99 protein-coding genes, 1 tRNA gene and 1 pseudogene (2 of these 101 only partly in view) are annotated in these 115,343 nt (G+C 44.2%); 62 read left to right on the top strand and 39 right to left on the bottom strand.

Annotated features, from left to right (window positions below; translation table 11 throughout):
• A protein-coding gene (locus M5J74_RS10000) for a hypothetical protein (RefSeq protein WP_181824301.1) crosses the window boundary here: on the top strand, positions 1–268 show its 3' portion. Its footprint begins 110 nt before the window's first position; 268 of the gene's 378 nt are visible here — the last part of the coding sequence; the start codon falls outside the window, past its left edge; its stop codon occupies positions 266–268.
• A 104-nt stretch (positions 269–372) separates the two neighbouring features.
• Here M5J74_RS10000 and M5J74_RS09995 read toward each other — a convergent pair whose 3' ends face one another.
• Positions 373–804, bottom strand: a complete 432-nt coding sequence (locus M5J74_RS09995; RefSeq protein WP_015153967.1) for a VOC family protein — start codon at positions 802–804, stop codon at positions 373–375.
• 60 nt (positions 805–864) lie between these two features.
• Here M5J74_RS09995 and M5J74_RS09990 point away from each other — a divergent pair, with 60 nt between their 5' ends.
• A complete protein-coding gene (locus M5J74_RS09990; protein ID WP_371934027.1) occupies positions 865–1,671 on the top strand; it encodes a TIGR00297 family protein in 807 nt (268 codons plus the stop codon).
• Here the strand turns inward: M5J74_RS09990 and M5J74_RS09985 are convergent.
• Together M5J74_RS09985 and M5J74_RS09980 are read right to left on the bottom strand one after the other, a co-directional pair.
• The gene (locus M5J74_RS09985) at positions 1,668–3,530 is read right to left on the bottom strand and encodes an FAD-dependent oxidoreductase (protein WP_250016494.1); all 1,863 of its coding nucleotides are present in this window, start codon (positions 3,528–3,530) and stop codon (positions 1,668–1,670) included. The two genes, M5J74_RS09990 and M5J74_RS09985, sit on opposite strands and share 4 nt — an antisense overlap.
• Positions 3,531–3,601: 71 nt before the next feature.
• Positions 3,602–5,635, bottom strand: a complete 2,034-nt coding sequence (locus tag M5J74_RS09980) for a serine/threonine-protein kinase (protein ID WP_106217783.1) — start codon at positions 5,633–5,635, stop codon at positions 3,602–3,604.
• 80 nt (positions 5,636–5,715) lie between these two features.
• Here M5J74_RS09980 and M5J74_RS09975 point away from each other — a divergent pair, with 80 nt between their 5' ends.
• The 4 genes from M5J74_RS09975 (at position 5,716) to M5J74_RS09965 (ending at position 7,597) form a co-directional block, all read left to right on the top strand.
• Positions 5,716–5,868: a hypothetical protein gene (locus M5J74_RS09975; RefSeq protein WP_250016492.1), complete on the top strand. Its 153-nt coding sequence runs from the start codon at positions 5,716–5,718 to the stop codon at positions 5,866–5,868.
• Positions 5,811–5,945 carry a hypothetical protein gene (locus M5J74_RS32625; RefSeq protein WP_256498751.1) on the top strand — a complete coding sequence of 45 codons (135 nt, stop codon included), beginning with the start codon at positions 5,811–5,813 and terminating at the stop codon, positions 5,943–5,945. The genes M5J74_RS09975 and M5J74_RS32625 overlap by 58 nt, the downstream gene beginning before the upstream one ends.
• Positions 5,946–5,987: 42 nt before the next feature.
• On the top strand, positions 5,988–7,037 hold the full coding sequence (locus tag M5J74_RS09970) for a zinc-dependent dehydrogenase (RefSeq protein ID WP_106218894.1): 1,050 nt from the start codon (positions 5,988–5,990) through the stop codon (positions 7,035–7,037).
• A 188-nt stretch (positions 7,038–7,225) separates the two neighbouring features.
• Entirely contained in the window at positions 7,226–7,597 is a 372-nt protein-coding gene (locus M5J74_RS09965; protein ID WP_250016490.1) for a DUF2294 domain-containing protein, read from the top strand.
• 77 nt (positions 7,598–7,674) lie between these two features.
• Here M5J74_RS09965 and M5J74_RS09960 read toward each other — a convergent pair whose 3' ends face one another.
• Together M5J74_RS09960 and M5J74_RS09955 are read right to left on the bottom strand one after the other, a co-directional pair.
• Positions 7,675–8,109 (bottom strand): response regulator, encoded by a 435-nt coding sequence (locus M5J74_RS09960; RefSeq protein ID WP_015153961.1) that lies wholly within the window; start codon positions 8,107–8,109, stop codon positions 7,675–7,677.
• A 71-nt stretch (positions 8,110–8,180) separates the two neighbouring features.
• Complete coding sequence (locus M5J74_RS09955; RefSeq protein WP_250016488.1) at positions 8,181–8,318, bottom strand: hypothetical protein; 138 nt, start codon at positions 8,316–8,318, stop codon at positions 8,181–8,183.
• Between the two features lie 440 nt (positions 8,319–8,758).
• Here M5J74_RS09955 and M5J74_RS09950 point away from each other — a divergent pair, with 440 nt between their 5' ends.
• On the top strand, positions 8,759–9,193 hold the full coding sequence (locus tag M5J74_RS09950) for a DUF2294 domain-containing protein (RefSeq protein ID WP_015153960.1): 435 nt from the start codon (positions 8,759–8,761) through the stop codon (positions 9,191–9,193).
• On the opposite strand, the gene M5J74_RS09945 is transcribed toward M5J74_RS09950, so the two are convergent.
• Entirely contained in the window at positions 9,147–9,539 is a 393-nt protein-coding gene (locus M5J74_RS09945) for a response regulator (RefSeq protein ID WP_233222841.1), read from the bottom strand. The genes M5J74_RS09950 and M5J74_RS09945 overlap by 47 nt on opposite strands.
• 775 nt (positions 9,540–10,314) lie before the next feature.
• Here M5J74_RS09945 and M5J74_RS09940 point away from each other — a divergent pair.
• From M5J74_RS09940 to M5J74_RS09925, 4 genes are all read left to right on the top strand, one after another.
• The gene (locus M5J74_RS09940; RefSeq protein WP_250016486.1) at positions 10,315–11,682 is read left to right on the top strand and encodes an NAD-dependent succinate-semialdehyde dehydrogenase; all 1,368 of its coding nucleotides are present in this window, start codon (positions 10,315–10,317) and stop codon (positions 11,680–11,682) included.
• 142 nt (positions 11,683–11,824) lie between these two features.
• Positions 11,825–13,468, top strand: a complete 1,644-nt coding sequence (locus M5J74_RS09935; protein WP_015153957.1) for an acetolactate synthase large subunit — start codon at positions 11,825–11,827, stop codon at positions 13,466–13,468.
• Positions 13,469–13,919: 451 nt separating this feature from the next.
• A complete protein-coding gene (locus M5J74_RS09930; RefSeq protein ID WP_106168747.1) occupies positions 13,920–15,107 on the top strand; it encodes an acetamidase/formamidase family protein in 1,188 nt (395 codons plus the stop codon).
• Positions 15,108–15,254: 147 nt separating this feature from the next.
• Positions 15,255–15,953, top strand: coding sequence for a cation diffusion facilitator family transporter (locus tag M5J74_RS09925; RefSeq protein WP_106168746.1), 699 nt, complete (start codon positions 15,255–15,257; stop codon positions 15,951–15,953).
• Positions 15,954–15,974: 21 nt separating this feature from the next.
• Here M5J74_RS09925 and M5J74_RS09920 read toward each other — a convergent pair whose 3' ends face one another.
• Complete coding sequence (locus M5J74_RS09920; RefSeq protein WP_015153954.1) at positions 15,975–16,241, bottom strand: DUF1816 domain-containing protein; 267 nt, start codon at positions 16,239–16,241, stop codon at positions 15,975–15,977.
• A 382-nt stretch (positions 16,242–16,623) separates the two neighbouring features.
• Between M5J74_RS09920 and xth the strand changes: the two genes are divergently transcribed.
• From xth to M5J74_RS09880, 8 genes are all read left to right on the top strand, one after another.
• Positions 16,624–17,427 (top strand): exodeoxyribonuclease III, encoded by an 804-nt coding sequence (gene xth / locus M5J74_RS09915; RefSeq protein ID WP_015153953.1) that lies wholly within the window; start codon positions 16,624–16,626, stop codon positions 17,425–17,427.
• A gap of 4 nt (positions 17,428–17,431) precedes the next feature.
• Positions 17,432–18,034, top strand: a complete 603-nt coding sequence (locus M5J74_RS09910; protein WP_250016484.1) for a hypothetical protein — start codon at positions 17,432–17,434, stop codon at positions 18,032–18,034.
• 141 nt (positions 18,035–18,175) lie between these two features.
• On the top strand, positions 18,176–19,006 hold the full coding sequence (locus M5J74_RS09905) for an energy transducer TonB (RefSeq protein WP_250016482.1): 831 nt from the start codon (positions 18,176–18,178) through the stop codon (positions 19,004–19,006).
• Positions 19,007–19,273: 267 nt separating this feature from the next.
• On the top strand, positions 19,274–21,820 hold the full coding sequence (locus M5J74_RS09900; RefSeq protein WP_250017122.1) for a TonB-dependent siderophore receptor: 2,547 nt from the start codon (positions 19,274–19,276) through the stop codon (positions 21,818–21,820).
• Positions 21,821–21,885: 65 nt separating this feature from the next.
• Positions 21,886–22,179 carry a hypothetical protein gene (locus M5J74_RS09895; RefSeq protein WP_250016480.1) on the top strand — a complete coding sequence of 98 codons (294 nt, stop codon included), beginning with the start codon at positions 21,886–21,888 and terminating at the stop codon, positions 22,177–22,179.
• Positions 22,104–24,572 (top strand): TonB-dependent receptor, encoded by a 2,469-nt coding sequence (locus tag M5J74_RS09890; RefSeq protein WP_250016478.1) that lies wholly within the window; start codon positions 22,104–22,106, stop codon positions 24,570–24,572. Before M5J74_RS09895 ends, M5J74_RS09890 begins: the two co-directional genes overlap by 76 nt.
• A 112-nt stretch (positions 24,573–24,684) precedes the next feature.
• A complete protein-coding gene (locus M5J74_RS09885; protein WP_250016476.1) occupies positions 24,685–25,938 on the top strand; it encodes a TonB-dependent siderophore receptor in 1,254 nt (417 codons plus the stop codon).
• 175 nt (positions 25,939–26,113) lie between these two features.
• On the top strand, positions 26,114–27,256 hold the full coding sequence (locus tag M5J74_RS09880) for a PepSY domain-containing protein (protein WP_015153947.1): 1,143 nt from the start codon (positions 26,114–26,116) through the stop codon (positions 27,254–27,256).
• Between the two features lie 60 nt (positions 27,257–27,316).
• On the opposite strand, the gene M5J74_RS09875 is transcribed toward M5J74_RS09880, so the two are convergent.
• Both M5J74_RS09875 and M5J74_RS09870 read right to left on the bottom strand, forming a co-directional pair.
• The gene (locus M5J74_RS09875; RefSeq protein WP_250016474.1) at positions 27,317–28,126 is read right to left on the bottom strand and encodes a 4'-phosphopantetheinyl transferase superfamily protein; all 810 of its coding nucleotides are present in this window, start codon (positions 28,124–28,126) and stop codon (positions 27,317–27,319) included.
• On the bottom strand, positions 28,123–30,537 hold the full coding sequence (locus M5J74_RS09870) for a GGDEF and EAL domain-containing protein (RefSeq protein ID WP_250016471.1): 2,415 nt from the start codon (positions 30,535–30,537) through the stop codon (positions 28,123–28,125). The genes M5J74_RS09875 and M5J74_RS09870 overlap by 4 nt, the downstream gene beginning before the upstream one ends.
• A gap of 805 nt (positions 30,538–31,342) precedes the next feature.
• On the opposite strand from M5J74_RS09870, the gene M5J74_RS09865 reads away from it, so the two are divergent.
• The 6 genes from M5J74_RS09865 to M5J74_RS09840 all read left to right on the top strand — a co-directional run bounded on the left by M5J74_RS09865 (position 31,343) and on the right by M5J74_RS09840 (position 42,664).
• The gene (locus M5J74_RS09865) at positions 31,343–33,169 is read left to right on the top strand and encodes an ATP-binding protein (protein ID WP_106169124.1); all 1,827 of its coding nucleotides are present in this window, start codon (positions 31,343–31,345) and stop codon (positions 33,167–33,169) included.
• An 83-nt stretch (positions 33,170–33,252) separates the two neighbouring features.
• A complete protein-coding gene (locus tag M5J74_RS09860) occupies positions 33,253–36,348 on the top strand; it encodes an amino acid adenylation domain-containing protein (RefSeq protein ID WP_250016469.1) in 3,096 nt (1,031 codons plus the stop codon).
• A gap of 274 nt (positions 36,349–36,622) precedes the next feature.
• Positions 36,623–39,742 (top strand): ATP-binding protein, encoded by a 3,120-nt coding sequence (locus tag M5J74_RS09855; RefSeq protein WP_250016467.1) that lies wholly within the window; start codon positions 36,623–36,625, stop codon positions 39,740–39,742.
• Between the two features lie 120 nt (positions 39,743–39,862).
• Positions 39,863–40,240: a response regulator transcription factor gene (locus M5J74_RS09850; protein WP_041462960.1), complete on the top strand. Its 378-nt coding sequence runs from the start codon at positions 39,863–39,865 to the stop codon at positions 40,238–40,240.
• Positions 40,241–40,417: 177 nt separating this feature from the next.
• Positions 40,418–41,503: an anthranilate phosphoribosyltransferase gene (trpD, locus tag M5J74_RS09845; RefSeq protein WP_106166570.1), complete on the top strand. Its 1,086-nt coding sequence runs from the start codon at positions 40,418–40,420 to the stop codon at positions 41,501–41,503.
• Positions 41,504–41,632: 129 nt separating this feature from the next.
• Entirely contained in the window at positions 41,633–42,664 is a 1,032-nt protein-coding gene (locus M5J74_RS09840) for a glycosyltransferase family 2 protein (RefSeq protein WP_106216831.1), read from the top strand.
• Positions 42,665–42,710: 46 nt separating this feature from the next.
• On the opposite strand, the gene larB is transcribed toward M5J74_RS09840, so the two are convergent.
• From larB to M5J74_RS09800, 8 genes are all read right to left on the bottom strand, one after another.
• Positions 42,711–43,481 (bottom strand): nickel pincer cofactor biosynthesis protein LarB, encoded by a 771-nt coding sequence (gene larB, locus M5J74_RS09835; RefSeq protein ID WP_015153938.1) that lies wholly within the window; start codon positions 43,479–43,481, stop codon positions 42,711–42,713.
• Between the two features lie 92 nt (positions 43,482–43,573).
• A complete protein-coding gene (locus M5J74_RS09830; protein WP_250016465.1) occupies positions 43,574–45,364 on the bottom strand; it encodes an ABC transporter substrate-binding protein in 1,791 nt (596 codons plus the stop codon).
• Between the two features lie 21 nt (positions 45,365–45,385).
• Entirely contained in the window at positions 45,386–47,146 is a 1,761-nt protein-coding gene (locus M5J74_RS09825; RefSeq protein ID WP_371933994.1) for an ABC transporter substrate-binding protein, read from the bottom strand.
• Between the two features lie 62 nt (positions 47,147–47,208).
• Positions 47,209–49,017, bottom strand: a complete 1,809-nt coding sequence (locus tag M5J74_RS09820) for an ABC transporter substrate-binding protein (RefSeq protein ID WP_250016463.1) — start codon at positions 49,015–49,017, stop codon at positions 47,209–47,211.
• 242 nt (positions 49,018–49,259) lie between these two features.
• Positions 49,260–49,610, bottom strand: a complete 351-nt coding sequence (locus tag M5J74_RS09815) for a hypothetical protein (protein WP_106166565.1) — start codon at positions 49,608–49,610, stop codon at positions 49,260–49,262.
• Between the two features lie 239 nt (positions 49,611–49,849).
• Positions 49,850–50,623 carry a 1-(5-phosphoribosyl)-5-[(5-phosphoribosylamino)methylideneamino]imidazole-4-carboxamide isomerase gene (gene hisA, locus M5J74_RS09810; protein ID WP_250016461.1) on the bottom strand — a complete coding sequence of 258 codons (774 nt, stop codon included), beginning with the start codon at positions 50,621–50,623 and terminating at the stop codon, positions 49,850–49,852.
• A gap of 61 nt (positions 50,624–50,684) precedes the next feature.
• The gene (locus M5J74_RS09805) at positions 50,685–50,963 is read right to left on the bottom strand and encodes a DUF3593 domain-containing protein (RefSeq protein WP_015153932.1); all 279 of its coding nucleotides are present in this window, start codon (positions 50,961–50,963) and stop codon (positions 50,685–50,687) included.
• Positions 50,964–51,025: 62 nt separating this feature from the next.
• Positions 51,026–51,358 carry a DUF2499 domain-containing protein gene (locus M5J74_RS09800; RefSeq protein WP_106166563.1) on the bottom strand — a complete coding sequence of 111 codons (333 nt, stop codon included), beginning with the start codon at positions 51,356–51,358 and terminating at the stop codon, positions 51,026–51,028.
• A 191-nt stretch (positions 51,359–51,549) separates the two neighbouring features.
• On the opposite strand from M5J74_RS09800, the gene csaB reads away from it, so the two are divergent.
• A complete protein-coding gene (gene csaB, locus M5J74_RS09795) occupies positions 51,550–52,587 on the top strand; it encodes a polysaccharide pyruvyl transferase CsaB (RefSeq protein ID WP_371934026.1) in 1,038 nt (345 codons plus the stop codon).
• Between the two features lie 226 nt (positions 52,588–52,813).
• On the opposite strand, the gene sbcD is transcribed toward csaB, so the two are convergent.
• From sbcD to cysH, 3 genes and pseudogenes are all read right to left on the bottom strand, one after another.
• Positions 52,814–54,109: an exonuclease subunit SbcD gene (gene sbcD, locus M5J74_RS09790; RefSeq protein WP_250016458.1), complete on the bottom strand. Its 1,296-nt coding sequence runs from the start codon at positions 54,107–54,109 to the stop codon at positions 52,814–52,816.
• A gap of 33 nt (positions 54,110–54,142) precedes the next feature.
• A pseudogene (locus tag M5J74_RS09785) lies at positions 54,143–54,511 on the bottom strand (four helix bundle protein).
• A 31-nt stretch (positions 54,512–54,542) separates the two neighbouring features.
• A complete protein-coding gene (cysH, locus tag M5J74_RS09780; RefSeq protein ID WP_015153927.1) occupies positions 54,543–55,265 on the bottom strand; it encodes a phosphoadenosine phosphosulfate reductase in 723 nt (240 codons plus the stop codon).
• 169 nt (positions 55,266–55,434) lie between these two features.
• Here cysH and M5J74_RS09775 point away from each other — a divergent pair, with 169 nt between their 5' ends.
• The 8 genes from M5J74_RS09775 to M5J74_RS09740 all read left to right on the top strand — a co-directional run bounded on the left by M5J74_RS09775 (position 55,435) and on the right by M5J74_RS09740 (position 64,885).
• Positions 55,435–55,716, top strand: a complete 282-nt coding sequence (locus tag M5J74_RS09775; RefSeq protein ID WP_106166561.1) for a glutaredoxin family protein — start codon at positions 55,435–55,437, stop codon at positions 55,714–55,716.
• Positions 55,717–55,817: 101 nt separating this feature from the next.
• Complete coding sequence (locus M5J74_RS09770) at positions 55,818–57,350, top strand: UDP-N-acetylmuramoyl-L-alanyl-D-glutamate--2,6-diaminopimelate ligase (RefSeq protein WP_371934025.1); 1,533 nt, start codon at positions 55,818–55,820, stop codon at positions 57,348–57,350.
• A 115-nt stretch (positions 57,351–57,465) separates the two neighbouring features.
• Positions 57,466–58,881 carry a DICT sensory domain-containing protein gene (locus M5J74_RS09765; protein WP_106166559.1) on the top strand — a complete coding sequence of 472 codons (1,416 nt, stop codon included), beginning with the start codon at positions 57,466–57,468 and terminating at the stop codon, positions 58,879–58,881.
• Positions 58,882–58,900: 19 nt separating this feature from the next.
• On the top strand, positions 58,901–59,761 hold the full coding sequence (locus M5J74_RS09760) for a hypothetical protein (RefSeq protein WP_250016455.1): 861 nt from the start codon (positions 58,901–58,903) through the stop codon (positions 59,759–59,761).
• A 34-nt stretch (positions 59,762–59,795) separates the two neighbouring features.
• On the top strand, positions 59,796–60,158 hold the full coding sequence (locus M5J74_RS09755) for a hypothetical protein (RefSeq protein WP_250016454.1): 363 nt from the start codon (positions 59,796–59,798) through the stop codon (positions 60,156–60,158).
• 154 nt (positions 60,159–60,312) lie between these two features.
• Positions 60,313–60,822 (top strand): helix-turn-helix transcriptional regulator, encoded by a 510-nt coding sequence (locus M5J74_RS09750; RefSeq protein ID WP_219888768.1) that lies wholly within the window; start codon positions 60,313–60,315, stop codon positions 60,820–60,822.
• A gap of 137 nt (positions 60,823–60,959) precedes the next feature.
• On the top strand, positions 60,960–63,629 hold the full coding sequence (locus M5J74_RS09745; RefSeq protein WP_250016451.1) for a TonB-dependent siderophore receptor: 2,670 nt from the start codon (positions 60,960–60,962) through the stop codon (positions 63,627–63,629).
• Complete coding sequence (locus M5J74_RS09740; RefSeq protein ID WP_250016449.1) at positions 63,626–64,885, top strand: PepSY domain-containing protein; 1,260 nt, start codon at positions 63,626–63,628, stop codon at positions 64,883–64,885. Before M5J74_RS09745 ends, M5J74_RS09740 begins: the two co-directional genes overlap by 4 nt.
• Positions 64,886–65,019: 134 nt before the next feature.
• Here M5J74_RS09740 and M5J74_RS09735 read toward each other — a convergent pair whose 3' ends face one another.
• The 3 genes from M5J74_RS09735 to M5J74_RS09725 all read right to left on the bottom strand — a co-directional run bounded on the left by M5J74_RS09735 (position 65,020) and on the right by M5J74_RS09725 (position 69,544).
• Positions 65,020–66,600 (bottom strand): sensor histidine kinase KdpD, encoded by a 1,581-nt coding sequence (locus tag M5J74_RS09735; RefSeq protein ID WP_250017120.1) that lies wholly within the window; start codon positions 66,598–66,600, stop codon positions 65,020–65,022.
• A gap of 305 nt (positions 66,601–66,905) precedes the next feature.
• On the bottom strand, positions 66,906–68,834 hold the full coding sequence (locus M5J74_RS09730) for an alpha-amylase family glycosyl hydrolase (RefSeq protein ID WP_015153919.1): 1,929 nt from the start codon (positions 68,832–68,834) through the stop codon (positions 66,906–66,908).
• Positions 68,835–69,346: 512 nt separating this feature from the next.
• Positions 69,347–69,544: a hypothetical protein gene (locus M5J74_RS09725; RefSeq protein ID WP_015153918.1), complete on the bottom strand. Its 198-nt coding sequence runs from the start codon at positions 69,542–69,544 to the stop codon at positions 69,347–69,349.
• A gap of 341 nt (positions 69,545–69,885) precedes the next feature.
• Between M5J74_RS09725 and ffh the strand changes: the two genes are divergently transcribed.
• The 7 genes from ffh to M5J74_RS09690 all read left to right on the top strand — a co-directional run bounded on the left by ffh (position 69,886) and on the right by M5J74_RS09690 (position 77,390).
• Positions 69,886–71,349, top strand: a complete 1,464-nt coding sequence (gene ffh / locus M5J74_RS09720) for a signal recognition particle protein (RefSeq protein ID WP_015153917.1) — start codon at positions 69,886–69,888, stop codon at positions 71,347–71,349.
• 130 nt (positions 71,350–71,479) lie between these two features.
• Entirely contained in the window at positions 71,480–71,752 is a 273-nt protein-coding gene (gene rpsP / locus M5J74_RS09715) for a 30S ribosomal protein S16 (protein WP_015153916.1), read from the top strand.
• Complete coding sequence (locus tag M5J74_RS09710) at positions 71,703–72,152, top strand: KH domain-containing protein (RefSeq protein WP_015153915.1); 450 nt, start codon at positions 71,703–71,705, stop codon at positions 72,150–72,152. The genes rpsP and M5J74_RS09710 overlap by 50 nt, the downstream gene beginning before the upstream one ends.
• Before the next feature lie 117 nt (positions 72,153–72,269).
• Complete coding sequence (locus M5J74_RS09705; protein ID WP_015153914.1) at positions 72,270–73,223, top strand: PhoH family protein; 954 nt, start codon at positions 72,270–72,272, stop codon at positions 73,221–73,223.
• Positions 73,224–73,732: 509 nt separating this feature from the next.
• Positions 73,733–74,713 (top strand): ABC transporter substrate-binding protein, encoded by a 981-nt coding sequence (locus M5J74_RS09700; protein ID WP_106168664.1) that lies wholly within the window; start codon positions 73,733–73,735, stop codon positions 74,711–74,713.
• Between the two features lie 146 nt (positions 74,714–74,859).
• Positions 74,860–76,392, top strand: a complete 1,533-nt coding sequence (locus tag M5J74_RS09695; protein WP_250016447.1) for a sugar ABC transporter ATP-binding protein — start codon at positions 74,860–74,862, stop codon at positions 76,390–76,392.
• The gene (locus M5J74_RS09690; RefSeq protein ID WP_039715694.1) at positions 76,389–77,390 is read left to right on the top strand and encodes a ribose ABC transporter permease; all 1,002 of its coding nucleotides are present in this window, start codon (positions 76,389–76,391) and stop codon (positions 77,388–77,390) included. Before M5J74_RS09695 ends, M5J74_RS09690 begins: the two co-directional genes overlap by 4 nt.
• A gap of 138 nt (positions 77,391–77,528) precedes the next feature.
• Here the strand turns inward: M5J74_RS09690 and M5J74_RS09685 are convergent, their stop codons facing one another.
• The gene (locus tag M5J74_RS09685; protein WP_106169550.1) at positions 77,529–78,608 is read right to left on the bottom strand and encodes a choice-of-anchor Q domain-containing protein; all 1,080 of its coding nucleotides are present in this window, start codon (positions 78,606–78,608) and stop codon (positions 77,529–77,531) included.
• 97 nt (positions 78,609–78,705) lie between these two features.
• The gene (locus M5J74_RS09680; protein WP_158631903.1) at positions 78,706–78,858 is read right to left on the bottom strand and encodes a hypothetical protein; all 153 of its coding nucleotides are present in this window, start codon (positions 78,856–78,858) and stop codon (positions 78,706–78,708) included.
• Positions 78,859–79,032: 174 nt separating this feature from the next.
• On the opposite strand from M5J74_RS09680, the gene gshA reads away from it, so the two are divergent.
• From gshA to M5J74_RS09660, 4 genes are all read left to right on the top strand, one after another.
• Entirely contained in the window at positions 79,033–80,187 is a 1,155-nt protein-coding gene (gene gshA / locus M5J74_RS09675; RefSeq protein ID WP_015153909.1) for a glutamate--cysteine ligase, read from the top strand.
• Between the two features lie 373 nt (positions 80,188–80,560).
• Positions 80,561–81,025 (top strand): tRNA (cytidine(34)-2'-O)-methyltransferase, encoded by a 465-nt coding sequence (locus M5J74_RS09670; RefSeq protein ID WP_106216844.1) that lies wholly within the window; start codon positions 80,561–80,563, stop codon positions 81,023–81,025.
• Between the two features lie 41 nt (positions 81,026–81,066).
• Positions 81,067–81,213 carry a hypothetical protein gene (locus M5J74_RS09665; RefSeq protein ID WP_250016445.1) on the top strand — a complete coding sequence of 49 codons (147 nt, stop codon included), beginning with the start codon at positions 81,067–81,069 and terminating at the stop codon, positions 81,211–81,213.
• Between the two features lie 714 nt (positions 81,214–81,927).
• The gene (locus M5J74_RS09660; protein ID WP_250016442.1) at positions 81,928–83,823 is read left to right on the top strand and encodes a peptidoglycan DD-metalloendopeptidase family protein; all 1,896 of its coding nucleotides are present in this window, start codon (positions 81,928–81,930) and stop codon (positions 83,821–83,823) included.
• Between the two features lie 112 nt (positions 83,824–83,935).
• Here the strand turns inward: M5J74_RS09660 and M5J74_RS09655 are convergent, their stop codons facing one another.
• Positions 83,936–85,015 carry an MraY family glycosyltransferase gene (locus tag M5J74_RS09655; protein ID WP_015153906.1) on the bottom strand — a complete coding sequence of 360 codons (1,080 nt, stop codon included), beginning with the start codon at positions 85,013–85,015 and terminating at the stop codon, positions 83,936–83,938.
• 234 nt (positions 85,016–85,249) lie between these two features.
• Between M5J74_RS09655 and M5J74_RS09650 the strand changes: the two genes are divergently transcribed.
• The 3 genes from M5J74_RS09650 (at position 85,250) to M5J74_RS09640 (ending at position 86,938) form a co-directional block, all read left to right on the top strand.
• Positions 85,250–85,323 (top strand) — tRNA-Met (locus M5J74_RS09650).
• Between the two features lie 156 nt (positions 85,324–85,479).
• Positions 85,480–86,658, top strand: a complete 1,179-nt coding sequence (locus M5J74_RS09645) for an Arm DNA-binding domain-containing protein (protein ID WP_250016440.1) — start codon at positions 85,480–85,482, stop codon at positions 86,656–86,658.
• 169 nt (positions 86,659–86,827) lie between these two features.
• Entirely contained in the window at positions 86,828–86,938 is a 111-nt protein-coding gene (locus M5J74_RS09640) for a hypothetical protein (protein ID WP_250016437.1), read from the top strand.
• 293 nt (positions 86,939–87,231) lie between these two features.
• Here M5J74_RS09640 and M5J74_RS09635 read toward each other — a convergent pair whose 3' ends face one another.
• Entirely contained in the window at positions 87,232–89,097 is a 1,866-nt protein-coding gene (locus M5J74_RS09635; protein WP_250016435.1) for an RNA-binding domain-containing protein, read from the bottom strand.
• 470 nt (positions 89,098–89,567) lie between these two features.
• Entirely contained in the window at positions 89,568–91,175 is a 1,608-nt protein-coding gene (locus M5J74_RS09630; RefSeq protein ID WP_250016433.1) for a Zn-binding domain-containing protein, read from the bottom strand.
• A gap of 105 nt (positions 91,176–91,280) precedes the next feature.
• Between M5J74_RS09630 and M5J74_RS09625 the strand changes: the two genes are divergently transcribed.
• From M5J74_RS09625 to M5J74_RS09600, 6 genes are all read left to right on the top strand, one after another.
• Positions 91,281–91,535, top strand: coding sequence for a hypothetical protein (locus tag M5J74_RS09625; RefSeq protein WP_041462413.1), 255 nt, complete (start codon positions 91,281–91,283; stop codon positions 91,533–91,535).
• Between the two features lie 272 nt (positions 91,536–91,807).
• Complete coding sequence (locus tag M5J74_RS09620; protein WP_015153904.1) at positions 91,808–92,524, top strand: hypothetical protein; 717 nt, start codon at positions 91,808–91,810, stop codon at positions 92,522–92,524.
• Complete coding sequence (locus M5J74_RS09615) at positions 92,460–93,452, top strand: DUF1822 family protein (protein ID WP_041462412.1); 993 nt, start codon at positions 92,460–92,462, stop codon at positions 93,450–93,452. Before M5J74_RS09620 ends, M5J74_RS09615 begins: the two co-directional genes overlap by 65 nt.
• Before the next feature lie 45 nt (positions 93,453–93,497).
• Positions 93,498–95,876, top strand: a complete 2,379-nt coding sequence (locus M5J74_RS09610; protein ID WP_015153902.1) for a CHASE2 domain-containing protein — start codon at positions 93,498–93,500, stop codon at positions 95,874–95,876.
• Positions 95,877–95,885: 9 nt separating this feature from the next.
• A complete protein-coding gene (locus tag M5J74_RS09605) occupies positions 95,886–96,674 on the top strand; it encodes a DUF928 domain-containing protein (protein WP_250016431.1) in 789 nt (262 codons plus the stop codon).
• A gap of 8 nt (positions 96,675–96,682) precedes the next feature.
• A complete protein-coding gene (locus tag M5J74_RS09600) occupies positions 96,683–97,480 on the top strand; it encodes a PhzF family phenazine biosynthesis protein (protein ID WP_371934024.1) in 798 nt (265 codons plus the stop codon).
• 30 nt (positions 97,481–97,510) lie between these two features.
• Here the strand turns inward: M5J74_RS09600 and hypA are convergent, their stop codons facing one another.
• From hypA to rpmB, 5 genes are all read right to left on the bottom strand, one after another.
• Positions 97,511–97,852: a hydrogenase maturation nickel metallochaperone HypA gene (gene hypA / locus M5J74_RS09595; protein WP_250016427.1), complete on the bottom strand. Its 342-nt coding sequence runs from the start codon at positions 97,850–97,852 to the stop codon at positions 97,511–97,513.
• Positions 97,834–98,313, bottom strand: coding sequence for a hydrogenase maturation protease (locus M5J74_RS09590; protein ID WP_250016426.1), 480 nt, complete (start codon positions 98,311–98,313; stop codon positions 97,834–97,836). Before M5J74_RS09590 ends, hypA begins: the two co-directional genes overlap by 19 nt.
• Before the next feature lie 69 nt (positions 98,314–98,382).
• The gene (locus tag M5J74_RS09585) at positions 98,383–99,834 is read right to left on the bottom strand and encodes a Ni/Fe hydrogenase subunit alpha (RefSeq protein ID WP_250016425.1); all 1,452 of its coding nucleotides are present in this window, start codon (positions 99,832–99,834) and stop codon (positions 98,383–98,385) included.
• 163 nt (positions 99,835–99,997) lie between these two features.
• Entirely contained in the window at positions 99,998–100,543 is a 546-nt protein-coding gene (locus M5J74_RS09580; RefSeq protein WP_015153896.1) for an NAD(P)-dependent nickel-iron dehydrogenase subunit HoxY, read from the bottom strand.
• A 307-nt stretch (positions 100,544–100,850) separates the two neighbouring features.
• Complete coding sequence (rpmB, locus tag M5J74_RS09575; protein ID WP_015153895.1) at positions 100,851–101,087, bottom strand: 50S ribosomal protein L28; 237 nt, start codon at positions 101,085–101,087, stop codon at positions 100,851–100,853.
• A 101-nt stretch (positions 101,088–101,188) separates the two neighbouring features.
• On the opposite strand from rpmB, the gene M5J74_RS09570 reads away from it, so the two are divergent.
• The gene (locus tag M5J74_RS09570; RefSeq protein ID WP_250016423.1) at positions 101,189–102,484 is read left to right on the top strand and encodes an inorganic phosphate transporter; all 1,296 of its coding nucleotides are present in this window, start codon (positions 101,189–101,191) and stop codon (positions 102,482–102,484) included.
• On the opposite strand, the gene M5J74_RS09565 is transcribed toward M5J74_RS09570, so the two are convergent.
• Together M5J74_RS09565 and tsaD are read right to left on the bottom strand one after the other, a co-directional pair.
• On the bottom strand, positions 102,447–103,463 hold the full coding sequence (locus M5J74_RS09565) for a hypothetical protein (protein ID WP_015153893.1): 1,017 nt from the start codon (positions 103,461–103,463) through the stop codon (positions 102,447–102,449). The genes M5J74_RS09570 and M5J74_RS09565 overlap by 38 nt on opposite strands.
• A 314-nt stretch (positions 103,464–103,777) precedes the next feature.
• Positions 103,778–104,824, bottom strand: coding sequence for a tRNA (adenosine(37)-N6)-threonylcarbamoyltransferase complex transferase subunit TsaD (tsaD, locus tag M5J74_RS09560; RefSeq protein ID WP_371934023.1), 1,047 nt, complete (start codon positions 104,822–104,824; stop codon positions 103,778–103,780).
• Positions 104,825–105,301: 477 nt separating this feature from the next.
• Here tsaD and M5J74_RS09555 point away from each other — a divergent pair, with 477 nt between their 5' ends.
• The 4 genes from M5J74_RS09555 (at position 105,302) to M5J74_RS09540 (ending at position 107,277) form a co-directional block, all read left to right on the top strand.
• A complete protein-coding gene (locus M5J74_RS09555; RefSeq protein ID WP_015153891.1) occupies positions 105,302–105,805 on the top strand; it encodes a photosystem I reaction center protein PsaF subunit III in 504 nt (167 codons plus the stop codon).
• A 40-nt stretch (positions 105,806–105,845) separates the two neighbouring features.
• Positions 105,846–105,980, top strand: coding sequence for a photosystem I reaction centre subunit IX / PsaJ (locus M5J74_RS09550; RefSeq protein ID WP_015153890.1), 135 nt, complete (start codon positions 105,846–105,848; stop codon positions 105,978–105,980).
• A gap of 221 nt (positions 105,981–106,201) precedes the next feature.
• Positions 106,202–106,357 (top strand): photosystem I reaction centre subunit IX / PsaJ, encoded by a 156-nt coding sequence (locus M5J74_RS09545; protein WP_015153889.1) that lies wholly within the window; start codon positions 106,202–106,204, stop codon positions 106,355–106,357.
• 386 nt (positions 106,358–106,743) lie between these two features.
• A complete protein-coding gene (locus M5J74_RS09540; RefSeq protein ID WP_015153888.1) occupies positions 106,744–107,277 on the top strand; it encodes a photosystem I reaction center subunit XI in 534 nt (177 codons plus the stop codon).
• Positions 107,278–107,348: 71 nt separating this feature from the next.
• Here M5J74_RS09540 and gmk read toward each other — a convergent pair whose 3' ends face one another.
• Positions 107,349–107,963, bottom strand: a complete 615-nt coding sequence (gene gmk / locus M5J74_RS09535) for a guanylate kinase (RefSeq protein ID WP_015153887.1) — start codon at positions 107,961–107,963, stop codon at positions 107,349–107,351.
• Positions 107,964–108,029: 66 nt separating this feature from the next.
• A complete protein-coding gene (gene remA / locus M5J74_RS09530; RefSeq protein WP_015153886.1) occupies positions 108,030–108,293 on the bottom strand; it encodes an extracellular matrix/biofilm regulator RemA in 264 nt (87 codons plus the stop codon).
• A gap of 362 nt (positions 108,294–108,655) precedes the next feature.
• Between remA and M5J74_RS09525 the strand changes: the two genes are divergently transcribed.
• From M5J74_RS09525 to M5J74_RS09515, 3 genes are all read left to right on the top strand, one after another.
• On the top strand, positions 108,656–110,398 hold the full coding sequence (locus M5J74_RS09525; protein ID WP_250016421.1) for an NFACT family protein: 1,743 nt from the start codon (positions 108,656–108,658) through the stop codon (positions 110,396–110,398).
• Positions 110,399–110,410: 12 nt separating this feature from the next.
• Entirely contained in the window at positions 110,411–110,680 is a 270-nt protein-coding gene (locus M5J74_RS09520) for a hypothetical protein (protein WP_250016420.1), read from the top strand.
• A gap of 298 nt (positions 110,681–110,978) precedes the next feature.
• Positions 110,979–111,512, top strand: coding sequence for a DUF5331 domain-containing protein (locus M5J74_RS09515; RefSeq protein ID WP_015153884.1), 534 nt, complete (start codon positions 110,979–110,981; stop codon positions 111,510–111,512).
• Between the two features lie 2 nt (positions 111,513–111,514).
• On the opposite strand, the gene M5J74_RS09510 is transcribed toward M5J74_RS09515, so the two are convergent.
• Entirely contained in the window at positions 111,515–113,170 is a 1,656-nt protein-coding gene (locus M5J74_RS09510) for an iron uptake porin (protein ID WP_250016418.1), read from the bottom strand.
• A 679-nt stretch (positions 113,171–113,849) separates the two neighbouring features.
• Positions 113,850–115,343: the 3' portion of a PAS domain S-box protein gene (locus M5J74_RS09505; protein WP_250016415.1), read on the bottom strand. Its footprint extends 2,022 nt past the window's final position; 1,494 of the gene's 3,516 nt are visible here — the last part of the coding sequence; its start codon lies off the right edge, out of view; its stop codon occupies positions 113,850–113,852.

The raw sequence follows: 115,343 nt of genomic DNA, 5'->3' as shown, positions 1-115,343 counted from the left end.
GCCTCCTAAAGTTGTTAAAGCTGTCATTGCCGATCTGACTAAGCTGCAAAATCTTCCTCCAGAGAAACTAAAAGTGACTAAATACAGTCGCGAAAGTTGGTCTGATGGTTGTTTGGGACTAGCTCAACCGGAAGAAATTTGCTCGCAGGCGATCGTTGAAGGTTGGCGGGTTGTGGTGTCGGACGGTAGCCAAAAATGGATTTATCGTACTGATAATAGCGGGAGAAATGTGCGATTAGAAGCACCGCAGTCAAAAGTCAAAAGTTAAAAGTTAAAAGTCAAAATTTTAAAATTGTTGTCAGGGAGCAGTTCATAGTGCAAAATTTAGTTAGCTTTCAGTTGAAAGAACTTGTTTGTGAATGAGTATAAGTTTTAAACTAAATCTCCGATGGGAGCGCTGTGGTAACTACCAAAAATAGCTTCCAAGTTACGATAATATTTAACTTCTATTAGATTATAAAATGGATCTTCTAGGAAAAACGTGTAGTGTTCTAGGGGAGAGTCAACAAAGCGCTGTTTGGGTGTTTCTCTAAATTTAAGTTGCTGTTGTTGCGATCGCTCTAATAAATTTTCCCATTCCAATTTAGAGGAAAAAATTAAACCAAAGTGTCTGGGATAGACACCACGCTGTGGAGCCAGAGGTTCTTTAGTCATATGAGCTACTAGCTGATGCCCGTAAAGATTTAAAATCAAAGCATGGGGAGTTTCACGACCGGGAATGCAACCCAAACCATCGATATAGAAGGCTTTTGTCGGGGCAATGTCGGTGATGGGAAAGGCAAGATGAAAAATGGTTTGATTCATATACAACCCGCAATTTTTTAAGATTCTGGCAAAATTCAGATGACTAATAACTTATCCTTGATGCTTTCAAGCTCATCGTTCCTCAATTCCGTACTAGTTGCTGTCGGGGTGCATACAGTTTTATTAGGTATAGCCTGGATTGCTCCCAAAAAATTGCTAACTCCGGCTGGGCTATTGCACGCTTTGTTCTTGGGTGTTCTCTTGTACTTGAGTGTAGGTTGGCAGGGTGAATTAGTTGTCGTGTTCTATTTTCTCGTTGGTTCTGCTGTGACATACATCGGTATGGCACAAAAGGAAGCAGAAGGAATTGCAGAAAAACGTTCTGGTGCGAGGGGACCAGAAAATGTCTGGAGTTCAGCTCTGACGGGGGCGCTGTGTGCAGTAGGAATCGCGATAAATTCGTTAAGCTTCGCTAACGCGACTACCTTTGTGGCTCATTCGAGTCCGATTGTGTCTCTACTGTTATTAGGTTTTGTCGCAAGTTTCAGCACCAAACTTTCCGATACCTGTGCCACTGAAGTTGGAAAAGCTTACGGTCAGAGGACATTTTTAATTACGACTCTACAACCCGTGGCAAGAGGAACGGAAGGGGCTGTCAGCTTAGAGGGGACGTTGGCTGGTGTAGCGGGTTCGGTAGCGATCGCCACGCTAGCTTGGGGACTCGGTTTAATCGATTTACGAGGCATACTCTGGTGTGTCATCGCTGCCTTTATTGCCACTAATATTGAAAGCTTAATTGGCGCAACGGTAGAAGGTAAAGTTAGTTGGCTGACTCATGATGTGGTCAATTTTTTGAATACGTTAATTGGGGCGATCGCAGCGATATTGCTCGCTTTAATTTGGCAATTGTTAATAGTTAATGGTTAATGGTTGACTATCGGCTCAATTTCTTCTACCAACAACCATCTACCTGCATGGTTTAACCGCCCGTAAACCGAGATCGGTTGGTTATCTGGATAGATTTGTAGTTTTTCGTCAATGGGCGATCGCAAAGTTACCAGCGTCCAATCGTGTCCCTGTAATTCTTCAGGTGTGGATATAGTCAATGTATAGTCTTGCACGTCCCGACGATGAAAAGTGCCAGAGTAATGGGTAATGGGTAATAGGTCATTGGTAGTTGCTCCCTTGTCCCCCTTGTCTCCCTTGTCTCCCTTGTCTTTCTGTCTCCTTTCCCTCTCCAAGGGATAATCTCCACTAGCAGGATACTCCTCTGGGCGATCGAGGTAGTAGCGTTGCCATTCTAACCAGTCAGGAGATGCGGGTGATGAGTTGAATAAAGGCACGATCGCCGCTGGACAGTGCGGCTCTTGTAATAGAGCTTCTTGTACGTCTCTTACGGGTAATTCTCGCGGCTGACAACCCCTAGAAATACACATGGCTGCTGCCATTCCAGCAGCCTGTCCGAGATTCATCACCACTGGCTGCAAGCGCGTCGCACCATTGGCAATGTGAGAGACAGAAATATTCTGTTCACACGCTAAGAAGCCGTCGATCGCTGCCGGAATTAGACAATGATAGGGTATGGTAAAAGGCGTTCCCGTCCAGCGCCCTCCCCAGCGAATGGATTTCGATCGTAGGGGAAAATCGAAACCCGGGTAGTGGTGGTCGTTGGCATAGTTACCAATTGCGATCGCGTTGACTTTATCTGTACTAGCGACTGGTAAAGCAGCGACTCGACCTTCAGCTAAGGGTAAAATATCCTGTTCTCGCACCGTAGCCATGCCAACAACGCGCCGACTCTCACGGTAGTAAGGGTGAAGAGCGTATGCACCACTGTGGTGTAGGGGCGCACGGCTGTACGCCCCTACACGATTGGCATAGGAAGGAAATACACCTTCAGCCAAACCATATCGCCTTCCAAGTTGGGTTTGAATATAGTGTAAGAAGCCCTGCGTATGCCACAAACTTTCTTGCAGAAACTCAGATCTAGCCGTGGTGGAGGTAACTAGCCGGTCTAAACCTTCGCCGTAGTCGTTGCCGCAGATGGGCCAATTGAGCATGAATAAATTGCCTGGTAAACGCCCGTAGTCAAGAAATTGTTCGGCTCCGTAACTTTCCCAGGCTCCAGCAAATATTTCTGGATTGTATGACGGTGGTGGGAGAATAACGGGAGCGATCGCGTCCCCAAAATCTTGCATGAGTCCTATCCAAGTGGGCGCTTGAACTGGGTATTTTGTCGTTAGCTCGTTTGGAGCAATTGGGGCGCTGGGTTCTCCCCATTGCGATCGCCATTCCCAACCCCAACGGTACGGAATCTCGGCTAAAGCCAATAAATCCCCTAACTCCGTAGCATCAATGGTAATTTCGGCAGTAACTGTAAACTCTGCAAATTCTACCCCAAAAATGCGATCGCCTTGGCGTAAAACGGCTTGCGGTACTTGTCCCACCAGCCAATTCAAGTTAGGCAATTCTTGTACCCATCGAGCAAAAATCTGCGCTCCTATACGCGGGTCGAAGCTAAAAAAGCTCACCCAGCTATGGTCTAATCCTTCCGGCTGGCATTGCTGCAATTCCCGCAAAAATGCTCCCCACAAGCCTGTTTGCCATGCTTCTAATTCGTTACCATCAGGAACCGATACCCCAGCTGATGTCAGCATACCTCCTAACCAAGGAAATTCACTGACCAGCATTGTTTTTGCACCAGATCGCGCTGCTTGGATTGCCGCAGCCGTACCGCCAGTACCACCGCCAACGACTAGGACATCGGTATGAAATTGAGAATTCATTCAGTCATTAGGGAGTAGAGAGCAGGGAGTAGGGAAGAACTTATAATTTGCCAATGACCAATGACAACTTGCTATTCCCAAATTTTGATTGTCCGATCTTTGCTGCTGCTAACTAAGGTTTGACCTCTGGGGCTAGGCACGATCGCTAATACCCAGTCGGTGTGAGCTAGTAGATCGTGTAGGAGTTGTCCCGATTGCGGCTGCCAAATTTTGATCGTGCGATCGAGGCTTGCACTCATTAGGGTATTACCATCATGACCGTAAGCAATCGCAACAGTTCTATGCTCGTGTTCTGCCAGCGTTTGTAGTTGCTCTCCAGTTTGCCAGTTCCAAATCTTCACGGTTTTATCCCAACTCGTGCTAGCCAGATGTTGTCCGTCGGGGCTAAAGGTAATTGCCCTGACTGCATCAGTATGCCCGGTCAGCGTGCGTAGTAGTCTTCCTGTAGCTAAATCCCATAACTTAATCGTGCGATCGATGCTGCCAGTAGCAAAAGTTTGCCCATTAGGACTTACAGCCAAGGAAAACACCCGGCGATCGTGTGCTGGAAGCGTGCGATGCAGTTGTCCGTTCTGGGCGTTCCACAGCTTGACGGTTCCATCTTCTCCCGCACTAAAAAGCGTTTGTCCGTCTTGACTGATGGCAACAGTCCATACAGGTCCCCCATGTCCGAGCAGCCTTCCCAAGGGTCTGCCTGTTGTGATATTCCACAGCCGTACCGTTTTTTCGCCGCCACCGCTCACCAAAATTTGTCCATCTTGACTCAGAGCGATCGCCCGTACTGTATCTGTATGTCCGGTAAGCGTGCGCTGTAATTCTCTAGTTTGTAGATCCCATACCTTAATCGTTTTATCTGCACTACCACTGACCAACGTACGTCCATCTTGGCTGACAGCGATCGCCCATACTGAATCTGTGTGTCCGGTTAAAGTTTGAGTCAACGTATAGCGATCGGAAAGCCGATTCGAGGCGATCGCGGCAAATTGTGCTTTAGGTGGCGCGATCGGTGGCACAGCCTTCGATCCTGGTCGAAGAGCGTAATACAAGCCTAGAATTAATCCCAGCGCCGAAGTAATGCCAATTGCCATCCCCAACCATAGCGCTATCTGTTGCTGCCCTCCAGTTGATGTTCTTCTCGACTTCGTTCCCGATCCATTCACCGCCGATGCATGGTGACTACTAGAATTTGGAGCAGTTGAGGCAGAATTTGGGGCAGAACTTCTTGAGATAGGTGTTGGTTGTGACAGTGCTGCTGTTGGTAGGAGTGGTTGGAGATCCGCTAGGACTTCAGTTGCTGATTGGTAGCGCTCGGTGAAATGGTAGCGTACCATTTGATTCAAAATCGATCCCAAAGCTAGAGTGACATTTGTGAGATGTTGCCAAATGACTTCCCCACTGTCGGCATCTTCTAGGAGCATTGTTGGTTGCATTCCAGTCAACGCTTGGATCGCAATCATCCCCAAGGCATAAATGTCACTATTCGGGCGAGGACGACCTCGGCTTTGTTCGCTGGGCATATAGCCCGGTGTGCCGATCGCCATTGTCGCTGGAATTCCCATAGCAAAGTTGGCATTGGTTTGTCCTGCGGCAGTGACAACTTGCGTCCATGCCTGCTTGACCGACCCAAAATCGATCAGTACCAACTTGCCGTCGCTGTCACGCTGAATTAAGTTACTGGGTTTAATATCGCGGTGAATTAGCCCGTGGGCGTGAATCACTTCTAGAATAGTAAGGACTTCCTGTAAAAAATCGATGACTTGGGTTTCACTCCAGCGTACTCCTGGAGCCAAAACTCGATTCAGTGGCTGTCCGTGAATGTATTCTAATACCAGATAAAATTGTTGATCTAGCTCGAAATAGTTTAACAATTGCGGTACTTGGGAATAAGTACTCAATTTTTCTAGCGCTGCGACTTCCCGAGTAAATACACGCCGTAGAGAAGACAGGGAGCTAGTGCGACCGGATGGTCCAGGCAAGAGATGTTTGACAATACATGCTTGCGGTGAGGGGGTAACGAGATCTTGTGCCAGATAGGTCTGACAGTAATCGCTACTACTAAGGATTTGGACGATCTGGTATTGCCCTTTGATAATTTCACCTAGCATTGTGGCAGTTGCAAAAGCAGTGGCAATGATTGGGCGTTTTTAGTGTTAGTTAATCATAGCGATAGCTGGCGGTTCTGGCGATGAATCTCTCTGTCGATCGCCGTAACATAACCAAATCTCATCACGGTTCCAAAATGATTCTAGCTTGTGATAAGAAGTCGGGAGTCGGGAGTTGTTGGGGGACAAGGGAGACAAGGGAGACAAGGGGGACAAGGGAGACAAGGAAGCAGTGACCAGTGACCTGTTACCAGTTAACAATCCACTACACCCCACACCCCACACCCTACACCCCTTCTTCACTGATAACTGATAACTGCTACATTCTAAAGTACTGGATTAATGACTACAAGCTATGAAAGCCCAGGTATTTCGCGGTGTGGATCGATTGAGTTATGAGGAATTACCCGTACCAGCTATTGAAGCGGATGAAGTCTTGGTGCAAGTGCGGGTTGTTGGCTTATGTCAGTCAGATATCAAAAAAATTCGCTATCCTCTCTACGAACCACCGCGCATTTTTGGGCATGAAACGGCTGGAGTTGTCGCCGCAATCGGAAACCAAGTTAGCGATTGGCAAGTAGGACAGCGAGTCGTGGTGATGCACCACATTCCCTGTATGCGTTGTCGCTATTGCCTGAATGACAATTTTTCCATGTGTGAGGTTTATAAAAATATCTCTACAACGGCTGGTTTTGTGCCTAGTGGGGGTGGATTTGCTGAATATGTGAAAGTACCCGGTCACATTGTCCGCAATGGTGGCTTGATTCCGATTCCCGATCGCGTTAGCTTTGAGCAAGCGAGTTTTGTCGAGCCAACGAATTGCTGTCTCAAAGCAGTCAAAAAGGCACAAATTGCCCCAGGACAAACGGTATTAGTGACTGGTGCGGGTCCCATCGGACTGATGTTCGTGATGTTAGTTAAATACTTCGGTGCAAGGGCGATCGCTACCGATTTATTACCATCGCGGCTCGAAAAAGCTTTACAATTAGGAGCCGATGCTGCTTTTGATGCGCGCGATCGCGACTTAAGCACTAAAATTCAAGCTTTAACAGACGGTTTGGGAGTCGATACGACTCTACTTGCCGTCCCTAGTGAAAAGGCGTTTGCTCAAGCTCTCGATGGCACGCGCAAGGGTGGTAAGATTCTGTTTTTTGCCGAATTTCCCGACGAGGTTGAAATTTCCCTCAATCCTAATCTTATCTATCGCCGCGAAATCGATTTAATTGGCAGTTATAGTTCTTCTTATCGCCTGCAAAGTCTTGCTGTCGATCTTGTTTTCAATCGCTGCATTGACGTTGATGCCTTAATCAGCGATCGCTATCCCCTACAACAACTCTCAGCAGCCGTAGAGCAAGCTGTCAACCCTACGCCCGATACCTATAAGATTCTCATCTATCCCCAGTAGTATAGAGCTGAGGGTGCTTATGATGCTGAGGGAGCTGAGGGGGAGAATACCAACCAACTACCAACTACAAACTACCAATTACCCACACTCTACTTACGACTTACGACTTCTATTTTGCGCCTTTTATCTTTATCATCTATCTATTAGCAGATGTTTGGCGCTAAGTTTGATTCAGCTAAATTTTTAACATGGACTCATCTTTTCCGACCCGGGGACAATTAGAACGTACTCTATCGCAACGCATTCAAGCGCTGTATCGCGCTCAGTTAGAGCATCGACCAAGCCAAGTTTTTTGTCAAATGTTTGATGAAAAAATTGCGATTATTCTGGAAGATGTAGTAACTCAGCCGGAACAACTGCTAGTAGACAGCGGGAAAGAGGAATTAGGCGAAAAAGTTAGAGAAGAATTAGATCAAGCACTTCAACCCCAACTAAAAGACCTAATTGAGGAAATTGTGGGTGTAGAAGTATTGGATATTCTGAGTAATACCAAAATAGAGACGGGTCGGACTGCAACAGTTGCTATCTTAGCTAGCCCGCCGTCTGTACGCAATTCTTAGTTTAGTTGTAGATCGATGGTAGAGCGTTCTTGGCTGCGATTGTCAACCATTAACTATCAACTATCAACTATCAACCATTAGCTATCAAGTTTTCCAATTCCACCAAAGGCATACTTCCGAATTACCGTTTCTAATTGGACAATATCATAAGGTTTGATCGCGCATTCTACGCAGCCTGCGGTAATGAAACTTTCTTTATCTTCAGTTCTTGCCATTGCCGTCACCGCAATAATTGGAATTGCCTGAGTTTGCGGGTCTTGTTTGAGAGTTCGCGTCACATCTATACCGCTAATATCTGGCAGCATCATGTCTAACAAAATTAAGCTGGGACGATAGCTTTTTGCCTTGAGAATGGCACTCTTTCCATCAACCGCAGTGATATAGTCGCAATCGGCGATCGCTAAAATTTGGGCGAGTAACTGCAAGTTATCATCGTTATCATCTACAGCTAAAACAAGCGGCTGAAAAGAATCTGCCTCTAGAGAGAAACTAAAACGAGTTTGCATGTCCATAATACGTTTGGAGCTAGTCGTAGAAGTAAGAAAATTTTTGTTGCACGACATGACAACAAAGATGGTTGCTTCTACGACGAGGCATTCCCCCTAGCGGCGATCGCAATCGGCGCTGGTGATGAATTGGCTCGTACTAGCCGCTGTAGGTTGCTCGTCTTCGTACTCAGTACGAATGTAAGTAGCAAGCTAGCAACAGCAAGCAACAACATTGAATTTTACTGCAATTTGTAATTTTTGCTACGCATACCAAAAATTACGCCAATAGACAATCTCATGCTGGTTGAGAGCTACAAATTGTCATAAATGAAAATATATCATTAAATTTCTCAATTTTGGCAAGAAATAGCAAGATTTGGACGGCGATCGCGTATCATAGCTAACTAAGGTTAAAGTGTAGCCATATACAGCCTTAAATTTCGCGTCCTGGCAATCTTTTAACAGTTATCAGTTGACAGTTTATCAGTGAAGAAAGAGTATAGGGTGTAATGAGCAGCAAGTAATTTAATTGTGATTTGTGACTGGTAACTTACCTTGCGCCCTGCTCCCTGCTCCCTTATAAAAGATCTACATCTCAAGGCTGATTAATGCGATCGCTTATACTGATAAATTTTAGGAAAATTTACTTATTCGTTTTTGCTGCTGGCACGATATGGAAGAATCTTTATCTCCCACGTTAGAGCAGCTACAACAAGAGTTAGTACAGCAAGTTATAGAACTTTACCGTACTCACCTCGGATACAAGCTGCCCCAAGTTTCTTGTCATATTGTCGATCGAACAGTCACAATATTGGCAGATGATTCTATTACCCGATTAGAACAGTTTTTAGGAGAAAATCAACAGATAGATCTTGCTTCACAAGTTAGAACTAACTTGCTCAAATTCTTAGAACCGCACCTGCAATCTTTAATTGAACAGACGATTGGCGTACCTGTAGTGGACGTAATTTGCAACAGTACATTTGAAACTGGTCGTACTAGCATTGTTGCTCTTTTGGATAGCGCTCCCAACATCTCAGGTTTAGACACTACAAGGCGAGTCAAACAAAGGCTAAAGTCGGATTCAAACCCAGATAGCGACAAATAACAGCTTCTAAATCGTCTAGCATATAAGGCTTACTAATATAAGCACTACAGCCTGCTGCGAGTAAACTTTCTCGATCTTCGGCTCGTGCTAATGCTGTTACTGCAATGACGGTGATGTTTTGCGTCTGCGGGTTTTGCTTGAGCATCCGGGTAATTTCCGTACCGCAGATGTCCGGTAATAATATGTCCAGCAAGATGAGGTCGGGGCGCTGCTGTTGGGCAATGCTAATCGTGGAGCGCCCATCTTTTGCGGTGATGATATGACAATTTAGAGGGTAAAGAACTTCAGTCAGCAGCTCTAAATTATCTTCATCATCATCTACAGCCAAAATCAGGGGTTGATGCATTTTTGACAGGTAATTATTCTGAGCTAGGAGTTCCAAAACCATCCTCCGGTGTGGAAAGTTGCCAAGTTACAAACAAAATTTATCTCTAGAGGATAAAAGGCACTCCCCAAGCGGCGATCCGGCGCTTGCAATGGACTGGCTCTCAACTACATTTTTGCTAGATGTTATTTTGAATTTAAGGCTTAACTCTTTTAAGCAAAAAGGTTTTAAGCAAAAAGGACAGAATTAAATCAACAGAAGTTATGATGACTGATGCAATTCTAGCTCAATTCAACCTGAAAGATAAATTTCTCATGAACTTAGTTGAATAATTTTGTAGCAATAGTTACATCTGTGAACATTAGCGAACATTTGTAGAGTCCAGTAGCTAAGCTAAATTAGTACGAGCCTCCACGAAAAAACGCTCAAATTTAAGCTTTTTTTTAGAATAGACAATTATTCAAGATCTGGCAAGGTTTGCAGCTACCAATAACCTAGCCATATTATTTCACTATCAAAAAGTTGTAGTTATTTATACATTTATTTGAACGCTTGCGGCGGTAAAGAGGTAATTTTCTAGCAAAAATAGGAATGTGGAGGGGACAAGGGGGATAAGAGAGCTGAGGGAGCTGAGGGAGACAAGGAGGACAAGGGAGACAAGGGAGAAATTTAATCCAAAATCTAAAATCCAAAATTAAATTCACACCCCACACCCTACACCCCATTCTTCACTGGTCACTGGTCACTGATAACTGATAACTATTTACCCTTACCCCTCATTTTGGAGGTTTGAGTTATGGCGATCGCAACGATTAATCCGGCAACTGGGGAAACAATTGAAACTTTTACAGCGCTAAGCGAGGCAGAAATAGCCACGAAATTAGAGTTGGCACAACAGGCTTTTGAGCAATATCGACGAGTGCCGATGCAGCAAAAATCTCAGTGGATGAATGCCGCAGCCAAGATTTTGGAACGCGACAAAGAAAAATTTGGCAAATTGATGACCCTGGAAATGGGTAAGACTGTAAAAAGCGCGATCGCCGAAGTCGAAAAGTGCGCTTTGGTCTGTCGTTACTATGCCGAACGCGCAGCTGAATTTTTAGCAGACGTATCGGTAGGAACAGATGCCAGCCACAGTTTCGTCCGCTATCAACCACTAGGAATTATCCTCGCGGTGATGCCGTGGAATTTTCCCTTTTGGCAAGTCTTTCGCTTCGCCGCACCAGCTTTGATGGCAGGTAATGTCGGTCTGCTCAAACACGCTTCTAACGTACCGCAATGCGCTTTAGCAATTGAAGAGATCTTTGAAGAGGCAGGATTTCCTACAGGAGTCTTCCAAACTTTACTAGTAGGGTCGCAACAGGTAGCGGCAATTATCGCCGACCCACGAGTCAAAGCTGCCACTTTAACAGGTAGCGAACCAGCGGGAGCGAGTTTAGCAGCAGCGGCGGGCAAACAAATTAAGAAAACAGTGTTGGAATTGGGGGGAAGCGATCCATTTATTGTCATGCCGAGTGCCGACATCGAAGCAGCTGCTAGCACGGCTGTCACTGCCAGAATGTTGTGTAACGGTCAATCGTGTATTGCCGCAAAAAGATTTATCATTACCGAGGCGATCGCCGAGCAATTTGAAAAACTTTTGGTAGCAAAATTTGCGGCGCTCAAAGTTGGCGATCCAATGTTACCTGATACAGATGTCGGTCCCCTAGCTACGCCAAGTATGCTAGAAGATATAGACCACCAAGTACAGGAGTGCGTCAAGGTGGGGGCAAAAGTTTTAATTGGAGGTCAACCGCCAGCCGAACGAGCGGGAAACTTCTACCTGCCGACGATTGTGAGTCAAATTCCAGTGGATGCAGCGATCGCCCAAGAAGAATTTTTTGGTCCGGTAGCTCTCCTATTTCGAGTTGCCGATCTAGACGCAGCGATTCAACTTGCCAATGCTACCCCGTTCGGCTTGGGAGCGAGTATTTGGACGCAAGACGCAACAGAAAGAGACAGAGCGATCGCGGAAATTGAAGCAGGATCGGTGTTTGTTAACGGTATGGTCAAATCAGACCCCAGGCTACCTTTTGGTGGCATTAAGCACTCTGGATACGGCAGGGAACTGAGCATTCAGGGTATACATGAGTTCGTGAATGTTAAAACTGTGTGGATAAAGTAAGAGGGGTTAGGAGCGAGGAGTGAGGGGTTAGGGATAAGAGGCAAGAGGTAAGAAGCATTAGTTAGTTTTGACTTTTAACTTTTAACTTTTGACTTTTCCCGACTCCCGACTCCCGACTCCCCACAAACAAGGAGAAAGGTAGATGAATACGGCAGAACTGTTAGTGCAATGTTTGGAAAATGAAGGCGTGGAATACGTGTTTGGTTTACCAGGGGAAGAGAACCTGCACGTTTTGGAGGCGTTGAAGAAATCTTCCATTCAATTCATTACCACCCGTCACGAACAGGGTGCAGCGTTCATGGCGGATGTTTACGGACGCTTGACAGGGAAAGCTGGAGTATGCCTCTCTACCTTGGGTCCAGGGGCAACTAATTTGATGACAGGGGTAGCGGATGCAAATTTAGATGGTGCGCCACTGGTGGCGATTACCGGACAGGTGGGGACGGATCGGATGCATATCGAATCTCACCAATACTTAGATTTGGTGGCTATGTTTGCCCCCGTAACGAAGTGGAGCGCCCAGATCGTTCGCCCCAGCATTACACCAGAGCTGGTTCGCAGGGCATTCAAGCGATCGCAAAGTGAAAAACCTGGTGCAGTGCATATTGACGTACCAGAGAACATCGCGGCGATGCCAGCGGCAGGTACACCTCTGAGTATAACTGGCTTAGAAAAAACTTATGCTTCATTTCACAGTATTAACGAGGCAGCTGAGGCAATTTCTAAAGCTCACAATCCCTTAATTTTAGTCGGCAATGGCGCAATTCGGGCAAATGCTAGCGAAGCGGTTACGGAATTTGCTACGCGCTTGAATATCCCTGTTATCAACACTTTTATGGGTAAAGGCGTAATTCCTTACACCCATCCTTTAGCTTTGTGGGCAGTAGGATTGCAACTGCGAGATTTTATTAATTGCGCTTTTGACAATACAGATTTAGTTATTTCTATTGGTTATGACTTGATCGAATATTCGCCCAAACGCTGGAACCCAGCAGGTGAGATCCCCATCGTCCATGTCGGAGCAAATCCAGCCGAAATTGATAGTAGCTACATTCCATTGGCGGAAGTCGTAGGGGATATTTCTGATTCCTTGAATGAAATTTTGCAACGTGCCGATCGCAGTGGCAAGCCGAATCCTTACGCTTTGGAACTGCAAGCAGATATTCGAGCTGATTACGAACACTATGCTAACGATCCTGGCTATCCGATCAAGCCGCAAAAATTAATTTACGACCTGCGGCAGGTGTTAGGACCAGAAGATATTTTAATTTCTGATGTTGGGGCGCATAAGATGTGGATTGCCCGCAATTATCATTGCGATCGCCCCAATACTTGTTTAATCTCTAATGGTTTTGCGGCGATGGGAATTGCAATTCCAGGGGCGATCGCGGCTAAGCTAGTTTATCCCGATCGCAAAGTGATTGCCGCTACTGGTGACGGTGGTTTCATGATGAATTGTCAGGAGTTGGAAACAGCCTTGCGTGTCGGACACCCATTTGTCACCTTAATTTTTAATGATGGCGGCTACGGCTTAATTGAATGGAAGCAGCACAATCAATTCGGTGAATCAACCTACGTCCACTTTGGCAATCCAGATTTTGTCAAATTAGCTGAAAGTATGGGACTAAAAGGCTACCGTGTAGAATCGGCAACTGATTTGATCCCCATGCTCAAGGCTGCTTTAGCTGATGATGTCCCAGCCGTAATCGATTGTCCTGTAGACTACCGTGAAAACCTACGCTTGACACAAAAATCTGGGGATCTTAGCTGCAAGCTGTGGGAGTAGTCAGAAGTCAGAGGTCAAGATGGTAGTTGGTAATGGGTAATTGGTAGTGGTGAGTGATGAATGGGGTGTGGGGTGTGGGGTGTAGGGTGTGGGGTGTAGGGTGTGGGGTGTAGGGTGTGGGGAATTAATTGTGAATTGCTCCCTTGTCCCCCTTGTCTCCCTTATCCCCCTCAGCTCTCTTCCCCCAGCTCCCAGCTCGTCCCTGCTCCCTGCTCCCTCAATTAGATTTTTTGTGGGATGGACATCTTGTCCATCCCTTTTATTTTGAAATGTCGAACTTGGCTATATGTATCTTTTATCACAAATAATTGAACGTACTTTCAATCAAAATATGAACCGAGCTAAAAGTTACAGGCTTAGCGTCAGCTAGTCGATGAATCGATCTGCCTAATTTGATTGAATCAGTTTGCCTAAATCAGCGTGAATTTATAAGTGTGATTGTGAGGAGCAAGTGAACAAGCAAAAAATATTTGCGATCGCCAATTCCCAGCTAGCGATCGGTATTTGGAGATGGAATAAATCTGGGCGGCTGGCGATCGCAATAGGTTTAGGGTTAATACTATTGGTTGGTACGATTTCAATCTCAGTTCCCGTCATCGCCGCCGGACGGACGCAAAAAATTCTTTCAACTCCCGCAAACGTGATTTGGGGAGAATTATTTAAACCAGATAGCAAGCCCATCGCCCGCGTCAAATCGGGCGATCGCGTGGTTATGGAGACAATATCTCACGAAGGTATCCTCCCAGATCAAGGAGACACCGTTCGGTTTTTCGCCCAGGGTGGCATTCCCAAAAATCCTAAAAGTACGATTTCTCGACAGCAGATCCTCTCAGACCAGCTACAAACTAAAGCCAAAGTGAAAAAGACTGGTCCCGGTCCTCACGTTATTACTGGACCAGTTTACATAGAGGGCGCAGTACCAGGCGATGTTTTGGAGATTAAGACCCTAGACATCAATTACAGATCGCCTTATGGTGCAATTTCCAATCGTCACGGCAAAGGAGCATTACCTGGCGAGTATCCTGAAAATAACGCTCCCATCTACTCCAAAGTTATCGCCATAGATGCCAGGCGGGAAGTGGGCATTTTTCAACCTGCCAACAACCTACCACCAATTGAGATCCCGTTGAAACCTTTTATCGGATTGATGGGAGTCGTGCCTGCTAACCCAGCCGATGCAGCGAATTCCGTACCACCTGGGAACTATGGTGGTAATTTGGACATCAAACTTCTAGGACGTGGTTCGAGCTTGTATTTACCCGTACAAGTTCCTGGCGCACTATTTTATGCTGGCGATCCCCATTGCGCTCAAGCAAATGGCGAAGTTGCTTTGACGGCGATCGAGTGTTCCTTAACTCCCACGTTTGAATTTGTCTTGCACAAAGATATGAAGTTAGCAACTCCAATGGGGGAAACAAAGGATGCTTGGATTGCTGTTGGATTGGACAAAGATCTGGATGAAGCCATGAAAAAATCTGTCAGAGAATACTTGCAAATTGCCAATGAGAAGTATGGCATGACAAAACAAGATGCCTTGATGCTAGGTAGTGCGGCAATTGATTTTGATGTTTCTCAGGTAGTAGATATTGTGAAAGGAATTCACGGAACGATCCCCAAGCAGTTGTTTCCTACTAAGTAATTCAGCCAGAAATCCAGCCAAAGTCAATTCGTAGGGACTTACATCTGTCTGTCCCTACAGCTCATCTACATAGAATTACTAATTACAAAATACGAATTACAAATTACAATTCACAAGTTATACGCAACTTATATTTGCCAAGACTCTATGCTGAATTCTCATTCTCATCACGGTCATTCTCATCATGGTATCCACGGCTGCACTTGTCATACACTAAGCAACTACGATCGCAAAATTAAATTATTATGGACGGCACTGATCGCGATCGCCAGTTTTGCCGCACTTGAGTTTGGGGTGGGCTATTGGAGTCATAGTTTAGCTTTACAAGCTGAATCCGGTCATTTGCTCTCAGATAGCTTTGCTTTGGCTTTGTCTCTGCTAGCAGCTTGGTTCGTACAGCGACAAGCAGCTAGAGGAGAAAATTTTGCCCGTATGCGGATCGAAGCTATCGCCGCTGTACTCAATGGTTTGGGACTGGTAGCGATCGCAGTTTGGATTGCAATTGAATCTGTCTCTCGCCTCCAGTCTCCACCGACAGAGATCCTCAGTTTACCCATGTTGGTGACTGCTGGGGTAGGTTTGGGAGTCAATGGGTTTAATGTCTTTTTACTGCACGACAGCAGCCATCACGATCTCAACGTCCGAGGTGCTTTTCTACATATTTTGGCAGATTTAATTAGTTCGATCGGCGTAATTGTAGCAGCGATCGCAATCTGGCTCATGCATTGGTTATGGGTAGATGGCGCAGTTGGCTTATTTGTATCTAGTTTGATATTTGTTAGTGCCATTCCTTTGATTATTCAAAGTCTCAATTCAATTCGTAACAAAGTGAGTCTTGAGCAGTGATAGCGATTGACTCCCAACTATCTAATCAGCCTGCATTTCCTCTTCGGCGCAAATGGTTAACTCCGTGGGTTGGCAGCGCTTGATAACAATTGTAATTCCTTGCGCTCCCTCACTATCAAGGTCTTCAACGTAACCAGGATAAGCTGCTTTTGCTTCATCGTGCGTTGAAAAAGGTCCAAAATAGTAAGTGCAGCGTGGCTTTGTCGTGATAATTTCTACCCACCAATCAGTTTCCTGCACCACCCTAAATCCAGCGAATGCTTGTTTGATTCGATCTAGTAATCTCATATTAAATATACTGTAGCTACTTCAATTATGTATGGTTTCTATCGGAAGAAGGAAAAAATTCTCAAAATTTTTTAATTACTAAATCAACTGCGATCGACAATACCAAAAAATATGGTTGCTCTACTAGATAACAACAGATTGTTTTCATCTTATCAATGCAAAACAGAATTTTCGATCGTTCTAAATTGTAGCGTTAAAACTTAAATAAACAACGATTAATATAATCCATAATTTGCAACTTGTTAATGTACGATCTGCAATGGAGCGATCGTGGGTAATTAAGTAGTGAGTGGCTAGTGGCTGGTGGCTAGACTATTTGCTAGTCATCAGCCACTCGTGACTAGTCACTCTCTTGTGATAACTGATAACTGATAACTGATAAATGAAGATTGCCACTTGGAATGTGAACTCGGTTCGTACCCGCCTAGAGCAGGTGATTGATTGGTTAAGACAAACTCCAGTAGATGTACTGTGTTTACAAGAAACCAAAGTCGTAGATGCAGATTTTCCGCGATCGCCCTTCGAGCATCTAGGTTATTATGTATACGCTTCTGGGCAAAAGTCCTATAACGGCGTTGCTATCCTCAGTCAACAGCCGTTACAAGACGTAAGTACTGGGTTTGCACCACTGTTAGTAGAGAGCGGTATTGTAGAAGCTGAGTTACTCGCAGCTTTAGACGAACAGAAGCGAGTAATTGCAGGTACGCTCGATCGCGTCCGCATCGTCAATCTTTACGTCCCTAATGGTGCGGCAGTGGGCAGTGAAAAATATGAATATAAGTTAGGGTGGTTAAAAGTCCTGCGGGAATATTTGCGATCGCAGTTGCTCGTTTCTCCGGTGATGTGTGTTTGCGGTGATTTTAATATTGCTCCCGACGAGCGAGATCTGCACGATCCAGACAAGCTGACAGGTCAAATTATGGCATCAGAACTAGAACGTCAAGCCTTGCAGGAGATTTTAGCACTAGGGTTTGCCGATGCCTTTCGCAAATTTATCACAGAAGGCGGACACTATAGCTGGTGGGACTATCGCACCGCAGCATTCCGCCGCAATTTAGGTTGGCGGATCGATCATCTATACTTATCGCCACAATTGTACCAGCAGGCGATCGCTTGTTGGATCGATCCCGCACCGCGTAAGCTACCCAAGCCTAGCGACCATACACCAGTTGTTGTGGAATTTTAGCAATATGAGATTTTTGTTATTTTTTAGATTTCTCCTAACCAAAAGTGTACCGAAACCCTCCTTAAAAAGGGGAGTTGGGGGGATCTTAATCGCGATCGCTCTGAGTTTACCAGCAATTGCCCAACAACCACCCGCAGCCGACATCCGCGACGCATGGAAGCCAGTTTACAAACAACTACCTAATCTTCCACTAGAAAATAAGTACGTTAGTAGAGAGTCAGGAAAAGTCAATCCAGATAGCACTCTTGTCAACCGCTTAATTGAGTATCACGTTTATGTCAAAGGTCGAGCGCCCAACTACCGTCTAGATTGGAAATTAACCCTAGCAGATTATTTAGGGGCAAACGAACTCATTCAAGACACTACGTATCCAGGGGCAAAAACCTTACATCAAAATCCCCTAGAAGGCGATCGCGCTGCGATTAACCGCCTCAACCGCCAACAGCGAGATGCTTTAGTACAAACTCTAGTGAATGTCTTTACTCCCGAAACCTCCACATCTCCCACCACCGAACCTCCTACCAACAACCAACAACCAGCAACCAACAACCAACAACCACCAACCTTTTCTCAGCCAAAACCAGGAGACGCAGACTTATTGAAATGAATTGGTAATGGGTAATTGGTAATGGGTAATCGGTAGTTGGTGGTTAGTCACTAATAACTGATAACTGATTCCCTCTTGACATGGGGAACGTAACATCATAGTCTAGCAAGAGTTAATGAAAATTGTTGGCAACTATTTTCTATGGGTTCTGATAATGTTGCTATCCAGCAGCGAGAGAAAGAAGCGCGATCGCTGAAGACTCTTTTAGCTTGTAGCTTAGTTGGTTCTGTAGCTTTGCACGTTGGTCTGCTATACGCAGGTATTGATAAATTATGGCAAAGGAATTTCACCCAGCCGCCGAAACCCATTGAAGTTGTTATCGTCAATCCTCCTAAAAAACCGGAGGTCAAGAAGCCAGAACCCAAACCAGAACCACCAAAACCAAAACCGCAGCCACGGCGGGTACAACAGCCCAGAGTCAGACAGCCTCAACGAGTCGTACGTCAGACACCTCCTCCAAAAGTTGTTAGGGCTACACCCAAGCCCGTACCGCGTGCTGTTGCACCGAAGCCTGCGCCTCCTCCACCTCCGGTAGCCACACCTAATCCTCAGTTAAGAAGCCAGCTATCGAATCTCAGGAACGAGAGGGCAACGCAGGAAAAAGTATTAACTGGTAGAGGTAATCCTCAAGCACCCACTGTAGCTCCTAGAACTCCTGTAGCAGCAGGACCCCGAACTGTCAGACAACCGCGCAGCGAAACGGGTGATTCCGAAGGTTCCAACACTCTAACTTGTCGCCGTTGTCCTGAACCCAGGTATCCAGCCAGTGCTAGAAGGCGGGGAGTAGAGGGGGTTCCCAAAGTTGCTTTCTATGTAGATTCGGATGGGAATGTGAGCAACGCGCAGTTAGTGCAGTCTAGCGGTGATGCAGACCTAGATGCAGCGGCACTTAGGCAGGTAACTCGTTGGAAATATAACGATCTCAAAAGGGGAAGACGTGTCGTGCTAAGAGTGCGTTTCGTCCTCAACTAAGATTGGAGCCGCTCTTGTATTTAAACTCGATCGCATATGCGATCGAGTTTAAACTTTCAAATTTCCCAATTTTGAAATTTTGTATAAAAAAAGACTTGTTTTCATAGCAGTTGTGAAATACTTAAAATTTAATGCTATTAGTTTGCATTAATAATGATAAAATTTCCTAGTTGAAGGTAGATTTATAACTCAGTAATTCAGCATATAGCTTGCGCTTGAGCTGTATTAAATCGCTGTGGCTTTGTGTGAGGAAACACTGTGAATAAAATGCATTTGGTCAGTTGTGTGGGACTGGCTGGAATTGCTGTGGCTATTGTGGCACAGCCAGTAAGAGCCGATGTAGTCAAGGTAACATCTGTAGAAATTCAACCGACAGCATCAGGAACAGAAATTGTCTTAAAAACAACGAGTAACGAATCGCTGCAAGTTTTTACATCTAGTTTTGGTAAAACTTTTGTTGCTAATGTTGTCAATACTCAATTACAAATTTCAGATAGAAATAATCTGCGACAAATAAACCCTGTAAAGGGCATTGCAGCGGTGACAGTTAGCGAAACTGGAGCCAATAGTCTCCGTGTTGTGGTGACGGGTGAGACAGAGTTACCGAAGGTACGGGTACGACAAAGCGAAAATGGTTTGGTTCTGAGTGCAACTACATCTACAACAGCTGCAACTCAACCCCCAGCAGCACCAGCAGCACCACCTGCAAGCGAGACACAGCCACAAGTCACTACACCGCAGTCAGAAGTTCCCCCTACAGAAGGTGAAGTCCAACAGCTAACAACACAGAGAGATGAGGAATCAGAAATCGTAGTCACGGGAGAGCGAGAAACTGGCTATCGCGTTCCTAACTCCACAACAGCAACTAAGACCGATACACCCATCCGCGATGTCCCAGGAAACATTCAAGTCATTCCGCGACAGGTGATAGAAGACCAGGGAGCAGTTCGCATCAACGACGCACTGCGTAACGTTAGCGGTGTCAATTTCTCCACAGACGCTGGCGGTCGCAGCCCCACGTATAATGTGCGGGGATTTGAGGCTATCCAATTCAAAAACGGGTTAAGAGAGGACAGACAATTTAACACTCGTACTTACCCAGAAACAGCAAATATCGAGCAAATTGAAGTGCTAAAAGGACCAGCTTCCGTCCTGTTTGGACAAGCACAACCTGGAGGAATCATTAACTTTACGACTAAAAGACCGCTACCCGAACCCTTTTACCAAATTGATTTCACGGCAGGAAGTTACGATTTCTATCGTCCGACGCTGGATTTTTCGGGTCCGCTCAACTCTGATGGTACGCTTGCTTATCGGTTGAACGCTGCTTACGAACACGCCGAAAGTTTCCGAGATTTTGTTTCAACGGAGCGGTATTTCATCGCTCCCGTAGTTTCGTGGAGAATTAGCCCCAATACCAGCTTAACTTTTGAAGGAGAGTATCTGCGCGATCGCCGACCGATTGACCGAGGTTTAGTAGCCGTTGGTGACGAAGTAGCTGACATTCCCTTGAGTCGCTTTTTGGGCGATCCCTCTTACGAGCAAGAAATGGACGAATTTCGTACTTATCTTTATCTAGACCATCGCTTCAGCGAAAATTTATCACTCAGAACTGCCTTGCGGTACACCAGTAGTAAGGAAATCTATAACTCTGTAGAAGCAAACGAACTGGAAGCAGATGACCGGACTTTACTTTTAGCTCGTTATTTTGGCGGTCAGTATTACGAGACTTATACGCTACAAAATGACTTGACTTGGAAGTTTAACACGGGAGCGATCGCGCATACGTTGTTGTTCGGTGTCGAACTCGCTAGACAGACGGGACGATACTTCGAGGATGCAACAGCGGCAGAATCCCCATCAATAGATATTTTCGATCCCGACTACGAATCTGTCTTTGATTTTCCTTTCTCACTCGAACCCGATCCTGCCTATAACGGTGGTAAGCTTTCATCAGATACGATTGCCTTTTATTTGCAAGATCAAATTGCTTTTACTGACAATCTGAAACTGGTTCTAGGCGGCAGATTTGATAGTTTTGACTCAGAAGAAAGATATCCTGGTGACCCAACATTAAACGTTGATACAGAAGCCAGCGAATTTTCACCGCGAGTTGGAATTGTTTATCAACCAATTCAACCAATTTCTCTCTATGCCAACTACAGCCGCGCTTTCATACCGCAGACTGGTAGGCTTACTGGTGGCGGTGCTGTTGAACCAGAGATTGGGGAACAATACGAAGTCGGTGTTAAAGGTGAGTTTTTGGACGGTCGGCTTGCCTCAACTTTAGCTTTTTACGATATTACCAAGAGTAACGTTCTGACTGACGATGCCAATAATCCCGATCCTGACTTTTCGATTCAGGTAGGCGAACAACAAAGTAAAGGGTTTGAATTCGATGTATCGGGAGAAATTCTACCAGGGTGGAACGTTATTGCCTCCTATGCCTACACCGACGCGGAAATTAGTGCTGATAATACTTATGCCGTTGGCAATCGCCTCAACAACGTCCCTTTTAATACTGCTAGTTTATGGACGAAATATACGATTCAAAGCGGTTCGCTAGCAGGTTTAGGATTTGGCGCTGGCATCTTTTATGTCGATAGTCGAGCAGGGGATTTGGATAACTCTTTTACAGTCCCAGATTTTACACGGGTAGATGCTGCTATTTATTACGAAAGAGACAACTTTAAAGCAGCATTAAATTTCAAGAACTTATTTGATGTCGAATATTTTGAAGGAGTACAGAGTAGAACGCAAGCAATTCCTGGTGCGCCGTTTACAGTTCAGGGAACAGTTTCGTGGCAGTTTTAAGCTGAGTGATTTTTTGTCGCGATCGCTTTTCTTAATTGTTTCAAATTTGGTGTGAGGAAATTTCAATGAAGTCGCAGATCTATTCTTTATTGCTTGTTGTTAGTGCCGCAGTCGCGATCGCGCCATCAGTGTGCGCGACTGAAGCAGAGATCTCGATCCCCCAACCCCCCTTAAAAAAGGGGGCAATTTACTCTCCCCAACCCCCAAAACACAGCAAAGAGCAATTTACTCTCCCTAACCCCCCTTTTGAAGGGGGAGCCGCAGGCGGGGGATCTGGGGATCTTTGGCACAAAGCCGCATTATCCAAGTTACCAATGTACAACTGCAACAAACAGATAAAGGACTGGCAGTTATTTTAGAAACAGCCGAAGGCGAATCATTACGAGCTATCCCTGTTAGCTTTGGTAAAACCTTTGTCGCCAACATTCCCAACGCTCAACTAGCACAAGACAAAGCTTTTCGTCAAGAAAACCCCACATCAGGAATTGCATCAATTGCGGTGACGCAACAGGGAACGAATAATATTCGAGTTACGGTAACGGGAACGAGAGATTTACCCAAGGTAGAAGTAGCAAGGAGCGATCGCGCTATCACCTTAACTCTACCAGAGGCGTTAGCCCAACAACCCGCACCCCCAGCATCAACTGCACCACCTCAAACCCAAGCGACACCAGAAGCAACACCACCACAAGAAGCAGTTCCCCCAAAAGAAGGGGAAACTCAACAGCCAACAACCACACAAGGGGAAGAACAAGAAATTGTCGTCACCGACGAACGAGAAACTGGATATAGCGTTCCCGACGCATCGACTGCTACTAGAACGGACACACCCATTCGAGATATACCACAATCAATTCAAGTTATTCCTCAACAAGTTCTAGAAGATCAGCAAGCCATCCGACTCAAGGAGGCTTTGCGTAATGTCAGTGGTGTTTCGGAAGATAGTAACTTTGGCGGCGCACTGGATCGGTTTAACATTCGGGGTTTTTCGCAGAATACAGTTTTGCGAGATGGCTTCAGGATCGGTGAAGGGGGTTTGCGAGAGACTGCTAATTTAGAAAGAATAGAAATTCTTAAGGGTCCAGCTTCAGTTTTATATGGTAGCCTCGAACCAGGGGGAATTGTTAACCTCGTAACAAAACAGCCCCTGAGCGAGCCTTTCTACTCTTTCGACTTCCAAGCAGGAAGCTACGATCTCTATCGCCCCAGCATCGATCTATCTGGTCCGCTCAACGCCGATAAAACATTACTTTATCGATTAAATGCCGTTTACGAAAGCTCAGATAGCTTCCGCGATTACGACCAGAATACCGAACGCTTTTTCATTGCACCCGTATTGACTTGGAAAATTGGTGACAATACTAGCCTAAATTTTGAATTTGACTACTTAAATCTTGAGCAACCATTCGATCGCGGTGTTGTAGCCTTTGGTAATGGAGTGGCAGATATTCCAATTACACGAGTTCTAGGCGACCCAAATGATGTTTACAAACTAGAAGAAATTGGGGCTGGCTATCGGCTAGAGCATCGATTTAACGAAAACTTGTTATTACGCAATGCTTTTCGATTTCAACAGTCTAATACCTTTGACCAGAAAACTCAACCAGGTGAACTTGATGAAGCAACGGGTGACTTTATCGAACGGAGATTTGACTCTAATGATGATACTGAGAAAAGATACGCCTTACAAACCGATCTGACGGGAAAATTTTCTACGGGTTCAATTCAACACACTTTGTTATTTGGGTTCGATCTAGCTAGAGAAGAAGGAGGAGGAACAAACAATGGATTGCCGTTTACTCCTGACATCAATATTTTTAATCCAGTATATGGCTTCCGAAGACCACTTTCTGAATATACCGTGCCAAGACGAGATGACTTTTCCAAAACAGATAGGCTCGGTATTTTTCTGCAAGATCAGATTGCTTTGTTAGATAATTTAAAATTGCTAATTGGTGGACGTTTCGATGTTGTAGACCAAGAGAGTGAAGATAGACTAGAAGACACTTCTTCCAGTCAATCTGAAGATGCTTTCTCGCCTCGAATTGGCATAGTTTATCAACCGATTGAGCCGATTTCACTTTACGCCAGCTATAGTCAATCGTTTGTGCCTAATTCTGCGACTAGAGTTGATGGTTCGTTTCTAGAACCTGAAAGAGGAACGCAATACGAAGTTGGTATTAAAGGCGAGTTATTTGACGGCAGACTCGCTGCAACGCTTGCAGGATACGAAATTACCAAAAAAAATGTTGGCACGACCGATCCCGATAATCCTGACTTTTCGCTACCACTAGGTGAAGTCAGAAGTCGAGGAATTGAATTCGATGTGAATGGGGAAATTCTTCCTGGCTGGAATATCATTGCTTCCTACGGTCATATTGATAGCGAAGTAACGGCAAGCAGCGATCCTGAATCTTTTCCAGTTGGTTTACGAACAGCTAACGTTCCCCGAAATACTGCTAGTCTTTGGACGACTTATAGAATTCAAAGCGGTGATTTGCAAGGTTTAGGGTTTGGAATTGGATTATTTCATGCTGATGAAAAACCAGGTGACACTGAGAATACCTATGAGTTACCAAGTTATGTCCGCACTGACGCTGCGATATTTTATCGACGCAACAATTGGCAAGCTGCAATCAATTTTAGAAATCTATTTGACGTGAAGTACTACGAAAGTGTCAATTTTGGTAGAGGAGCAATTCAACCTGGTACACCGTTTACAGTTATCGGCTCATTCTCAGTAGAATTCTGATTGGAGTATTTACCGTGCCATCGTGCCATCTCGCTCATTCCTACAACAAATCTTCTTTTGCCACCTTTTCCAAGGGGGGTTAGGGAGATCTTTCTTATACGTACCTGTAATAATGATGGTACTATTTACTCAACCAGTATGGGCTGATAGTGAAAAAGATCTGCGCGATACCGAAGGCGGTTCGCTTCGCGACCATCGCAATCCCAATCTTGACAACTGCGCGATCGCTAACTCTTTCCAAGCTGCACACGTGAATTGGGATAGGGTTAAAAATTGTCATGGTAAGAAGCGATCGCATCAAACAAGCAGAGAATTTGATTTTGACGATTATTCTCTAAATGGGTTTTATGTACTTGAATTTACGTGGAGTGACGAGTTTAAAACTGGAATTCTTCAGCATGAAATGGGTTTTGGGATAGAATTGAATAAATCTCCGTTTGTACTATCTGCTAAAACTACCGATACTCAAGCAGACAAGCAATTTAATTTCATAAACTCAACAACAATTCCATTGCCGTTTTCTCTAGCTGATTTTACTAGTAGACAAAACTCATTGTCCTTATATCTTGAGAATGAAATTGCTATAGGAAAGCGACTTAGTATATTTTTTGAGGGTAATCTAGACTTAGTAATTAACGATATTACAGACCTACCCGATGAAATCCCTAATATTAGTCAACAAGACTACGTAGCATTTAATCCAGAACTAGAAATCTCATATCAAATTAGTGACTCGCTTTCTATCTATACTAATTTAAGTTACTCCTCTCTCCCAGTTCCAAAAATTTCTAGTATTTTGTTAAAACCAGAAATAGAAAATGGTTTAGAAGTAGGCATTGAGACAGAATTTTTTAACGATCGCTTTTCTGCTACTCTTTATTTATACGACGGCATTCAGCGAAACGTAACTTTAACAAATGCAAACGATCCTGAATTGGAAGTTTTGGCAGAAAAACAAAAAAGTCAAGATATCGGTTTTGAAATAGTCGGTGAGATTACCCCTGGATGGGATGCGATCGTCTATTATGCTTACACAAAGGCACGCATTGCCAAATCGTCACAATTGCCTGTAGATTCTCAAGTTCCCAACATTGCCAGTCATAGTGGTGGTTTTTGGACGACATATGAGATTCAGGCAGGTACATTACAAGGTTTGGGTTTTGGGGGTGGTGTGCGGTACGTTGGCGATCGCCCAGGTAATATTGAGAATAGTTTTAAACTACCGAGTTACTGGCAGACAGATTTAGCAGTCTTCTACCAGCGCGAAAACTGGAAAGCCGCACTCAGCATTGAAAACCTGTTCGATGTACATTATTTCGACGGCACGCCTCTGACTGTTTTAGGAACGATCTTTGTAGAATTTTAAGCTAAATTACTTGAGATTGCTTTTAAATAAGAGTAAACTTTATAGCTAGTAAGTGATAACTATACTCACTTATGAGATACTTTGACTAGGTTTAGTTTTAATCTCTAATTCATAGCTAGGCGATCGCCACCGCCAACCAAGGTGGCAACAGACATTTTTCCATGCAAAATCTACTATGAAAACTAAAACACTGCGCAGTATTGCATTTAGCTTGCATAGATACATTGGGCTAGCTGTAGGGCTGATTTTAATTATTGTTGGCGTAACAGGTAGCTTTTTAGTGTTTCAGAAAGAATTTGACCAATATTTATTACAGCGCCAATTTGCGCAAATAACCCCACAACCGCAGCGCGTCGCAATAGAATCCGTTGTTAATACTGTAAAAGCAACTTACCGCGATCGCCCCGAACTTAAACTAGCTTCTATTGATACTCTGCCCCACAACCCGACTTACAGAGTGCGGCTGAGAACGGAGGATGACAAAACCACTGATGTTTATGTTAATCCTTATACAGGGAAAATTTTAGGCGATCGCGTTTGGGAAGATAGTATCATCGGCATTGTATTTAGACTCCATTACGCGCTTCTAGCAGGTGACATTGGGATCAAAATTGTTGGAATCGTTGCCTTGCTACTTCTGGTTCTCAGTCTTACAGGTATCTTTTTATGGTCTGGTTGGCGTAAGCTAATCAGTGGCTTCAAGATTAAATGGCAAGCGCACCCCAAACGAGTTAATTATGACATTCATAAAGTTGCGGGTATCGTTACTGCTATATTTTTGGGTTTGACTGCTTTTACAGGTTTCTGCTGGAATTTTTACGATTACGCCGAACCTGCAATCTACGCCCTGACTTTCACGCCAAAATCACCTGAACCAGTTTCTCAAATTGTTACAGGTAAGTCACCTTTGGGAATAACAGAGATTTTGAAAACAGCGGATGCGGCTTTACCTAATACAGAGACTACTTTTATCAACCTACCCAGGAAACCAGAAGACGCATTCACTATCTATAAAAAACATCCTCAAGAGTCGAACGAATATGGCGACAGTAGCGTTTATCTCGACCAATATAGCGGCAAAATATTAAAACTCATAGATGGACAAAACTTACCTTTAGCAAAAAAAGTACTCGGATCTTTTACACCTCTGCACTACGGCACATTTTGGGGATTACCCAGCCGTGTTCTCTACGTATTAGTTGGACTTGCACCTCTAATTTTATTCGTTACTGGCTTTGTTATGTGGCGCTACCGTTATCGAGGCAAAAAAATTGCAGATCGAATAGATGTCGCGAGAGAACCAGTACAACGACATTAATGCATATTTAGGGCGATCGCCTCAATCTATTTGAGAATTAACAGCAAGAATCTGAGAATTCTACGACTGGCTGTCTCCATAAACTGGACGATGCCAGTCAAAGCTTACATCCTCACAAACAGACAGCACGACATCACTGTCTCTAACCTGCAATCCTTGCCACTGGCAGCATTTCACCTTCCAGTCATGTCCCTCGATTGCCATAGCTGCAACATAGTTGACAGCTGGGATAAACGACCGAAGCAACCATCGCTCTGCCGCAGCGCGATCGCCATTTATACTGAGTAGTTGGGCAGGTCGATCTGGTAGCAGTGAAACATCAAATTGGTTTAAAGGAAGTGCTAATCCATCTCCAAGTGCTTTGAGGATAGCTTCTTTGCAAGTCCAACCGTGGAAAAAGGCTGCTGGCTGCTGGCTGGAAGGAAGCGCGAGAAAAGTCGTGCGTTCTCTGGTTGAAAAGAATTGAGCAACGATTTGCTCTAATTCAGGTATGTGACGAACGTATTCTATGTCAATTCCAATTTGGCGATCGCAAGTAAAAGCATACAAAGCTAAGTCTTGGGAATGAGATAAATTAAAATGCAGCAAGTCGCACGTCTTCAGTGCTGGTTTACCATGACTGCCGTAACAAAACTGTAATTGGTGAGGTTCGATATCTAAATAGTAACTGAGAATGCTTCTGAGGATACCGCGACCGATAATAAAACGGTTTCTATCTGCTTCAAAATGAAAGCGATTTGCTCGATCTAATTCATCAACAGATAAGGTTTTAACTAATTGTGGCAAATATGCTGAATTTTGGCTGAGGCTAGCACGCCAAATGTGAATCTCGTGTTGTGGCAGTACTAAGCTTTCAGAATTCGCAATCATATTGGTAGGGTATCTACAACTATATTCTGCTCTTGTAACAATTTTGCTGCCATTTGGCTATCAACTGGTTTTGAGAAGAGATATCCTTGTCCGCTACCGCAATTAAGTGCTTTGAGTTGAGCTAAATGTTTTAATGTTTCTACTCCCTCAGCTACCACATCCATACCCAAATTAGCTGCAAGAGTGACAATAGTACGGACAATCTCAAATTGTTCGCTGTCGATATCAATCTTATTAATAAAAGAGCGATCGATTTTCAAAGTATGTGTCGGAAAGCGATATAAATATGCTAACGACGAATAACCCGTACCAAAGTCATCAATTGAGAGCTGAATTCCTAGAGATTGTAACTGAAACAGCATTGTGGTTGCTATTTCAGCATTATCCATAATTACGCTTTCTGTAATTTCCAGCTTTAAACTTTGGGCAGGTACGTTTGTTTCCCGCAGAATTTCAGTAATTTCTTCTACTAAATTAGTTTGAGTAAACTGCTTAGCAGAAAGATTGATGCTCATGACTAACGATTGATATTCAGGAAATTGTATTTTCCAAGCACTCAACTGACGGCACGCTTCTCGTAATACCCACCAGCCAATCGGAACGATCAAACCTGTTTCCTCTGCTACTGGAATAAATTCGGCTGGTGAAACTAAACCTCTCTGTGGGTGTTGCCAGCGAATAAGTGCTTCAAAACCTGTAATCGCACTTGTTTTAAGCGAAACAATTGGCTGATAATATAATTGAAATTCTCGTCGTTCTAGTCCACGTCGCAAGTCAGTTTCTAATTGTAAAAGTGCAGCGGCTCGCGTGTGCATAGTGGTATTAAATACTTCGTAGCGAGCTTTACCTGTAGCTTTAGCGCGATACATGGCTATATCTGCGTCGCGAAGTAAATCTTCTGGGCGTTCGTAATTAAAACTACTGAGAGTAATCCCGATACTAGCACTCGTAAAAACCTCGTTACCACTGAGATTGAAAGAGCGCGTTAATTCTTCTTGTAGCCGATTGGCAATATTAGTAGCCACATTTTCATCTTTAATATCTTCTAATAAAATCGTAAACTCATCGCCACCTAAACGAGCAACAGTATCGCCAACTCGCAAATATTTTTCTAGACGACGGGCGATCGCAATGAGTAGTTGATCGCCTACTGAATGACCTAAACTATCGTTAATTAACTTAAAGCGATCCAAGTCAAAGAAAAGCACGGCAAATAAATAATTTCTTCGCCTTTTTGCCAGAGAAATTGCATGACTTAACCGATCCATAAATAAAACTCGGTTAGGCAATCCAGTTAGTGCATCATGTAGAGCATCATGGAGTAACTGTTCTTCGGTAACTTTGCGGTTAGTAATATCAGATTGCGTTCCTACTATGCGATACGCTTCTCCTGATGTATCCCGGATAATAATTCCTCGGCTAAGCATCCAACGATAAGTTTTCCCCTTGCATAAAATCCGGTATTCGCTCTCAAACTTAGAATTTAGCTCAGAGAGATGATTGAGCATTTCCATTTTGATGCGTTCCACATCTCCAGGATGAATGCGATAAAACCATTCATCTAAAGAGTTCATCTCATTGTCTGAATAGTCCAGCATTGATTTCCATTGAGAAGAAAAGTAAATCGCATTAGTTTTTAAATTCCAATCCCAAATACCATCGTTAGTAGCTTGCAAAGCCAGAACGTAGCGTTCTTCGCTCTCTCGCAATAACATTTCTCTTTGCTGACGAGTAGTCAAATCGATTTCAATCAAAATTGCAGTATTTTCTAGCGCAGTTTTTTGCGCCACTATTAGCAAGTTACGAGTACTGCTATCAGTTTGAATCTCTAGTTCCTTATAAATGGTTTGCTCTGGTTGAGAAAAAAAAGCTTGAATAAACTCAAGAAAATGACAATTTGAATTATAAAAACTAATAGGCTGCCCAATTAATTCTTCTGTATGCAAGTTTTGAGCTTGAACCAGATGTTGATTGACCGCAAGAATCTTTAATTTCGAATTAATCCAGTAAGCTGGTAGAGGTATAAGATCGAAAACGCTTCGCTCCTGTAATTTTTTTTGTTGCTCGTCCTGTTGAATTGCTGGTAACCCAGTATGTTGAGATTGGAAAGCCCAATAAGCAAGTAAAACTGCAATACTAGCTAAAATAGATAACAAGCTGACTGCGATCGCTTGACTGGTAGCACCATAGCGGCTATTTGGCAGTAGGTAAAATATGCAGCTAAAAGTTACAAAATTGCACGTCAGGAATAGTGCGATTGTAACTTGCAAGGCTGTGAATTTCCGCGATATATTCGCAGTACTAGTTGGATGAGACGGCAGTTTCAGTTGAGTGTCAAAGTTAGTGTGAGAGCAATGACAGCTAGGATCTATATTTTCAGGTAAAGACTGATTTAACTCTAACTTCTCCATAATCTTCTATAAAATGTAGCTATTCGATCTCAACTCGATAAATCGTACTAAGCTATTCTGTTAGACGGGTAAAGTGGCTCTAGAATATCCATAGTCAATATAATTTGACATAAACTAGATTCAGAGTGTAATAGTAAACATCCTGAAAATTTAATTCAAAGTTAGAGAGACACTCTACCTCAATGGAGTTTTTCTTTTGATGTTTTCAGCTAAGCTAAGTAGAAATTCGGTATTTAATCGCAGTTTATTATACTAATTGCAGAGTTGGTAAGATTTTTTATTATAGGATCGGTGTTTTCTCTAGGTTTTTTTCTCAACCTGCTACACAAACTAATATGGCGATCGCTATTTAGAGCAAATATGCGCCCAATCTTACTCCCATACTAGGCAATTTCGGATACTAGAGCGATCGAACTAGTTATCTATTCAATAATTTCTGTATAGATTTACACTTAAAAGCTGTGGTACTCCTCAAGCGTGACCGCCGAGCTTCAGTAAATTTAAGGAATCTACAGATGTTATCTACCTTTTGATTAATAACAACTGTAAAATTGCTTAATTCAATAGCTTAAAAGCCAATCTTCAAGCAAATAGTTCTGTTTAATAAAATTTTAATAAAGTAGTTGGCATTCAGCGATCGCTAGTGAAATAGTGAAAATAACCAACAGAATTATTCGCATCTACACCGAGTGATTTAATTCTGGTAATCTACTAACTCCGATAGCGAATAGTTGCTAAACCATCAGTGGTTTGAGCTTAAAAACATAAGATAAATAAATAAACAAACCGCTAGAGACAAAAGCCAATGGTTCCAGTTAACTTTAAAAAAATAGCAACAAAAAAAGAAGTAGTTGCTCTGCTTGAGTATTTAAAACAGGAAACAGGTACAGCCATTCAAATTCATGATGCTGATGGCAAAAGAATAGTAGGAGTAGGTAGTGAAAACTCAACACATAGGTATCCAATTGAATTTGCCGACCGTGTTATTGGCTGGATTGCTGGTAGTGAAAAAGCTATTGCTATTGTTAACCTGATTTCTTACTTACTAAAACAGGAATTTGAGAAAAAGGCGCTGGCAAACGAATTATTAGAGAAATATCGAGAGCTGACTTTGCTCCACGATATTACGACTCAGATTACTGCTAGCTTAGAATTAAAAGAAGTTGCCCAACTGGTTATTGAGGGTGTTGGGAAACTAATTGAAGCTACAGGCGGATCGATTTTACTCCTGAATCAAAAAACAGGAGAGTTAGAATCTCTATCATCTGTTGGTCAAGCTTTTCCATCTCAAGAATCTTTGAAGTTATGTGGAGGACTTATTGGTCGGATTGCTGACACAGGTAAAGGCGAGATTGTCAATGATATTACTGCCGATCCTAGATTTGGTGAGTATCAAGGACCGATCAAATCTTTAATTTGCGTCCCACTGAAGACGAAAGAACAAATGAATGGGGTGATATTTTTTTGGAGCCAAGAAGTAGATGAGCTGAGCGAGAGAACCGCGCTCTCATACAATTCTGAAGACTTAAAAATTCTGACGATGTTTGCTTTCCACGCAGCAGTAGCAATTGAGAAGGCTCTCCTTTACGAACAAAGTTGCATTTCTGCGACTGTTGCTCAAGCACAAGCTCAACAGTTACAGCAAGCTTTATATGAATTGCAACATACCCAAGCTCATCTAATTCAGAGTGAGAAAATGTCTAGTTTGGGACAGCTAGTAGCAGGAATTGCTCATGAGATCGACAGTCCCGTGAACTTCATTCATGGTAATCTCGCTTACATAAGTAATTATGCTCAAAATTTATTAAATTTGATCGAACTTTATCAAAAATATCATCCTAGCGATCGCGTTCAAATTCAAGAATTGATGGCGAACATTGACTTAGAATTTCTCTTAGAGGATTTACCAAAAACACTAAATTCAATGAAAGTAGATGTAGGACGCATTCGTAAAATTGCGCTGTCACTGCGTAACTTCTCTCGCTCTGATGAGTTAGAAATGAAGCCGATAGATATTAATGAAGGGATTGATAGTACTCTGCTGATTTTAGATAGTCGCCTGAAAGCAATCAGCAAGCATTCTGGAATTCGGATTGTTAGAGAATATGGCAAATTGCCTTTGATTGACTGTTATTCTAGTCAAATTAATCAAGTATTTATGAGTATTCTTGCTAACGCAATCGATGCTGTGGAAAATCAGAGCGAAGCTGGAACCATTACCATTCGTACAGAAGTCATGGAAGTCGAAAATGAAAGTTCCTTAGCTTTAGGAATGTGGCAGCTTGAAGACAAATTTACCGCTCATTCTAGTTTCTCCTTCTCTAGTCCCCACGTCGTTATTCGTATTCAAGATAATGGCGCTGGAATTAGCGAGGAAGTTCGCGATCGCATATTCGAGCCTTTCTTTACAACGAAAACTGCTGGTAATGGCGCTGGTTTAGGTCTTTCTATCAGTCACCAAATTGTTGAGAAGCACGGAGGAGTTTTAAAGTGTTTTTCCGAACCAGGACACGGAGCCACATTCTGTATTCAAATTCCGATTAAGCAAACAATGATGTTGCAACCTATATTCAGCTCGGCAAATGGAAATAAAGTATTTAATTCAGAATTATCGCTAGCTGGCATCATTTAAAGGTAGTTATCCTAGAATTTTCAATATTCTCAAATTTATTGTTATCTATCTTCAGCCTTCCATCTAAAGTAGTAGGTAAATCAATGCAGAATCAGACTCAAATCAATTCCATTCATCAGTTAGTTGAACTTCAAGTCTTAAAAACTCCTGATGCCGTAGCAGTTGTTTTTGAAAACCAACAACTGACTTATCGAGAATTGAATGAAAGAGCAAATCAACTAGCACATTACCTACAGGCATTGGGAGTTAAGCCAGAAGTTTTAGTAGGAATTTGTGTCGATCGCTCTTTAGAGATGATTGTGGGGCTTTTAGGCATTCTCAAAGCTGGTGGAGCGTATCTACCCCTTGACATGTCATATCCTATCGATAGACTGCGATACATGTTAGAAGATGCTCAGGCTCCTATTTTACTAACTCAAAGCCATCTCAGCGATCGTCTTCCCAAGTGTAACAGTCATGTTGTTTATCTAGATAGCGATTGGCAGGCGATCGCTCAATATACAAGAGCAAATCCTCAAAGCAAACTTACTTTAGACAATTTGGCATATGTGCTATATACCTCTGGCTCAACTGGAAGACCAAAGGGAGTGGCTATGCCACAGCATCCTCTAGTGAACTTATTAACCTGGCAAATACAAAATTTCAGATATCCAGTAGCTAGAACTTTACAGTTCACACCTGTTAGCTTTGATGTCTCCTTCCAAGAAATTTTTTCAACTTTATCTTCTGGTGGCACTTTAGTTTTGGTGTCAGAGTCAATCCGACGAAATGCTGAAGCACTGCTGCATTACCTGAGCGCACAGGCTATTGAGCGTTTATTTCTTCCATATATTGCACTTCAGCATTTAGCTGAAGTCGCTAAAACTAAACTCAATTTACCGATTTATTTACGAGAAATCATTACAGCTGGAGAACAGCTAAAAATTACTAACTCAATTGCACATTGGTTTAGTCATCTTAAAGAGTGTACATTGGAAAACCAGTATGGACCTTCTGAAAGCCACGTAGTAACTGCATATAGACTCTCAGGCTCATCTAAAAACTGGCTTCATTTACCACCAATTGGACAGCCTATTGCGAATACCCATATCTATTTGCTAGATCCAAACTTACGCCGCAAAGAAGATCCGTGCCAACTAGTTGCTACCGGAGAAATAGGAGAACTGGCAATTGGTGGGGTAGCTTTAGCGCGAGGCTATCTTAACCAACCGGAATTGACAGATAATAAGTTCATTCCTAACCCCTTTAGCAACGAAACAGAAGCGCGACTCTATAGAACTGGGGATTTAGCACGTTACCGACCAGATGGCACTCTTGAGTATATAGAACGGATTGACGCTCAAGTTAAAATTCGCGGTATTCGCATTGAGTTAGGTGAGATCGAAGTTATTCTCAGTCAACATCCTTTAGTAAAAGATGTTGTAGTCGTTGCTCGTGAGGATTCATCAGATAACAAGCGCTTAGTGGCTTACATTGTTATTGAAGACGCTCGGCTTACTAGAGACAAAGATGAGATAGCTGTACATCTTCGCACTTTTGTTCAGGAGCAGCTGCCTAATTGCATGGTTCCATCTGCTTTTATGTTTCTTGATACACTACCACTGACTCCCTCCGGTAAAGTCGATCGCAGAGCGCTTCCTACGCCCAGTCAAAGTAGACCTGCTTTAAAAGAGGATTTGGTGCTACCTCGAACTCAGATAGAGAAGAGTTTATCAGAAATCTGGTCACAGGTTCTTAGTATTCAGCCAGTAGGAGTTTATGACAATTTCTTTGACTTAGGTGGAAATTCTCTACTAGCCATTCAAGTAATATTTAAAGCGAGAGAAGTTTTTCAAATAGAGATCCCCATAGTTGCTTTATTTGATACCCAGGCAATAGCCACTCTTGCTGAGTTTATCAATGCCGCTATTAGCTCAAAGACGGCAGCAACCAGCGATGATAGCACTATTGCTGATTTGGAAGCGGATGCTGCCTTGGTTCCTACTATCAACCTCGACCATCTCTCAACAGCAATTAAGACTGAACCAGATAATATCTTCATTACTGGAGTTACGGGCTTTTTAGGAGCCTTTTTACTCTATGAACTTCTAGAGCAGACTCAAGCTAACATTTATTGTCTCGTTCAAGCCACCGATCCCGAAATAGGTAAACAAAAGATCCAAAGTAATCTTGAGAAATATCTACTATGGGACAAAAAAAATAATTCTAGAATCATTCCAATTACTGGAGATTTATCAGAGCCGTTATTGGGAGTTTCTGAAGAACAGTTTCTGGCTTTAGCTCGCAAAATCGATGTGATTTACCACAATGCTGCATACATTAATCTGATCTATCCTTATACCGCTCTTCGCGCAACTAACGTTTTCGGTACTCAAGAGCTTTTAAAACTAGCAACCCAGATCAAAGTTAAACCTTTCCACTTTATCTCTACTCTTGACGTATTCCAAACTTCACGAGCATTTGGAACTAACTTGATTACAGAACAGGACGAACTGAATCCAAGCGAAGCAATTCGTTTTGATGGTTATACCAAGAGTAAGTGGGTATCTGAGAAAATGGTCACAACTGCTCAATTGCGAGGACTGCCCGTTTCTATATACAGACCAGCAATGATTACAGGGCATAGCAAAACAGGCGTGGCGAATGTAAACGATCTGATGAACCGATTAATCAAAGGATTTGTTCAACTTGGATATGCTCCTAGTTTCGATATGATGTTTAATATAGCTCCAGTAGATTATTTCAGCAAAGGGGCAATATACATATCTAGACAAGAAGAATCTCTGGGAAAAACATTTAACTTTATTAATCCTCAGCCAGTATCAATGACTCAATTTGTTGAAACTATCAATACCTGCGGTTATTCAGTACAACAAGTTTGTCATAAACAATGGGAAGATTTACTGAGGAACAATATAGAGTCATTAGACAGCATAGTATCTGTGCTAACTTCAAAAACCTCAGAGAAAGGCTTGAGCTATTTAGAAAAATGTTCAGTAGGAGCGAACTTGACTAGCTATAAAAATGTTATAAACGGACTTAAAGGAACTACAATTGTTTGTTCCCCAATCAATGCTCAGTTGCTGAGTACATACTTGTTTTACTATATCCGAAGTGGTTTTCTTAAAATGCCAGAAATCTGCAATGGCAAACAACCTGTCATGTCTCTATCTATGTAAGCTTTGACTCTTCTCAAAAGCTATCTTGAACAGTCCTCATTCGTTTGCTACTTCTTATACCAGATAGAAAGCGCTCCAAGGCAATGTCTTTCTGGCTGAAGTCAGAATGAGGACATTTACTTTGTATGCTGTGCTAAGTGTGATGTGAGCTTACAATCCAAATCTATGCTTGAGATGCTAAGCTGTTAATTTTGAAATTAATCTGGGAACTATAGGTTTGGTTGAGTAAGTTAAATCATATTTTGTATCTCTGTAAAGAGATTGATGTAGGGATATGCTGCTGAATACTGCAAAAAACCCCATTAAGAAATCAATTGCTTCCAGACTATTTACTCATGTACTAGCAAGTGCTTTAGTAGGGTTAGCTGGAATGTCCTGTTTTTTCTATCAAGCATTAGAAAATCGAGCTAAAGAAGAAATTCAAAGTAATCTCAGCACGCAAGTCAAGTCAATTGAAGGAGAGTTTGCTAAAGCTGAGCAACTGAATTTGAGTTTAGTTGCTACAGTCAAGACCATGCATCGTCTGAGTATCAAAGACGCAAATGCATATAAACAGATAGTTTTCGAGCTGTTTCAGCAACGTTCATCTCTAATGTTGGCTCTTGGTTTTGGTCAGGAGCCTTTCCAACTTCTGCTAGATCGTCAATCGTTTTGGCCATACTTTTTCCTAGATCAGGATACTCCCGATCAAGTGGGACAACCTCTAGCACCACCACATAATCATATTCGGTTTGCAGATGTATGTGAGGTTGATAGTAAATGCCGCGAACAAGAATTTTACAAATTACCTGTGGTAATAAAAAAAGCTATTTGGTTAGAGCCGTACCAATGGTCTGGAATTACCATGACTACTACTGGAGCGCCAATATATGATGATAACAACAAGCTAATTGGAGTTACTGGATTAGATATAAATGTGACAGCTCTTAGCGCTCAAATACAAACTCCCAAAAGCTGGAAATCGGGTTATCTAGCAATTATAAGTGAAAAAGGAAACCTGCTTACTTATCCTCCAGATCCCCAAAAGGCTAAGGCACTGTCAACATACAAGGATATACCCGAATTAAAGGCTGTATGGCAAAAGATATCGAATGGTAAAGCTGGATTAATTCAAGCTGAGGGACACTACTGGGCATACGAGCGAGTTAAAGGTACAAACTGGTTGACGATCGCATCAGTGCCTCAATGGGTTGTGCTGGGTCCCGCGTTAACTATTACTGTGGGAGGAGCGCTGGGAGCGGCTATCATCCTGGCTTTAGTTGTTGCCTTCTTTATCCGCAGACTGAATCAGCGCTTACAACACATTATGGCTGAGTGCGATCGCCTAGCAGAGATAGATTTGCAAAGGACGCGCCGACTTAACCAAGCATCTGAAGTAATTGCTAGCAATACGTTTCAGCAGTCTGAAGCGAGGAATACAGATGAACTGGAAGTTTTAGAGCAAGCTTTTAATAAGATGGCAGCCCAGCTAGAAGCATCATTTGAAGAGCTAGAACTGCGAGTTCAAGAGCGCACGGCTTATTTAACTGCCGTGATTGATAACTTAGCAGATGGGTTGTTGGTCGTCGATTTAAATGGTAAAATCGCTCGGGTCAATCCAGCCTTATTTGCTCTATTTGGAATTGAAGAGACAGATTTAACTGGTCGTGATTGTCAAGTTGTATTTAATCGTAAGATTGTCGAGTTAGTAGAAGAAACTCGTAGAAATCTAAAAAAAGTTTTTGTTGCAGAAATAGAGTTGTCGAGCGGTTGTACTGGAAAAGCAGTCGCAACTGCCATTGTGAAAGATGCCGATTCTACAAATAAGCAAAATGGAAAAGAACGGTGCATTGGTTCAGTTCTATTGATTCGAGATATCACGTCAGAAAAAGAGGTGGATCAGATGAAAACTGATTTCATTTCTACAGTATCTCACGAGCTTAGAACACCTCTAACATCAGTTCTTGGTTTTGCCAAAATCATTAAGAAGAAACTCGAAGAAGTTGTCTTTCCCGTCATTCCAACAGATGATAAAAAAGTTCAACGTAATGTGAGACAAATAGCAGACAATCTGGATATTATCGTATCAGAAGGTGGCAGACTGACAGATTTAATTAATGATGTCTTGGATATTGCCAAAATGGAGGCGGGTAAGATTGAGTGGAAGATGGCTCCCCTACAAATTAATGAAGTCATAGATAGAGCGATCGCAGCTACTTCTGCGCTCTTTCACCAAAAAAATCTGGAATTAATTCGAGATATTGAATCCGAGGTGCCAGAGATTATAGGCGATCGCGATCGCTTAATTCAAGTAGTCATTAACCTAATTTCTAACTCTGTCAAATTTACTGATACTGGCTCAATTACTTGCAAAGTCAAAACCAATGAAACTCAAATTCATATTAGTATTATCGATACAGGCATAGGGATTGCTGAAGCCGATTTAGATAAAGTATTTGAGAAATTCAAGCAAGTGGGTGATACCCTCACTGACAAACCAAAAGGTACGGGCTTAGGATTACCAATTTGCAAACAAATTGTCGAACATCACGGAGGTAAAATATGGGTTGAAAGTACTTTAGGTACAGGTAGTAAATTTTCCTTTACCTTACCCATCATGATTGCTTGTGACTTGAAACCAAAAACTTTCGATGTCGATACTCTCGTCAAGCAGTTGCGAGAACATGTAGTCATGAAGTCTGCTAATTCTAAAACGACTAAAAAAACAATTTTAGTCGTCGATGACGATGCTAATATTCGTCAATTGCTCCGGCAGCAGCTAGAGTCTGAAGGATACAATATTCTTGAAGCTAAAGATGGCATAGAAGCGATCGCCTTTGTGAAAAAATCTGCTCCCGACCTTATTATTCTAGATGTTATGATGCCAGAAATGAGCGGTTTTGATGTAGCAGCCGTTCTCAAAAACGATCCCAAAACTATGAATATTCCCATTATTATTCTATCAATTGTAGAAGATAGAGAGCGGGGCTACCGCTTGGGAATTGAACGCTACTTAATGAAGCCAATTGAGACAGATACTTTATTGCATGAAATTGGTACACTGACGACTCAAGCTAATTCTAGTAAAAAAGTTTTAGTGGTTGATGAAGATGTATCTACTGTAAAAACTTTAGCTGAAGTTTTACAAGCTAAAGGTTACAGTGTAGTTGAAGCTATTGATGCTCAAGAATTGCGAGAAAAAGCAATGTCGGTTCAACCATACATGATTATTGCTAACGCTAACTTTTGGGAGCGCTCCGAAGTTATTAAAACTTTACGTTTTGAAAAAGGTTTAGAAAATGTTTTCTTTATCTTACTGGCAGACCGTAAGGATGACGATCGTTCTGAAGCATTAACTACACAGAATGAAATTTTACTTCCAGGAGCTTTTATCAAAAATGAAAAACTCGTATAAAGCTTTATCCAACGATATAGATTGTAGGTTAGTATAACTATGCCTTAGAGTAGTACGCGATCGCACCAAAAGTTTCAGTTTGAATTTTGCTAACCGAGATTTAGGTATATGGGTGAAGAGATGAATTTAAAAATTTTAATTGTTGATGACGAACCTCACGTCAGACTTTTAATGGAGCAAACATTAGAAGAATTGGAGGATGAAGGAGTAGAACTACTATTTGCAGAAAACGGTGAGATAGCACTGAATACGATCGAGAACGAGCGACCTCAGCTCGTATTTTTAGACGTGATGATGCCAAAAATGAATGGTTTTGATGTATGCGATACAGTTAAGAATAAGTTAGGCATTTCCGATGTCTATATTATTATGTTGACAGCTAAAGGTCAGGAATTCGATCGACAAAAAAGTATAGAGGTTGGAGCAGACATGTATACTACCAAACCGTTCGATCCTGATGAGATTACGGAGAAAGCCAGAGAAGTTTTGGCTTTGTAAAAACCTGAGTATTGCATTCTGTTACCAAAAATCAGGCTGGTGAATAATTAAGCGCGATCGCTGCCATACACCGCAACTCATTGTAAATGACAGTCTAGTACGATTTTTGAAAGACAAGTCCGATCGAGTAGAGCCTTTTGCGGTAGTATGCTTCTAACTGCAACAATTGTCCTGACAATGACCTCTACATCAGCCATCGATCTCAGCAATAGTTCTCTCCCAGAAGCTTCAAATACCTGGGCAACGCAATTACTTCAGCAATTACTGGATCGTCAATCTTTGTCTGGCGCGCAAGCAGCGCAACTCATGCAGGAATGGCTCAACGAAAGCATTCCACCTGTCTTATCTGGAGCAATATTAGCAGCAATTCAGGCTAAAGGTGTATCAGCCGAAGAACTGGCTGGGATGGCTCAAGTTTTACAATCTGTGCGGGCGCACGGCACGGGCGCACAGCTATGCGCCCCTACACCTTTAATCGATACCTGTGGTACCGGTGGAGATGGAGCTGCAACCTTTAATATATCTACTGCGGTTGCCTTTGTCGCAGCAGCGGCGGGAGTACCAGTAGCTAAACACGGCAATCGCTCTGCTTCTAGTCGAGTCGGTTCTGCGGATGTGTTGGAAGCACTAGGAGTTAATCTCAATGCTGCCGCAGAAAGAATACAAGTAGCTGTTGCAGAAGTAGGTATTACATTTTTATTTGCTCCTGGGTGGCATCCTGCGATGAAGGCGGTTGCGCCGTTACGCAAAACGTTGAAAGTACGGACGGTGTTTAATCTATTAGGACCGTTAGTCAACCCTTTGCGCCCAACAGGACAAGTCATTGGAGTTTGTGAATCAAACTTACCACTGACTATCGCTCATGCCTTGCAGCAGTTAGGGACAAAACAGGCAATTGTGCTGCACGGACGGGAAAGGTTGGATGAAGCAGGTTTAGGTGACGCTACAGATTTAGCAGTGTTATCTAACGGACAGGTAGAGTTAACAACTATACATCCGCAGGAACTAGGCTTAGCACCCGCACCAACAGCAGCATTAAGGGGTGGAGACGTACATGAAAATGCAGCAATTCTCACTGCTGTATTGCAAGGTAAGGGAACTCAAGCACAGCAAGATGTTGTTGCATTAAATGCAGCGCTAGCACTGCAAGTAGGAGAAAAGATTCCTTTAGGTGAATATGCTGCTGGCATTAGCCTAGCTAGGGAAATTTTGTATAGTGGTGCTGCTTGGGCAAAGCTACAGCAACTCGTACAATTCCTCTAAATCAGTTATCAGTAGTAGTTGGTAGTTGGTAGTTGATGGGTAAGAGTTAACTGGTCACTGGTCACTGGTCACTGTTATTAGCGATCGCGCTACAGTAGTGAGTCAAAGATATCGTGTTGGTAGGCAGCGATGGTATCGCCTAAGTATTCTTTAGTTGTTCCAGTCTATAACGAAGAAAAAAATATCCTAGAACTCTATCGCCGCGTCAGTGCGGTTGGCGAACAATTGGATGGAGCCATAGAACTCATATTTGTTAATGATGGCAGCCGCGATCGCACTTTGCAAATCGTGCGCGACTTACATCAAAATGACCCTCGCGTATCCTACCTCAGTCTTGCCCGCAATTTCGGACATCAAATTGCGGTGACGGCTGGACTTAATTTTGCCAGGGGTGAAGTGGCAATTGTCATGGATGCAGACTTACAAGACCCGCCAGAATTGATTTTAGAGATGGTAGCCAAATGGCAAAATGGCTTTCAAGTTGTTTATGCCCAACGCACGCAGCGCCAAAAAGAAAGTTGGTTCAAACGCGGTACGGCATACATATTTTATCGCCTGCTCCAACACCTTGCTGATGTCGATATTCCCACCGACACTGGAGATTTCTGTTTGATCGATCGGCAAGTCTTAGATATCCTTAACGCCATGCCAGAACGCAATCGCTACATGCGCGGCTTACGGGCTTGGATTGGTTTTCGTCAAACATCCGTACAATTCGATCGCCCGCCTCGTTTTGCTGGTAAGGTTAATTACACTTTTGGTAAGTCTTTGGCTCTGGCTTTAAATGGGTTGGTGTCGTTCTCCAAAGTCCCCTTGCGCCTCTCTACTTATGTCGGTCTATTTGCTGCGGCGATCGCTGTTCTCATGGCTCTACTCGTATTGTACTGGCGATTGTTTGTCCCTCAGTCCCCTTTGACTGGGTTTACGATGATTTTGGTAGCTATTTTCTTCCTTGGTGCGGTTCAACTTGTTAGTATTGGCATCTTAGGCGAGTATGTCGGGCGGATTTATGAAGAAGTTAAAGGCAGACCAATTTACACCCTAGCCGAAGTTAGGGGATTTCCCAGTCATTCCGAATCTCAAACAAAAATTAGGGAGTCGGGGGGAAGAGAGCTGAGGGAGCCCAGGGAGCTGAGGAAGCTGAGGGAGGAAGAAATTTAAAGTCTCCACACCCTTTCTTCACTGGTCACTGATAACTGGTCACTGGTCACTGTAATTTTCCTGCGGTGCGTAAAATTTGTCCTGCTAAAATCGCTGCGCCAAAACCGTTATCTATATTGACAACTCCTATCCCTGCTGCACAAGAGTTGAGCATTGTCAAGAGGGGAGCTAAGCCGCCGAAACTCGCACCATAACCGACGCTGGTAGGAACGGCAATGACAGGACAATCGGCTAATCCTGCAACGACGCTGGGTAAAGCCCCTTCCATTCCCGCGACGACAATTAATACGGATGCTTCAGCGATGACGTGGCGGTTATCTAGCAGGCGATGAATACCAGCAACACCCACATCCCACAACCGGAGAACGCGGAAACTAGACAGTTCGGCAGTTATAGCCGCTTCCTCAGCTACGGGTAAATCGGCAGTCCCTGCCGAGAGAATACCAATTTTACCAGGGTACTGCGGTTCGATCCGTACTGGTGCGATCGCCGCAATTTTTGCCATCGGATAGTAACGCAGTCCCTCTACCTTCTCTTCTAGCTGTTCTGCTACATCAGGTTCGATGCGCGTCGCCATCACTACTGAATTGCGCTGGCGCATTGCTGCCATAATTTGCACGATTTGGTCGGGAGTTTTGCCTTGACCCCAAATCGTTTCAGGAAACCCAGTTCTTAGCTGGCGATGATGGTCGATACGGGCAAATTCACCAACTGGTTCGTAGGTAAAATGTTTCAATTTGTCTAAGGCGACAGTTGGACTTACGTTACCAGCTGCTACAGATTCTAAGAGCGATCGCAAGGCTTCGGGTTGGGACATTTGAGGGGCGAGGAGTGAGGAGTGAGGAGCGAGGGGACAAGGAAGGAGTTTATTTTAACTTTTGACTTTTAACTTTTGACTTTTCCTAGACCCTATTCTGTCACTTTCAGTTCGTATTTGTTCCATAGAGTCCCAGCTTGAGAGCCGAGGGCGGTGTATTTTACTCCTTGGATGCGATCGCGAATTGCTGCTAGGGATAAGGGATTGACTAGGTAGATGAAAGGTAAGTATTCCTGAGTCAGACGTTGGGTTTGCTGGTAAATTTTTTTGCGTTTATTTTCGTCTAACTCTTGCGCCCCACGGATGTATAGCCGACCGATTTCGGCTTCCCAGTCTGCAACTTCTCTACCGATCAGCGGTTCTTGTCCTGGCTGAGGTTTGAAATTAAATGCGTGTAAGCCACCATCGGGCAACCATACATTAGCACTATCGTGGGGTTCTAAGCTACCAGAAATGAACCCCAGTAGATAGCATTCCCAATCGAGGGAACTATTGAGTTTATCTACCAAAATATTAAAATTGATGGGATTGTAATCAACTTGAATCCCGATTTTACTCAAATCTTGCCTAATTTGCGCCCCCATTGCTACGCGAGTTTTATTTTCAGTATTGGTAATTAAAGAAAAACGCACGCGATTTCCGTCTGCATCAAGTAACTGATTTCTAGAGTTATATTTAAATCCTGCATTCAATAGTAACTTTTTAGCTTTATCGGGATTGTATTCATAGACTTTCAATCCTTGTTCTGGGGAGAGATAAAAAGGGTTTTGCGGTTCTATAGGTGAATTTTGAACTGTACCTACGCCACGAAAAACATTATTCAACATTCTTTCGCGGTCAATTGCATGAGCAACGGCTTGACGAAAAGCTAAATTGTTAAACCAACGAGACTTTACTGGATCGACAACAGGATTACCGTTTTTTCTTTTACCTTTGTTGAGGTTGAAAGAAATAAATGTTTTGCTAAATCTTGAACCTCCGTTATAAACGGTAAATCCTCCCCGTTCTTCTTCTTGTTTGAGTAGAGAAAAGTCTTCAGGAGTAATTTCGATACTATCTAATCCTCTAGAACGAAATTGGAGAGTGGTTGTATCGGTAGATTCAATAATTTGCCAAACAATTCTTTCTACATAGGGCAACTGATTTCCTTGGCTATCTTTACGCCAATAATAAGGATTACGACGAAATACAACTCTTTGACCAGGTGTGAAACTTTCTATTTTATAAGCACCATTAACAATAATTTTTGCTGGGTCAGTGTCGGTTCCCCAAGTTGAGGTAAATAAAGGATTACCCTTAGTATCTTTAGATATAATCGATTTAGCTAAAGCGTGTTTGGGTAAAATTCCTACAGAATTAGTTGACGCTCCTGTAGTTGTACTGAGAAATGGGGCAAATGGAGTAGAAAAGGTAAAATCTACTTGGCGATCGCTCATTTTTTTAATTTGAGGAAATTCGGCTTTATCGCCAATTTTCAAACCATCTTTCCAATCGGTAGGAATTTGCGGATTGAAAATGATGTCTTGATAAGTAAAGATAACATCATCTGCTGTTAAAGGTTCACCATCAGACCAGCGTAAGTTCTCGCGTAAGGTAAAAGTAATATGCTTTTTATCTTCAGAAATTTGCCAAGATTCTGCTAAAGCTGGCTCAATTTCTCCAGTCTCACCATTGAGTGTAGTCAGTCCTTCACTAGTAAATAAAAATACGTGAGGATATTCTTGATTGAGGGCGTAGTTAAAAGTTTTAGGATCTCTTAAAGTACTCGTTACCCATTGCGATTGTGCTGCTGATGTTTTAAATTCTGTAGGGTTGCAACCTGTAAGCAAGATTTGACAGGTAAAGCAGAGAATTAATATAAGAACAATAACTCGCGATCGCATTGTATAATTAGATAATTATTTCTAGTCTTTCGCTTCTTTCAACTCATAAACATTCCAAAGCGTCCCGCCTAAAGCAGAGAATTTTGTTCCTTCAATGCGATCGCGAATTGCTGCTAAAGCTAAAGGATTGATTAAATGAATAAAGGGGAGGTACTCTTGTGCTAAACGCTGAGTTTCTCCATAAATTTCTTTACGCTTTGTTTCGTCAAGTTCTCTTGCTCCCTCAATGTAAAGACGACCGATTTCTGCTTCCCAATCTGCAACTTCTCGTCCTTCAATCGGCGGTTGTCCTGGTTGTGGTTTCTGATTAAAAGGATGAAAACCACCGTCAGGCGACCACACATTTGCTCCACTATATGGTTCAATGCTACCAGTAATTAAACCAAAATAAGATTCCCATTCTAGAGTATTGGTAATTTTATCTACCATGACGGCAAAGTCAATTGGAGTAAAATCAACTTGAATCCCAATTTTGCTGAGATCGCGCTTGACTTGCGACCCGATCGCATCAACAGTTCTATTACCCGCTTGGCTAATCATGGTGAACCGGACTCGATTACCTTCAGCATCGAGTAATTGACCTCTATTGTTATATTTAAATCCAGCGCTTTCGAGCAATTCTTTAGCTTTTTCAGGATTATAGTTATAAACTTTTAAGCCTTCTTCAGGAGAAAGATAGTAAGGGCTTTGAACAGAAATTGGCGAGTTTTGTAGTTCTCCTAAACCGCGATAGACATTATTTAGCATTGCTTCGCGATTTATACCATAAGCGACTGCTTGTCTAAATGCTACTGTATTAAACCAGCGTGATTTGATTGGATTGACTAAAGGTTTTCCCTGACGACGACCTTTATTTAAATTGAAACAAATAAAGTTTGTGCCAAAGTCTGGACCACCACTATAGATTTTAAAATTTCCTCGGTCTTCCTCTCGTTTCAGTAATTGAAAACTCGTAGGACCAATTTCTAGCATGTCTAATCCTAGCGAACGAAACTGGATTAAAGCTGTATCTGGTGATTCCACAATTTGCCAAATTAGCCGCTCAATATAAGGTAAAGCATTTCCTTGCGTGTCTTTTCGCCAGTAGTAGGGATTGCGGCGAAAGACTATTCGCTGGTTTACAGTGTAGCTTTCCAGTGTAAAAGGACCATTGACCACAATTTTTTGCAAATCTGTATCAGTTCCCCATGTGGACAAAAACTGGGGTCTACCATCTTTATTTTTAGTTTCTACCGATTGACGTAGGGCGTGTTCTGGTAAGATGACTATACCACCTGCAAATCGTAAAAAAGGTGCAAATGGCTCTGGAACGGTAAATTCGACTCGGCGGCTATCTAATTTACGAACTTTAGGTAAAGCTTTACTCTTGCCAATACGCAGAATATCTCTAATATCTGTGGGAATTTGCTCGTTAAAGTAAATATCATTATAAGTAAAAACGATATCGTCAACTGTTAGCGGTTCTCCATCTGACCATTTTAAATTTGGTTTTAGAGTAAAAACGATTTTGAGATTGTCTTCAGAAATTTCCCAAGACTCAGCTAATGCTGGCTCTAGCTTTCCAGTTTCGCCATTTTCAGTAATTAATCCTTCATAAAGAAATCCAAAAACATTGGGTGACGATTGATTTAAGGCATAATTAAAAGTTTGCGGATCGCCTGGAACTCTCGCCACGATTTGCTGAACTTGAGTTGCGTTAGTTCTCATTTCAGTGGGATTACAGCCAGAAAGCGCGATCGCAACTAATAATATAAGTGTTATTAGAAAATTTCGACGGATCATAAATTGGGATTTGTATATGTAATTGTAGGGGCGCACATCTGTGCGCCCCTACATCTCTGAATTTATTGTTCTTTGACCTTCAATTCGTAAATATTCCAAAACGCACCACCTAAAGCAGAGAATTTTGTTCCCTCAATGCGATCGCGAATTGCAGCTAGCGATAAAGGATTATATAAGGTAATGTAGGGTAAATATTCTTGAGCAGTGCGTTGAAATTCATTGTAAATTTCTTTGCGTTTGGCTTCGTCAAATTCCTGCGCTCCTTTAATAAATAGATCTTCAATCTTTTGTTCCCAATCTGCAATTTCTCGTCCTTGAATTGGTGCTTGTCCTACTTGGGGTAATTGGTTGAAATTGTGCAAGCCACCTGCTGTCAACCATACATTTGCGCCGTCATTCGGTTCAATTCCACCACCAATGAAACCACCGATATAACACTCCCAATCTAAAGAATTAGAAGTTTTATCCATTAAAGTTCCAAAGTCGAGAAACTGTAGATCGACTTGCATTCCAATTTTGCCTAAGTCTCGTTGAATTTGGGCTACCGTTCTCCCACTATTACCTCTACCCCCAGCAGGAACCATGAGGGTAAAACGCACTCGATTACCTTGAGCATCAAATAATTGATTTTTATTGTTGTATTTGAATCCAACTTTTTGCAGTAATTCTTTAGCTTTAGCTGGATCGTAGTTGTAAACTTTCAGCCCTTTTTCAGGAGGAAGAAAATACGAACTTTGAGTATCAATTGGCGAATTTTGTAGTTCTCCCAAACCCCGTAAAAAATTATTTATCATCGTCTGGCGATCGAGTCCATAAGCAACTGCTTGTCTGAACTCAACTGTATTAAACCACCGCGATTTAATTGGATTGACTAAAGGTTTACCGTTTCTGCTACCTTTATTTAGATTGAAAGTAATGAAGGACATACCGAAAGCAGGTCCACCATTGTAAATTTTAAAATTACCTCGTTCTTCTTCGCGCTTGAGCAGAGAAAAATTATCTGCTGAAGCAGAAGCTATATCTAATCCACCAGAACGAAACTGGACTAAAGTTGTTTCTGGATTTTCAACAATTCGCCAAATGTATTTTTCAATATAAGGCTGAGAATTGCCTTGTGCATCTTTACGCCAATAATTAGGGTTACGGCGATAAACTAAGCGTTGGGCAGGTACGTAGCTTTCAAGTGTAAAAGGACCGTTTGTAACAACTTTTGTTGGATCTGTATCCGTTCCCCAAGTGGTTAAAAAGCGAGGGTTTCCCTTAGCGTCTTTTGTATTGACTGATTCTTGTAAAGCATGTTTTGGTAGAATGGCGATGGCACTCGTAGGATCTCCCGTCGTCGTAGCTAAGAATGGTGAAAAAGGTTCGGGCATGATAAATTCGACGCGGCGATCGTCCAACTTGATAACTTTTGGATAAGCTTTTTGCTTACCAATTTGAATATAATCTCTTAAATCTGTAGGAATGGCTTTGTTTAAAACAATATCGTTATAAGTAAATACGACATCATCTGCTGTCAGTGAATGACCGTCAGACCATTTTAAGCCTTCTCTTAAAGTAAAAATAATATTTAATTTATCTTCAGAAATTTGCCAAGATTCTGCTAATTCTGGTTCGAGTTCTTTGGTAATACCATTAACTGTAGTTAATCCCCTAAAGGTCATGTTAAAAATATTTGGGACTTGATGACCTAAAGCATAATTAAACGTATCGGGATCGGTAGTCACGCTTACTACTATTTGCGGTACGTCAGCCGCTTGGGTTCTCATCTCAGCCGGATTGCAGCCAGACAGCGCGATCGCCATGACTACAGCTAGTATACCTGCTAACCATTTACGCCAGGATTGGGAAAGAGTAATTGGGTATTTCATGAGATAACTTGAATCACAATCGCGCTACCAGTCACAAAAGTTTGCGAAATATTAAAATATCAATGTCTACATATATTGCTTCAAGCCTAACTATAATACCTATTTTCGCTAGAAGTAAGAGCGCGGACGGGCAAGATGCTCATCCCAAACCCCGTAACAATAAAATAACAGGAGCGATCGCCAATCTTACTTAAGCTGGCATTGCTCCTGTTACAGATAATTGAAAGGTTTACCAGTAACTACTATTTAGTTACCTTATCGACTGCCTCTTTTGCTCCCTCTACTGCTTTATTAACGATATTCTCTTCAGGATGAGATTTTTTAAACTCTTTGAGATTATCTTCGTACGTTTTGTCGATATCTTTGGATGCTTTTACTTGATCCTCATAAGCTTGTTCGCGCTGCTCGACATCCACAGTTCCAACTTGGCTATTTTTATCCATTTGTTCTTGTTGGATTAGTTTTTGGTTGGGAGTTGCGGCATAACTAGGCTCAGAGACAAACAAACCAGAAACGAGCAATAGCGCGATCGCGGCTAGTAATAAAACCTTGCGTTGTAAATTTTGCTTAAAATTGGTAAAAATGGACTGCATACAATCACCCTCCTAAGATTTGAAGCTGAACGCAATCCTACGAAGAAAGGTGCGGTAAAGGCTTCTACCGCAGGATACAGTTATGGTAGGGAGCAGGGAGTAGGGGAAGAGAGCTGAGGAAGCTTATGATGCTCTCGGGAGCTGAGGGGAGAAGAGAGCTGAGGGAGCAATTCACGCATTCACGCATTAATTCCGAATTCCGAATTCCGAATTCTTCCCACGCATTACTCATAAGGCAATTAGGCAAAAGCCGACGATCCTAAATCTGGAGGGATATCTTGCCAGCGTCCTTGTCCAACTGCTTGTATAGCTTGTTTGAGGGAAATATCGCCAGTATACAAGGCACGACCGACGATCGCACCCGTAACGCCAAGAGGTTCTAAAGCTAGGAGGCTGAGTAAGTCGGTGACAGAACTTACACCTCCAGAAGCGATGACGGGAATCGATAAACTTGTGGCTAACTCTCGTAGTGCATCCAAGTTGGGTCCAGCAAGAGTTCCATCGCGATGAATATCAGTGTAAATAATTGCTGCCGCACCCAGTTGTTGCATTCGCTGGGCTAAATCTGCGGCTAAGACTTCCGAAGTTTCCAACCAGCCGCGTGTAGCTACCTTACCATTACGGGCATCAATACCAACAACAATTCGCCCTGGAAATTCTTGACACAGACTAGCTACTAACTGGGGTTGTTCTACAGCTACAGTACCCAAAATAACTCGCTGTACGCCTAATTCTAAGAGTTGGGCAACGCTAGCGCGATCGCGCAATCCGCCACCAACTTGAATCGGTACTGACACTGCCTCTACAATAGCCGCGATCGCCTCCAGATTAACGGGTTTACCTGCTTTCGCGCCATCTAAATCGACGACATGCAGCCACGTAGCACCTTGGCTAGTCCACTGTTGCGCAACATCAGCCGGATTATCGTGAAAAACCTGGGAGCGATCGTAATCTCCCTGATACAGTCGCACGCAGCGACCTTCAAGTAAATCTATGGCGGGAAAAAGATTCATAAGTCAGTTATCAGTGATCGATTATCAGTGTAGAGACGTTACATGTAACGTCTCTACAAAATCATTTCCTCAAAGCTTGTCGAAAACCCAAAACAATCAGAATATTAGAGAGAGTTAAAAATACTTCAGCACTACCATGCAACCAGTCAACATTGGCAAGAGATTCGCCGTAATGGACTTGGGCATAAATTCCAGCAGGGATAGTGACGGCGACAAATACCAAAGTACCGTAGAAGCCGAATAATGCTAGACGCGGCAATTGTTGAGAGCGAGTTATAAACCAGAGAAAGCCTAGATAGGGAAAAAGAGAGAGCGCGAAGAGGGTTTCTTTTGAAATCATTAGAGATAAGCAGAAGGCAGAAGGCAGAAGGCAAATGTATTGTACGTTTAATTATTATCCTTCTACTTAGAAGAAATCTTGCTGTGCGATCGCATTACTGGCGATCGCGTCGAACGCCATAGCAACCAACCAGCAGCTAATAACGTGAAATTTCCGATTAAAGTCATACTAGCTTGAAGCATTACCAACCATTCTAGGGATTTGGCATTGTCGAAGAAGTGCCAAGTACAGGCACACATGGCACTAATTAAAGCAGGTAGCATTGCCAGAGAAAACGCATACCAAGCGCGGTTGCCCACAACCTCGCCATAACTCCAAATTAACCAAATGGCGATCGCCCATTCGATGACACTAGAGACGTGAATAATCCAGGTTGGAATTGAGAGTGCGTGCATGATGAGGGAGCAGGGGAAGAGAGCTGGGGAAGCTGAGGGAGCTGAGAGAGCTGAGGGAGAAAAAACACCTGTCAATGTCACTCTCTACTGATAACTGATAACTGTTAACTGCCAACATACAGCCAATATATTATAAAGTTTTTATCAAGTTTGGATTAAGTCAAGATTGAGGGGTGACGGATGTGAGGCAGATAAGGGTGGTATTGTGCGGTTATTACGGCAAAGGTAATGGCGGTGATGAGGCGTTGCTGGCAACACTGTTGCAAATGCTACCTAAACATGTCACACCTATTGTTCTGTCTGGTAATCCAACGCAGACGCAGGAGCGCTATCAAGTAGAAGCTTGCGATCGCATGGCTTTTTCTCCTGTGTGGAAAACCTTGCAGCAGTCTGATGCTTTTATTTGGGGTGGGGGCAGTATTATGCAAGATTCTACTAGTGCCATCAGCCCGTTTTACTACGGTGGATTAATGACTCTGGCGCAAAAGTTAGGGTTAAAAACTATGGCTTGGGCGCAGGGAATTGGTCCTTTAAAAAGTCCGCTAACCCGATGGTTGACAAAACAGACATTTGCTGGGTGTACGGGGGTGAGCGTCCGCGATCGCGGTTCGGCTAGTTTGCTGACTGATTGGCAGATTCCCCACCTACAAGCACCCGATCCGGTGTGGGCATTGGAAGCCGGAGCTGTACCTGGGTTGTGGGATTTACCAGCACCGAGAGTTGCCGTAACTTTGCGATCGCACCCACAATTAACTCCCAATCGCCTTGCTAATTTGACTCGCGCTTTAGCTGACTTTCAACGGGCAACAGATACCTGCATTTTGTTAGTGCCATTTCAATTATCGCAAGACTTAGCGATCGCTCAAGCGATTCAGCCACAATTACCAGGGGCAAATCAAATCCTCTACCTCGAAGATCCGAAAAGTTTAAAAGGCGTATTTCGCGGCGTAGAAATGGCAATTGGAATGCGCTTTCATAGCTTAATTATGGCAGCTGCGGAAGGTTGCCGCTGTTTTGCCATCAGCTACGATCCAAAAGTCGATCGCCTGATGGCAGAACTATCTATACCTGGATGGGATGTCGCTCACATTCCCGACGACCCCAATATTATCAGCCAAACTTGGATCGAGCATTATGCCAACGGCGATCCTTTAAGTCCAGACCAAATTCAGTCTTTAGTAGACAGAGCCTACATGCATCGTGAATTGCTCAGGGAAGTTTTGCAATAGTAGTTGTCGTTTGTCATTTGTCATTGGCAAGAACCGTAGGGGCGGGTTTAGCAAGAGATTTACGGCATAAGACAACACATCTCCGGTCAAAACCCGCCCCTACAAGCGTCGTAGGGGAAAAAGAGATTTCGGGTCAACCCGCCCGTACAAGAGTAAGAGGCAAGAGGATTTTATATTTCTGGTCACTGGTCACTAGTCACCAGCCACTCTCTACTGACAACTAATTTCACAGCAACCGTAACTGTCCGTCAGTATGACTTGCATCGATTCCAGTTCCTGGGGCAGACTCTAACCAAGTTTCTGTATCGGCTGCTAATAATTGTTGGGCAGCTACCATCATTTGAGCGGTAATATCTTTCAAGTCCTCGCGATTATCTAGATAAGTTTTTAAAGCATCAAGGGGATCGATACTGCTACTCGCGTCTAATTGCGGTAAACGCGGTCGTGCTAGCTGACTGATCAGCTCTGGTTGAATTGTATAACTGTGAGCAGAACTGAGAACTTGATGAAGTGCTGCATTATCAATTAAGTCGATTTGATCGGAGCGGAGTTTGTAAATTAGTCTGACGACTGCATCGGTAATATTCTTTTTCGCGATCGCTTTGATTAAAGCTGCTTGCGGATCGGCTGCATTGGCTACATCGACGTTAATGGTACAAAAAGGACGAACTGGTAGCGGGCAGAACTCCCATTTGGTACTACCCCGCTGTAGTTCTATCATCACGTAGCCTTTGTCTTCTTTTTCTTCGCTAAAATCGACTCGCTCGATACTACCAGGGTAAATAATTGGCGGTTCGTTAGATGGGTTGAGGTTTTGATGGCGGTGGACGTGTCCGAGGGCAACATAGTCAAACTCGGGACGAGTTAGAAGAGACAGGGGAATAGTAAAACCTTTCCCTACAGCTAAGAAGCGCTCAGCACCATAGGAAGCATTATCGATCATCAAATGACCTAGAAGTACTGTCGGAATCTTGGGGTCGAGCCGACGAATTTCTCCTTCTAAGGCAGCACGCAAGCGATCGATCAATAACTGGTTGACATCGGCGAGGGATAAACCTTCTGTTTCTGGACGAGTCAGGAGAGTGGAACGAGTCAGCCAGGGGAGAGTGATGACTTGAACTGTACCATTGTTTGTTTGAATGTGATGGGTCATCAAGCGATCGCCCACCATAAACCCTGGTACGCCCAAAGTCCGATAAATGCACAAACTCGCCCCCCCTTGCCCTTGGGAATGCTGGTCGTGGTTGCCTACCAATAATACGGTAGGAACCCGCGCATCAACCAAGCGACGAAATTGACTGGCAAATTTTTCTTGAATATAAGGGGGTGGCGTGGCATCGGGAAAAGCATCCCCACCAAACAGCACCAAATCCACTGGTTCTTCTAACGCGCGATCGATACAGCGCGATAAAGTCTTGACAAAATCTTCCAAGCGTGTATTCAATCCAGTTTCAGGATTGAGCCGACCGTGGGAAAAGCTACTTCCCATGTGGATGTCTGAAAGATGGAGGATTTTAATCATAGGAGTCAGGAGTCAGGAGTCAGGAGTCAGGAGTCAGGAGTCAGGAGTCAAGAGAGAAGAATAGTAAGCATCTAATAGCTTGCTAACTTCTTCAAGTAGAAGGCATAACTCTAAGCTATCGCCTTAGCCGAGGTCTTTTGCCAAAATCAGGTAATAGCGGCACTCCTCGACAGAGCCTTGGGCAATATTCATAAACCGTGCTTTATCAGTTTTGTTTTTCTTCTTAAATCCTTCTGCAATATTGGCAGGAATAGAAATTGCCGCTCTCCTAAATTGAGAAGTCAAGCCATACAATTCTGTTTTAGGAAAGTTTTCGCTGAAACGATATACTGCTAAAACAAATTGATGAGCTTTTTGCCAAACAATTAAGTCTTGGAAGACCCTTGCTGGTATTCTCTTCATTCTGACTCCTGACTCCTGACTTCTGGCTCCTTCAAATATGAATTCCGCATTCAGTCTTGTCAGAACCCCTCCAGCGTCCGGCGCGTTCGTCTTCGCCTTCGGCTACGGGTGTGGTAATCGGTTCGTCGCCGATACTGGGATAGCCTTGGTCGTGGAGCGGATTGTAAATGACGTTATGCTCGAAAACATAAGCCCAAGTTTCTTTGCGCGTCCAAGAAGCGATGGGATTGACTTTGAGGCGCTGTTGACTGTCGAGTTCAAAAACGGGCATATCAGAACGGGTACGCGCCTGATCGCGTCGCCGTCCGGTAATCCAAGCTACAGCGTTGAGTTCGGCTAGTCCTCGTTGCAGAGGTTCGATTTTGGTCAAGTGGTGAAATTGCTGAATGTCGCTATCCCATAGGGCTTCGCCATATTTGGCAGCAAAAGCAGCCCGAGTATCCACATCTGGAGTTTTATAAACTTGCAGATCCAAGTCGTACAAGTCTTTGACTTTGGAGACTAGCTCTAAAGTCTGGGGAAAGTGGTGTAAAGTGTCGAGAAACATAACTGGGGTGCGGTGCTTGAGTTCGCGGTAGAGAATATCGGTGATGACGATATCATCTACGTTGAAAGCGCTGGTTTGTACTAACCCTGTAGGAATGTTCTCGACACACCAGGCAAGAATTTTGCTAGGATGAGCTGTCTCATATTTGCGATTTAGCTCATCTAGATCGAAATTAGGTGTTTGGATAGAAGATGTTGAAACAGTCATCTGCGCAATGATGTGAATAGTTCTGCATATTCAACAATAACGGAAATCAGTTATCAGTTATCAGTGATTAGTGGTTGGTGACTAGTGGCTAGTGGAACTAGAATTGCTTCCCCAGCTCAAGAGCAGCTCTCTTTCTCGACTTACGACTTACGACTTACAACTTAAGTTTATGCACTTAATTCTCTATAGCAAACCTGAATGTCATTTGTGTGAAGGCTTGCAGGAAAAGCTAGCACAAATTTTAGCTACACACCAAGAACTATCATTGGAAGTCCGCGATATCGCACTACAGGATGATTGGTGGCAAGCATATCAATACGAAGTACCCGTTTTATTTCTGTGTAGCGACGACGGGCGATCGCTCCTTCTACCTCGCCCGTCTCCTCGCGCTACAGTGGGGCAAATTCAACAGATGCTTCAGAAATATGTAAATCATCATGAAGCAAAATAGGTGCAATTGAAAGCTGGGATTAAGCTAGCTAGTTAACAGTTATCAGTCATCAATTATCAGTGACCATCAACTCCCAACTACCAATTACCAATTACCAAATCATGAAGTTAGGCGAATTGTTAGCAAAAGTTGACAGTATCGAACAACTACCCCAGCACCCAGCTTTAGATCTGGAGGTGAAGGGTTTAACGACAAATTCTCATGCTTGCCAAGTTGGCGATCTCTTTATTGGAATGCCAGGAACGCGGGTGGATGGAGGAGAGTTTTGGCAAAGCGCGATCGCGAGTGGGGCGATCGCGGCTTTAGTCTCTTCTCAGGTAGCCTTGAAGAGAGCTGAGGGAGCCCAGGGAACTGAGGGGGCTTGTATTATTGCCGCTAGGGATATGGTTCGAGCTTGCGCTGAGGTGGCGGCTGCTTTTTACGGCTATCCAGCTACGCAAATGAGGTTGGTGGGGGTGACGGGAACAAATGGTAAAACGACCACCACCCATTTAATCGAATTTTTCCTCCAACAAGCAAAGTTATCTACAGCCTTATTTGGAACTCTTTATTCTCGTTGGGCGGGTTTCGAGCAAACAGCAGCTCATACTACGCCATTTGCTGTAGAACTGCAACAGCAATTAGCTAACGCCGTGCAAGCGGGGACTCAAGTAGCGGTGATGGAAGTCAGTTCTCATGCTTTAGCACAAGGACGAGTTTTAGGGTGTCCGTTTGAAGTGGGGGTGTTTACCAATCTGACTCAAGATCACCTAGACTTCCACCGCGATATGGAAGACTATTTTGCGGCAAAAGCCTTGCTATTCAGTCCCGATTATCTCCAAGGACGAGCAGTTATTAACACAGACGATCCCTACGGACAAAGATTAATTAAACAACTACCACCGGAACGGGTGTGGAGCTATAGCGTCCAAGCTGGAACAGCCGACTTCTGTTTGAGCGATTTGGGTTACGAACCAACGGGAGTGAGCGGTAAATTACACACACCCGCAGGAGAAGTAGAATTTCGATCGCCACTCGTGGGTCAATATAATTTAGCCAATTTACTCGCAGCAGTAGCAGCCGCTTTACACTTGGGCGTAGATTTACAACTCATCGCTAACGTATTGCCGCAGTTTGCCGGAGTCCCTGGGAGAATGGAGCGGGTGCAAGTGAGTCCCCATCAGGATATCAGCGCGATCGTCGATTATGCTCATACGCCAGATAGTTTAGAAAACTTGTTAAAAGCAGCTCGACCGTTTATTCCAGGTAAGATGATTTGCGTGTTTGGCTGTGGCGGCGATCGCGATCGCACAAAGCGCCCGAAAATGGGTAAAATCGCCGCCGATTTAGCAGATGTCGTTTACGTCACTTCTGATAATCCCCGCACCGAAGACCCTGAAAGAATTCTCCAAGATATTCTCGCTGGAATTCCCAACACAATAGACCCATTTGTCATTGGCGATCGCGCTACAGCAATTCAAACGGCAATTCAACAAGCCCAATCCGGCGATGGCGTACTCATTGCTGGCAAAGGTCACGAAGACTACCAAATTTTAGGTACGGAAAAAATCCACTTTGACGATCGCGAACAGGCGAGGAATGCGCTAAGAATTCGGAATTCGGAATTTGGAATTCGGAATTTGGAAGTGGGGTAAGCGGCTGGTGGCTAGTGGCTGGTGACTAGTAGAATTGCTTCCTTGTCTCCCTTGTCTTCCTTGTCTTCCTTGTCTTCCTTGTCCCCCTTGTCTCCTTAGCCCCTAACTCCTAATAATGGAAATCTCCCTTTATCGACTGGCTCTGAGTATAGAACAACCACCATCGCCGATGTTGGTGAGTCCGGCAACCTTGCTTTCCTTGGTAGAATCGGTGATGGAATTACTGGTAGAAAAGCAAATCTCAGCGACACTATGGCTGAAGTTACCATCAGGGAAAGTTTGGTATGCTTCGATTCAGCGCTATCACGAGCAGGTGAGAGTTTCTGACAAAACCTATGTTTGCTACGGACAGGAAACTGCGATCGCTCAATTGTCTGGTTTCCCAATGGTTCCAGTCCAATTATTACCAAATAGCCATTTGCGGCGGGACTATTTTCTCATCGTCCATTCGCCTCAATTCTGCTGTATGGTGCTGGCACATCGATCGCGACTGAAACGCAAAAAGGGAAAAACTAAGGAAAACGATCGCCAAAAGAAATTTTTACCCTTGCTGAGCCTTTGTTCGTTTGAGGGACGAGTCTTACAGGAGGTACTCAAGGGAATCGGTCATGTCGTGGCTCAAAGCGTGCGTTGGAAGCTAGCGCAGCACAAGCAGCCAGCGATCGCCCCAGAGGTGATGAACAATTGGGAGACGCTGTTTGCTTGTCCGTCCGCACCCGATCCGGTGTTGTTAGAGCGCTTATTTGCTAAACAAGTCCAGCAACAAGATGCCACTCGCCGAAGTACGTTTGACGAACTCACTGGCACTTTAAAACGGCAAAATCAAGCTTTAACAAATACCTTAACTCGTAAAGATGAATCGTTCGGTAGGATGTGCGAAGAACTCCGCACTCCGCTGACACATATGAAAACGGCTTTGAGTCTTTTAAATTCTCCTCACCTCAAACCACCGCAAAAACAACGCTATTTGCAGATTCTAAGTAGCGAGTGCGATCGCCAAAATTCTTTAATTAACGGTTTATTAGAATTAGTTCAATTAGACAGAACGGCAGAACAAACAGTTTTACAACCATTGAAACTGAGTGAAATTATTCCAGGGGTGGTTAGCACTTATCAACCTCTAGCTCAAGAAAAAGGCATTATGCTTGCCTACACTGTCTCTCCCGATTTGCCTTCTATTTTCTGCTCTAACAATTGGTTACGACAAATCGCTATTAATTTGTTACACAACAGTATTAAATTTACTCCTACAGGTGGGCAAGTGTGGGTTAAAGCCTGTATTCAAGGCGAATACGTGCAATTAGAATTTCGCGATACGGGAATTGGTATTTCACCTAACGAGATCCCCAAAATCTTCGATCGCTTTTATCGGGTGCGTTCTGTTTCCAGCGAAGATATAGGCGGTGCAGGGCTAGGGTTAACGATCGTCCAACAACTTTTACTCCGCTGTGGTGGTTCCATTTCGGTTAAAAGTAAAGTCGGTGAAGGTTCTATTTTCAATGTCTTGTTACCCATAGCTCCAACTAAGTGAGATGTATGGATGAAAATAGATGAGAAGGCTCGTACTAAAGGTTATTCAGATATTTCTGGCTATTATTATTTTCTGGGTTGCAGCAGGATTTGGTTCAGCATTATTTTACGCTTTCACTTCGCCTTATCCGAGCTGTAGTATCAGACAATATTTTCCTTGTTCTCTACAATTAGGGTACTTTTTTTATACTTTTGTACTATTTTTAATATTTAACCCGTTTGCGTGGTTTCAGCCATCTTTAAAATATTTGCCTCTAACGTTATCTGGAATAGCTTGTGGAACTATATCGGTAATTTATTTTTTTAAAATTGCAAAATTTATCCCTCATCAGCTAAATCTAGCTAACGCTTCTCCGAATAATAGAAGACAGACGAATAGAAAAAGACAATATCTAACCTTTATTGCGATCGCAACTACACTTTTGGCAGGAATGGTTTCTCTACAGTTCAAACTTACAACTAATAGCAATAGTGCAAGTAATTTACCAAAAGAACTTGGAAACGTGCAAGTCCTCACTTCAATCGTTCAACCAGGACTAATGGAAGGATGCTACTTGTCTATTTTTGAGCTAGAACCAAGTGTTTCTCATAAAATTCAAGAAATTGGTATTACTTATTTTGACAGTGACGCAAAGCTGAGAGCTAACATTTCCTTAAAAAATAAAGATAAAAACCCATATTCTCAGTGGAAATATACGCCTGTACCTGAAGATAGCTATTCTGGTGCTTTGAGTTGTGGAGAGACTGACGAAAAGCTAATTGATCGGATTTGGAGGGGCATGGAGAGTGCTGGCGGTTACTACATAATGACAAAGAATAAAGAGGGAGTCATCGTAGTTTTACCAAATGAAAACCTAGCAGCAGAACTCTATTATGGGTAAGGAGAAAAAGAAAGCGTCAGTGTGTGAGTTAAAAATGGAAACAATCGATGAGGCACAATACGAACAACGACATTTAGAAAGCTGTCAAGATTATGAGTTGATTCTTAATACTAAAGGGTACGATTGCATTGAGAAATATTGCGATCGCTATGTTAGAAAAAATTGTCGCGAAATTCTGCTACCTTCTGGAAACAACCTTCAGATTCTCAATTTGACTTGGCTGCATGATTTAAGTACAGAAGTCGAACACAGTTGCGCTGAACCTCTAACAGCAAAATTTTATCTTGCCGGAAATCTCAGAACCATCACGCCTGGAATTAAAGATAAATATGTCAAAGACGATTATCTTGAAAAAACAGGTGAAAATTACTTAATTCTACTTACCAGAGATCGCTGAAATCGAGCAAGCTAAAGCCGAAACTGCTGAGATATTAATTAGAATTGCTTTTGACTTAAATTTCTTTAGGTCGTTTAATACAGACTCGGAATCTTTACCCGAACCGTTACAACTGCTGCTAGAAACTGACACTCCGCCTCGGTTTCACCTTCCAGTGGGAAAAATTACCCCGCAAATGCACCTTGCTTTGCAGCAAATTCTCGATTGTCCTCATCAAGGCATGATGCAGCGGATGTATTTAGAAAGTAAGGTACTCGAACTGCTATGTTTGCAGTTAACTCAACTCGTCGAAAGCAATGGGAGACAAGCTAACAGTTTCAAACCAACTGACGTAGAGCGAATTTACCAGGCAAGGGAAATTTTACTCCAAAATCACGTCAACCCACCTGCACTGATGGATTTGGCGCAACAAGTTGGACTGAACCACATGAAGTTGGAACAAGGTTTTCGCGAGATTTTCGGCACAACAGCATTTGGCTATTTGCGCGACTACCGTTTGCAGCAAGCATATTTGTTGTTGCGAGATGGCAAGCTGAATGTAGAAGCAGTAGCAAATAAAGTTGGCTATTCTCATTTAGGTCACTTTACTAACGCCTTCCGGCGCAAGTTTGGCATAACTCCTGGTGCTTGTCGCGCTGGGAGAAAGATTGTTACTGACTTGTAACTTTTCTGCTATGGATCGAAATTTATCTTCTAGGGCATAGACTTGAGCTTCGGTAATTACGTAGACTACCCACTAGCTTATTTGCAAATCTTTTTTGATAAGGATTTGCGTCAAGATTGCCGTGAGGAGTATAGTAAGTGTTGCAACCTGGACAATATGGGATTTTGAGCTTGAAAGCTTCTTGGCTGCTTGCTGTTTTGCTGTTAACTGAGCCAGCGATCGCTAAAACTGACGCGAAAACTGAGGTAGATTTAGCAGCACCGATGTCCGAGCAGATGCAAGCTAATCTCAAGAAGAATAATAAAAGTTTTTATACTAATACTCCAGCGATCGCGGCTCAGCCACAACCTAATGAGACGGGTAAGTCAGATTCGGTGCAAGTAACGGGTATCAAGCTGAATCCAACGCCAAACGGCTTGGAAATGATTCTAGAAACCGCTGATGGAACCTCACCCCAAGTTTTGACCTATGGTTACAAACAGACTTGGGTAGCAAATATTATCAACGCCCAACTGCGTCTACCCGAAGGTAAGATTTTTCGTCAGAATAATCCAGTTGCAGGTATTACTTCTGTTACCGTTAGCCAACTTGCTACTAACAGTATTCGAGTCACGGTGACGGGGACATCGATCCCAACAGGACAGATAGTAACAAGGAATCGCACCTTGGTACTGAGTTTAGCTGCACCCACAACCCCTACAGCCCAAAAACCAGCGCCAGCAACACCGCCAGCGCCAAAACCGGATATTCAGCCAAAACCAGAGGCAACACCATCAGAACCAAAGAATATACAGCAGCCATCCCAGCCAGCACCAGGGGAAGAAACTGAAATTGTGGTGACGGGGGAACGAGAAGTAGAGGGATATAACGCACCAGATGCATCAACTGCTACCAAAACGGATACACCTTTACGGGACATTCCTCAGTCAATTCAAGTCATTCCTCGCCAGGTAATTGAAGACCAGCAAGTAACAGAAATTTCAGATGCTCTGCGGAATGTTTCAGGTGTGACTCCACGAGTAGATTATGGCTTTTCGTATACCTACAATATTCGAGGATTTAGCGATTCTAGAACCCTGAGAAATGGATTCCGTATTGAAGCGCCGACAATTGCCCCTAGTGGCATCGAGCGAGTGGAAGTTTTGAAGGGTCCAGCTTCAGTATTGTACGGTCAAGTAGAGCCAGGGGGAATTATAAATTTTGTTACCAAAAAACCCCTCAGCAATCCTTACTATGCAGTTGAGTTTACGGCTGGTAGCTACAACTTTTACGAACCATCTATTGACTTTTCTGGACCATTGACTGCTGATGGAAAACTATTATATCGCTTGAATGCCTCTTACCAAAACTTTGGGAGTTTTATTGATTTTGTTGATGGAGAAATTCTCTCGATCGCACCTGTAATTAGCTATAAAATTGGCGATGCAACTACTCTGACTTTAGAGTATGAATATTTATATTCCGATCGCACGTACAATGATGGGCTGCCAATAGATCCAGTTACATTTGAGCTTCCCATTAGTCGATATTTAGGAGAACCAGGCGATCGCATTGATGAGACTACCAATAATCTCATCCTCAGCTTTGACCATCGCTTTGACGACAATATTAGTCTTCGCACTGCTTTTGGAGCTTCTTTTTCGGAAGGGGAAGATGTAGCTTGTCGAGTGTCTGAGTACGATCCAGAAACTCAGGAAGTATCTCGATTTTGTGTAACAGATGGCTCTGAATATGACGATGTTTATTCTTGGCAAACCGATTTGGTGGCTAAATTCAACACTGGGTCAGTGCAGCATCAACTACTACTGGGGCTAGAGCTATCTCAACGCAATAACGGCTATGAAAACTTTGAGGCTAGTGGAGCTAACATTAATGTCTTCGACCCCGTGTATGGCGAACCAATTCCACCTTCAGATTACTCTTTTAAAGACGATTTTACTTCTAACGCGGTTGGGTTGTATCTGCAAAATCAAATCGCGTTATTGCCCAATCTAAAACTACTAATAGGGGGTAGATTTGATTTTATCAATTTTGAATCTGAAGGCTACGAACAAACTGTAGGAGAAGAGAGAATTGAAAGATCTAACGATTTTGATGACAATGCATTCTCTCCGCGTGTGGGATTAGTTTATCAACCGATTGAACCGATTTCTCTCTATGCTAGTTATAGTCGTTCTTTTGTTCCCAATAATACGACAACAGCTAGCGGAGAACTAATTGAACCAACTCGCGGCACGCAATACGAAGCCGGAATTAAAGCTGAATTAGGGAATCTCTCAGCAACTCTAGCAGCTTATGAAATTACGAAAACTAATATTCTGACAACCGATCCCGACAACCCAGATTTCTCAATTGGAGTCGGAGAAGTAAAAAGTCGCGGGATTGAATTCGATCTGGGAGGAGAAATTCTACCTGGATGGAATCTAGTTGCCTCTGCTTTTATCAATGATGCTTTTGTGACTGAAGATAACAATCTTCCTGTTGATGACGTACTCACAAATGCTCCAGCAGAAGGGGCTAGTTTATGGACGACTTATGAAATTCAACGTGGCAATTTACAAGGATTAGGTTTTGGTGTGGGAGTATTTTATGTAGGCGATCGCGAAGCCGAATTACCTAACGAACTCGTACTTCCCTCCTACGTGCGTGCCGATGCCAGTATTTTCTACAAGCGCGATAACTGGAGAGTGGGGCTGAATTTCAAGAATTTATTTGATACTAAATACTACGAATCATCTCAGAATACCGCCTTGATTTACCCAGGTGCGCCTTTTACAGTTTTGGGAACTGTGGCGGTAGAATTTTGACTCCCCTAACCCCTCGCTTTGCCAAGGAGAAGAGAACCGCAGGCGGAGTGAGGCTTTGTGTGCGATCGCAATCTGTCATTTTTGAAATTATCTATAGCTATATGCGTGCAAAACGACTGCGTAATCTTATATTTTCAATTCACCGTTATATCGGCTTAGTTGTCGGGTTAATCCTAATTCTGATTGGCATTACAGGCAGCTTGCTTGTCTTTCACTCAGATATTGACGATTGGATCGTGTCTCAACAATTTGGGGTAGTTATTCCCCAAGGACAACCAATATCAATCGATCGCACCGTGGAAATTGCTCAAGTGGCTCATCCGCAATGGAAAGCTGTAAGCGTTTCCATCCCAAAAAGCGATCGCCACCTCTTCCATGTTGTGATGGAAGAACCGAATGCAAATCCAGATATTTATCTCGATGGCGCTCATCAAGTGTTCGTCAATCCCTATACAGAAAAAGTGATGGGCGATCGCTTAGAAAGATTCAGCTACTATCGCTTTTTGCTTAACCTACACTATCGTTTGTTTGTCGAACAGCCTGGAGTCATTTTGACAGGAATTGTAGCTTTGTTTCTCCTGGTTGCCACAATCACAGGCAGTTTATTGTGGTCTGGTTGGCGCAAACTTTCAGCCGGATTTAAAATCAAATGGAACGCGCATATTAAGCGACGAAACTTTGATTTACACAAAGTTATTGGAATTACAACAGCAGTTTTTCTCTCATTAACTGCCATTACAGGCTTCGGTTGGAACTTTTCAGATTTTACCTATCCAGCAATTCGGGCGGTGACATTTAGCCCAACTCCAAATGACGATCCCGTTACTTCTAAGCCAATATCGGGACAAGCACCTATAACCCTTACTCAAGCCGTCGAGCAAGCCAAAACTGCACTACCAGGAATGCAGCGAATTTCTGTAGATTTGCCTGTGTCCGAAACAGGAGCGATTTCAATCTACGGCTTGTATGGCGAAAGCTGGTCAACTTATGGTGTAGCACACATCGATCGCTACAGCGGAAAAGTTCTTCAAGTTGAAGATTCACGACAGCCAAAATCGTTAGGCGATCGCATTATTAACTCATTTTTCGATTTACATGTTGGTACATTTTGGGGTTTACCATCACGCATTCTCTACGTTTTAGTAGGATTTGCACCCTTAGTTCTATTCATCACTGGCGTTGTCATGTGGCAGCATCGCCGCGAGAATAAGAATAAAAGTAAGTCGGTAAAAATACCAGTACCCAGCAATCGCTAAGCAATCGATCGGCGATCGGTGTAATTGGCGATCGATACCTACCTTCAACTCATTACCTTCGATTCATATATACGGGCGGGTTTAACCGCAGAATCATTTGTGTGATGACAGGTATCCTCAAAAAAAACCCGCCCCTACGACTCCCCGCTCCCAAATAAGGGGAGAAACACCGTCAATACTTCTCCGTGTTGCGGTTTTTGGCGCACGATCAATTTACCACCAATCGATTGAAATAGATGTTTGGTAGCATTGAGATTGAGGCTGATACAGCCAGTTTCGGGCTGAAAAGTAAGCAACTGACCTAAAGATTTGCCAATTGATGTAACAGAGAAACTTTGGGCAGTTTCGTCGTCTTCCCCTGGAAGCTGCGAAAATAATTGTAGCTTCAGTTGATCTCCCGCAGGAATCACTTGTACCTGAATGTGACTGCCAGCTGGTAAACTGCGAGTGAAGTTTTCAATTAATCCCGTCAGTACCCGATCCAACATACTTGGATGACTGATCACCGTCGGCATCTGTTGCGGTAAAATGACATCTAAAGTCATGCTGCGCCGTTTTGCACTCTGTTGCCAGCGAGGAATACTTTGCTGCAACAACTGCTCTAAAGATGTAGCAATTAAATAATTATTATTGTTGCCATCTGAAGCTGATGTTTCCAATTCTGCGGCTTGAAACATCAATTCCATGCGATCGATCTGTTCTCGACACTCATGTTCGATCGCCTCTAAGCGTTTTTGCACATCGCTAGACAAGTCTCGTCGCTTCAATAACAGGCGAATCAGCGTGCGAATTGTCGTCAAAGGCGTGCGAACTTCGTGAGCAAATGCTTGCAGGAGTTCTAAATCGGGACGGGAATGGGGAGTTGGGAGTCGGGAGTCGGGAGTCGGGAGTTGAAAGTCAAGAAGATTATCGTTGTTCTTGACTTTTGATTTTTGACTTTTGACTTTTGCATTGTCCCCTTGTCCTTCCTCTGGTTCTGGCAAATACTTTAGTAACAGACGGCTAAATTGAGCCACGATCCGGTAATCTGGGGCAACGGGAGCATATTTATGGGCGATCGCATCGAGTTGCAATAGTAGATATCGGGGGCTAGTGAGAGCCACTCGCGCCCGCAGCGTCTGCCATGCCTGCGCAACTATCTCCGGTTCAAATGCAAACATAAATACTGGGTCGTTATTGCCATCTACCCCAGCAACCATCACCAAGCTAAAACTATCTGTCAAAACCAAGCAAAACTGTTCCTTTGCTAGCGGATCTCCCGGTAGCAAGGGTATAGTCGTACTACCAGGGGGATCGATTTCTACTGCTACAGGTAAAGGATCGGATTTTGCTTGAGACTTGGCTACATCAGACTTGGTTGCAGCTGGCGGGAGTTGAAACGGTCTTCCTCCAGATAACTTCAGCCACTCTGCGGTAAACACTCCAGTTTGAAAGTTAGCCAGCAACTCTTTTTGACTCAAAATTGGTGCTGGACCAGCTAAAACGATGCCTCGATCGCCTTTAAATCCTAAAGAGTTTGACGGGGAACCAAGACTATCTAACAATAGCTGTTCGAGTGCGGCGATCGCCCCACTCCACTCTTTCACGACTTTGAGCCGTTTAGATGCAGCACTGGTATGGCGAATGACTTCTGTTTCCAACTCTGGAGTGTAGTAGCCAATCTCATCCGCTCTGCTCTTGGTAATAATTTCCCTTATAGTTGGTAAAGTCCACATTTGCACCAGCGATCGCCCCCTCTCACAGCTAGCAACTCTCCGTTCCGTTCCGCTTTTCTAGATAGTTCTACTTTTGCTACTCAATAAGAGAGTATCGAGATTTTGGCACTAGCGACAGGCGTAAAACCGAACTTTAGTCTTCGCAATTTCCTGAACTAGGAAGGGATTGTCGATCGTTGGTAATGGGTAATGGGTAATGGGTAATGGGTAATAGGCAAGAAGCAATCCACCACTATCCCATTACTTGAGTTCGATCGCGAAGCTTATTAACTATTTTGACTTTTGACTTTTGACTTTTGACTTTTCTACGATTCTCTCCCAGATGCCCAGAGATCTCGCCACTTAACCGTCCCTTCGCTAGCAACAACCCAACGTCGAGCCACAATATTTTCTCGTAATGGCGATCGCCCTTCCCGCAACATGGCATATTTGTAAGTAATTAACTTACCAGCACTCTCCTCGAAGGGAATTTCCGCAAACCAAGTATTGGCATTAATGTACTCTAGGGGGTAAGCTTTGCCAATATCCCAGTTTCCTAGTTCTGGACAATCGCCCATCACCACAATTCTTTCACCGAGTTGAGTGTTGACCCCATTTAATTGCACTCTAACTAAAGTTTTAGCTTTTGCCCTTTCCCCAATATGACTGAGAACGATGACATCTCTTCGTCCCAGTTCTAAATTGCGGATCTCGCCGTTCTCCACTGTAAATTTGCGCCGCGTTAACACGCAAGTATGCTCGCCATCTGGTAAGTCTGTCATGACTGTATCAATCGTGACGGTTTCACCCCGAGTCATGGCAACAAAGCAGGTACACTCACCATATCTTCTGACATAGCAGTAGACATCTGGGGTAATATATCGCTGCTGATGGCTACCAACTGATACGGCTGGGTTGAGTCGCCGCAAGCCAGAAAGCAAGCGAATATAACGATAGATTTCAGTGTCGTTGTCCCAACTCGTCATCATCGGTCGGTTGTAGGGATCGTTTCCGCCATTTGTATCGTCGTGAAGATACTGTTCCGTACCGTAGTAGATGCAAGGGATACCACGAGATGTCATGATTAGGGCGATCGCCACTCGTAGCATTTCCGGGTCGGCATTAAGCGACTGAAAACGCGGCATATCGTGGTTATCGATAAACGTGACTAACTCTGTTGCCCCGTTATAGCGGTAATCGAGATCGAAAACATCTTGGATTAGTTGAAATCCACCCTCAGCGCCTTGTGCCAAAGCGCCTCGAATTGCTACGCATAGACCAAAATCGAGCATGGACATACCCGAACAGTTGGCAAATTCTACCGAGAGATCGTCGAGTGGATGGCTGAAAATCCATTCACCAAAGACAAACACATCTGGTCTATGGGCTTGAATATCGGCGATAAACTCTTGCCAAAACCAAATTGGCATATGCTTGACTGTATCTACCCGCAAAGCATCCACGCCTCGATCTAGCCACTGCTTAATTGCCAATTTGATGTAATTACGATAGTCGTTGTTGTTCTCGTTAAATGTGGCTAAACCGGAAAGTTCGCAGTTCTGTACTTGCCATTCATCTTCCCAATTGGAGACTTCACCGTAATGATGATACCAATGATCTTTATCATCATTAAAGTCGGCAATTTTTACGCCATCGTCATATAATTCTCCCTTGACTCCGCTAATGTCAGGGCTACTATGGTTGCAGACAATATCGAGAATTAACTTCATCTTTCGCTTGTGTAGTTCGTCAATCAAGCGATCGAAGGTGGTATTTCTAGTTTCTTGAGTTTTGTTCAGGGATGGATCTTCATCTTGACCGATAAATCGCGGGTTCAAGCGTTTGAAGTCTTTCGTCCAGTAGCCGTGAATTGCCGCACTTTCGATAAATAAATCTTCAATTTGCTCGAATAAAGGAGTCAGCCAAATTGCTGTCACTCCCATGCCTTTAAGATAATCGAGTTTATCGATAATTCCTTGTAAGTCACCACCCCAATACTTCCCCCATTCTTGAGCATTGGGATCGTATAGTTCTGGGTTAGGACCTTCGCTATTGTTTGGATCGCCATCATAAAAGCGATCGACTACCACAAAGTAAATTGTTTCTTGACGAAATTCGATATCTCTGGTGTAAAGAAACTCTAGATCGATCTCTGTTTCTTGTTGAGGTGCTGTAATTAAAGTATCTATTTCTACTTTTGGATCGGTCAGTTCGTGTTGAGCAGGAGTCGCTTTAACCGTGGGAAGTGTTTCCATAAGGTTTAGTGAGTTCTATATTTTTCAAATTGCGAGCGCATCTATGCACGAGTTGGTTTTGCTTTTGGCTCCTGTCGTTTTTCAGCGAGATAACATGCCAACCAACTATTTTTTTGCAGGCAATTGTTAAAATATGTTAATCACGAAAACTCTATCATCTATCGTGGGAAGTAATTTTATAGCGGTTTTTCGATTGGGTAAAACACACGCTCTCTCTGGGGCGCACAGAGAAAGCGCCCCTACAAATGTCACGCACGCAATCGAGAATTGCTATTATAGTGACTTTAGCACTTCGGAGAAGCAGAACGTTGTTCGTCACTAGAATATTTAGTATCGGTAGCGGGTTCACTACTCAATCTTGACTTAGCAATTCTCTGTATAGTTATTCCCGGTATCTGTACTCAACTGCAAAATTTTAGCTCCCCTCAAAACTGCGATCGCCATGCAATTTTGAGGGGAGCTTTATGTTATTTAACAAATTTAGCAAACTTTCTTCACACAAAAATCGCCATCTAGCTCATAGAAGAACCACTGCGATCGTAGTTAGCCGAGAAGGTGGGGTGGGGTTTGCCTTGAATATGATTCCAATATTCTGTCGTACCTTCAAAACCAATTTCAGCTGCTGCACGGTTCAACATCGATTGCTGACGGTTTTTGACTACGTGGTGGTGACGCATCATCAACGCCCGAGCTTGTTCTTGAGTAGACATAATTTATTCCTCTTTATATTTTTCTGTTTACTTTCACTTTTTTACTATAGCAGGTAATTCTGTATCCAAAAATACAAAATGGCTATTTTTAATATTTCTTAACATAGTTCTCAGAAAAGTGAGGAGTGAGGAGCGAGGAGTGAGGGGAAGAAAAGAGCTGCTCTTGAGCTGAGGGAGAGTCGCCCATCTCAGGGGGAGAAGAGAGTTGCGGAGCAACTACCAACTACCAACTGCCAACCATCAACCATCAACTGTCAACCGTTCATCCTTATCCCTCATAATGGGAATAGTGGATAAAATTTGCTTTCCCAAAATCCGATCGCCGTTTTACTTGATGAAATATGTTTGATGCACTTGCCGATCGCCTAGAATCTGCCTGGAAAAAGCTGCGGGGACAAGATAAGATTTCCCATGCCAATATTCAAGAGGCATTGCGGGAGGTACGCCGCGCCTTATTGGAGGCGGATGTCAATTTGCAGGTAGTCAAAGATTTTATTGCTGACGTGGAAACTAAGGCACAAGGAGCCGAGGTACTTTCTGGGGTTAGACCCGACCAGCAATTCATCAAAGTTGTTTATGACGAACTGGTAGAAGTGATGGGGGAAACCAACGTTCCCCTCGCACAGGCAGACGCAGCCCCTACCATTGTTTTGATGGCAGGTTTACAGGGGACGGGAAAAACCACCGCTACAGCAAAATTAGCATTACATCTACGCAAGCAAGACCTCAGTTGCTTGATGGTAGCGACAGACGTATATCGTCCCGCCGCGATCGATCAGTTGGTGACTCTGGGTAAGCAAATTGACGTACCCGTGTTTGAAATGGGTAGCAATGCCGACCCCGTAGAGATTGCGCGAGAAGGTGTCGAACAAGCCAAAGCACAAGGGGTAGATACAGTTATTATCGATACCGCTGGTCGCCTGCAAATTGACCAAGACATGATGGCGGAGTTGATTCGTGTTAAAGAAGCCGTGCAACCCCACGAAACGCTGTTGGTAGTGGATGCGATGACGGGTCAAGAAGCAGCCAATCTCACCCGCACTTTCCACGAACAAGTCGGTATTACTGGGGCAATTCTCACCAAGCTGGACGGTGACAGCCGAGGTGGAGCAGCGCTTTCAGTTCGACGAATCTCGGGACAGCCGATTAAGTTCGTCGGTGTCGGGGAAAAAGTAGAAGCACTACAACCCTTTTACCCCGATCGCATGGCATCGCGCATTTTAGGTATGGGCGACGTGCTGACGCTCGTAGAAAAAGCCCAAGAAGAATTTGATCTTGCCGATGCTGAGAAAATGCAAGAGAAAATTCTCTCGGCAAAATTTGACTTCACCGACTTTCTGAAGCAGATGCGGCTGCTGAAGAACATGGGTTCTTTGGGTGGCATCATGAAGCTAATTCCTGGCATGAATAAGATGTCGGACGACCAGCTGAAGCAGGGTGAAACCCAGCTCAAACGCTGCGAAGCGATGATCAATTCCATGACCAAGCAGGAACGTAAAGACCCCGATCTATTATCTAGTTCCCCCAGCCGTCGCCGCCGGATTGCCAGAGGTTCTGGTTATAAAGAAAGCGACGTGAGCAAACTGGTGAGCGACTTCCAGAGAATGCGAGCCATGATGCAGCAGATGGGTCAAGGCGGCGGCTTCCCAGGTATGCCCAATCTATTCGGTGGTGGCGGCGGTATGGGCGATCCCTATGCTGCTGGTAGTCGTCCTACTCCCCCTGGTTGGCGGGGCTACGCTGGCGGCGCACCCGCTAAGAAAAAGAAGAAAGAGAAGAAGAAAAAGGGGTTTGGGACTTTGTGAGTGGTTAGTGGCTGGTGGCTAGTGGCTTGAAGAATCTAGTCACCAGTCACTAGTCACTGTCAACTGTGATATGATGATCTATTCAGTGAATACAATCTATTAGCCGCCTACAGGAGAAGTTAACCCCAGTATGATCAAACTGCGATTGAAGCGATACGGTAAAAAGCGGGAAGCAAGTTACCGCATTGTGGCGATAAAAAGCAGCGCTCGGCGCGAAGGTCGTGCTTTGGAAGAGCTGGGATTCTACAACCCCAGAACTGACGAAACTAAGCTAGATGTGCCAGGAATCGTAAGGCGGCTCCAACAAGGTGCTCAACCTACTGATACCGTGCGTCACATTTTACAAAAAGCTAATGTCTTTGAACAGCTCAATACCGCAGCCAGCCAATCAACCAACTCATAAGGGCGATCGCACTATAAGTTCAGATCGACAACCAGATTACGCTAAACTAGCGCAATTTTTGATTCAGCCGTTTTTGGAGTCTCCCAACTCGCTAAGCGTGGATTGTGAGTTCTTCCCTAGTACGGCAAAGGTTTGGCTTAGAGTCGCCTTTGAAGGTGAAGACAAGGGGCGAGTTTTTGGTCGCGGCGGACGCAATATTCAAAATATTCGCACGGTTATTGCTGCTGCTGCTGCTATGTCAGGGCATTCAGTATATCTGGATATTTACGGTAGCCAAGCTTTTAATGGTGCGACGAGTGGGGAAGAAACCGGACGTTCATCAGACCGTTCATCTGCGCCAAAATTGAGGGAACAGCGAGGTGAGAGTCCCAAACCCGTGCAAAAACCTCGTTCTCATTAGTCGTTGGTTGATGGTTCCCGCTCGTTTGTAGCTAGTAAGCTAGAAAGGACAAATGAATGATGGCGTAGGGCGAAGCCCTTCCCATAGGGTACGACCAATGACAAATAGAAAACTGGTATGGCAGAGCCTTTAACGATCGCGCTACCAACTCAAGCTGGCGCGATCGCTTTAGCCGGAGAAAATGAAGAAAATTTGAAAACCCTGGCGCGACTCACAGGTGCTACAGTTGTGTTGCGCGGGCAAGAGTTATATATTTACGGCACGGAAAAACAAATTGAGCTAAGCCAGCAGTTAGTGCGATCGCTCGAAGATCTTTGGAGTCAGGGTAAGAGTATTTCAAATGCAGATATCCTGACGGCGCGTCAAGCATTAGATACCCATCGCCAAGGCGAACTGCAAGAATTACAGCGAGACGTTCTCGCTCGTACCCGTCGCGGCGATGAAGTCAGGGCAAAAACTTTTCGCCAGCGTCAGTATATTCAGTACATTCGTACCCATGACTTGACATTTTGCTCTGGTCCTGCTGGTACTGGTAAGACTTATTTAGCAGTGGTAATTGCTGCCCAAGCTTTGTTAGCAAATCAGTACGAACGGTTAATCTTAACTCGTCCAGCCGTGGAAGCTGGGGAAAAACTGGGCTTTTTACCAGGGGATTTGCAACAAAAAGTCGATCCGTTTCTCCGTCCCCTCTACGACGCATTGTATGAGTTTATCGACCAAGAAAAAATGGCTAACCTAATGGAACGGGGAGTCATTGAAGTAGCTCCTCTAGCATATATGCGGGGTCGCACGCTGAATAATGCTTTTGTGATTGTAGATGAGGCGCAGAACACGACACCAGCCCAGATGAAAATGGTGTTAACGCGGTTGGGATTCCGTTCGCGCATGGTTGTGACTGGGGACATGACTCAGACTGACTTACCTTTGCAACAACAATCAGGGTTAACAGTAGCGTTGAAGATTTTGCAACATCTCGAAGGAATTGCTTTTTGCGAGTTTTCTCAAAAAGATGTCGTTCGCAATCCTTTAGTGCAAAGAATTGTTGCGGCTTACGAGCAGTACGAGAAATAATTGATGAGTAATTGGCGATCGCAAATCGCTTCTAGCTTTTTGAGCGAGAGAAATTGCTGATATATAGGATTTGATGATAAATCCTCCATTCGCATTAATTATTTCTGCGATCGCACTCCTTTTCAAATTCTTTTCTCTACTCAGAGATATAGCAAATCAAGCCGTGATAAAATAGATTTTTCTCTTTAAGCATTCTTGCATTCAGATGTTCTGATAAATAGACATTAGGTCAATTCAATATTTACAATTTTTAATTTAAAATTTGTTTCTAGTTTGAATAATTTGAAGCAAATTTTGATATCAAACGGTACTTATACATACGAGTCTCAACAAATTTCAGGGCGATCGCGCATTCAATCCATTTCAATATCTAAGCTTTAAGATAGATGTATAACGTTTAATAAAAAAATCAAAATAATAATTCTGCATACTAAAAAAATTGCCTGAAATCTCGATCGCATCTCGCACTATAGATTCGGTCTGACTATTTTTAAAAGCTGGTTGAAAAAATGAAAGGGAAAAAAGCCGCGATCGCCATTGGTCTATTGGGCGCGATCGGCAGTGCCATTGTCGCTTGCTCGCCAGATAGCCAAAATAACTCTACAGCACAAATCAATCCAAACTCAAAACTGCGATCGCTTGCAATTACTGTAGGCGATCTCAGCAATCCCTTCTTTGTCTTGATGGGACGAGGTGCGGAATCTGAGGCTAAGAAAATTGCTGGAGAAGGGGTACGAACTGCTGTTGTTTCTAGCGGTTACGACCTCAACTTGCAATTCAATCAAATCGAAAACTTTATTGCCGCTAACACGGACTTAATCCTGCTGAATGCTGGCGATAGTGAGGGCATTGCTGCTGCTGTGGAAAAAGCCAAACAAGCAGGCATTACCGTAATCGCAGTCGATACAGGTGCGGGTGGTGGCGTAGATGCTACCGTCACCTCTAATAATCTGCAAGCAGGGCAGATTAGCTGTCAGTATATTGCCGATCGCCTCAAAGGGAAAGGCAATGTTGTAATTGTGAATGGTCCGCCAGTACAATCTGTATTCGATCGCGTCAAAGGTTGCGAACAAGTCTTTGCTCAGTACCCCAACATCAAAATACTTTCTAAAGACCAAAACGCCGAAGGTAGCAGAGATGGTGGTTTAAGGGTCATGAGCGACTTGCTGACATCATTTAACAAAATTGATGCCGTATTTGCGATCAACGATCCGAGCGGAGTTGGTGCAGAACTCGCAGCCAAGCAAGCCAGACGCAACGAGTTTTTCATTGTCGGCGTAGACGGCGCACCGGAAGCAAAACAAGCAATTGAAGACCCCAATAGTATTTTTGTTGCGACTGCTGCTCAAGATCCGCTAGGCATGACGCAAACAGCCGTACGAGTTGGTAACGACATTCTCAATGGCAAGAAGCCGAAGAATCCCGACATATTGATTCCAGTCAGGCTAATTACCAGAGAAAACGTCAAAGACTATAAAGGCTGGCAGTAAGAATTCGGAATTCGGAATTCGGAATTCGGAATTATTTTTAACTTCTCTTGACTTCTGTAAGGACGGGTTTGATGGCAGAACTCTCTGTTGTTTGACAGCTATCCTCAAAAAACCTGCCCCTAAAACTCCCGACTCTCGCAATTTTTATGACAACAACAACATCCCCTCCCATCCCTCGGTTAGAAATGCAAGGCATTACCAAGAAATTTCACGGTGTAACTGCCTTGGAGAATGTCAATTTAACTGTCTATCCTGGTGAAATTCACGCTCTGATGGGCGAGAATGGCGCGGGTAAAAGTACGTTGATGAAAATTCTGGCTGGGGCATACGACACAGATGCAGGTGAAATTCGCATTAACGGCGACCCAGTAAAAATTTCCGATCCTAGTGCTGCTAGGCAAGCCGGAATTGCCCTGATTTATCAAGAACTGAATCTCGCCCCCAACTTGACTGTAGCTGAAAACATTTTCATGGGTAGCGAGTTAACTAAGGGATATTTCCTCGATCGCGATCGCATGAATCAGGAAGCAGCAGCAGTCCTTAACAGTTTGGGAGCGAGTTTCCAGCCAGAAGACACGGTGTCTCGTCTCTCAATTGCCGAACAGCAACAAGTCGAGATTGCGCGGGCGCTCAAGGACAATAGCCGCATCCTAATTATGGATGAGCCAACCGCAGCGCTTTCAGACCGCGAGACAGAACAACTATTTGAGTTAATTCGCAAGCTGCGAGACAACGGCATTGCCATTATCTACATCAGTCATCGCATGGAAGAAATTTACGCGCTTGCCGATCGCATTAGCGTTTTGCGAGATGGCGAGTACGTAGGCAGTTTAGAACGCCAGGAGATCTCTAGCGAGCGCCTGGTACAAATGATGGTAGGCAGACCTTTGCAAGATTTGTTTGAAAAACAGCCCGGAAAAACCATCGGTTCAGTCGTACTAGAGGTAAAAAACATTAGCGATGGTGGCAAAATTCAGCCTGCAAGTTTAACACTACACGCAGGAGAAATTGTCGGCTTGGCAGGACTGGTAGGTGCAGGACGTACGGAATTATGTCGGTTAATCTTCGGTGCTGACCCCAAGACAAGTGGTGAAGTGATTTTAGATGGTAAACATCTCAACATCAATCAACCCAGCGATGCGATCGCGGCTGGTATTGGTTACGTGCCAGAAGACCGCAAAGAACAGGGCTTATTTCTCGAAATGAGCTGCCGCAAGAATATTGCAATTAACCTGCTCAAACGGGAAGCGAAAGTAGGCACGATCAGCCCATTACGAATTAACCAAATTGCCTCAGCCGCAGTCGATAACTTTAATATTCGGCTAGCAGAACTAGGCATTAGAGCCTTAGATTTATCTGGTGGCAACCAACAGAAACTGCTGCTAGCAAGATGGTTGGCAATTAAGCCTAAAGTTTTGATGTTAGACGAACCCACAAGGGGTGTAGATATTGGCGCAAAAAGCGAAATTTATCGCATCATTAGCGACTTAGCAGCCCAAGGAGTTGCAATTCTAATGGTTTCGAGCGAACTACCTGAAATTATCGGGATGAGCGATCGCGTTTTGGTGATGCGAGAAGGGCGTTTAGTTGGCGAACTAAATAGTACCAACGGCGAGAAAATTACGCAAGAAAAGATTATGACTTACGCCACCGGAGCAATTGAGGGAGAAAAATTATGAGTCAAATCCAATCAAAACCAATGCGAGGCAGATCGAGCGATCGCCCCAAGGGAGGTAGGCGTAAATCTGCAAGTAACCTGCTTCAGGTAGTAGGAATTCTCCCGATTCTGGCGCTGATTTGCATTCTCTTCGCCTTACTCACGCCTAACTTTCTTACCACAGGCAACATAGTCAATATATTCCGGCAAGCATCGATCAACATCGTGCTAGCAACAGGGATGACGTTTGTAATTCTTACGGGCGGAATCGATCTTTCGGTTGGTTCTATCCTGGGAGTAACAGCTGTAGTTGGCGTACTGACATCACTCATACCAGGGGTCGGCTGGCTGGCAGTTCCCGTTGCTTTACTCGCAGGCTTGGGTTTGGGCTTAATTAACGGTGCTTTAATTGCCTTTCTTGACCTGCCACCTTTCATTGTCACTCTAGGTGCGCTCACGGCTTTGCGAGGGGCTGCTTATTTAATTGCTAGCGGTACAACCGTGATCAACCGCGACCTCAACTTTGCTTGGATCGGGATTAATTACTTAGGACCAGTTCCTTGGTTAGTGGTAATTGCGTTGCTTACAGTGGTAGCTAGCTGGTTTATTCTCCGCCGCACTATTTTGGGAATGCAGATCTATGCAGTGGGTGGCAATCAACAGGCAGCAAGGCTAACGGGAATTAAGGTCAAGCGAGTACTGTTATTTGTTTACGGTGTCAGTGGCTTGCTCTCCGGCTTAGCGGGAATTATGAGCGCCAGCCGTCTTTACAGTGCTACGGGAATGCTAGGGAATGGATACGAACTCGATGCGATCGCGGCTGTAATTTTGGGCGGAACCAGCTTCTCTGGTGGGATTGGCACTATCTGGGGAACTCTGCTTGGTGCGTTAATCATTGCCACCCTCAATAACGGACTAACTCTGTTGAATATGTCCTTCTTCTGGCAGTTGGTTGTCAAGGGTTTAGTCATTATTGTTGCCGTCACAATCGATCGCCTCCGCAGACGCTCTAGAAGATAAATTGTAGGTTTGGATTTTGGGTTTAATTCAAAATTCCCAATCTATTGATAGCAATTCTCGATTGTGTACATAATATTAGTAGGGGCGCACAGCTGTGCGCCCCTACATCATAGGTATTTCATCCAATTGAAACGGCTATTAATTAGTAATTGTGTCAACTCCCTCTGATAGAGGTGCGAGATACTCGTATGCACCCACATCGCAAGTAGCAACACCATCTCTGTTTCCGTCTAGGGGTCGAGTCATACCACGTTGATCGGTACTCTGGCATTGGTCGTCGATCCCGCGATCGATTGCCGGACTCTCAGCGTAGATTGGCAACATATCATTATCGTCACGTCCGCCTAGTACGATCTCAACGTTACTTCGGCTGGTAGGAAAGCCACAGGTTGCATCGCTTGATAGGTTGCCACCAAGATCGACAATCGTGCCGTCGCAATTATCACCCTCATAGTTATTTGCTACCAGCGTATTCTTTAACTGAATCGTACCAGTATTGGCAATTCCACCACCACTTGTTGCCGAGCGGAAAGACTGATTGTTAGCGATCGTGCTATTGTACACATCCATCGTGCCGAGGTTTTCAATTCCCCCACCTGCACCAGATGTAGAGTTCCCCACGATCGTTACGTTCACGAGTGTTGCTTTGCCCGTACTTGCATTAGTAAGTCCACCGCCACCCCAAACGTTACCATACCTCCAGTTAATAGAACTTGCTCTGACTGTACTATCAACTAAAATCAGCGTCCCGTGGTTGTGAATACCCCCACCGTGGGAGTGACTAGCAAAGCCAGGGGTTGCATTACCCCACTGTACTGTGACTTTACCAATGTAGGCAAAGCCAGTGTCAGCGATATCGAACACGCGACTTTTCAACATGCCATCTATTTTTGTTTTTCCAGAACCCGCACCAGTCAGGGTTAAGTTTTTGGTGATATCTAAGTGTCCCTGACTCAGTTCGTACAAACCTGCTGGTACGGTGACAGCACGGTTGACTGCCTGACCTTCCTGTACTGCGGCGCGTAACGTACAGAGGCGGGAAGGATTGGAAATACAGTTCCCATCACCTATATTCCCGTCTGGTTCATCTAAGATGCTATTAACTGTAAAAATTTGTCTTTCTTGAGATAGAACCGTTTGAGGTAGAATAGCAAGTCCGCAAACCATAATTACAATTAATGCATAGCGTATCCATCGAAATCGTTTCGTTTTTCGCATAAGTTTCTTCAACGAGCTAACGAATACTCGCAAACTAGAGTTTTTGCAAGCAAAGCGGGAGTAATGGCAGACAAGCCTCATTTATTCGCGCTATTTATCAACTGCTGACAGCGATCCGCAGCTCATTTCCTGAAAAGCGATATGATTCTTTATAGAGGAGTCGATGCGAGGTAGTTAAATCGACGGCAACAGCAAGGCTAAACCGCCATCTAACGATTCCAGGGGGGTTTTCTCTGCTGCCTTCTGGCATTACCTTCTGGGATGAAAGATGAAATAAAGATATAAGTGTACCTAACTACGGATAGAAACTTTGTCAGGTCAAACTAACGCAGGTATTGAACTTTCGGGTAGATGCAAAGTTTTGCCGCTGCTAGATACACTGAGTTAGTGGAAGAATTACTCACTGCAAGCCGAGGAGAATCAAGTGCTGCTATCAAAAGGCTTTGAAATTGAAATGTACACGGGGACACCGTCGGGAGATGTCGTCGGTCTTTCAGACAAAATCGTGGCAAATTTAGAGGGGAATTTTGCCAAAGAGCCAGATAGCCGTAACGTAGAGTATATAACGTCTCCCTCAACTCAATACGAAAGCCAGTTGTGCGAACTACTGCGCCCTCGGCGCAAAATACGGGAATATCTCCAGCGATTGGGCAACTACACGTTTATTCCTGGTAGTACTTTATCTTTGGGGGGGAGCGATCGCTTCTACCGTTCCGACCCGAATAACCCATACCATGAATATATTGAAAAGACCTACGGTACTACAGTTGTTACTGCTAGCGTTCATATTAATGTTGGGATTGAAGATCCAGAAGTACTTTTACGGGCGTGTCGTCTGATCCGCGTCGAAGCACCTCTGTACCTCGCCCTCAGCGCCTCCTCTCCTTTTATTGACGGCGAACCTACTGGTTATCACTCCACCCGTTGGGCAGTTTTTCCTCAAACTCCCGCACACGTCCCCCTGTTTGAAAGCCACGCTCATCATATTCGTTGGGTTGAGGAACAGTTAGCCGCAGGGACAATGCAGAGCGTGCGCCATCTTTGGGCATCGGTAAGACCGAATGGGGATCGCCGCCCTTACGACCTCAACCGTTTAGAATTAAGAATCTGCGATCTCGTCACCGATCCGATTGCTTTATTAAGTATTACTGCCTTACTGGAAGCGCGGCTGTGCCAACTCATAGCAGATCCACAACTCGATCCGCTAGAAATGAGTACCCTACCAGCAACAACCCGCGCTGAAGATTTGTTGACAATTACTGCTGCTAACGAAAGCGCAGTCGCCCGTTCTAGCCTCGACGCTCAGCTAACTCATTGGCAAGACGGCAGAAAAATCTTAGCGAGAGACTGGATTGAAGAAGTTTATCAAGAAGTCTGGGCGATCGCCAAGCAAAACGGCTTCAATTGTTTTCTTTCTCCCGTACAAAAAATTCTGCGCGAGGGGAACACCGCTCAGCAGTGGTTGAAACTTCATGCATACGGCTTTGAGCCAAGAAGCATTATCATGCAATCTATCCAAGCAATGAGCGATCGCGAGTTAGAACTGGAAGATAAGCTCTGTTCGTCGGCAATGGTGTAGTGCATGACTCATCAGTTATTTGTCACTCGTCATTTGTTCTACCAATAGACCTCCTGCGTGAATACTTGAATTGTCATCCACACGCGAAGCGAAACATCTGGGAGATTCTTCACTACACTGCGTTGCGTACCCTTCGGGAAGGCTTCGCCAACAGAATGACATCCATGATTTTTTGATTCATGCAGGAGGTCTAATGACAAATGACGAGTGACAAGTGACAAATAAATATTAAGAATTTTTAATCATTTGTTTTCGATTTACATTTATTTAAAAAAACTATATATTTATGAATCTGGAGCCAAATCGTGCTATCGAAAGGACAGCATCTCAATTCAACGTTTTGACTTTTGACTTTCGACTTTTGACTTTTTAAATGCCTCAACTCGTTTTGGTTCACCCGCAAATTCCTCCCAATACTGGAAACATTGCCCGTACCTGTGCGGCGACAGGGACAGAATTACATTTGGTTGCACCGTTGGGTTTTGAAATTAGCGATCGCTATTTGAAACGAGCTGGCTTAGACTACTGGCAATATGTCAACTTGCATTACCACGAATCTCTAGATAGCTTCAAAACCTATTATCTAGAGCGCGGGGGACGCTGGGTTGGCTTTAGCGTTAAAGGTGAATCGAACTACATCGAATACCAATTTCAGGCTGACGATTGGTTGCTATTCGGTAGCGAAACAACTGGATTACCTCCAGCCGTCCTTTCTGCTTGTCACGCCAGAGTTTACATTCCTATGGCTCAAACTGGCGTTCGCAGTCTAAACCTTTCTGTCAGCGTCGCCGTTGGTCTGTTTGAAGCCCGTCGGCAATTAGGCTATTTGAGGGTATAGGGAGCAGTGACCAGTGACCAGTGACCAGTGACCAGGGACCAGTGACCAGTGACCAGGGACCAGGAACCAGTCAACAATCCACTACAACCTACACCCTACACCCCTTCTTCACGCACCACGCACCACGCACCACGCACCACGCACCACCAATTACCAACTACCAACTACCACTGATAACTGATAACTAACAACTGACTTACGTATATTCTCTGATTTTTTTGACTCTAAGTTAAATAAAGGTATTTTTTTTTACAGCTATTTTTAATAAATTCTCATCATCAGCTTTTCAGCCTTGAGATAGATATAAGAAATTTTTATAGATTTTTTGACTAAAATCTCTCCTTCGATGATACATTTTCTTCATCATTCATCTGTCTTGTTATAGAAGATTGACAGCTCCCATAGGAAGATAAATTGAGGATTTGAGTCTTTGTACTCAGAGTTAAGCCTTGGCTGTGTAGCTCGCAGCTTTGGTAAAATGCAACACTTGTTGGCTTACAGGAATTGACTTAAATTGACTATGTGTAATAGAGAACATAAGTAATATGACTCAATACATTGGCGTAATCTTTTTCTAAAGAAATGTTAAATAGCAGTAAAAGAAAAAATAAATATGCCAAAACAAAAAATGCCTATATTCTGGGCAGTTCTTACTCCTTAAGTAGAAATCGCCCAACTGTAGTATATTGAGCAGACTGGAGACAACGTTAATTTTTTTTGCCAATAGGCTGTAAGCTTGTTTAAATCAAAAATGCCTAGTAAGCTTGCCTCAGCATATTTATATCAGCATGAAAAACTGGATTTGATAACACTCAAAACCATCGTGTAGTAGTATCGCAATTGCGATCGCCAGAGCAAATGAACAGAGGTAGTTAAGCGCTATTCCAGACAGGAGGTCATTGTTGAAACAAACGTGGGCAAAAGATCGAGCAGATCGAGCCTCTAAAGCCAAGCGGCAAGTGCGGACTTCAGCCGCCACGATCGGCATTATTTTCTCAGCCGGAGCGTCCAATCTGCTATTGACCCAAATCAGTAATAGCGCTCCAGCCATAGCCATAAATCAGCCTTCGCTCAGTCAAATGCCGATAGCAACTAGAGCGAGCTTAACCATTAGCAGCATTGGTGTGCCAACAGGAATCGCGGCAACCGTGCCTTTAGCATTCACTCAAAGGCATACTAACGCGACACAGTTATTTGAGCCTGTAGCCAAGCAACCAACAGAGAAAACAGCCAAAGTTTTACAAGCTTTGCGAGTCAATCGCCTGATTCGCCAGCTCAAGGCAAGTAAAATTACCGTATCAACAGCAGCGTTAGTATCTCAACTAGACGAGCGAGAAGCAGCGATCGCCAGACAAAGATGGTCGATCGATCGCTTGAGACAGAAATTGAATCGCTTGGAAGAAGATAGTTCGGCGGAGTTGGGGTTTGAGGAGTGGCAAGCATCGGCAGGGACATCGAGCCAGGAACAAATGGGGGCATCGCTAGCAAGCGATCCTGGGCTGCAACCCGCAGTATCTCTACTAGCATTCCATCCTCAGTTACAAACTCCACAGTCAATACATGGTAATGCAAGTGGGGAGGCAATGCCTTACGTACTGGAGGCAATGCCTGAAGCTCGCATGTCTTTGGCACAAACGCACACAGCAGCAAGTCTGCCAAAAATAGCGGTCGATCGCCCAATGGTACTAGTCCCCTTACAGGCACTTAGCTACAAGGTAAAAGCCGGAGACACGCTGAGTGCGATCGCGCAACAACACGGACTACCACTGACAACTCTCATTACCGCCAACAAATTAGCCGATCCCAACCGCATTCAGATCGCCCAACAGCTGATCGTGCCAATTTCGCCATCAAAGGGAAGTGAGAGCCAGCAGCCAATAACAGCAGCTCTGGAAAACAATACTAATGCTGGTATGGGTGGCAACATTTCTGAAGATGATTCGGTTGTGGAAGCCAATCCTCAAGGGATAGCAGAAATTCAGCGGCAGCAATCAGCAAAAGCAGAACAAGCACAGTTGAGCGATCGCTACGTCCAAAATTTACGTAGTGATATCGAGAAATTACAGCAGAGATATCGCACCCAGCCATTGCTGAGTCAAGCAACACCAGCAGAACAACCTGCTGCTAAGACGAGTGGCGATCGCTTGTTGCGGAAGCTACGTCAGATTGCATCTATCGAACTTAAAACAGAGCGAAACTTCAATTCCAAACAAGCAAGCAAGACTTTACAAGTAGAAGCACCAAAACAGCCGCAGCGTTCAGTGCAACCAACTGAAGATGAAAGTGATGATAGCTTGGCAACAGCACCGATTGGTAGAGATGCAACAGATTCGCTCCAATCAATTCAGCAACGAAACGTATCGCCAGCATTACCACCTTTAGATTCAGCAGATACCTATTTACCCAAACCGATAATTTCCAAAAAGGGCTTCATGTGGCCTGCTAGAGGGAAACTTTCTTCCGGGTATGGCTATCGTTGGGGGAGGATGCATCGGGGAATTGACATTGCTGCTCCGGTGGGGACACCTATTTTTGCGGCTGCGGCTGGAGTCGTCATCAAGTCAGGCTGGAACTCTGGCGGCTACGGCAATATGGTTGATATTCAACACACAGATGGTACGGTCACTCGCTATGCCCACAACAAGCGATTGCTCGTTCATAAAGGTCAAACAGTATACCAAGGGCAGCAGATTTCCGAGATGGGTAATACTGGTTTCAGTACTGGTCCCCACCTACACTTTGAAATTCATCCACTAGGTAAAAAAGCAGTTAATCCAATGGCTTTTTTACCCCGATGAAGTCAGTTATCAGTTATCAGTTATCAGCAGAAAGGAGTTAGGAGTCAGGAGCCAGGAGTTGAAATTAACTGGTCACTGGTCACTGGTCACTGATAACTGTCCCTAGCCCCCTTTATACCTTCCTAATTCTTTGCCAGATGGTGAAGCTTAGAAGTGCGACAATGCTGAGCATAGTCATCAGGATAGTGAGAGGGGTCATACCTTGGAGTTTCATTGCTAAACAATTCCCGACTGCGGTGAAAGACCATAATGCGATCGCCGTAGCTCGTTGCGATAAGCCAGTAGCCAACAAGCGGTGATGTAGATGGTCTTTACCAGGAGTACTAAGAGGATTTTTCCCCGCCATCAACCGCAGGACAAACACCTGAGTTGTGTCAATGACTGGTAGCAGCAGAAATAGGATTGTTGGTACTAAAGCAAATACAGTATTAACTTTTAAGCTACCTAAAATTGCGGTAGCCGCTAGCACGTAGCCAAAAAAATAAGCTCCAGCGTCTCCCATGATGATCCGGGAAGGATGAAAGTTATGACGCAGAAATCCTAGTGCTGAGCCTCCCAATGCTGCTAAGAGTAAAGTTGCTGCGGCTCGAGTGGCAAATTGTGCCGAGACCGCTAGTAGGCTCATAGAAGTGATAAAGCTGACTCCTCCTACTAAACCGTCAATTCCATCCATCAAGTTAATTGCATTCGTAATTCCAACTACCCACAGTACGGTAATCAGAGTCGAAAGTAACGGATCGATTGGTGGAAATATTCTAGCTTCGATGCGGATATCGCTAGCAATGAGCAAAAAAGCTGTCAGAATTTGTACGGACAAGCGTACCCAAGGTGGCAAGCCAAATTGGTCATCGATGAATCCTACTAAAACTAAAATCGAGCCTCCTAACAAGATTGTTAGTACCTCAGCTAGCACTCCTTCAATAACTATGGGGCGCAAAAGCGTTGCCAATACTAAAGCAGCTAACACTCCAGTATAAATTACCAAACCACCAGCATTAGGCAAAGGTTCGCGGTTGAGCCGTCGTTCGTTAGGCTGGTCTGCCCAACCTACTTTTAAAGCGAACGATCGCACTTCTGGCATTAATTGCCAAGTGACTATCCATGCCAACACAAAGGTAAACATGACTGATAGCCAACCATAACCATATGGGCTGGCGATCCCGATAGATTGGAGGAAGCCGTAGATGTTCATCTTTTTTAATCCAATCCTTAATCATAAGGATGAATACGAGCAGCAACAGTATAGTTCAGACTTGCTAAAAAGCTACATCTGTGTTTATGCTCATGCCAATTTAACAGATAGAGAAATTTCGGTGTCCTCTCAATTTAAATCGAGATTGGATCGAATTCGATTCTAGCTTCAGAATTTTGTCAGAAAGTGCAATGGTGCGATCGCTATGTTAGTATAGTTAAGCGTCAAAAATCTGGCTCAGTAGCTCAGTTGGTTAGAGCAGGGGACTCATAAGCCCAAGGTCGGCAGTTCAAATCTGCCTTGAGCCATCGAAATTCCAAGCCTTGCAAGCCCTTGTACGCCATTCTTAGGCGGAAAAGTTGGGGTATTTTTAGAGTAGTTTCGAGCAATTATTGGGGTAAGATTGGGGTAAAGCTAGGTTAGACTATAGGCGCTTACCCCAAAAGATTATCCAGCTTAACCTAATGCAATTAGAAAGCAGGCAGCATAAAGCTTCTAAGGGTTCAGTACAGATTAAAGTATCCAATGGTCGATTGCAGCTAGCGTTCACTCACGCTGGCAAGCGGCACTATCTCTCGCTTGGGCTATCGGACAATAAACTAAATCGAAAAGCAGCAGAGGCTAAGGCTAAGATCATTGAGTCTGATATTACTTATGAGCGGTTTGACCATACCCTAGCCAAATACAAGTCCCAGTCAGTACTCAGCGCTGTTACCCCAATTACCCCAATTGTTACCCCAAAAATTGCTTTTGCCGAGCTGTGGGAAAAGTATACGCAGTATAAGTCCTCTCAAGTTGCTGCTAGCACGCTAGTAAGGGATTACGGCAAGATTGCCAAGCGGCTACAAGCTCTCCCTAAAAATGTTGAAGATGCTGTAGGAGTCAGAGACTGGCTACTTGGCAAATACAGCAGTGAAGTGGCACGTCGCACTTTAATTCAAATGAATGCCTGTTGCAACTGGGCAGTCAAATCAGGTTTAGTCTCAGAAAATCCTTTCAACGGTATGGCTAGCGATATTAAGAAAACAGTAAGGGATACGAGTAGAGAACCATTTAGTCGGGAAGAAAGGGATGCAATTATTGCAGCATTTGAGAATAATAGCTTCTGTTCAAAATTTGCTCCCATACCCCACTCTTACTACGCCCCCTATGTAAAGTTTCTTTTCATCACTGGTTGTCGTCCTGAAGAAGCGATCGCACTCCAGTGGAAGCATATTTCAGTAGATTGTTCGAGAATTCAATTTAAGGAAGCCATACCCAGCGATACTGGTATTCGCGGACAAACCAAAACCGGAAAGACAAGAACTTTCCCCTGCAACTCTAAGCTTCAAGAATTTCTTGGGAGCATTAAACCTGAAAGCCCGTTATTTAATGATTTAGTTTTCCCAGGTTCACGCGGACAAGTTATTGACTCTCATAACTTCTTGAATCGGGTCTGGAAGCCTGTAGTAGAAGGTTTGGTAAAGGCAGGCAAGGTTGAAAAGTATCTGCCTCAGTACAACATCCGCCATACATTTATCACTCTAGCTGTAGAAAATGGTCTAGATGCAAAGGATGTAGCGCGATTAGTGGGCAACTCACCTGAAATCATCTACCGTCACTATGCAGGCATCAAGCGAGAGTTGTCTGTACCTGAGTTCTAATAACGTTTGTACAGTAACTAATTGTTTGCCCTCTGAATAGATTCGTGACATCTGACTAAGGAAACAGTAGCAGAAATACGTCAAAGGGCGTTAAATGTACTGCAATGCTGTAAGGAGATTGTTGATAATTGATGAAGCAGATCGACTGAAACCGAAAGCCTTTGCGGAAGTGAGGGATATTTTTGATCGAAAAGGTATTGTGGTGGTTTTAGTGGGAGCAGATCGCTTAGATGCAGCAAGCGAGCGAGATCGGCAGGTTTACAACCTTTTCCGTGCTTGACATCGGTTTGGCAAGCTAGCAGGGGATGAGTTTAGTCAAACAATAGATATTTGGGAGCGTTAGGTGTTGAAGTTACCTTGTGTGGGGCGTGTTATGGGGAAATGCTCTGTCATAAGATCGAGTGGCAGTTGAAGACAACAGAGTTTTGTAGCAATCATGGGTTCACTTTGCTGTCGGAATGTCCTACTTGTGGGTCGAGATTTGCGTTTCCGGCGTTGTGGAATGAAGCGTAGTGTAAGCGGTGTTTTTTGCCGTTTGGGAAAATGGTACAGAATCAAAAATTAGCCCAAAAGTCATAGCTTAGGGTTTTGACGAGTTTGATAGCCTTGATTTGGATGAGTTGGTTTATCTGGATATTTCAACTCTAATGCTCCTTCTTTAACCATTTTGGTTAGATAACTTGTTCTTAGGGTATGTGGGGAACGATTTAAGATATTTGCTAGTTGTTGTTGAGTTAAATATCGATCTTGGCAAAGTTCCAGAATTGTTTGCTCCATAAGCTCTTGGGATACTTTTCCTTTTTCTCTAACAGGGGTTGCGATCGCAATTAATTTTCCCCAAGGATCGGAGCTTGGTTGCAAATGATCGGAGCTTGGTTGCAAATGATCGGAGCTTGGTTGCAAATGATCGGAGCTTGGTTGATCTGATTGAGGAAGTAAGGAGAATAAATCGGGTTGAGTGTCATTGGGTAAGGTGTAATATGTACCTCTACCATGTCCTGATTTTTCTAGCCAACCATTATCTACTAGGTTTTTGAGACAATCACCAATATCTCTAGGGTGTTTTTGGCTATAGCATTGAATATCGCTATTACTGATTTGTCCTAAACGATGCGCTAAGACTAAAATGATTCGATCTAATTGTGATAAGTTGCAATAGTTATCCCCGACAACTTCTCGTAGCTCTTTCTCAACGTCTTTAGGAATTAAGCTGATCATTGGTAGAGCAACTGTTGTCATATCTAAATCTAAATTTTCCAAAACTCTTGGATATATCCATTGTTGTTCTTTCCATGCTCGTAAGATTTTAGGAAACCCCGAACCTGCTTTGTCTCCTAAACCAACCATCTGAAACATTTTTTGTAAATTGGGATTTCGTGGATCGCTAACTCCACCTTCATAAACTTTATCAATAGGTATTCTTAGACGACCTGGATTAGAAAATAAGAAACTATCTTTAGATTTAATAATAGTTAAGGGTTTTGTAGAAGAGTGATCTGCATGAATTAAAGTATTAGATAACGCCTCTCTTAAAGCTTCATGTACATGAGTTTCTCCTTGCCGTACTGAATTTTTATCTAATTTAAAAGGAACGTCAATATCACTTACTAAACGTCCATAAACACGATAATAAAAGTTAAATAAGTTAGCTTCCCATTCACCATCGAGAGTTACACGATATGTCCAACGTTCTTCAAGATCGGAGGAACGTTTTTCTTGATAATCAAGGTGATAATGAGGACAAGCATCTAAAATACTGCGTTCTCGACCAAACATTAATAAACCTGCAATGGTTAAACCTTCTTTATGTGTATTACGATCGCTTTTCCAACCTCCAAGTTTACGGAGTAATTCTCGATCGTCTAATGCTAAGAAAGGGTGATCTGGTTTTCTCGATCGAAAGCGTTGACGAAAGGCTTTCATTGTCTCTAGATCGAGATCGTTAAGATCAAAATTGTCTAATACTCGGTAGTCTTGAGGTTCGCTACTCGCATCTCGTAGCATTTGACGTACTTCATCTTCACGACAAAGATAGTCGCCATCGTAGTTACGTTTATATGTCCCTATCATAGGATTGTTATTGATATAAACGGGACGTTGAGTTCGGCTTGCTTGAGAAACCTTAATAATAATTACGTCTTTCTCATCAATGTGAGCGATCGTAAAGTCTGATTCATTACAAATGGGAAAACTTAGCTTTTGAGGATTGTTGTGATTATTCCAAAAGTCTTTTTTCTGCAAAATTGAGTTATTGACTCCGGTGATAAAAAAACTACCTCTTTTCTCTGTTACTCCCAAAATAATATATCCGCCCTTAGTATTGGCAAAAGCAGATATCGTTTTCCAAATATCTTTAGGTAAATTATCTTCGGACGTTTTAAATTCAAGATCGTAGTCTTCAATAAAATCGAGTTTTTCGAGAAGGATTTCTAGTTCCATAGTTGAGTATATAAATAATCGGGCGATCGCTGGCTAACAAAAAGTTCTAGGATTTAGAATTAAGTGGTTTTGCACCAAGCATAACTGGAGATTCGCTTGCTCACGATCGCTCGTGATGGGTGCAAAGCAGCGAAGACAAATATCTATTCAGCTCTAGTGCCATTAGGGATAGGAGATTCTGGTACTGTTAATACTGGGGAAATACGATCAGCATAACCTAGATCTAACAACATCCCCTCTAATATTTGCTCCATAATGGGTTTAGGTTCAAGATTGAGATCAAAAAATGATTGTTTGCTGATAATTTCTTGGGGATTAGCTCACTCTGGTTTCTATCCAGCAATCATAGTTCTCTGGCAATAATCGCCAAAATCTACAGTCAGTTTAACCAGCTTGCGTGAACCTGGAACGTCCTCTGCCGAAAGCTGCTTTGGAAGATGCCAATCTACATTTAAAGTTTTAACTAAGTTTTACAATAAAGAAGCTAAGATTTCTAACTTGGTTTGCCAATCCTCATCATGTCGTAGGATTAAGACATAGTAGCCAGCCGCATATCTGAGATTATCGCGCTCAATTTTGTCCTGCTGTTGTTGTTCTAGGCGATCGTGAATCGAACCATCGCAGAAGATAGCAACTTTAGCATTCTTGTAGATAAAGTCTGGTTTGGAGTTAGCTTCAGGAATTAACTCTTGAGCAGCATCCGGTAGTTTTAACCCTCGTCGCTCGATCTCTGCCAAGACAACACGCTCAAAATTAGAGTTGGGATCGGTTTGCTGTAATAATTGCTGGTATTGAGCTTCACGAGAACCATTTGCGGCTTGACGGGTGATGGTACTGCTACCAAGCCGATCCAACCAAGGGCGAATCAGGTGGCGATCTAACAAGGGATGATCGAATTGGTTGCGGTAGGATAACAGGCATTGATAGCAAGCTTTAGTACAGCTTTGCTTCTCTTGTAGAAAGTGGCAAATATCTAACGCAGCATTGGCAAGTCGCTTGAAAGCATCAGGGTCTTCGAGTATTTGGGAAAGAACGCCTGCTCCTCCTTGGGCGGCTTCCCAAAATAGTAAGTGTTGCCCTTGACCCAAGCGTTCGGACGCTAGTTCGTCCGCTTCGAGTTTATACACTGCTTGAATGGCTCGTTCCAGAGCAAACTGGAGCGTGGCGAGAAATGCCTCAGAGTTTCCATTAGGAATGCTGACTGGTTCGACCACGAGGATATTAGAAGTATCATCTACCATCAGGTTGACTTCTGTTTGTAGATTCTCCTGGGGCGCGTCGTTTGTCGAGCGATCGCCCCACACTCCTGTTGCTGCATCTAACTTAAATCCGCGCTCGGTACGATCGCGCCTTAAACCCCGATTAATCCGCCGAATTTTTGCCGTTTCACCATAGATTAACCGCAATAGCTGCGTTCCATCCGCTGCTATGACTGTTGCTATCTCTTGCTTTTGCGGCGCATAGCGAAAATGTGTCGTGACGTTGTAACCGTACTTGAGCCGTTCTTCCTCGTCACAAGTAATCCGTTCCCGCCTGCGGGTTATCATCGTCTCTACTTCTAGCACGCGATTGAGTTTGCCAGGGTTGCCATCGCGATCGGCGACAATCTTTGCACCGCAGTTTTCACAAGTGTCGCGTAGGGAATCATCTCCCTCATGGAAGTAGCCGCAGCTAGGACAAACGCTGACGCGGACGTATTTACCCTCGATTCCACCTACGGGAACTCGCATTTTGGCAATTTGAAATTTCGACCCTTCGTAGTAAACGACATTACTAGGAGCAAATTCGCGAATTGCTACCACGCGGGGACGAGAGACAAATCTACCTGCATCGCCAGCAGGGATGTAAGCGCGGACTGAGAGACGGGGAAAGTTATATCCTGGTAGAAAGCCTTCGGCAGCAAAGTAACGGTAAGGGTAAAACTCTAACTGAGTTTTACTTTGATTCGGACTGATTTGCCCCACCAGCAGATCGATTTGCCTTTGGGCTTCTCGCTCTTGCGTTTGGGCTAGCTTGCGTTCCTCTTGAGTCACGCCACCTTTGGCAGAACGATCTACAGTTTGTCGAGCTGCTTGCAATTGAAATACGGCATCACCATAGAGTTTGCGCCAGCGATCGCAGGCTCGGTCAAACCCAAGTAAAGCATTTTCGAGTGTTTCAAAATTGCTTCATATCAATTAGGCTTGGGTGAATACGAAGTCCGCTCTTGGCATGGTTGGCTACGCCACATGACGTTGGTATTAGCGGCTCAAGCATTTCTGGTTGTGTTGCGTCATCAGACAGAACCCTTGGTCAATGCCCACAACAACTGGACGATGCCTTCCAACAGCAACAGTCTCGCCCAGTTCAATGCCACGCGAGATTCTCATTCCCTTGAGTCTACCACAGATGCGCCGATGGCTCTACAGATGACTCTTTCCTATAGCTTGGCGGCTTGAGCATATTCTACATTGGTCATTTTGGCGACGCGCCCCAGAACGCGACTGCGCGTTACTGGCATGATCTTTTGCGTGACATTCTTCTTGTTTTACTTACATAACTTAATAAAACTCACCTGCATAATTTTCTTCTATAAAGCTGATAAGTATATAGCGGAGGAAACACGCTATGTCTAGGAGGTGAGACAACAAGCAGTGCGGTAGTGATTTCAGAGGATTTTTCCTCGAAAATAAACATACCCCTGCTGGAGAGACAAATAAAAAATACTGTTATGGAAGAATTTGAGGTGAGTCTGCGTCAATTGGTCGTAGAAACTTGTCAGCAGAAGATCGGTAGTCTCGATCGCCAGCGAGGTTTAACGAGAATTGTCCGCTCGATTGCCAAGTCTGGCAAGCTGTGGAAAGAAAATACTCCCGATTACGAGGATGCCTTACAACAAACCTGGCTGTATTTCTGCCGTAACCTGTGTGAAGCTACGACAGGCGATCGCTACGATCCCAGTCGTAGTAGTATCACGACTTGGTTAAATGCATATTTGCGGCGACGGCTGCAAGACCTATACCTGCAAAGAAAGACTACCAATAACTCGACAACTAGACAAGTCTATTCTGTTGACGAGCTGGGGAAAGACGCGATTGAAGCCTTGGAAGCTCCGCCCGATGTCCCACCAATTTTGGAAACGACACGAAAGTGGATTCAAACCGATCCTGATGGCGACCTCCGCCGTACTTATATTCAAGGTTATCCAAAGGTGAATTGCCAAGTTTTATTGTTACAAAGGCTGCCACCAGAGACAAGCTGGGAAGATTTAGCAGCGCAATACAAGCTGTCCGTTTCGACACTGAGTAGTTTCTATCGGCGACAATGCCTACCACGATTGCGTAAATTCGGCGAATCGCAAGGGTATTTAGAGGATACCTATCATGAATTATCAAGCACGAGAAAACGATCGCTCCCTTCCGTTACCAATTACTCAAGCCGCGAATAGCATTGCTTGGCAGTTTAGCCAGCAGCAGCCAACGTCACAAAAAGCAGAGCAAGTGCGACTGAATACCTTGGCTGTGTGTGCCGTCCGCGATTATTTGGAAATGATGGGCGTTCCGGTGAATTGGAACGAGTGTGATAGTTGGAATCCTTTTATGCGTGCGTGTGTGGATGCAGCAGACTTGGAGGTATTGGGTTTGGGTCGCCTGGAATGTCGGGCGATCGCCACTGATGCTTCTACCTGTTACGTGCCACCGGAGGTTTGGGAAGATCGGATCGGTTATGTTGTCGTGCGTTTGGATGAAGTAGAAAAACAGGTCTGTATCCTGGGTTTTGTCCAGCAAGTTACCCAAGAACAGTTGACCGTTAACCAGTTGCGATCGCCGGAAGATCTATTGTCCCACTTGCAAGACTTAAGCGCGATAACTTCGTTAAGCTTCGCTAACGCGAATCCTCCCACGAGTACGGTTAACTTGAGACAGTGGTTCCAAAATACGTTTGAACCAGGTTGGCAAACTGTCGTCTCGCTATTAAATCCAACCGAACACAATTTAACCTTTAGCTTTCGTAAAACAGAAGAACTGAATACAAACGAAGTGGATCGCCCTGAAAATTTTGTCAGACGGGCAAAGTTAATTGACTTAGGGATGCAGCTAGCTGGTCATGCAGTCGCTTTGGTCATGGAACTGCGTCCTGCATCAGAGCAGAAAACCGATCTGATCGTACAAGTGCATCCGACGGGGAGAGAGACATTTTTACCGCCGTCGCTACAGCTAATCGTTTTGGATGAATCTGGTTCAGTTTTCTTGGAAGCTAAAGCCAGACGCGCCGATAATTACATTCAGTTGCAATTTAGCGGTACTACCGGAGAAAGATTTAGCGTTAAAGTAGCTCTGGGGGATGTTGGCATCACCGAACACTTTATCATTTGAGTTACGACTTACAACTTAAAATGACGTGCCTACAGGTGATAGATCGTGGGTAAGTTAGTTGTCTTGAAGTTTGGCGAAGGTAGCTTTGAGCAGGGATTTCCTGTCACGCTGCAAATTGGCGAGGATGGCGATCGCCCCGCTGTAGAACTTGCTGGCAGATTACCACCCCAGCCGGAAATTCCGCAACTCTACAGAAAATGGCAATCAGCTTACTACAGTTTGGGTTTGCGATCGCGTCTGGAAGCCGCTGCCGTCCAAATTACGAATGTTTGTGTTTTAGAAGACTGTTATAATGCCGCAGAATCCCTCAGCCGCAGTCTAAACAATTGGCTTTCCTCTCCATCATTTCTTGCTTTAAGGGATAAGTTTTTAGAAAAATTAATGCCTGCGGATGCAATTCGAGTTATTTTGCAAACTGAAGATTTACTATTACAGCGGCTACCCTGGCATCGCTGCGATCTATTTGCTCGCTATCCTCAAGCAGAAATTGCCCTGAGTACCCCTGCTTACGAAGAAATTGCGCTGAAAACGACATCCTCTCGCACTCAAATCAGAATTTTAGCGATTTTAGGTAGTAGTGCCGGAATTGACATTCAAGCAGACCGTAACTTGCTCGAAACCTTGCCAGGAGCAGATGTCAAGTTTTTGGTTGAGCCGTCACGTCAAGAGTTAGACCGTCAGTTATGGTCTACCCAAGGATGGGATATTTTATTTTTTGCCGGACATAGTGCCAGTCAAACAACTGCCTCACAGAATGAAGTTACAGGCAGAATTTATTTAAATCAAACGGAAAGTTTAACTATTGCCGATCTCAAACACGCTTTACAAACTGCGGTAGAAAATGGTTTGAGCGTAGCCATTTTTAACTCTTGCGATGGCTTGGGTTTGGCGCGGGACTTGGCAAGTTTGCACATTCCCCAAGTAGTATTCATGCGCGAACCCGTACCGGATCGCGTGGCGCAAGAATTTTTGAAGAGTTTTCTCCAGGCTTTTGCTGGGGGAAAGTCTCTCTATTTGTCGGTACGAGAGGCAAGGGAAAGACTCCAGGGATGGGAAAGTGAATATCCTGCTGCTAGCTGGCTACCAGTCATTTATCAAAATCTTGCCGAAATTCCTCCAACTTGGCAACAGTGGATGCAACGTCTACGTCCACCACGACAACGGCTTTCTCTGCGGCGCGTCTTCTTCACCAGCACCATTGTCACGGCGGCGGTGGTAGGAATGAGGTTATTAGGATTATTCCAACCTATAGAATTGCAGGCTTTTGACCAATTAATGCGGCTGCGTCCTATAGAAAAAGCCGATCCGCGTCTGTTACTTGTGACGGTGACAGAGGAAGATTTGCAGCTGCCAGAACAGAAACAGAGAAAAGGCTCTCTGTCAGATTTGGCATTGGAAAAACTGTTGCAAAAACTCGAACAATTTCACCCACAAGTTATCGGTTTGGATATCTACCGCGATTTTCCGGTAGAGAAATTACCAAGTCTGAAGTCAAGGCTCCAAAAAAGCGATCGCCTTTTTGCTATCTGTAAAGTCAGCGATCCAGAATTCGATCCGCGTGGCGTTCAACCCCCGCCAGAAGTCGCGCCAGAACGGATAGGTTTTAGCGATGTCATTGCCGATCCAGATGACAACATCGTGCGCCGCCATTTGCTCAATTTCGATCCGCCACTCACATCCCGTTGTAGTGCTAATACCGCGCTCAGTTTTCAACTCGCTCATCAATATTTGGCAGCGAAAGGAATTGAAACTCGATTCACGCCCAATGGTAACTTACAACTCGGTAATGTCGTTTTTCCGCGTTTGCAACCTTTCCATACGGGCGGTTATCAAAGAATCGATCCTAAAGGCTATCAACTGTTACTCAATTACCGTCCCTTTGACTCTGTAGACGATATTGCCGTCGCAGTGACGCTAGGAGATATACTGAGCGATCGCATTCCGCCCAATCTTGCCCGTACCCTCAAAGATAGGATTGTACTGATCGGTCTAGCGGCTCCTAGTACTGGTGATGCGTGGTCTACTCCCTACAGCATCGGCAGACAGGGACTACAAAAACAAATTCCAGGTATTTATTTGCAAGCTCAGATGGTGAGTCAACTCCTCAGTGCTGTTTTGGACGGACGGACACCACTGTGGGTTTTGCCTCTCTGGGGTGAGATTGTTTGGATTTGGGCTTGGTCGTTGGTGGGAGGAGTTGTTGTTTGGTGCTGGCGTTCTCCCGCGCGATTGGGATTGAGTGTTTGCTTGACAATTGCAGCTCTATATGGCTCGAGTTGGATATTATTACTTCAAGGTGGCTGGCTGCCTTTAGTCCCTGCGGCTTTGGCTTTAGTCGTGACGGGAGGCAGAATTGCGGTCGTCAAGCGTTCTTTGCCCGATAGCAGCAATCTACTGCTGAAACCTACACTAAAGATAGATTGAGGTGAGATAATGCACAAGCTTGCAGCCACAGCAGCGATCGCCTTCACACTGCTCGTACCCACAGCAGCGATCGCAACCCACAATAACAGTCAAAATCACACTCACCAGCAAGTCAGCACTCAACCCCGTTACACGCCGCCGCCCTTTCCTACCTCCGGCACTCCCACCGGACGAACTAGAGGCGCAGCCGGACGAGGAGGAGACTGCGGCTTCAAGCTGCCGCTAACGGCGCTAGCACCTGCCGTAGAAAAGACTGTAGGCACGGGTAAAGCAACGTATGTTTGGGGACAGACGATCGCCGAGTATCCTACTTTCTGGTTTTACATTCCTGCTGCCAACCCTTCACTCCGTTCTGTAGAATTCGTCCTACAAGACGATCGCGATAACGATGTCTATCGTTCTGCTGTCGAACTGCCAGCTAAACCAGGCATCATCGGCGTGCGTTTACCATCTACCCAACCGCCACTTAAGCTCAATCAGAACTATCACTGGTTTTTGAAAACAGAAATAGCAGCCAGTTGCGATCGCCAAGATTCTACTATTGCGATCAAAGATTCGGTCGAAGGATGGGTACAGCGCGTATCGCCAACCGCCACGATGCGATCGAAACTCAAGACAGCCACACCCGAACAACGACTCGATCTCTACGCTCAACAAGGCTTATGGTACGACGCGATCGCCACCATAGCCGAACAGCGCTTACAGCAGCCAGAAAATGCCGCTCTCAAGGCAAATTGGAACGGGCTTTTACAATCTGCCAATTTGAGCGATATGTCATCTCAGCCACTTTTGCCATGACAACTGAAATGGGACAAGAAATTTTTCAGGTCGATGCTTTTACAAATAAACCTTTTGCAGGTAATCCCGCTGCTGTATGCGTTCTGCCGCGATCGAGAGATGACGGTTGGATGCAAAATATTGCCAAGGAGATGAATTTATCAGAGACGGCTTTCTTACTCCGGCAAGACGATGGTAGCTACAATCTGCGGTGGTTTACTCCTGCTACAGAAGTTCCTCTGTGCGGTCATGCTACCCTAGCTAGCGCTCATGTGCTGTGGGAACAGGGTTATTTGCAGCCAGAGGAAACAGCTCGATTTCACACTCTCAGTGGCTTGCTGACGGCAAAACGGATAGGAGAATGGATCGAATTAGACTTCCCAATGCAAGTTCCTGCTGCATCGGAAATACCTGCCGATTTGATCGAAGCTTTGGGAACCAAACCCAAGTATGTAGGTGAGACGAATAGAAATTATTTGGTGGAATTAGATTCGGAGGAGATTGTCAGAAATCTTCAGCCAGATTTTAGTTTACTGAAAACTTTGCCCGTACAAGGCGTAATCGTCACCAGCCAAGGGACAAACTCAGAGTATGATTTTGTCTCTCGCTACTTTGCGCCTAATGTCGGAATTGACGAAGATCCGGTGACGGGTTCGGCGCATTGTTGCCTTGCACCCTACTGGCGCGATCGCTTGGGGAAAGATAATTTTCTCGCCTATCAAGCTTCTGCTAGAGGTGGGGTAATTAAAGTTAGCTGTCAAGGCGATCGCGTTTTATTGGGAGGACAAGCTGTTTTAGTTTTACGGGGTGAATTGGTTGATGGTTGATGAATGGTAATTTGTGAAGCTAGCGATCGACTAGGAAACTTCTAAAAATGCCAGTTCAAACTCTTTACCCTGTCGTACCTCACAATATGGATGGTGACATTCGGGACATTCGTAGAGTAAATCGGTGGGATGAAATTCAGTAGTGCAATTGGGGCAATAACAGACGATTGGTACGGATTCCACCTGAAGTTTAGCATCTTCAGCTATTGTCTCCTTTTTCACCACATCAAACGCCAGTTGTAAGGATTCTGGTACTACCCCAGATGCCTCACCGACTCGCATTTGCAGCAGGCGAATATGGCTTGCACCTTCATGTTTTGCACGTTCTACAGCAGTTGCGAGAACGTTTTGCATCATTCCAACTTCATGCATAGTTCTACCTTGCCTAATTTAATCAAATGGTAAATTTGTTCCAGCGCTACCTGAATACCTCGTTCAGCACTGGGTGAAAGGCGATCGCCTAATTCAAAGTTCGTTCCTGGTATCGTTACCCACCAAGCATTCGGAACCCGATTGTAAAGCGCTTGCGTCAGGGCTAATAGCGATCGCGGATCGCCTGTATGTCCGCCGAGCGCAGTAGAATTGGTAGGTGCGATCGCTTGTAGTCGCACGTCTTCGCAGACACTTGCAAAACAGGCATCGATAAAAATTGCTAGGTCGGCTGTTGCCAAAAATGCAGCTAGTTCGGGTGTGAGTTGATGAACGCACAGCGATGTTACATCAGGTAATTCCTCAGAGGCGATCGCATTAGCTACTTTTTGCCCCACAGCATCATCACTACGTAAGTCATTACCATAGCCAATTACCAAAATAGTTTTTGAATTCTCGCCCATCAGATTGTCGATTTGATTTTAGTTTTATCTTCTCCCTGTAGAGACGTTACATGTAACGTCTCTACAGCTCTAATCCCGCCAAACTTCATTAACAACACTTCCATCTGTTCCTACTAATTGAACGTGCAATGGCATTTGTCCGGCTGCATGAGTCGAACAACTTAAGCAAGGATCGAAAGCCCGAATTCCAGCTTCAACACGATTCAACATTCCTTCAGGAATTTCTGCACCATGAATAAAATGTCGGGCAATTTGAGCCACCGTGCGGTTCATTGCGAGATTATTTTGCCCCGTCGCAATAATCAAATTTATCTTCTGCATTAAGCCGTTTTCATCAACTTTGTAGTGATGAAATAAAGTCCCGCGTGGTGCTTCACTACAACCAACTCCTTCTAATTGGTTAATTCCAGCTTCGGCACGGATTTTAGTAGATAACACCTGTGGATCGTCAAGCAACAATTCAATTTGCTCGATTGATGCCAAAATTTCAATCAGTCGGGCGTAGTGGTAAAAAAAGGATGAGAGTACAGTACCACCACCGCGATCGCGAAATTCGCTTAATTCTCGATCGGCGATCGCAGTGCCAATATGAGTACAAATATTTAATCGTGCTAAAGGTCCAACTCGATAAATGCCACTATCTAAACGACAGCGATCTTTTTGGTCGGGATATCCTAAAGGGCGATAATAGGGGAACTTGAGATAAGTATAAGATTCAACTGCCTCACCAATAAATTCTTGATAGCGAGTCGGATCGAGTTTGTCTGCAATAATGTTGCCAGCGCTATCGATAAACCGAATATATCCGTCGTAGTTTTCCCACAAACCATCAGATGTGACCAAACCCATAAATAAACTGGGAAAATTACCAAAAGTTTGAGCTTCCCTTTCATAGTCCTGAAGCAAGCGCTTAAACTTGTCTAGCGCATCTAATATTGTGGTTTTAGCTTCTGGAATGCGGCTTTGAATCTGCGTGCGTCCTGCTTGAGATAATGGTTCCCTCACGCCACCTGGAATTGCCCACGATGGATGAATCTTGCGCCCCCCTAATATTTCAATAATTTCTTGTCCGAATTGCCGCAGTCGAATTCCACCTCTGGCTAATTCTGGTTGAGCGGCAATTAACCCAAAAACGTTGCGCTTTTGAGGATCGCTATCCATGCCTAATAGTAAATCTGGGGCGCTGAGATGGAAAAAACTCAAAGCATGGGATTGGATAATTTGCCCTAAATTCATCAACCGACGCAATTTAGTAGCAGCAGCGGGAATAGTGACAGAAAGAATGCGATCGCCTGCTTTAGCAGAAGCTAGCAAGTGACTCACTGGGCAAATTCCACAAATCCGCGCCGTAATTCCTGGCATTTCCCACAAAGGACGACCTTCACAGAATTTCTCAAAGCCGCGAAATTCTGTGACGTGGAACCGAGCATCGGTCACTTGTCCGGCATCATCTAAGTAGATGGTAATTTTAGCGTGACCTTCAAGGCGCGTGACTGGATCGATAACAATTCGCTGGGACATAGAATACTGCTCTTTTCGCGATGATTTTTTTGTAGAGACTCGATCCCCAACCCCTTTAGAAAGGGGGCTTTGAATTTCTCACTTTTTCAGGGAAATTAGGGAGGTAAGGAGGCTACCAGTTCCTCCCTTTTTAAGGGGGCTAGGGGGATCGAGATCTCAGCTTCTAACCAAACTTGATAAACTCGCGCCCTTCTAACTGCGGTTTTTCTCCACGCAGCAGCGATTCCAGTACGGCTCGAATCCGCGCCGCTGGAGGCGGACAACCAGGTAAGTAAATATCGACAGGTACGACTGTATGTACTGGCGTGACTCGATCTAATAAAGGCGGGACAATACCCGGTTCTTGGGGAATCTGTCCGCGCACATCTGCGGTTTCAATGTAACAGCGTTGCAAAACTGGTTCGGCACTCCCTAATGGATTGCGTAAAGCTGTCACGTTACCAGTTACAGCACAATCACCAAATGAGATCAGGAGTTGCGATCGCTCTCTTACTGTTTTAATCGTTTGCAAGTGATCTTCATTAGCGATCGCTCCTTCTACCAATACCACATCCACCCCTTCTGGATATTCTTTGGTATCCATAAAGGGACTGTAAACTAAATCTGCCCCAGCTGCTAGGTCGATCAGCCATTCATCTAAGTCAAGAAATGACATGTGACAGCCCGAACAGCCACCTAACCAAACTGTTGCTAGTTTTAAACGAGTCATTGTTTACTGACTCCCTTGCTCGTAAAGAACTACGGGGGATCGTTGCCCTACAGTTACGGTTATAAACAAATAACTTGAGGAAGTTATGAGGAAGGAAGCGAGAATTTCCTAGAGAAGATAGAGAATTAATGGCTCAAGCAGGTATTGGCTGCGAACAAAGTAACGCCTAGCTGAGATAAATTCAGCCTATGAAGAGGAAGGCGAAAAGAGACTGCAAATAATTCTACTTTGTAGAGCCGCAAAATTTTACGGCTCCAGAAAATTAACCATTAAACTTAGTATGGTCAATAGAAAATACCATCAAATCTTAATAATGGTTGAGGTTGATTCCGGCTTCTTTTGCCATTGTTGACAAGCCTTTGATGTTGAGGGTTTTGATTGCTTTAGTCGAAAGCTTCAGTCTCACCCAGCGATTACCTTCTTCCCACCAAACCCGTTTCCACTGCAAGTTGGCTTCTTGCACTTTTTTAGTCCGGCGGTGAGAGTGGGAAATGGCATAACCATTGTTTGCCTTTCTGCCTGTGAGCATACATTTACGGGACATAAGGATCTCCAGATCTTCGCGTTTGGGTATCTTGCACAATCTATCATTGTACCCGGAATTTTCCTGGGAGGGTATGATGGCTGTGTTGAGAGCGAATAAGCATGATTCTTTTTTTAGTTGCGCTCCTATCCTTCTACGTTGCTTGGAACTTAGGCGCAAATGATGTTGCTAATGCGATGGGAACCTCTGTCGGGTCTAAAGCTGTGACTTTGCGTCAAGCATTAGTCATTGCAGGGACTCTAGAATTTACAGGTGCGGTGCTGTTTGGACATGAAGTTTCAGAAACTCTAGCAACCAAAATTTTCAATCCTGCCCTATTCATTTCTCAGCCAGAAGTATTGTTAGTAGGCATGATATCAGTTCTACTAGCTGGGGGAGCGTGGTTGCAAATCGCGACATCACAGGGCTTACCCGTGTCCTCTTCTCATGCAATTGTAGGAGCGATCGCGGGTTTTAGTGCTTGCGCGATCGGATGGGAAGCAATAGACTGGGCATCAATCGGTAAAATCACTTTTGCCTGGGTGATTACGCCGATAGTCAGCGGTGCGATCGCCTCTGCATTTTACAGTCAGGTAAGACGCTGGATTTTGACTCAACCCGATCCTCTCAAACAGCTAGACGAGTGGATTCCTTGGTTAAGTGTGGCGTCGATCGGTATTTTTGGTGTTATCGTCCTACCTACTGTCAGTCATCCAATATATACTTTGCTAACTCAACATTGGGGTTTACAACTTCCACCCCGCGATTTACCTTTAGGGCTAGGAGCGATCGCGTCTGTATGTCTGAGCATCTATGGTTGGAGACAACTAGCAAAGTCAAAAGTTCAAAGTCAAAAGCTTGCCCTCGAACAAAGTGAAGGGTCAAAAGTAGTTCCGACTCCCGACTCCCTTGTCGAAAAACAACTGGCACGCTTCCAATTATTGAGTGCTTGTTTCGTCGCTTTCGCACACGGTTCTAACGATGTCGGGAATGCGATCGCACCTTTGGCAGCAATCTCTTATATTATTCGTACTGCTAGTGTCCCTGTAGATGGCATCGCGATTCCGTTATGGATTCTCGTACTTGGCGGTGCTGGTATTGTTGCAGGTTTAGCTGTTTGGGGTAAAAAAGTTATCGCCACCATCGGCGAGGGAATTATTCCCTTACAACCCAGTGGCGGCTTCTGTGCTGAATTAGCTACGGCAACAACAATTTTACTGGCTTCGCGCCTGGGTTTACCCGTTTCTACATCCCATGCTCTAGTTGGTGGTGTCGTGGGAGTTGGTTTAGTCAGAAATTGGAAAACAATTCAGTTCCAAACTGTGCGAGGAATTGCCGCAGCTTGGATTATTACGGTGCCGATAAGTGCAGTTTTGGGTGCTAGCATCTTTGCGATTGCACGTCTAATCTTCCTCTAGTTGAAAGCTTGTCAGCAACTTTGTGCGCGACACAGTGTTTGTGAGCGTAAACCGTGCGATCGCCAATTTGACACTGTTGAATCCAATCCCAACCTAGTCTTACCATCGGACGGTGGCAAATACCGCAGACGTATTTATCAATCGTATCTAGTTCTGCACCAATTAAATATTGTTGTGCTTCAGGAAAAATTCCCGACTCTTTTAAAAATTCACAAATAACGCGATATGGATCTACCCGACACCACCAACTGGCGACATGATACATCTCAAAACCTAGTTTTTCTAGATACTTTTCATTCCCTAAAGTTTTGCTGTGTCCTCCATTCAGAAAATGTTGTTCGCCAGCAACTTCTAAGCCTAATAATCTAACTTGGTTGCTGTTATGACTCGCCACCCACAGTTGGTCTAAAATATATGGAATAGAAGATTGATAGCTAGAACTCGGTACGATAAATTGAGGAGCAATTAGTTTAATTGCTTTATAAAACTTGGCATAGTTATACATAAAATTAGAGAAATTAGCTTTGTTAGACCAAATTCCTAATGCCTTACCATGCATAATTTCATGCATAGCAGAATAAGCTTCATACTGCCCGTAGCAAAACTGTTTAGTAGTTAAAAATTTCTCTGGAACTTGATAGCCTCTCTGTTTGGCAACGCGAAATGCTTGAGAGGAGTTTAATTGCTGAAAATACTTTTCTTTCGATACGGGAATTGTTGTACCGTTAGAACTGATATAATGCCAGCCCGTTCTTAGAGCTTGCATCAGCAAATCGCGATCGCCAATTTCTTGATACAGTTGCTCGACATACTCGTAGCAAGGTTTATTGTGAGTCGGTAAGTCAAAAACAAGTTTAGTTTTCGGCGCACCCAGCATAATATCTGAGTTTTTTAGAGTTAATTTTGTTAGCTTTTCTAATTGTGAAATATAGTCGTGAATTCTAATTGCACTCTTAATTTCTTGCACATCTAGAGACATATAAATATTACTAATAAACCTTACATGTATAAAACCATACTGGAATTCACTGAGGATGTCTAACCATCTCCAGGTATATTTATGAAAACTTTATTCAAATTACAAAAATAGTAAAGACTTAACGTGGAAATACGGAGAATGGAAAGAATGGTAATGGGTAATGGGTAATGGGTAATGGGTAATAGGTAATGGGTAATTGGTTATTACGCTTAACTACTGTAAAAGCGGGTTTGACTACCAGATTGCGCCTGGATTAACAGACATCTGGGAATCAACCCGCCCCTACAACTTTGTCTCTTGATAACTGATAACTGTCAATTGTTAACTGAATACAGTTGCATCACATCTCTAAGTGATAAACGCGACTGCACGCCCAAAGTTAAGGGTGAGGTATGCCCTCGGTTAAGATGGTCGGCAGCAGCACAACCAATCATGGCAGCGTTATCAGTACAGAGCTTTAAAGGCGGAAATAACACGCGCAGATTATGACTGGCTGCTGCTACTTGCAGGTGTTTTCTGAGGCTGCTGTTGGCTGCAACTCCACCACCTACAGCGATAGTTTCTAAGCCATAGTCACGAGCGCAAGCGATCGCCCGTTTAGTTAGCGATCGCGCTACTGTTTCCTGAAAACTTGCCGCTACATCTGCCACTGGTACAGCACCATTCTGCTCTAACTGTCTTACCAATCGCAGTACTGCTGTTTTCAAGCCGCTAAAACTCGAATCATAGGGATGATAACCACCCTGCGATCGAGAAATATTTCCCTCTGGCAAGGAAAAAGCTTGAGCATTACCTGTCTGAGCCAATTTATCAATGATGGGACCGCCAGGATATCCCAATTGCAAGAGCCGTGCAACTTTATCAAAGGCTTCTCCAGCCGCATCATCGCGGGTTTCACCTAATGTCTCGTACACGCCGCAATCTTTAACGTAGATCGAGCTAGTGTGTCCGCCAGAAACTAACAAGCACAAAAAAGGCGGTTGCAAACTTGGTTCGCTCAAGTAGTTAGCGTAAATATGCCCTTCTAGGTGATGTACGCCCAAAAAAGGCTTTTGATGGATTAATGCTAAAGTTTTTGCTGCCGTGATGCCCACCATCAAAGCACCAACCAAGCCAGGCGCGCAAGTCGCCGCAATCCCATCCAGATCTTGCCAGTTCATTTCAGCTTGCTCTAGAGCTAGGGCGATCGCCTGATTGATAATTTCTAAATGCTGGCGCGAAGCAACCTCTGGTACAACTCCCCCATACTGACTATGTACTAAGATCTGGGAGTTAACAACACTGCTACAAACTTGACGATTCTTAACAATCGCCACCGCAGTTTCATCACAACTTGTTTCTATCGCTAAAATCGTAGCCATTGTCGGAGGGGTGTGGGGTGTGGGGTGTGGGGTGTGGGGTGTGGGGTGTGGGGTGTGGGATGTGTGGGGTGTGGGATGTGTGGGGTGTAGGGTGTAGGGTGTGGGGTGTAGGGTGTGGGGTGTAGGGTGTGGGGTATGGTGAATTAATTGCGACTTGCGACTTGCGACCTGCGACTTGTCTTGCTCCCTCAGCAACCTTGTCCCCCTTGTCCCCCTTCGCCCCCTAATCCCCACTCCCTCCGGTCGCGGGGGCCCCGAGTTCCCCCTTGCCCCCCTTGTCTCCCTGACAACTGGTTACTGATAACTGATAACTGCTCCCTACTCCCTATATTAAGTAGCTTAAACTTTGATTTGCTCTAACTTTACTAGGATCGCGCGCGAGAGTATGATTGCTTCCAAGTGCGTGCAAACATACTGTACAAACTGATTCATTTTGTAAAATAAACTTTTTGTTTTGTAACAAAAGGAAACAATTCCATGCGTCGATTGTTTGCGCTGATCTTAGTTATTGGTGGACTGTGGTTTACATTTGCTCCACCAGCTCAAGCACAGCAAGTTAATTTAGTACGTTGCAGTGACTCTCCTGCATTTGTTCAACGGGCACAAGCAGCCCGCAATACAACTGCCGATCCGCAATCGGGTGAAAAGCGGTTTGAGCGGTACGCTCAAGCAATGTGTGGTCCTGAAGGTCTACCCCACCTGGTTGTTGATGGTCGTCTCGATCGCGCTGGCGATTTTTTAATTCCTAGCATTATGTTTCTCTACATTGCCGGTCAGATCGGCTGGGCGGGGCGTGCCTATCTGCAAGCCACCAAGAAAAAGTATGCTAGTGAAACCGAAATCAAAGAAGTCATCATTGATGTTCCCTTAGCATTTCAGAGCATGGTGTCAGCGTTTGCTTGGCCCCTAGCCGCCGTGAAAGAGTTGCTCTCAGGCGAACTCACTGCTAAAGACGAAGAAATCCCCATTTCTCCGCGCTAATTGAACGTTACTTTGTTTGAAATACTTGGGAGAGCTACAAATGCAACAAAAATATTTTCTGCAATATCTTTCTCTCGCACCAGTTTTGCTATTTGCATGGCTGGCTGAAACAGCTGTGTGGTTAATTGTGTTTAACTACTTCTTCCCCGATCTTCTCTTCCATCCCTTGCCATAAGTAGGGGTGTTTGAGCTAGAGGTGAGGGGATAGATCGGAGAGAATTGCGATCGTTGCTACTCTTTTTTCGTTCTGTTCTCTACCCTCTGGTTCTTAACAGCCTGACGGTCGATCGACCAAGCGGATGATGGCGGTTTGAAACTCGCAAATTACTATCAATTAAGTGCATAGCGCGTTTCATGCTTTAGCAAATCATTACACTGGTCGGGAGACCAAAATTCATGCAAAAACAGAACGAGAACGAACAAAAACACTATCTTCAGAGGTATCTTTCCTTAGCTCCAGTGCTGGCTGTGGTTGCTGTATCTGTGGCTTTCACGACTTGGGCAATTTTTAACTACTTTTTTCCTGACTTACTTTTTCACCCAATGCCGTGAGCTAAAACTAATTAGTTTCTCACATCTAGCTAGAGTCTGAAATTTAAGCATGTAGCGCTACACATAATAAGATCTAGAGATAGCCCAATATTATAAGTCTCAATATTGAGTATTAAAATTGGAATGACAGCATAAGCGATCGCGCGATTGGTAGATTTTACATAGAAAAAATAGTTTTGCACAACGCAAAAAGAAGTAGTTTTGCACAACGCAAAAAGAAATAGTTTTGCGCCACGCAAACAGAGTGAGAACTCGCGTGTTTGCTGCTTGCTATAAAGCGGCGATCGCTAAATTAATTTTTTTTAACTTCTCTGTCTAAATTGATATTTGGCTACAATTATTCACCTAAAATGATGCCACGACCTTATTGATATCATACGGAGAATATGGCGCAAGCAATAGATGCATCTAAAAATAGACCCGGCGATCCTAGAAATCAAGAAGTTGTCTTTCCTGCTGGGCGCGATCCTCAGAATAGTAACTTAGAAACACCAGTAAATTCTTCCGGCTTGGTGAAGTGGTTTATTAATAACTTACCCGCCTATCGCCCAGGTATTACCGACATGCGGCGAGGTTTGGAAGTTGGGATGGCACATGGCTATTGGGTACTCGGACCCTTTACTAAGCTAGGTCCGTTACGCGATACAGATGTTGCCAACATTGCTGGATTGATCAGTACTTTAGGTATGGTGGCAATCATGACTGCTACTATGGCTTTGTATTCTGCTAGCAATCCACCTCAACCTGTTGCTACTACTACCACTGGTGGTCAAGTTCCTTCTACTTTCAAATCACCAGAAAGCTGGAACAACTATATTAGTGGCTTCTTGATTGGAGGCGTTGGTGGCGCGGTGTTTGCCTACTTCGTGCTAACAAATATAGCTATCATCAAGAACGTTTTTGGTGGGCTATTTTCATAACGTAGTTTGGTAATAGGTAATAGGTAGTTGCTGTTTGTCAATTACCTGTTACTCATTACCAATTTAATTTGTTAATCTTGCCTAGAATCGGGAAATAAAATAGCTTCTATTTCTTGCAGTGCCGCTTCCCGATTATCGTTGATGACTTTGTAATCGAATTCACCAGCAGCATTAATTTCGGCTTGAGCGCGGCGCAGACGACGAGCGATCGCCTCTTCTGAATCTTGACCGCGACTGCGCAAGCGTTGCTCTAGTTCTTCCATTGAAGGTGGTAAGATAAAAATGCGTAGCACTTCAGGAAAAGAAGCGCGGATTTGTCTTGCTCCTTCTAATTCAATTTCTAAGATGGCAGTTTTTCCCTCGCCGATCTTTTCTGCCACTGGTTGACGAGGAGTCCCGTAGCAGTTACCTGCAAATTCAGCCCATTCTAGTAATTCGCCGCGATCGACCATTTGTCGAAATTCTTCACGGCTCGCGAAGTAATAATGTTTGCCGTGAATTTCTCCAGGGCGAGGGCTGCGCGTCGTGACTGAAATTGACAGGTAAAGCTGGGGGTGACGCTGCAAAAGCAATTGCATGAGCGTACCTTTGCCTACGCCACTAGGACCTGTGAGTACAATCAACCGACCAGCCTTCGAGCCTGGAATTACGGTAGGAGAAATTTGAGTAGGCAAACCTGTCGTCATCCGCGTTCCCAATTTTGTAGTGAAAAAAACGAAATGGTTTATTTCACATACTACTGCTTCTCCAGCTCAATTGTCTCCATGATGGTCGCGACCGATCACAAATCGATTCGCCACTGTTTCCGGTTGGATTGCTGAGAGAATCACATGGCTGGAATCAGTTACGATCACAGCCCGCGTCCGCCGACCGTAGGTCGCATCGATTAGCTGTCCTCGATCCCGTGCGTCAGTAATGATACGCTTGATAGGTGCGGATTCTGGACTGACAATGGCAACGACTCGGTTAGCAGATACAATGTTGCCAAAACCGATGTTGATTAACTGAATGTCCATGATAAATTAACGCAAAAAATGCGGCGCGAGAGGCAAATAAATATCTACTTTTCATGGTATCTATAAAAATTTGGAGTTACAAGGCTAAAATCACCCAAAAACCAGGCTTTTTATTTAGTTCGAGCGCATTTTTATCCAATATCTATCTTTAGATATCCTTCAAAAGACAGAGAAAAGAAAAATTAGTTATTAGTTATCAGTTGTCAGTTATCAGTAATCTGACTTCTGACACCTGTACGGGCGAGTTTACCAATAGTCTTTGACTCTGACCAGTATTTCTGGTGAACCCGCCCCTACAATTTTTGACTTCTGACTTTTGACTTTTGACTTCTAAGTTCATCCCTTACCCCTAGATCCCTCAATTGCAACCAGTTGACTTCACGACACTTACTGCTGCTTGTAGCGAGTTGAGTAAAGATTGGATTCCAGCTCGTTTGGAGCAGGTTTATCAACGCGATCGCTACACGATTTTGCTAGCGCTACGGACACTCGATCGGCGTGGATGGCTAGAAATATCTTGGCATCCTCAAGCAGCCCACATTTGCATCGGTACTCCACCACCACGACAACCAGATACTTTTACTTTTAGCCAACAATTACTGCACCAACTTAATGGTTTAGCTCTCATTTCTTGTCGTCCCGTCGTCCCTTGGGAACGAGTTGTCGATTTACAGTTTGCCCGTCGTCCAGGGGAACCCGTACTTTGGCACGTATACGTGGAAATTATGGGCAAATATAGTAATGTCGTCCTGACAAATACTGCAAACGAGATTACTACAGCCGCACATCAAGTCAGCCCCCAGAAATCGAGCGTGCGTCCAATTCAGACTGGGCAAAGTTACGAATTACCACCCGCACTGACGGGGACAGCTCCAGCTTTAGATGAGCCGTTTTCGCGCTGGCAAGAACGGGTAAGCCTCGTACCGTCGGCTTTAAAACGCTGTTTGCTCAAAAGCTATCGCGGTATCAGTCCTACTTTAATAGAGGCGATCGCGCAAGCAGCTGATTTAGATCCAGAGCAATCAACAGATAGCTTGACAGCAGAAGATTGGCAGCAGCTATTTCATTACTGGCAGGCGTGGCTGCAAACATTAGCAACAGCCCAATTTTCTCCTGGTTGGACGGCAACGGGATACACGGTTTTAAAATGGAATGCGATTCAGCCTGTAGCAAGCGTTCAAGAGTTACTTAACCAATATTATACAAATCAACTCAATAGACAGGAATTTAGCCAACTCCAATATCAGTTAAGTCAAAAAATTCAGAGCTTATTGGCAAAATTACAGCAAAAGATCGATAGCTTTAAAGCACGTTTGCAGCAATCCGATCGCGCCGATAGCTATCGCCAACAGGCAGACTTGTTGATGGCTCACCTCCAAGAATGGCTACCAGGGATGAAGTCAATTACGCTAGCAGACTTTGAAACGGGAGAACCAATAGCGATCGCCCTCAATCCCGAAAAAAATGCGATTCAGAATGCCCAAAGTTTATACAAGCAAGCGGGTAAACTCAAACGGGCAAGAGGTGCGGTAGAACCGCTACTAGCCGAGGTAGAACAGGAACGCGATTATCTAGAGCAAGTCGAAGCCGCAGTTGCTCAAGTCGATAAGTATCAATCTACAGAAGACTTGGAAGCTCTCAAAGAAATTCGCGAGGAGTTGATCCAACAGAAATATCTCAAAGCACCAGATTACGGACGGCGAAATGCGAATGAAGATTCCAGCGTTAATTTTCATCGCTATTCTACCCCCAGTGGCTTTGAACTACTCGTCGGACGCAACAACCGCCAAAACGACCAATTGACTTTTCGCGTTGCCGGAGATTACGATCTGTGGTTTCATGCTCAAGAAATTCCTGGCAGTCACGTTTTGATGCGGGTTACACCTGGGGCTGAACCAGAGGAAGTAGATTTACAGTTTGCAGCTGACTTTGCTGCCTACTACAGCCGCGCCCGTCAAAGCGATCGCGTACCAGTGATATATACAGAGCCGAAGTATGTTTACAAGCCAAAAGGAGCAAAGCCAGGAATTGCCATTTACAAACAAGAGCAGGTGATTTGGGGGCAACCTTTGCAAGCAGAGCAATATCTGCAACAATCGAACTAGTTACACGCACGGATGTTGAAGTCTGATGCCCCTCGCAGAAGTAAAAATTTACTCCTCTCCACTCAAGGCATGGCGATCGAACTTAATGATTACTTCAAATTATTGCCTTGCAACATCTACCTTCTGGCTCAGTTAAGTCAAGAATTTGTGAATTTTGTTAAAAAAGTCTGTGTTTCTCGTTACAATATCAGTTGGGAGGAAAAGCTTTTGCCCGCTGTAGCGATGGGAACGCACAGTTTTGGTATTCCTCAATATCGTAGCCGACAACGTAATATAAGTTGACTGGACTAGCTATGGGAAGCTGGTCTTTTTTTTGAAGTCAAAAGTCAAAAGTCAAAAGTCAAAACTGAGGAGTTAGGAGACAATTCAAGTTGCAACTCGCAAGTCGCAATTAACTCGCCACACCCCACACCCTACATCCTACATCCTGTTTGCTAATGACAAATGACCACCAAAGGCAGAAGAGGGAATAAGGGTGAGATAATGAAATGAAACAATTAGAAAAGTGCGATCGCATCTTGACTTAGGTGCAAGACTTAGCCATGCTGTTTTGTTGTTTGAACTGCGATTGAGGTAGGTCGTGAACATTCAGCAACTACGCCACGCTCTTAAGGTCAAATGGCTGATTTACTATCAGCAGAACCGCCCTTGGTTGACTAAAATTCGGATTTGGGGAACGTTTGATGGCAAGCGTCGCCCTTGTTCTAGTTTCATTTTGGCAGTCGTAACCAACTTAGAGCCAAAATTAATTGAGGTGCTGCCTTTTGTCGCCCAGTTAAATAGCGACCCCGACCAAATTGTAGCGGCTTTAGGGCTAAACTTTAATCCAGACGAGGAGTTGAAAGCTTCAAAAACACCGACAAAGCTACAGATAAGCTCAGCTAGTAACGGTGTTGTTTCGCCTATGCAGGCAGCACCATATCAAAATGGTAACGGCAATGGAAACGGGCATGGCAATGGCAGAGCGCAACCGACTCAAGTGCCAGTACAATCACCTGTACGCTCAAGTTACAAACCAGAAGATCGAGTTCCGCCACGATTGCCCGTCACGAATTTGCCAAATTGGGTAGATGAGTCATGTAAGGGGGTAGGACGCAATCCTACCCAGATTTAGTCCTAGAACCGAAACACAGTTCTAATTGCACCGATGATGATGTCGTCATTATCGGCATTGTGGTCTGGTGCAGTTAACCAAATAATTGCCGGAGTCACTTGGATGTTATCTGTGAGTGCATACTTGTAAAACGCCTCCAGATGCAAAGAGGTATCGCGATCGGGGCTACCGAGATTGCTGTCAAGTTCTGTTAGTCTCGGTTCCATGCCGACTATAATACCGCCTACGCTACCTTCTTTGCCTAAGTCAGGAAAGTTCAAGCTAGCTGCCCAAGTCCACATACTCCCATCTCCCCTACCAATATAACGATGGTTGGCATGTCCCACCCAACCGCTAATAGCTAGACCCGGACTAAGCCTAAACGTACCCGAAAAACCGTAGGCATTGACGCTGACGGGTCTACCAAAGCTGCTATTCGATAGGTTACTACCAGTACTCGTACCAAAAGGCGTTAATTCGGTATTTGGCTCTACATCAGGATCGTCGCCTCCAGTGGGGGAGTAGGAGTTGATATAAGACAGACCGAACCTAGAGTTGTCACTGAGATTGAAGATGATCTGAGCTAATCCAGCATACGTACCGTCGAACAGACCGTTCTGTGGGAAGGGGTTACTAGCGTTATTGGTAGGAACTAGATAGCCCAAATTTAGTTCGATTTGGTCATTAAAGAAATGCCTGATTCCTATACCAGTACCAGCACTGTAGTTATAGATTGGGTTGCGCAAACCGAACAATGATACGGCATTGCCATCTAAGAAGGGAGTCAACTGGTAGGAAGCATCGAGATCGACAAAACCATTACCCGCCGCCGCTAAGTAAATGTTGGTGCGATCGCCCACCGGAAAACGATAGCGCAGTAACCCCAGTTGGGCATCTCCGCCTGTATCGCCATCAAATTCGATCCGCCCTTCGTTTGTCAGTGTTTCACCGCTATTTGTCCCGCCTAGAGGGACGACGTTACCCATTTGCAAACGTGTTGTGAGTTGATCTTCGCCCGTAAAACTAGTTTGTAAATTGAGGCGCACCCTGTAACTCGCAGTTGGGTTAGTATCTACTGGTTCGCCAGCAGCATTGTCACCCTCAATCAAACTAATGAGGGCAAAGATAACTTCTCCTTCCAACTTAGTTGTCGTCGAAAACTGGTTGGCTTCTAGTTCTGCCGTCGTTGCTTCTAACGTGTCAACCCGACCGCGAAGAGTTGCAAGTTCGGGAGCAAATTCTTGCTGTAATCTTTGTATTGTTGCTAAATCGTCTTTACTAACAGTGTCGGCGCTACCTGTGGCAATTAATTCGTTAATTCTGTCTAAAGCTGCATTCAATCCAGCTGCAAATTCATAGCGAGTCATTGCCCGATTACCGCGAAAAGTGCCGTCGGGATAACCCGCAATGACTCCATATCTTTCTACTAAAGATTGCAATGCCTGAAACGCCCAATCAGTGGGTTGCACGTCTGATAATTGCGAGACAGATGTAACTTGGGCTAGCGAGTTTTCTGCTAGACTTTGTACTTTAGTTTCTTCAATCGAATTAAGCTCGGAGGCGATCGCCCGATCTGACGTTGATATATTTGTTTGCGCTGCTAATAAATTGATACCTGCAAACGGAGCTATTAAGATGCTAAGTGTCAATAAGAAGATATATTTTGTAAATCTTTGCATTTTTCACCACACTCAAAAGTTTTTTATTTGTCATTTGTAATTCATGCATAACAATGATACGAGCAAGCATTTCAAAAACTGCTCGTAACTGTGTTATGAGGAGCGAAAACAGCTATAACTTGAGAGAAATTGATTTTTTTCTAAGTTGTCACTGATTCTTCCATTGGAAATTCAACCGCAAACATCTACGGTTGAATCTATCTATGCATGAGCTTTCGCAGCTTTTTTTTTGACTAGCAGATAAAATATGATGTTTCTGCCAGGTCTCTTTTGTTCGATTTTATCCCGCTCGAAATAAAATGTTAGTTATCTGCAAAAGACCCACTATTTCCTCAATTTAGCTACTAGAAAAAAGGCAAACATCCATCTACAGAAATAGTTAAAAATGCTACTTTTTCTGAGATTAAAAGCAATTATAAATTTTCAATAGTTATTAAAAGTTGTTACGAACGCGCCGCTAATTTTCAGTTTGTGCTTTCATAGTGGGTTTCAATTGCGTAAAACAGACGATCTGTAGGGGCGCACAGCTGTGCGCCCCTACAAATGTCACGCACGCAATCGATAATTACTTTCAACGATCGCCGAAACAAAAGGTCTTTGCAGTCGTATATATTCAGAGGAAAAGAGCTAAATTTCATCAAATTAAATATTATTTTGGCTGAGAATTATCGACTTTGAACTAGAGCGGACTTTGAATGAGATCGGCGATCGCGGCGACTAACTCTGCTACGACCACAGGTTTAGCGAGATGACGCTGAAAACCAGCCGCGATCGCGCTTTGACGGTCTGACTCTCTAGCAAAAGCAGTCAGAGCGATCGCGGGAATTGGTTCGGCTCCTCTGGCTGCTGTTTGCGATCGCACCTGACGTAGCAGAGAGTAGCCATCCTCTTCTGGCATTCCAATATCGCTGACAATTACATTTGGTTGAAATTGCTTCAAGACTTCTAGTGCTTCTTTAGCCGATCTCGCTACCTTGACTTCCGCCTCCTCTAGGGTCAAAGCAAAATGCAAAAATTCCCGCGCATCTGCATCATCGTCAACCACAAGTATTCGGATACCTTGGAGGGGCAAATCTCCCTTGTCTTCCTTGTCCTTCTTGTCTTCCCCATCCCCCTGTCTGGTTTCCCGTAAAGGTAACGTGACAGTAAAAGTCGCCCCCTGCCCTTCTCCTAAACTTGCAGCCGCGATCGTTCCCCCGTGCAATTCAACTAAATGACGGGCGATCGCCAACCCTAATCCTAAGCCATCTTTCGAGCGCGTTGTCACATCATCTGCTTGCCGAAAACGCTCGAAAATATAAGGTAGAAATTCAGGGCTGATACCTTGACCTGTATCGGTAACTTGGATTTGAGCAAATTTTGGGGAGTCGGGAGTAGTGTGAGTGGCTAGTGGCTGGCGGCTAGTGGCTAGAACTTCCCCCTTGTCCCCCTTGTCCCCCTTGTCCCCCTTGTCCCCCTTCTCCCTGCTCCCTGCTCCCTGTTCGACTCGTTTGAGCGAAATCTCAACTCGTCCGCCGTTAGGAGTAAATTTAATTGCATTGGTCAGCAGGTTGGTGATAATTTGCTGGAGACGATGGAGATCGCCAGAAACCATGAAGGGAGAAGTCAGAATTCGGAATTCGGAATTCGGAATTCGGAATTGTAAATCGATGTTTTTGGCTTGGGCTGCTAGTTTCAAGCTCGTTACAGTTGATTCGACTACATTCAAGAGATTAACAGGGGCAAGGGTGAGGCGGAGGTTGCCCCGAATCATGCGCGAGACATCTAGCAAGTCTTCGAGCAGTTGGGATTGTGCTTGAGCGTTGCGCTCGATCGTTTCTAAAGCACGGGCAGCTACTTGAGGATCGTATTTGCGGGTACGCAGCAGTTTTGCCCAGCCGAGAATGGAATTAAGAGGCGATCGCAATTCATGGGAAACCATCGCCAAAAATTCATCTTTACTGCGATCGGCTCGTTCTGCTTCCTGGCGGGCTAGCTGTTCTTTGGCTAAAAGTGCTTCCCGTTCTCGTTCCCACTGCTTTTTCTCGCTAATGTCTAATACAAAGGCAACACCGCGATCGCTATACCCTGGCAAAAAAGCACAACCGAGTAAAATTGGAATGCGACTGCCATCTTTGCAAATGTATTCTTTCTCAAATGGGGCGTATTGACCTGTAATTTGTATAGTCTCTAA

The sequence above is a fragment of the Chroococcidiopsis sp. CCNUC1 genome (assembly GCF_023546805.1).
Lineage (GTDB): Bacteria > Cyanobacteriota > Cyanobacteriia > Cyanobacteriales > Chroococcidiopsidaceae > Chroococcidiopsis > Chroococcidiopsis thermalis.
The sequence above is the reverse complement of the archived record's forward strand: the minus strand, read 5'-3'. Positions and strand labels throughout refer to the sequence as shown.

What these genes read in the sequence shown, in the direction of transcription:
- M5J74_RS09685 (WP_106169550.1), bottom strand. Translation starts at nt 78,608, where the DNA reads ATGCGAAAAACGAAACGATTTCGATGGATACGCTATGCATTAATTGTA.
- M5J74_RS09520 (WP_250016420.1), top strand. Translation starts at nt 110,411, where the DNA reads ATGTTGAAGTCTGATGCCCCTCGCAGAAGTAAAAATTTACTCCTCTCC.
- M5J74_RS09995 (WP_015153967.1), bottom strand. Translation starts at nt 804, where the DNA reads ATGAATCAAACCATTTTTCATCTTGCCTTTCCCATCACCGACATTGCC.
- rpmB (WP_015153895.1), bottom strand. Translation starts at nt 101,087, where the DNA reads ATGTCCCGTAAATGTATGCTCACAGGCAGAAAGGCAAACAATGGTTAT.
- M5J74_RS09555 (WP_015153891.1), top strand. Translation starts at nt 105,302, where the DNA reads ATGCGTCGATTGTTTGCGCTGATCTTAGTTATTGGTGGACTGTGGTTT.
- M5J74_RS09885 (WP_250016476.1), top strand. Translation starts at nt 24,685, where the DNA reads ATGATGGTACTATTTACTCAACCAGTATGGGCTGATAGTGAAAAAGAT.
- M5J74_RS09815 (WP_106166565.1), bottom strand. Translation starts at nt 49,610, where the DNA reads ATGCAGTCCATTTTTACCAATTTTAAGCAAAATTTACAACGCAAGGTT.
- M5J74_RS09725 (WP_015153918.1), bottom strand. Translation starts at nt 69,544, where the DNA reads ATGTCTACTCAAGAACAAGCTCGGGCGTTGATGATGCGTCACCACCAC.
- M5J74_RS09730 (WP_015153919.1), bottom strand. Translation starts at nt 68,834, where the DNA reads ATGGAAACACTTCCCACGGTTAAAGCGACTCCTGCTCAACACGAACTG.
- gmk (WP_015153887.1), bottom strand. Translation starts at nt 107,963, where the DNA reads ATGACGACAGGTTTGCCTACTCAAATTTCTCCTACCGTAATTCCAGGC.
- M5J74_RS09540 (WP_015153888.1), top strand. Translation starts at nt 106,744, where the DNA reads ATGGCGCAAGCAATAGATGCATCTAAAAATAGACCCGGCGATCCTAGA.
- M5J74_RS09580 (WP_015153896.1), bottom strand. Translation starts at nt 100,543, where the DNA reads ATGACTCGTTTAAAACTAGCAACAGTTTGGTTAGGTGGCTGTTCGGGC.
- M5J74_RS09775 (WP_106166561.1), top strand. Translation starts at nt 55,435, where the DNA reads ATGCACTTAATTCTCTATAGCAAACCTGAATGTCATTTGTGTGAAGGC.
- M5J74_RS09865 (WP_106169124.1), top strand. Translation starts at nt 31,343, where the DNA reads ATGGTTCCAGTTAACTTTAAAAAAATAGCAACAAAAAAAGAAGTAGTT.
- M5J74_RS09985 (WP_250016494.1), bottom strand. Translation starts at nt 3,530, where the DNA reads ATGAATTCTCAATTTCATACCGATGTCCTAGTCGTTGGCGGTGGTACT.
- M5J74_RS09870 (WP_250016471.1), bottom strand. Translation starts at nt 30,537, where the DNA reads ATGGAGAAGTTAGAGTTAAATCAGTCTTTACCTGAAAATATAGATCCT.
- M5J74_RS09830 (WP_250016465.1), bottom strand. Translation starts at nt 45,364, where the DNA reads ATGCGATCGCGAGTTATTGTTCTTATATTAATTCTCTGCTTTACCTGT.
- trpD (WP_106166570.1), top strand. Translation starts at nt 40,418, where the DNA reads ATGACCTCTACATCAGCCATCGATCTCAGCAATAGTTCTCTCCCAGAA.
- M5J74_RS09965 (WP_250016490.1), top strand. Translation starts at nt 7,226, where the DNA reads ATGGACTCATCTTTTCCGACCCGGGGACAATTAGAACGTACTCTATCG.
- M5J74_RS09840 (WP_106216831.1), top strand. Translation starts at nt 41,633, where the DNA reads ATGGTATCGCCTAAGTATTCTTTAGTTGTTCCAGTCTATAACGAAGAA.
- M5J74_RS09920 (WP_015153954.1), bottom strand. Translation starts at nt 16,241, where the DNA reads ATGAGATTACTAGATCGAATCAAACAAGCATTCGCTGGATTTAGGGTG.
- M5J74_RS09955 (WP_250016488.1), bottom strand. Translation starts at nt 8,318, where the DNA reads ATGTTGTTGCTTGCTGTTGCTAGCTTGCTACTTACATTCGTACTGAGT.
- cysH (WP_015153927.1), bottom strand. Translation starts at nt 55,265, where the DNA reads ATGACTGTTTCAACATCTTCTATCCAAACACCTAATTTCGATCTAGAT.
- M5J74_RS09945 (WP_233222841.1), bottom strand. Translation starts at nt 9,539, where the DNA reads ATGCATCAACCCCTGATTTTGGCTGTAGATGATGATGAAGATAATTTA.
- M5J74_RS09855 (WP_250016467.1), top strand. Translation starts at nt 36,623, where the DNA reads ATGCTGCTGAATACTGCAAAAAACCCCATTAAGAAATCAATTGCTTCC.
- hisA (WP_250016461.1), bottom strand. Translation starts at nt 50,623, where the DNA reads ATGAATCTTTTTCCCGCCATAGATTTACTTGAAGGTCGCTGCGTGCGA.
- tsaD (WP_371934023.1), bottom strand. Translation starts at nt 104,824, where the DNA reads ATGGCTACGATTTTAGCGATAGAAACAAGTTGTGATGAAACTGCGGTG.
- M5J74_RS09950 (WP_015153960.1), top strand. Translation starts at nt 8,759, where the DNA reads ATGGAAGAATCTTTATCTCCCACGTTAGAGCAGCTACAACAAGAGTTA.
- M5J74_RS09895 (WP_250016480.1), top strand. Translation starts at nt 21,886, where the DNA reads ATGAAGTCGCAGATCTATTCTTTATTGCTTGTTGTTAGTGCCGCAGTC.
- M5J74_RS09900 (WP_250017122.1), top strand. Translation starts at nt 19,274, where the DNA reads ATGCATTTGGTCAGTTGTGTGGGACTGGCTGGAATTGCTGTGGCTATT.
- M5J74_RS09860 (WP_250016469.1), top strand. Translation starts at nt 33,253, where the DNA reads ATGCAGAATCAGACTCAAATCAATTCCATTCATCAGTTAGTTGAACTT.
- xth (WP_015153953.1), top strand. Translation starts at nt 16,624, where the DNA reads ATGAAGATTGCCACTTGGAATGTGAACTCGGTTCGTACCCGCCTAGAG.
- M5J74_RS09635 (WP_250016435.1), bottom strand. Translation starts at nt 89,097, where the DNA reads ATGGAACTAGAAATCCTTCTCGAAAAACTCGATTTTATTGAAGACTAC.
- M5J74_RS09605 (WP_250016431.1), top strand. Translation starts at nt 95,886, where the DNA reads ATGCACAAGCTTGCAGCCACAGCAGCGATCGCCTTCACACTGCTCGTA.
- sbcD (WP_250016458.1), bottom strand. Translation starts at nt 54,109, where the DNA reads ATGATTAAAATCCTCCATCTTTCAGACATCCACATGGGAAGTAGCTTT.
- M5J74_RS09980 (WP_106217783.1), bottom strand. Translation starts at nt 5,635, where the DNA reads ATGCTAGGTGAAATTATCAAAGGGCAATACCAGATCGTCCAAATCCTT.
- M5J74_RS09905 (WP_250016482.1), top strand. Translation starts at nt 18,176, where the DNA reads ATGGGTTCTGATAATGTTGCTATCCAGCAGCGAGAGAAAGAAGCGCGA.
- M5J74_RS09615 (WP_041462412.1), top strand. Translation starts at nt 92,460, where the DNA reads ATGAATTATCAAGCACGAGAAAACGATCGCTCCCTTCCGTTACCAATT.
- M5J74_RS09800 (WP_106166563.1), bottom strand. Translation starts at nt 51,358, where the DNA reads ATGCACGCACTCTCAATTCCAACCTGGATTATTCACGTCTCTAGTGTC.
- M5J74_RS09705 (WP_015153914.1), top strand. Translation starts at nt 72,270, where the DNA reads ATGGCAGAGCCTTTAACGATCGCGCTACCAACTCAAGCTGGCGCGATC.
- M5J74_RS09655 (WP_015153906.1), bottom strand. Translation starts at nt 85,015, where the DNA reads ATGAACATCTACGGCTTCCTCCAATCTATCGGGATCGCCAGCCCATAT.
- ffh (WP_015153917.1), top strand. Translation starts at nt 69,886, where the DNA reads ATGTTTGATGCACTTGCCGATCGCCTAGAATCTGCCTGGAAAAAGCTG.
- M5J74_RS09755 (WP_250016454.1), top strand. Translation starts at nt 59,796, where the DNA reads ATGGAAACAATCGATGAGGCACAATACGAACAACGACATTTAGAAAGC.
- M5J74_RS09695 (WP_250016447.1), top strand. Translation starts at nt 74,860, where the DNA reads ATGACAACAACAACATCCCCTCCCATCCCTCGGTTAGAAATGCAAGGC.
- M5J74_RS09645 (WP_250016440.1), top strand. Translation starts at nt 85,480, where the DNA reads ATGCAATTAGAAAGCAGGCAGCATAAAGCTTCTAAGGGTTCAGTACAG.
- M5J74_RS09925 (WP_106168746.1), top strand. Translation starts at nt 15,255, where the DNA reads ATGCTGAATTCTCATTCTCATCACGGTCATTCTCATCATGGTATCCAC.
- M5J74_RS09570 (WP_250016423.1), top strand. Translation starts at nt 101,189, where the DNA reads ATGATTCTTTTTTTAGTTGCGCTCCTATCCTTCTACGTTGCTTGGAAC.
- M5J74_RS09700 (WP_106168664.1), top strand. Translation starts at nt 73,733, where the DNA reads ATGAAAGGGAAAAAAGCCGCGATCGCCATTGGTCTATTGGGCGCGATC.
- M5J74_RS09990 (WP_371934027.1), top strand. Translation starts at nt 865, where the DNA reads ATGCTTTCAAGCTCATCGTTCCTCAATTCCGTACTAGTTGCTGTCGGG.
- M5J74_RS09565 (WP_015153893.1), bottom strand. Translation starts at nt 103,463, where the DNA reads ATGTCTCTAGATGTGCAAGAAATTAAGAGTGCAATTAGAATTCACGAC.
- M5J74_RS09880 (WP_015153947.1), top strand. Translation starts at nt 26,114, where the DNA reads ATGAAAACTAAAACACTGCGCAGTATTGCATTTAGCTTGCATAGATAC.
- M5J74_RS09510 (WP_250016418.1), bottom strand. Translation starts at nt 113,170, where the DNA reads ATGCAAAGATTTACAAAATATATCTTCTTATTGACACTTAGCATCTTA.
- M5J74_RS09770 (WP_371934025.1), top strand. Translation starts at nt 55,818, where the DNA reads ATGAAGTTAGGCGAATTGTTAGCAAAAGTTGACAGTATCGAACAACTA.
- M5J74_RS09545 (WP_015153889.1), top strand. Translation starts at nt 106,202, where the DNA reads ATGCAAAAACAGAACGAGAACGAACAAAAACACTATCTTCAGAGGTAT.
- M5J74_RS09680 (WP_158631903.1), bottom strand. Translation starts at nt 78,858, where the DNA reads ATGCCAGAAGGCAGCAGAGAAAACCCCCCTGGAATCGTTAGATGGCGG.
- M5J74_RS09820 (WP_250016463.1), bottom strand. Translation starts at nt 49,017, where the DNA reads ATGAAATACCCAATTACTCTTTCCCAATCCTGGCGTAAATGGTTAGCA.
- larB (WP_015153938.1), bottom strand. Translation starts at nt 43,481, where the DNA reads ATGTCCCAACCCGAAGCCTTGCGATCGCTCTTAGAATCTGTAGCAGCT.
- M5J74_RS09735 (WP_250017120.1), bottom strand. Translation starts at nt 66,600, where the DNA reads ATGTGGACTTTACCAACTATAAGGGAAATTATTACCAAGAGCAGAGCG.
- M5J74_RS09910 (WP_250016484.1), top strand. Translation starts at nt 17,432, where the DNA reads ATGAGATTTTTGTTATTTTTTAGATTTCTCCTAACCAAAAGTGTACCG.
- M5J74_RS09550 (WP_015153890.1), top strand. Translation starts at nt 105,846, where the DNA reads ATGCAACAAAAATATTTTCTGCAATATCTTTCTCTCGCACCAGTTTTG.
- rpsP (WP_015153916.1), top strand. Translation starts at nt 71,480, where the DNA reads ATGATCAAACTGCGATTGAAGCGATACGGTAAAAAGCGGGAAGCAAGT.
- M5J74_RS09850 (WP_041462960.1), top strand. Translation starts at nt 39,863, where the DNA reads ATGAATTTAAAAATTTTAATTGTTGATGACGAACCTCACGTCAGACTT.
- remA (WP_015153886.1), bottom strand. Translation starts at nt 108,293, where the DNA reads ATGGACATTCAGTTAATCAACATCGGTTTTGGCAACATTGTATCTGCT.
- M5J74_RS09760 (WP_250016455.1), top strand. Translation starts at nt 58,901, where the DNA reads ATGAGAAGGCTCGTACTAAAGGTTATTCAGATATTTCTGGCTATTATT.
- M5J74_RS09940 (WP_250016486.1), top strand. Translation starts at nt 10,315, where the DNA reads ATGGCGATCGCAACGATTAATCCGGCAACTGGGGAAACAATTGAAACT.
- M5J74_RS09975 (WP_250016492.1), top strand. Translation starts at nt 5,716, where the DNA reads ATGAATCTCTCTGTCGATCGCCGTAACATAACCAAATCTCATCACGGT.
- M5J74_RS09825 (WP_371933994.1), bottom strand. Translation starts at nt 47,146, where the DNA reads ATGATCCGTCGAAATTTTCTAATAACACTTATATTATTAGTTGCGATC.
- M5J74_RS09875 (WP_250016474.1), bottom strand. Translation starts at nt 28,126, where the DNA reads ATGATTGCGAATTCTGAAAGCTTAGTACTGCCACAACACGAGATTCAC.
- M5J74_RS09960 (WP_015153961.1), bottom strand. Translation starts at nt 8,109, where the DNA reads ATGGACATGCAAACTCGTTTTAGTTTCTCTCTAGAGGCAGATTCTTTT.
- M5J74_RS09690 (WP_039715694.1), top strand. Translation starts at nt 76,389, where the DNA reads ATGAGTCAAATCCAATCAAAACCAATGCGAGGCAGATCGAGCGATCGC.
- M5J74_RS09935 (WP_015153957.1), top strand. Translation starts at nt 11,825, where the DNA reads ATGAATACGGCAGAACTGTTAGTGCAATGTTTGGAAAATGAAGGCGTG.
- M5J74_RS09970 (WP_106218894.1), top strand. Translation starts at nt 5,988, where the DNA reads ATGAAAGCCCAGGTATTTCGCGGTGTGGATCGATTGAGTTATGAGGAA.
- M5J74_RS09765 (WP_106166559.1), top strand. Translation starts at nt 57,466, where the DNA reads ATGGAAATCTCCCTTTATCGACTGGCTCTGAGTATAGAACAACCACCA.
- M5J74_RS09620 (WP_015153904.1), top strand. Translation starts at nt 91,808, where the DNA reads ATGGAAGAATTTGAGGTGAGTCTGCGTCAATTGGTCGTAGAAACTTGT.
- M5J74_RS09585 (WP_250016425.1), bottom strand. Translation starts at nt 99,834, where the DNA reads ATGTCCCAGCGAATTGTTATCGATCCAGTCACGCGCCTTGAAGGTCAC.
- hypA (WP_250016427.1), bottom strand. Translation starts at nt 97,852, where the DNA reads ATGCATGAAGTTGGAATGATGCAAAACGTTCTCGCAACTGCTGTAGAA.
- M5J74_RS09600 (WP_371934024.1), top strand. Translation starts at nt 96,683, where the DNA reads ATGGGACAAGAAATTTTTCAGGTCGATGCTTTTACAAATAAACCTTTT.
- M5J74_RS09805 (WP_015153932.1), bottom strand. Translation starts at nt 50,963, where the DNA reads ATGATTTCAAAAGAAACCCTCTTCGCGCTCTCTCTTTTTCCCTATCTA.
- M5J74_RS09670 (WP_106216844.1), top strand. Translation starts at nt 80,561, where the DNA reads ATGCCTCAACTCGTTTTGGTTCACCCGCAAATTCCTCCCAATACTGGA.
- M5J74_RS09590 (WP_250016426.1), bottom strand. Translation starts at nt 98,313, where the DNA reads ATGGGCGAGAATTCAAAAACTATTTTGGTAATTGGCTATGGTAATGAC.
- M5J74_RS09710 (WP_015153915.1), top strand. Translation starts at nt 71,703, where the DNA reads ATGTCTTTGAACAGCTCAATACCGCAGCCAGCCAATCAACCAACTCAT.